Here is a 104259-nt window from a genome sequence, read left to right as displayed (position 1 = left end):
ACCGCGGCCAGCCGCAGCAGGCCCTCACGACCGATTATCGGCGCCCGCTCACTGTCCAGACCATCCATATGTGCAGTGTGACTGGGCGATGGAGCAGGTCAACGGCACCCTGATGCTCCACCGCCGTGTGGTGCGTGAGTAGGACCACCGGCCCGACACCGCCGCCTCGCGCGTCTCCTGGGCGGCCACCGCGAACACGACCCGCCGCCTCACCACGCCTTCCCCGGCCTGGCGCGAGGAGATCGTGGCGGCCGCATGAACAGCGACATCACCGGCCTCCTCACGAGCCTGCAGGCCGGGCACGACCGGGTCACGGTCGGGGCCGATGACCTGTGCCGGCAGATCGAGCACCTCGCCACCGCCCTGGGCGAGACCGAGGCCCGGCCGGCCGAACCGGCCGCAGCCAGAAAGGTCTTCGCCGGGCTCGTACCGACCGGAACCGCCTCCGGGTCGGCCGGGCAGTCCACCGCCTACCAGGCCATCGTGAACGCCTTCAACCAGCACCCCGACCAGGCATTCCGGGTCCGGGACCTGCACGAACTCCTCGGTATGCCCACCGACGGCCCCTCCCTGAACGTCACCCGCAGCCGCCTCGGACGCCTCACCCGCCAAGGCTTCCTCACCCAGCCCGGACGGGGCCTCTACCGAAAAGGAACTTAACGACCTCTCAGTGTCGATCATCGCAAACATGAGTTTGCCGGATGAGTGCGAGGGTTCCTACGGTCGACGCATGACTGCTGCCCCCGTCGCGCCCGCTCAGCCTCGTCGCACCGTGACCGTCGCCGTCGTCCAGGCGGCGGCCCCGCTGTTCGACACCCCGACCGCGCTGACCCGGGCGGAGGAGCTCATCCGTGCGGCCGCCGTCCGGAGTGCCCAGGTGGTCGTGCTGCCCGAGGCGTACCTCGGCGGCTACCCCAAGGGGCTGGACTTCGGCATCACGGTCGGCAGCCGCACCCCGGCGGGCCGCGACCTCTTCCGCCGCTACCACGCCGCGGCCATCGACATCCCCGGCCCGGAGGTCGAGACACTGGCCGCCGTCACACGAGAACTCGACTGCCACGCCGTGGTCGGCGCTGTCGAACGCAGCGGCGGCACCCTCTACTGCGTCGCGCTCTTCCTCGGTCCCGACGGCTACCTGGGCCTGCACCGCAAGCTGATGCCCACGGCGGGCGAACGCTACCTGTGGGGACAGGGAGACGGCTCCACCCTCCCCGTCATCGACACCGGCACGGCCCGCCTCGGTGCGGCCATCTGCTGGGAGAACTACATGCCGCTCTTCCGCACCGCCATGTACGCCAAGGGTGTCGATCTGTGGTGCGCGCCGACGGTGGACGACCGTGAGGCATGGCAGTCCACCATGCGGCATGTCGCCCTGGAGGGCCGCTGCTTCGTCCTCAGCGCCTGCCAGTACCTGCGTCGCGACGCCCTGCCGGCCGACCTCCACCCCGTCCAGGGCGACGAACCGGACACGGTCCTGATCGGCGGCGGCTCGGTCATCGTCTCCCCACTCGGCGAAGTCCTGGCCGGGCCGCTGCGCGACGGTGAGGGCATCCTGACGGCCGAACTCGACCTCGACGACCTCGCCCGAGCGCGCTTCGACTTTGACCCCGTCGGCCATTACGCCCGCCCTGACGTCTTCACGCTCCACGTTGACGAGTCGCCCCACCCGCCCGTGACCGGAAGCTGATCGCGTCCGTCCGGGGCGGCGACATCCACCGCGGTGTCCCAAGGGCTCGGCACCATCACGTCCGGCGGCCGCCGGACGAGACCCTCATCGGCGTCCAAGAGGCCATGATCCGTCGACCGCTGACGACCGCACCACCTTCGCGCAAGTGACCGAACGGGAGTTCTCGTGACGTACGACATCGACGCCATCCGCGCGCAGTTCCCCGCCTTGGCCGCCGGGATCGCCCACTTCGACGGCCCCGGTGGTTCACAGACCCCCGGCCCGTCATCCAGGCCATCGCCGACGCCCTGTCCCTTCCGCTGTCGAACCGGGGCCACCGCGTGGCGGGGGAGCGCAACGCCGAGACCATCGTCACTGACAGCCGCCGGGCGATGGCCGACCTGCTGGCCGCGGATCCGGCCGGGATCGTCTTCGGGCGCAGCGCCACCCAGCTCGCCTACGACTTCTCCCGCACCCTCGCCGGGACCTGGTCACCGGGGGACGAGGTGGTTGTGACCCGGCTGGACCACGACTCCAACATCCGCCCCTGGGTGCAGGCGGCCGCCCAGGCGGGTGTCACCGTTCGCTGGGCCGACTTCGACCCGGCCACCGGGGAACTGCCCCCGCAGACATCGAGGCCGTCCTGTCGGAGCGTACGCGGCTGGTCGCCGTGACCGCGGTCTCCAACCTGATCGGTACGCGTCCCCGGATCGCCGAGATCTCCCGTCCGGCGCACAGCGTCGGGACGCTGATGTACGTCGACGGCGTGCACTGCACCGCCCATTCCCTGGTCGACGTCGCGCAGTTGGGCGTGGACTTCTCCACCTGCTCGCCGTACAAGTCCCTCGGTCCGCGCCACGGCGTTCTCGCCGCCCGCCCCGAACTGCCGGAGACGCTGCGTTCCGACAAGCTCCTGCCCTCCACGGACGCGGTGCCGGAATGCTTCGAACTCGGCATGCCGCCCTATGAGTTCCTCGCCGGAACCCGTGCCGTCGTCGACTTCCTCGCCGGATTCGACGCGAGTGCCGAGGGCACCCGGTGCGAGCGGCTGGCCGCAGGGTTCCAGGCGCTCGAGAAGCACGAGGAAGCCCTGCGGGCACGGATCGACAAGGGGCTGAGCACCCTCGACGGCATCACGGTCCACTCCAACGCCGCCGATCGCACCCCCACTCTGCTGCTGACCTTCAACGGCCGCAGCACGACGGACGCCTACGAGTTCCTGGCGGACCGCGGTGTCCACGCGCCGTCCGGCTCCTTCTACGCCCTCGAGGCCTCCCGGCGACTCGGCCTGGGCGACACCGGGGGCCTCCGCGTCGGCCTCGCGCCCTACACCCATACCGGCGACGTCGACAGGCTGGTGGAGGGCCTGGCGGACTTCCCGCGCTCCTGAAAGCCGTCAGCGCCGGATGGCGTCGGCGATGACCTCACCGATGAGGACGGCGGTGGCGGCGGGCCCCCGGTGGGGCGTGTCCGGCAGGATCGAGGTGTCCGCGACACGCAGCCCCCGTACGCCGTGGACGCGTCCGAACTGGTCCACGGCGGCGTGCTCGGGATCGTCGGCGGGACCCATCGCAGCCGTGCCGCAGGTGTGCTGGGCGGTGCCGAGGTGCTCGCGGATCCACTGATCGAGGGCCCGGTCGTCGTTCAGGACCTCGCGGCCGGGATCGACCAGTCCCTGGGTGACATCGGCGAAGGGCGGACTCCCGAGGAGGGCCGCGGTGACGCGCACGCCCTCCCGGAGGCGGCGGTAGTCGTCGGGGTCGCCGAGGTAGCCGTAATCGATGCTCAACGGAGTGGCGGGGTCGGCCGAGCGGAGACGCAGTCGGCCGGTGGGACGGGGGGCCAGGGCGGACACGAGGAAGGACAGGGGGTCACCGGCTGCTCCTGCGCCACCGGTCAGCCGGGACATGGGCACCAGCGACTGCAGGATCTCCAGGTCGCCGGGGCCGTCCCCGCCGCCCGGCGTCACGGGGCCGCCGCTCGGCGAGGTGAGGTGCAGACACCCACCGAGCCAGGAGCCGGACGGTCCACCCCAAGCCTCGCGAGGGGCCCACTCCAGGACCACCTGCGGGTGGTCGCTGAAGCCGGAGCCCACGGCGGGGGCGTCCCGGACCAGGGGGATGCCGACGCGTTCGAGGTCGGCGCGCGGTCCGATTCCGGACAGCTGCAGAAGGTGAGGGGTGGCGAGGGCGCCGGCGCAGAGCACCACGGTGTCGGCGTCGAGGACGGAGCGATGACCGTCGTGCTCGACGACGACGCCGGTGGCGCGGCCGTTCTCGATCACCACCCGGCGGGCCGTAGCGCCGCCGAGGGCGGTGAGGTTGGGGCGGTCGAGCACCTCGGGCGGCAGATAACTGAGCCCGGTGTTACGGCGCACCCCGTCGACCACGTTGGCGGGCACCGGCCCGAAGCCGGGCGGCACCTGGTCGTTCTTGTCGGGGTCGTCGGGAAAACCGAGGGCGTGGGCCGCGTCGCGGAACGCGGCGGCGGCCGGATGGTCCAGGCGACCGCGCCGGATACGCATCGGACCCCCGTCACCGTGCAGAGGGCCGGCACCGTGGTCGAGGTCGTTCTCCAGTGCGCGCAGGAAGGGCAGCACCCTCTCGTAGGACCACGCGGGATTTCCCGCGGCGGCCCAGCGGTCGAAGTCCTCGCGCCGGGCCCGTACGAAGTAACCGCCGTTGACGGTGGACGAGCCGCCGAGGACGCGTCCGCGAGGGACCAGCCACGGCCGCTCCGGTGTGAGGCGTACCGGGTGTGCGTGGGTGGCCGGATGGCCCGGCCGGGCGCCCGGAACCAGACGCGCGTCCAGCAGCGCCGGGCCGAAACCGGCCGCGCCGCGCGGCAGGGGGCCGGCGTCCACCACGAGCACGCGGCGGTCGGGGTCCTCGGTCAGCCGGGCCGCGAGAACCGAACCCGCTGTGCCGGCGCCGACCACGACGACGTCGTGGGCGCACCGGGCGGGAGCCGTACCGCGGCGGTGGGGCACGGGGAACAGGCCATGGGCACCGGTTCTCAACGTGCCTCCTCTCTGCGACGGCGGGCACTGCGGTGGCTGCGGGGGAATGTTTCTGCGGCCGACCCGTACCAGGGTGGTTCACGTTCGCGCAGGTCGGGGCGCGAGCGAGCTGTCACGGGGCGGACACCGGCCGGGCCCCGGCGGAAATACCGGTCACCAGTACCTTCCTTTTGGCACCGCATGTCAATACTCTCTGGTGCTCACAGGTACGGTCGGCGGTTCCGGCGACCCCGAAGTGCTCCGCCGTCCAGTACACCCGCGCACGCGACACCGCCCGCACAGAGCTGCGTGCCGGTGCTTGTCGGTCCGTGTACCCCCTTGCCCCCCTGACGGTCGCAGCCGTGCGACCGCACCCGATGAAGGGAGAGCCGCATGAACGACCTCGACTCCCGCCAGGTCCAGCAGAACCACCTCGACGAGAGCGCGTCGCCCGATGAACTCATCGAGGCCGACGACCTGATCGAGGAAGTCTCGATCGACGGCATGTGCGGCGTCTACTAGGCCACGCGCATGACCACCCCGAACCTGGACCGTGCCTGGGACCTGCACCCGCAGGTCTCGGTACGGCCGGAACCCTTCGGTGCGCTGCTGTACCACTTCGGTACCCGCAAGCTCACCTTCCTCAAGGACCGCAGGCTGCTGGCCGTTGTGCAGGCGCTGGCGACGGCACCCACCGCACGGGCCGCCTGCTCGGCGGCCGGTGTCGACGACGAGGACCTGCCCCGGTACGGGCAGGCCCTGGCCGCACTCACCCGGTCGTCGATGGTCGTCGAAAGGACCCGGACCCCATGACCGCGAGTACGCAGGAGTCGAGGCCCGCGCCCGGCGCCGCACGCCTGGTGGACCTCTTCGAGCACGGTCTCGACGCCCCGATCTGCCTCACCTGGGAACTCACCTACGCCTGCAACCTGTCCTGCACGCACTGCCTGTCCAGCTCGGGTCGGCGCGACCCGCGAGAGCTGACCACACAGGAGGCCAAGGCCGTCATCGACGAACTGGAGGCCATGCAGGTCTTCTACGTCAACATCGGCGGCGGCGAGCCCACGGTCCGCCCGGACTTCTGGGAACTGATCGACTACGCCACCGCACACCACGTGGGCGTGAAGTTCTCCACCAACGGTGTGCGCATCACGCCCGAGGTCGCCCGGCGGCTGGCCCGCAACGACTACGTGGACGTGCAGATCTCGCTGGACGGCGCGACCGCCGAGGTCAACGACGCCGTGCGCGGGCCCGGTTCCTACGACACGGCACTGCGCGCGATGCGCAGCCTGGCGGACGCCGGGATGACCAACTTCAAGCTGTCGGTGGTGTGCACCCGCCACAACATCCCGCAGATGGACGAGTTCAAGGCCCTCGCCGACCGCTACGGCGCGCAACTGCGGCTGACCCGTCTGCGTCCCTCCGGCCGCGGCGCGGACGTCTGGGACGAACTGCATCCGCTGCCGGAACAGCAGCGTCAGATGTACGACTGGCTGGTCGCCCACGGCGACACCGTGCTCACCGGCGACTCCTTCTTCCACCTGTCCGCCTACGGGCAGGCGCTGCCGGGCCTGAACCTGTGCGGTGCCGGACGCGTGGTGTGCCTGATCGACCCGGTCGGCGACGTGTACGCGTGCCCCTTCGCCATCCACGACGAGTTCCTCGCCGGGAACATCCGCCGGCCGGGCGGCTTCGCCGGGGTGTGGCGGGAGTCGGAGCTGTTCCGGAGCCTGCGCGAGCCGCAGACCGGCGGGGCGTGCGCCTCCTGCGCGTTCTACGACACCTGCAAGGGCGGCTGCATGGCGGCGAAGTTCTTCACCGGGCTCCCGCTGGACGGCCCTGACCCCGAATGCGTCCAGGGGTACGGAGAGCAACTGCTGGCCGAGCGGCCGAAGGGCCGCGACCACCTCCCGAAACCCTCCGGCGACCATTCCCACCGCACCTCGCCCGCACGGGGACGTGGGCCCGTGGACATCGTCCTCACCCGCCGTCCGGACAGGGACCGGCCACCCGTCGGCGACTGCGACGAACACCCACTGGCCGGCACGAGCCTTCCGCGCGGCGGCGACTGACGGCGCCTTCGCCGCGCCGTCCGAGCCCCCAGGTTCGTTCCCGGTCACCGTCCCTACCGCAGGAGAGAGCCGCACCATGCGCAGGAATCCCTGGTTCGAGACCGTCGCGGAGGCCCAGCGCCGCGCCAAGAAGTACCTGCCGAGCACCGTCTACGGTGCCCTGGTGGCCGGCTCCGAACGGGGCCGCACGCTCGACGACAACACCGGCGCCTTCGCCGAACTGGGCTTCGCCCCACGGGTCGTGGGCCACCACGCCGACCGCGACCTGTCCACGACCGTGCTCGGTGTCCCCTCCTCCTTCCCGGTGGTGATCTCACCGACCGGCGTGCAGGCCGTGCATCCCGACGGCGAGGTGGCGGTCGCCCGGGCGGCGGCGAACCGAGGCGTGATCATGGGGCTGAGCTCGTTCGCCTCCAAGCCGGTGGAAGAGGTCACCGAGGCCAACCCGAACGTCTTCTACCAGATGTACTGGACCGGCACACGCGACGCCATGACGCAGCGCATGGAGCGTGCCCGCAGCGCGGGAGCCAAGGCCCTCATCGCCACGCTGGACTGGTCCTTCTCCCACGGCCGGGACTGGGGCAGCCCGTCCATCCCGGAAACGATCGACCTCAGGACGGCGGCCAGGTTCGTACCGGACGTCCTGCCGCACCCGCGCTGGCTGTGGTCCTTCGTCAGATCCGGCCGGATCCCCGACCTGACCACCCCCAACCTCCAGCCGCCGGGCGGCACGGCCCCGACGTTCTTCGGCGCCTACGGCGAATGGATGCAGACCAAGCCGCCGACCTGGGACGACATCGAGTGGATGCGGACGGAATGGGGCGGCCCGTTCCTGCTCAAGGGCGTGACCCGGGTCGATGACGCACTGCGGGCCGTCGACGCCGGAGTGTCGGCCATCTCGGTCTCCAACCACGGCGGCAACAACCTCGACACCACACCCGCCACCATCCGGCTGCTGCCCGCCATCGCCGAAGCCGTCGGCCACGACATCGAGGTCCTCCTCGACGGAGGTGTCCGCCGCGGCGGCGACGTCGCGAAGGCCCTCGCGCTCGGCGCCCGCGCCGTCCTGGTCGGCCGCGCCTACCTGTGGGGCCTGGCCGCCAACGGGCAGGCGGGCGTGGAGAACGTCCTGGACATCCTGCGCAGCGGGCTCGACTCGGCGGTGCTGGGCCTCGGGCACTCCTCGGCGCATGACCTGTCACCGCACGACCTGGTCGTCCCCGACGGCTTCACACGCGTCGCCGGAGCCCCGCGCGCCGCTGACCCGGTCGGCCGGTGATGCCGCCCCACCCCCGGCGACCGCGTGGCCCCCAGGAACTGGAGCGCGCCGTCTGGCCGGGCGTGCCGGACGGAGCCTCGGTCCTCGTACCCGTCGGCTCGACCGAGCAGCACGGACCGCACCTGCCGTTCAACACGGACAGTGTCATCGCCGAGTCGGTGGCGCGGCTGGCGGCGGAGCGTCTGACGGCGCAGCGTGGGCGCCGTCCCGTACTGCTGGCGCCGACCCTCGCCTACGGCGCCAGCGGCGAGCATGCGGGCTTCCCCGGGACGGTCTCCATCGGCCACGAGGCGCTGCGCGCGGTCCTGGTGGAGACCGTACGGTCGCTGTCGCTGTGGGCCCACCGCGTCGTCCTGGTCAACGGCCACGGGGGCAATGTGCCCACGCTCGACGCGGCGGTCGGACGGCTCCGTGGCGAAGGCCATGATGTGGCGTGGCTCGGCTGCGAGACACCCGGCGGCGACGCGCATGCCGGCCGTGCCGAGACATCCCTGATGCTGCACCTGGCGCCCGCCGATGTCCGCCTCGCCGATGCGGTGGCCGGCGACACGCGGCCGCTGGCGTTCCTCATGCCGGAACTGGTCGCCCGCGGTGTGCGCGGGGTCTCGCCCACCGGAGTGCTCGGTGATCCGACCGGGGCGACGGCCGAAGAGGGCCGGGCTGCACTGGAGGCGATGGTGTCGGTCGCCGCACGCCGCATCGCGGCGGGCCGTACGGACCACCGGGGCCGCCTCCTCGACCCGGCAGCGCACCCCGCGCCGACGCACCCCGCGGCCGTACCGTCCGCACCGGCGCACCCCACGGCCACGTCCACCACCTCATCCGCCGTCGCCTGCACGAAGGCAGCCGCCCCATGACGCTTCCCCGCGGCTTCGAGGTCACCCTCGACCGGTCCACCCGCGTCCTCGACGGCGGCCGGGTCCTCCTCGGTGGAAGCCCCGTCCGCCTTGTCCGGCTCGGCGCCCGCGCCCGGCCGTTGCTCTCCGGGCGTACGGTGCGCGTGCGCGACGCGGCTGGTGCCGTCCTGGCCGACCGCCTCCTGGAGACCGGACTGGCCCACCCCGCCGTCCACACCCTGCCACCACCCCTTGGTGCCGACGACGGGGCGGGCCCGGCCTGCACGTACGTGATCCCGGTGCGCGACCGCCCCCGGGAACTCGCCCGCCTCCTGGCCGGCCTGCCCGCCGGCAGCCCGGTCGTCGTCGTGGACGACGCCTCCCACCGCCCCGGCCCCGTCGCCGCCGTCGCCGCCGAACACGGCGCGCGTCTGCTGACGCTCACCGTCAACGGGGGGCCGGCGGGGGCGCGCAACGCCGGTCTGCGCCTCGTCACCACGCCCTACGTCGCCTTCGTCGACTCCGACGTCGTCCTGCCGCCCGACGCCGTGCCCACCCTGCTGCGGCACTTCGCCGACCCCAGGGTCGCCCTGGCCGTGCCCAGGATCACGGGTCTGGTCACCCCCGCCTCGGCCGGCTGGCTCGGCCGCTACGAACGGGTCCGCTCCTCCCTCGACCTGGGGACGGACCCCGCCTTGGTCCGCCCCGGAACACCGGTGTCCTGGGTGCCCAGCGCCTGCGTCGTCGCACGCGTCGACGCGCTCGGGGACGGGTTCGACCCCCGTCTGCGGGTGGGGGAGGACGTCGATCTGTGCTGGCGCCTGGCACGGAGCGGTCTGCGCGTGCGCTACGAACCGTCCGTCGAGGCCGCCCACGAACACAGGGTCACCCTGCGCGACTGGTTCCGGCGCAAGGCGGAGTACGGCACCGGTGCCCACCCCCTCGCCGAACGCCATCCCCAGAACATCGCCCCCGCCGTACTCGCCCCCTGGAACGCCGCGCTGGTCCTCGCCCTGGCCGCCCAGCGGCGCTGGTCCCTGCCGGTCGCCGCCGGTCTGTACGCCGTCGCCACGGCGCGGATCGCGCACACCCTGCGCGACACCGGGCAGCCCGTCCGGCACGCGGTCCGGCTCACGGGCGGTGGCGCGGTGTCCGCCGTGGCCCAGGGCTCGGCACTGCTCACCCGCCACTGGTGGCCGCTCACCGTCCTCGGCTGCCTGGCCTCCCCCCGCGTACGCCGCGCCACCGCCGTCGCGGCCATGGTGGACATCGCCCTCGAATACCGGCGCGATAAGGCCGGGCTGGACCCCGTCCGGTACGGCATCGCCCGCCGCCTCGACGACCTCGCGTACGGCACCGGTGTGTGGATCTCCGCCCTCAAGGGCCGCTCCACGGCCGCCCTCCGTCCCCGCATCGTCCCGGCCCGGGCGTCCGCGCGGCGAAAGCCAGGGAGTCGGGGGCGGCCCGGGGGTGAGGCCAAGGCTTCGGCTTCGGACGGAGCACCGCACCCGTGGCGGCGTATGTTGTCAGGGCAGAGCGGTACGTGCGGTACGGCACGGGAACGGGAGCCGGCCGACGGGAAAGGGTTGCGCCTGTGGAGTCGCCTACGAAAGGCGTGATCGCCGGCACGCCGGCCAGGAGCGGGCGCCCGCGCGCCACCTCGCGGGCCGACCTGGAGCGGTTGGGCTTCGAACTGTTCGCCCGGCAGGGCTTCGACGCCACCACGGTGGACGACATCGCCGGGGCGGCGGGCATCGGCCGGCGGACGTTCTTCCGCTACTTCTCGTCGAAGAACGACCTCGTCTGGGGCGACTTCGCGCAGCAACTCACAGGGCTTCGTGACCTGTTGAACGCGACCGATCCGAGCACCCCGATCATGGACGCTCTGCGTCACGCGGTCGTCGAGTTCAACCGGTTCGACGACGCGTCGGTGCCGTGGCACCGGCAGCGCATGGAACTCATCCTGACCGTTCCCACGCTCCAGGCCGATGCCACCCTGCGCTACGCGGCGTGGCGCGCGATCGTCACCGAGTACGTGGCGCTGCGCAGGGGCCTGTCGCCCTCCGACATGGTGCCCCGCATGTTCGGGTACGCCCTCCTCGCCGCGGCGATCGCCGCGTACGAGCACTGGCTGGCGGAGGACGAGACCGAGCTGGGCGACCTGCTCGACGCGGCGATCGGGCAGCTCGAACGCGGCCTCGGAGAGGCGTAGCCGGACCCGGTCCCGTCCCGTCGGCCGGGCACCGGAGCACCCCTGAACGCTTGCGCCCGGGGTGAGGTGCTGTCACCATTCTACCGATCGGTCGATTTTTCTCGACCGACCAGTTGACCCGGACCGGCGGGCGGAAGCCGGCAGAAGGTGAGTGCACACATGTCGGAGTTCCAGTTCCTGGACGTGCGGACGACGGACCACGTTGCGACCGTCACGATGGACCGGCCGCCCGTCAACGCCGTCGGCCTGCCGATGTACGCCGAGATCAAGGCCTTGTTCGGCGAGATCGAACGGCATGCCCCGGACGCGCGGGTCGTCATCCTGACCGGGGCCGGCAAGCACTTCTGCGGCGGCAACGACCTCGACGAATTCCTGACCATGAACCCGGAGAACGCCGGCGAGCGCATGAGGCGCGTGCGTGAGGCCTTCTGGTCGATCTACGACTGCCCCGTGCCCGTGATCGCGGCCGTCCACGGCGTCGCGGTGGGGACGGGACTGGCGCTGGCCGGCTCGTGCGACATGGTCGTGGCCGCAGAGGGCGCCAGGTTCAGCCTCCCCGAGATCCAGGTCGGCGCGATGGGCGGCGCCAAGCACGCCTCGCGCCTGGTCCCGCAGGCGCTGGTGCGCCGCATGCACTTCACCGGTGACATGGTCCCGGTGGAGGAGCTGGCCCAGTACGGCGGCATCGACCGCGTGGTGCCCGGCGATCAACTGCTCGCCGCCGCCACCGAACTGGCCCGGCGGATCGCCCGGCACAGCCCCGTCGCCATCAGGATGGCCAAGCGCAGCCTGAACCACATCGAGTACATGGAGCTCAAGGACGGCTACGCGTTCGAGCAGAGCCTCACCGGCGAACTCTCCGGATACGACGACGCCAAGGAGGCCGTCGCCGCCTTCTTCGAGCGGCGCGAGCCGCAGTACACGGGGAAGTGATCCGGAGGATGACCCACACGACACAGGACACCGCGGACCTGGAGGCCTACCGCCGGCAGGTCCGAGCCTGGCTCGCGCAGGCGACCGTCCCCGAGGTCCCTCTCGACCTGGAGGGCCGCTTCGCCGTCCTGCGGGAATGGCAGAAGACCCTCTATGAGGCCGGGTTCGTCGGAATCTCCTGGACCAGGGCGGCCGGAGGGCAGGGACTGAGTCCCTTGCACCAACTGGTCTTCTCGGAGGAACTCGCCCGGGCCGGCGCCCCGCAGCCCATCGGCCTGATCGGCGTGGACGTCGTCGGCAAGTCGATCGAGACGTACGGACTCGACTGGCAACGGCAGCAGCTGCTGCCCCGCCTGCTGTCCGGTGAGGACATCTGGTGCCAGGGATTCTCCGAGCCGGAGTCCGGATCCGATCTGGCCTCGCTGCGTACCCGCGCCCGGATCGAGGGTGACGAGTTCGTCATCACCGGTCAGAAGGTGTGGACCAGTTGGGCTCACAAGTCGCAATGGTGCGCGCTGCTGGCGCGCACGGACGCGGACGCTCCGAAGCACCGGGGCATCAGCTACATCCTCGTCGACATGAGTACCCCCGGCGTCACCGCACGACCGCTGGTGCAGATGACCGGAGACGACGAGTTCTGCGAGGTCTTCCTCGAGGACGTCCGCGTGCCGGTGCGCAATCTGGTCGGACAGCTCAATGAGGGGTGGGCCATCGCCCAGGACACCCTGAGCCATGAGCGCGGTGCGTACACGCTCCGCCGGCGCGTGGAGTACGAGGTGGCGGTCGAGGAGGCCGTGCGGAACCTCCGCGGCCATGTCAGCGCGACCGGGACCGAGCCCCCGGACCGGGTCCTGGAGCAGCTCGGCCGGTCCTACACGGCGGTGCGGGCACTGGAGGCGCTGACCCGCCGGACCATCGACCGGCAGCTCACCGGTGACATCCCCAGCCCTTACGACTCGGTGGACAAGCTCAGCCTCAATGAGGTGGAGCAACTGCTCTACACGTCCGTCACCGACCTGCTCGGACCGTTCCGTCTGGCGGCCGACCGGGCACCGTTCGGTCTCGACGGCCCGCGGTGGGTCAAGGAGCACTACTACTCCCGGGCGGCGTCCATCTACGGAGGGACGTCCCAGATCCAGAAGAACATCATCGGCGAGAGAGTGTTGGGACTGCCCCGTGGCTGACGACGAGATCCTGCAGGCGGTCAAGGGGTTCCTGGACCGGGACTATCCGGGCGAGCGCAGACTCGCCGCGCTGCGGGCCCACGGGGAGGACCCGCGACTGCTCGAAGAGGCGGCACGACAGGGCTGGTTCGGGCTGGTCGCGCCCGAGGCCGAGGACGGTCTGGGACTGGACCCCGCCCGGCTCGTTCCGCTGCTCCGGCTGCTCGGGCAGCGTCTGGTGCCCGGCCCGCTGATGGAACAGATGCTGCTGCCGGGACTTCTGCTCCGGACAGCCCCCGGCGACAGCGCGCGATCCCGGCTGGCGTCCGCGCTGATCGGGGGAGCACGGGTGGCGGTGCTCGACCCCGGAGTCACGCTCGACTGGCGCGCGGCCAACGGCTCGCCCGTCCTGGGCTCCGGCGGGCTTGCCGGTTCGGTGGACCTGGTGCGCTTCGGCGCGGTTTCGGACCTGTTCGTCGTGATCGTCGACGGCACGGACGCAAAGGCCACGGTCCTGGTGGTCGATCGCGCCCGCTCCGGCATCACCGTCACCGGGCACGAGAGCACGGACCCGGGAGCGAGCTACGCCGGCGTGTCCCTCGACGCGGTCGCGGTCGAGCAGGGCGACATCATCGCGCAGGGCGAGGACGGGGCGGCGCTCGTGGCCTTGCTGCGGAGCTGGCAGCGGGTGCTGGTTGCCGCCGAACTCGCCGGTATCGCCCGCCATATGCTCGATGCGAGCGTCGAATTCGCCAAGCAACGCGAGCAGTTCGGCCGTCCCATCGGGAGCTTCCAGGCGATCAAGCACATCGCGGCGTCAGCCGCCCAGCGGGTGATCATGCTGGAGAGTTTCGTCGAGGCCGTGGCCGCCGACTCGGCGGCGCTCGCCCCGAAGGAATTCGCCCTGGCGGCCCTGACGCTCAAGGCCCATGCCGCCGGCGTCGGCCGCTCAGTGTGCGAGGACGCCCTGCAGATCCACGGCGGCATCGGATTCACGCACGAACACGAACTGCACTGGTACTACAAGCGCGCGTTGTCCCTGCGCACCTGGTACGGGGACGAGCGGGAGGCCGCGACCGAGGCCGGACGGCGCATGGTGTCCGCCTGAACCGAGAAAAGGGAGCAGGGGGCGACTGCCGGCCAGTGGGCGACGTACCCGCTGATGGCCCTGTGGCCCCGGAAGACGCTTCATGAGCTGACGACATTTGGTGAGAATTTGATCTTCCCGGGAGTACGCGTGACCGCACCGGACGGCTCCCGCATCGCGGACGAGCTCGAGATTCACCGTCTCAACGCGCTCTACAACTGGGCCTGCTACGAGCGCGACGCCGAGGCGTACGCGGCCTGCTTCACGCCGGACGGCGTGTACGAGTCCGGGAACACCGGCAGCCGGAACAGCGGGCACGAGGCCCTGGCCGCAGGCATCCGCGCCGCGGCGGACTCCGCCTGGCTCATGGGGCACGTGACGGCCGACAGCCTCGTCGACATCGACGGCGACGAGGCGACGCAGAAGGTCTTCGTGCTGCTCTACCGCCGGGAGAGCACCGACGGCGACAACGCCTTCTTCGCCAGTGGCCGGTACCAGGACAGTCTGGTACGGACGGCCGGCGGCTGGAAGTACAGCCATCGCACGTCGTACATCGACCGATCGCAGCTGCCCTGGGCGCGCCATGCGCCGCGCAGCCCGGCCGGTTGACCGACCCCCACGACGCTCAGTCCACGGCCGTGCGCGGCAGCAGGGACCGCACGGCCTGCCGGCTCAGCGCCGCCGCGATCTCGGCCGGCGACAGTGACCCTCCGGGGCGGTACCACTGGTGGATCCAGTTGATCATGCCCAGGACGCCGAACACCGCCAGCCTGGGGTCCAGGTCCGCGGAGATCTCCCCCGACTCCTGACCGTTCCTGACGAGCCGGCGCAGGGACGTCTCGTAGGCGTCGCGGGTGGCGACGATGCGTTCCTGGTACTCGTCGGACAGGGCAGAGCGCTCGTTGTAGAAGGCGGCCGTCACATGGAAGTGCTCGGCGGCGAACCGGGCGTGCTGGAGCAGCATGCGTTCCAGCGTCTGCAGGGGAGTGCCGCCTCCGGCCTTGGCGTTCTCCGTGAGTTCGACGAAGAACGTGTGCGCGTAGTCGGTGATGGCGAAGAGCAGATCCTTCTTGGAGTCGATGTAGTAATAGAGGCTGCCCTTCTGCAGGCCCACCGCGGCTGCCAGGTCCTGCAGGGACGTGGCTGCGTACCCCTTCTCGTAGAACAGCCGGGCGGCCGTCTCGAAGATCTGGTCGTTCTTCAGCTCTGCCTTACGGGGCCGGATCTTGGGGCGCGGCCATTCCCTGCTCGTCTCGCTCACGTGACTCTTCCTCGTCCCTGGGAGTCTCTGGGGGCCTGGCGAACCCTTGCACGTTGCACGCGTTCACCATCATAATCCCGGCGGTAGATTAATTTCTGACGCCCGGTAGAACACGCGGATCGAGGAATCATATGCGGGGCATGAGCGCGGGAGCGGACGTCGAGGGGTTCCGGACCCTGTCGACCGATCTGGACGACGGGGTTCTCACCGTCACCCTCGACCGCCCGGACCGGCTGAACGCCTTCACCGTCGAGATGGCGGACGAACTCGTGGCGCTGTTCACCGGGGTGAACACGCGGGACGAGGTCCGTGCCGTGGTGGTGACGGGAGCCGGCCGGGCCTTCTGTGCCGGCATGGAACTCGCGTCGGAGGGAAACGTGTTCGGGCTGGACGAGTCCCAGCGGCCGACCCTGTCCGACATGGACGACCTCGACGATCCGCGGATCCTGCGAGGCGTGCGCGACACCGGCGGCCGGGTGGTCCTGGCGATCTTCGACTGCCGCAAGCCCGTGATCGCGGCGATCAACGGCCCGGCCGTGGGCATCGGGGCGACGATGACCCTGGCCATGGACATCCGGCTGGCTTCGGAGAAGGCGCGCATCGGCTTCGTCTTCGGCAAACTCGGTATCGTCCCCGAGGCGGCGTCGACATGGTTCCTGCCGCGGATCGTCGGCATGGCCCGCGCGCTGGAATGGGTGTACTCCGCCGAGATCCTCTCGGCGGAGGAAGCCGGGGACGGCGGACTGGTGAGCCGTGTCGTCCCCGCCGCATCGCTGCTCGAGGAGGCACAGGACCTGGCACGCCGCATCTCGCGGAACCGGTCGCCGGTCGCCGTCGCGCTCACGCGGCAGATGATGTACCGCAACAGCGCCCTGCCGCACCCCAGGGAGGCGCACCGGGTCGACTCCCTGGCGATGTTCTACACCAGCACGGCAGACGGCAAGGAAGGCGTCGAGGCGTTCCGCGAGAAGCGGGAACCCCGCTTCACCGGCAGCGCGCACACGGGGATGCCACCGTTCTACCCGTGGTGGGACGACGAGTGAGGAGCCCCGTACGGGTGGGCGTGGGCGGCCGCAGGAGTGGCTGCCCACGCATGAGTGCGTGTCACCGACCCCCGTGACCGGTCACGGGGGTCGGCGCGGTGGTGAACTCCTCCTGGAGTTCGCGGCGCAGCCTCAGGAAGCGGCGCGGGTTGTGGAAGGCGGCGACCGCGACGCGACGGCCCGCGGTGTCGGTGAAGGCGAACACGGCGCCGCGGTCGGCCCCGCCCTCCCCCGCTTCGAGCACCTTGACCGAGGACGCGAGGTCGGGGCGGCCCACCAGCTGGAAGTTCACGTCGTACTGCATGCTCCAGAAGTAGGGCGGCGCCGGCGGGCGGGCCGACTCCCGGCCGAGGACCGCCGCCGCCACCACGGCCGCCTGGTCGACCGCCGTCGTCCAGTGCTCGTGGCGTGCGGAGTCGCCGTACGCCGGCTGCTCCCACCGCGCGACGTCGCCGAGCGCCCACACCCGGTCGCCGGCCCGGCCGCGGGCATCGCACGGCACGCCCGCGGCGTCATCGAGGCCGAGGCCGGTCAGCCAGTCGTTGCTGGGTGTGGCGCCGATACCGACGACGACGTGGGCAGCGGCGAGTTCGGTGCCGTCGGCGAGCCGGACGGCCACCGTGTCGGCCGCCTCCTGGACCGAAGTGATGGGGACGCCGGTCCGCACCCGTACGCCCTGGGCCCGGTGCAGCCGGGTGAAGCAGGCGCCGATCTCGGGGCCGAGAACGGGTTCGAGAGGCGTGCCCGCGGCCTCGACGACGGTGACGTCCAGGCCGGCCCCGCGCGCGGCGGCCGCCACCTCGAGCCCGATGAAACCGCCGCCCACGACGACCAGCGGGCCGCCGCCCGCCAGTGCGGTGCGCAGCCGGATGCTGTCAGCGAGCGTGCGCAGCCGGTGGACCCGCCCGTCGGGAGCGGTTCCCGGCCAGGTCCTGGCGGCGGCGCCGGTGGCCACGATGAGCTGGTCGTAGTCGAGCCGCTCGCCGTCGGCCAGGGTGACGGCCTCGGTGTCCACCGCGACGGCCCGCGCTCCGAGCACGGTCTCGATGCCGGCCTCGGCGAGCTTCGCGGGAGTGGTCAGCGCGGTGCGCGCGGCCTCCCACTCGCCGGTCAGCACCTGCTTGGACAACGGCGGGCGGTCGTAGGGGAGGTGGTGCTCGTCGCCCACCAGCCGCAGCCGGCCCGTGTACCCGTTGGCGCGCAGCGCCTCGGCGACCCGCAGCCCGGCGAGTGAGGCGCCGACGACGACGATTCCGTCGCTCATGGTCATCGATCTCCTTGGACGGCACGGTCGGGAAAGGACGGAACCAGGTGTGAAGTCATTGCCTAAGAAACCAAGCACTGTCAGAATACTGTGTCAATGATCACGGTCGGCGCGACTCCTGGCGTGTGAACTGCCTGCCGCATGCCCGACGTGGCTCATCCCTCGTGGTCCGGACGTGGAGGACACCCATGCTGAGCATGACGATCGACGGCAAGCCCGTCGACACACGCGACACCTTCGATGTCGTGAATCCGGCGACCGGTATCGTCGAGGCGCAGGCGCCCGAGTGCACGCCCGAGCAGCTCGACCAGGCGATGACGTCGGCCGCCCGCGCCCAGACGAGCTGGAAGCGGGACGACGACGCGCGCCGGCAGGCCCTGCGCGACCTGGCCGACGCCGTCGACGCCCACCAGGAGGAACTGACCGCGCTCCTGATCCAGGAGACCGGCAAGCCGCGGGCCGTCGCCGCGGCCGAAGTCGTCTCCTCCGCACCCTGGATCCGCTACTACGCCGACCTGGACTGGCCGAAGCGGGTCATCCAGGACGACGCCACCGCCAGGATCGAGGTGGCCCACCGGCCGATGGGCGTGGTCGCCGCGATCACGCCGTGGAACGGCCCGGTCGGCATGTGGACCTGGAAGATCGCCCCCGCCCTGCGCGGCGGCAACACCGTGGTGCTCAAGCCCTCGCCGTTCACCCCGCTGTCGACCCTGCTGCTGGGCCGGATCGGCGCCGAGGTGCTGCCGCCCGGCGTCATCAACATCGTCACCGGCGGCGACGAGCTCGGCAAGGCCATGACCTCGCACCCGACCCCGCGCAAGATCAGCTTCACCGGCTCGATCCCTGCCGGACGGTCCGTGGCCGTCAATGCCGCCCACGACCTCAAGCGGGTCACCCTCGAACTCGGGGGCAACGACGCCGCGATCGTCCTCGACGACGCGGACCTGGAGAAGACCGCGGGCACGCTGTTCGCGTTCTCGATGTTCAACTGCGGCCAGATCTGCTGCATCCCCAAGCGCATCTTCGTTCCGGCGAACCGCTACGAGGAGTTCGTCGACGCGTTCGGCGCGGCCGCGCGGGCGACGGCCGTCGGCGATCCGACCGACCCCGCCACCGCGATGGGTCCGCTGACCACCCGACCGCAGTTCGACCGGGTCTCGGAGCTGGTGTCCGACGCCGTCGCACGCGGCGCCCGGGTCGTGTCCGGCGGGAAGCCCATCGAGGGCGGCGGCTACTTCTTCGAGCCGACGGTCTTCGCCGACGTGGCCGAAGGCACGCGGATCGTCGACGAGGAGCAGTTCGGCCCGGCGATCCCGCTGCTGAAGTACGACACGGTCGACGAAGCGGTGACACGTGCCAACGCCACCGACTACGGCCTGTCCGGCTCGGTCTGGTCCGCCGACGAGGCGAAGGCCAGGGCCGTCGCCGAACAGCTCGAATGCGGCACCGCCTGGGTCAACTGCCACGCCATGCTGCCCTCCCACGCGCCCTTCTCCGGCGCCAAGCACAGCGGCCTCGGGGTCGCCAACGGTGAGGACGGACTGCGGTCCTTCACCGAGCAGCAGGTCATCCACACCGCGAAGGGCTGAACACGACATGCGCAAGAGAACTCTCGCCGCACTGGCGGTGCTCCCGCTGCTGGTCACCGCGTGCGGCGACGGCGGCACCGGGGGAACCTCCGACGGTCCCGTCAAGATCATGACGATCGCCTCGTTCGAGAGCCAGGTCTACTCCGTCCCGTGGCTCAAGACGGCCGTGACCGCCGCGGTGGCACGGGTCAACGACGAGGGCGGCATCGACGGCCGCAAGATCGAGCTGCTGACCTGCAACGACAAGTTCGACCCCAACGAGGCGACGGCCTGCGCCCAGCGCGCCGTCTCCGAGAAGGTCGTCGCGGTCGTCGGCCCGCTCTCGCCCAACATCGGCGCCATCGCGGCCGTGATGGAGCAGGCGAAGATCCCGGTCATCGGCCCCGGTGGCGCCGACGGCCAGAACGAGGCGACCAGCCCGGTGTCCTACCCCATCAACGCGACCCCGGTCGGCATGGGCGTCGGCGCCGGAAAGCTCGCGGTCGAACGCGGCGGCCCGAAGGTCGTCGTGATCGGCGGGGACAACGAGACCGCCCGCGCCGGTGCCGAATGGGCCAAGAAGGGCGTCGAGGAGGCCGGCGGCAAGGCGAGCATGATCTACGCCCCGATCGGCTCGGCCGACTACTCGACGGTGGCGGCCAAGGCGATCGGCCACGACCCCGACGCGGTGTCCCTGCAGGGCTCGGGCGCCGACGCCGGCCGGATCGCGACCGCGCTGCGGTCCGCGGGCTACGAGGGCCTGATCACCGGCATCTCCTCCATGGTCACCCCGGGCGTACTGAAGATCCTCGGACCGGACGCCGGGAACATCGCGCTCACCTCCCGCGGCCACGCCGCCTCCGACACCTCCAACGCGGAGATCGCGGCGTTCAACAAGGCGATGAAGGCCGCCGATCCGAAGGTCAACATCGACGACATCGGCCTCAACGGCTGGCTGTCGGTGAAGCTGTTCGCCGCGGTCGCCGAGGGGCACGAGATCATCGACGGCGCCTCGGTCATCAAGGCCCTCGACGCCATCGAGGAGCCGGTCAGCCTGGGCGACGCCTACCCGGACTACCAGGGCATCCAGGATCCCCCTCCGCTGCCGGAGTACCCGCGGGTCGCCTCGTTCGAGGTCGGCACCAGCGCCGTGAAGGACGGCCGGATCGTGCCGGACGGCGACTTCTTCGACCCGTTCGCCAAGTAGCCGCGTGCCGGCGAGGGCCGACGACGGGGCGGCTCTCGCCGGCACCCTGTGCAGAAAGGTTCATTCATGGCAGCAACCCGCAGGATCGTCGTGGTCGGGGCCGGAGGTGCCGGCCTCGCCGCCGCACTCGAGGCCGGCCGGGCCGGAGCCGAGGTGATCCTCCTCGAAACGGCCGAGCAGGTCGGTGGCGCCACCGCCCGGGCCGGCGGCGTCGTCTACGCCGCCGACACCCCGGTCCAGAAGGCCCGTGGCGTCGAGGACTCGGTCGACGAGCTCATCAACTACTACATGACGGTCAGCCGGCACGAACTGGAGCCGCGACTCCTGCGCGCCTCGGCCGAAGGCACCCGCGAAGTGATCGGTTGGCTGGAAGAGCTGGGCATCACCTGGGAGCCCGACCGCCTGTACATCGCCGGTCTCGAGTACAAGCCGCGCGGCCACCTGCCCAGCGGTGACACGCGCGGGCTCGGCCCGGCGGGCGGCGCAATGATCGTCGCCGCGCTGCTCACCGCGGTCGAGGGGATGGACAACGTCGAGATCCGCACCGGCACCCGGTGCACCGGGCTGCTCACCGGGGACGGCGGTGCCGTCGCCGGCGTACGCACCGAGGCCGGCGAGGAGATTCCCGCGGACGCCGTCATCCTCACCACCGGCGGCTTCGGCGCCGCCCCCGACCTGCTCGGCGAGCACTGGCCCGAGGCCGTCGAGCACGGCGACTGGCACTGGTACCTCGGCCCCGACACCAACATCGGCGACGGCGTCCGCATGGGGCTGGCCGTCGGCGGCGAACTGCGCGGATACGGCGGCACCCTGCTCGAGACGCCGAACTTCGGCCGGCTGAACGACGCCTTCACCCCGCCCTGGGTGATCTACGTCAACAAGAACGGTCACCGCTTCGTCGACGAGACCGACACCTACTGCGTGATGCCGCACGTCATCGCCAAGCAGCCCGGGGGCACGTGCTGGGCCGTCTTCGACGAGGCCGCACTGCGGCAGGTCGCCGACAGCGGCCACGTCGACCCCTACGGCCTCGGCGTCGACCTGGAGTCGAACTGGACCGCCGCCATGCTGCGCAAGCAGATCGAGGCCGGCGTCGTGAAGTCCGGCGCCACGCCGGCGGAGCTGGGCGAGCGGACCGGCATCACCGCCGCCGGTCTCGAGGCGACCGCCGAGCACTGGAACGCCGACGTCGTCAGGGGCCACGACACGGCCTTCGAGAAGAAGGGCACGCTGGCGCCGGTTTCGACCGCCCCGTTCTACGCGGTGGAACTGCGGCCGGCCATCATCGGCATCACCTTCGCCGGTCTGCGCATCGACGACGAGGCCCGGGTCCTGGACACCGCGGGCCGCCCGATACCAGGCCTGTTCGCCGGCGGCGAGGTGGCCGGCGGTCTCGACGCCGACGTGTACGCGGGCGGCGGCACCTCCATCGGCAACGCCCTCGTCTTCGGCCGTACCGCCGCCCGGAGCGCCACCGCCGGGGCGGCGTAGTGGCACCGCGTACGGCCGCACCCGGCGACCGCGGCCCCCGCGAGGTCGCCGACCGCCTGGCGATCTACGAGCTGTACGCCCGTTACGCCCAGGCGGCCGACCTCGCGGACGGCGCCGCCTACGCCGACTGCTTCACCGAGGACGGCTGGACCGACATCTCCTCGTTCGGCCACACCGCCGAGTCCTTCCGGGCGAGGGGACTGGACGTCCTCGACGACACCGGCAAGGTGCGCGGCCGGGACCGCCTGCGGGCCATCGCCGCCAAGACCCCCGGCGCGCCGATCTACCACCACCTCACCGTCAACGCCGTCGTCACCTCCTACGAGGACGACCGGGCCACCGGCACGGCGTACTTCGTCGTGCTCGCACCCGACGGCCGCGTCCACCAGTTCGGCCGCTACGAGGACGTCGTCGTCCGCGACACGGACGGACAGTGGCGGTTCACCGAGCGCAGGGACCTCGCCGCGTTCAACTCCGGCACCACCCTGCCCCAGGGCTGAACGAGGGGCCTCGACCCGAAGAGCGCCACGACGACCGGCCCACACCCCGCGCGGGGTGTGGGCCGGTCGTCGTGATGCCCGCAAGGGGCGGGCCGTCAGGCCGTCGCGGCGGCGGCGCCGTGGCGTACGGGCAGCGCGGTGAAGCCGTAGGTCGTGAAGTAGGTCCGGGTGGTGACCTCGCCGTCGAGGGCCAGGTCGGGCAGCCGGTCGAGGATGTACTCGAGCACGATGGTGATCTCCAGCTTCGCCAGTGCCTCACCGATGCAGCGGTGACGGCCGAAGCCGAAGGTCAGGTGACCGTGCACGCCCGGCCGGTCCGGGTCGAAGCGGTCCGGCTCCGCGAACTTCTCCGGGTCGTAGTTGCCGGCGCCGAAGGTCAGCATCACCTTCTCGCCGGGACAGATGCCCACGCCGCGCACCTCGGCGTCCTTGCGGGCGGTACGGCCCATGTTCCAGACCGGCGGGCTGATGCGCAGCGACTCGTCGATGACCTTGCCCAGCCGGGAGCGGTCGGCCTGCAGGGAGGCCATCAGACCCGGTTCGGCGAGCACCCGGTGCACGGTGTTGGTGATGCCGTCGACGGTGGTGCCGTGACCGGCCACGATGAAGACGATGCACAGGCCGAGCAGTTCGTCGTCGGTCAGCGGCACACCCTCCACCTCGCCCTCCATGATCCTGCCGAGCACGTCCTCGGCGGGCTTCCCGCGACGCTTGCCGATCTCCTCGCGGACGACCGCCTCGACGGCGGCGGCGGCGCTGCGCGCGCGCTCCGGGTCGCCTGTGGAGGCCATCCACTCGTCGACGATGTCGGAGATGTGGTTCCCGTCCTGGTCGAAGCCCAGGATCGCGGAGATCGTGGAGGTCGGCACCTTGCGGGCGACGTCGAAGACGAGGTCGCCGCGCCCGCCCGCGGCCAGACCCGAGAAGGCGTCCTCGACGATCCGCTCGATCACCGGCCGGTAGCTCTGGACGATCTTCGGAGTGAAGTACGGCACGAGGAACCGGCGCCACGGGGTGTGCAGCGGCGGGTCGACCTCGGCGAGCGGGAGCATCACGGACTTCCCGGTCGAGGGGATGGTGTGGCCCTCTTCGACGGTGTAGGTCTCCCAGTCGTTGGCCGCGGCGGTGATGTCGGCGTACTTCGTCAGCATCCAGAACCCGCCGACTGCGTCGCTCCATGCGACGGGGCACTTGCCCTGCACGTCCTTCAGCGTCTCGAACAGGTGCGGTGCGAGGGAGGGATCGGTGTTGTCGAGGTGGTACGCGTGCTCGGACTTACGGCTCTCGGTCATGGCGGATCCTTGTCGTACGCGCTTTAACCAAACGCTGTTAGCGTAAAGTGGCGGGTGCCTTCCGGCAAGAGCGGAAGACACCCGGAGCGGCGTCGGCCGCAGGTCAGGTGAGCTCCCGCAGGCGGGCGGCGACCCGGGCGCGGGCGGCCTCGTCGAGGTCGTACGGCGTGACGAGGGTGAACCGGTCGAACACGTCGGCGTAGCGCGCGGCGAGGATCTCCGCCGCTTTCTCCGGAGGGCCGACGGCAGCAAACTCGTGCAGCACCTCGTCGTCCACCGCGGCGGTCATCGCCTTCCAGTCACCCGCACGGGACAGCGCGTGCAGCCGTTCGCCGAGCCCGCCCCAGCCGTGCGCTTCCAGCACCGGCCGGTAGGACGGCGTCGAGGCGTAGAACGCGATCTGGCTCCGGGTGGCCTCCGCCGCGGCGGAGATCTCCTCCGGTGTCGTGCCGGTCGCCACGAACGGCCCGCCGACTCGCTGGAATTCCGGACGCGGGGACTTCTCGCGGCCCCGCCGGAGCGCCGCGAGGGTGTGCTCGCGCAGATAGCGTTCGGTGAGGAAACTGTGGAACAGGACGCCGTCCCCGACCTCCCCGGCCACCTCGGTCATCAGGTCCCCGACGGCCGCGACGACGACCGGCGGTGTGCCGTGGCCGTGCGGGGCCGGGGTGAACATCGGCGTCATCAGTGTGTGCGTGTAGAACCGGCCCTCGAAGGCGAGGCGTTCACCGGTCTCCCAGGCGGACCAGATGGCGCGCAGGGCGAGGACGTACTCGCGCATCCGGGCGGCCGGTTCGGACCAGGGCATCGAGAAGCGCCGGGTGATGTGCGCGCGGACCTGGGTGCCGAGCCCCAGCATGAAGCGGCCCCGGGAGAGGCGCTGCAGGTCGTGCGCCATCGAGGCGACGTTCATCGGGCTGCGGGCGAAGGCCACCGCGATGCCGGTGCCGAGCCCTATCCGCTCGGTCGCGGTGCTGGCGACGGCCAGCTGGAGGAACGGGTCGCGGTCGAGCTCGCTGGCCCAGACGGCGTCGTAGCCGGCCTCCTCGGCTGTGCGCGCCGCCGCGGCCGGATCGGCGCCGCCCTTGATGGGCAGCGCGGTGTCGACGGGCACGCTCATGCTCCGGCCTCCCTGCTGATCGCCGCGGCCAGGGCGTCCGCCCCGCCGATCCTGCTGCTCACTTCGTCGGCGACCTCGACCAGCCGGGCCGCGACCTGCTCGACCTCGGCGCCGTCCAGATGGCGGCGGAAGCCCCGCACGGCGAGGCCGAGTTCGACCTTCCGGGGGCCGAAGACGGGCGCCACGAGCATCCGGACGTCGTACGACGTGTGCGGGGCGAGCTCGGGGTCGAACTGCTCCCCGCGCAGTCCCCGCATCACGCCGTCGAGTTCGTCCACCGAGGGATGGCGCAGTTGCAGGCCGACCGCGCGTTCGAGCTGGTCGTAGTGGTCGTCGCCGATCGCCACCGACCAGCGCCGCCGCCGGGTGCGGCGCAGCGCGGCCTCACCCGCCGCGGCCAGGGCGGGATCCGCGGGGAGCCAGGCTCCGGTGCCGGCCGGGTCCCAGGCGACGAATACCGAGCCGACCGGGAACACGAACGGGGTGCGGTAGCCGACCCGCGAGGAGGTGTAGTCGGGGTTCGGGGAGTCGGCGATGGCGAGGCAGACCGACTGCCGGCCGGCCGTCCCGACGGCGAGGCATTCGAGGTCGAGTTCCCCGGCGAGCCGCTCCATGTGCGGACGGGCGCGTCCGGCCAGCTCGATGAGCTCGACCAGATCGCGCTCGGGCGCGGCCATCAGCGATGGGGTGGTGAACCCGCCGTACCCGCCGCGGAAGAACACCAGCGGCGGACCCGGCCGGAGCTCGGAGAGCCGGTCGACCTCGCCGACGACGATGTAGTGGTCGCCCGCCTCGTAGCGCTGGGCGAGCGTGCAGTCGATCCAGGCGAGGGCTCCGTCGATGACGGGTGCGCCGGAGGGCGCCGGGAACCACGGGATCCCGTTGAACTTGTCGGCGCCCCTGGTCGCCATCGCGCGGCACACGTCTTCCTGGTCGGCGCCGAGGATGCTGACGCAGAACCGCCCGGTGGCCTCGATCTTGGGGTAGGTGCTTGACGTGCGCGCCGGCATGAAGCCCACCAGGGGCGGATCGAGCGAGACCGAACTGAAGGACCCCACCGCCATGCCGTGGGGCCGGCCCTCCGCGTCGAGCGCCGTGATGACCGCGACGCCGGTGGGAAATTGTCCGAGGACGTCACGGAAGTAGCGCGAGTCCTGTACCGGGATGGTCGCCTGGCCGTTGCTGCTCACATCGCACCTCACTGGGACGGCAATGAGCATTAAACTAACAGCATTTGGTTCTGAGGCCAAGAGCGAGGGGGGTGTGGGGTTGGAACGGCGCCGGCCCGCAGGGCGGGAGGAGAGGCCTTGGCGTAATAACCAAATGACGTTAGGCTGAGTTGATCCGGCCGGACCGGGCCGTTTGCGCACTCAGCGAAGGGATCGACGTGGGAGCGGTATGGCAGGCCCTGTGCGGCCGACTCGGAACGAAGTACCCGATCATGCAGGACGGCATGGGTCCGTCACCCACCACCGCGCTGGCGACCGCCGTGTCCGCGGCAGGAGGGCTCGGCTCGGTCTCCACCCCGGGCCTGCTCACCCCTGAGGCGGAACTGCGCAAGAAGCTGCGTGACCGGATGGAGCAGGTGGCGGTCGGCGCGCAGGGCGCCTTCGCGGTCAACATCCCGGTGGGAACCCTCGCCTCGGGCGAGCTGCTGCCGGCCTCCGAGACCTGCATCGACGAGGCGATCCGCATCAAGCTCGCCGGCGGTCCGGTCGGCGAGCACTTCGCCGCCATCACCACCTCGGCGGGCTTCCCCGGCGGCTTCACCGAGCGCATCAAGGAGGCCGGCCTGCTCCACTTCCACAAGGTCGGCTCCGTGCGCCACGCGGTGAAGGCGGCCGAGGCCGGTGTGGACGTCGTCATCGCCTCGGGTTACGAGATGGGCGGTCACACCCACCTCAAGCCCGTCTCCACCATGGTGCTCGCCCCGCAGGTGATCGCCGAGGTCGACATCCCGGTCATCGTCTCCGGCGGCATCCACGACGGGTACGGGCTCGCCGCGATGCTCGCCATGGGCGCCGCCGGCGTCGCCATGGGCACCCGGTTCATCGCGACCGAAGAGCACGAGTGGCACCAGAACTACAAGCAGTACATCGTCGACTCACGCGAGTGGGACGACATGACCTACCAGGGCTACTACGCGCCCAGCCGCGGTCTCAGGAACAAGGCCCTGCTGGAGGACCTGCCGGCCCTCAAGGCCACGGGCATCTCCGTCGACGAGCTCAACCAGTGGAAGGAGGACCGGGGGTACCTGGCCCAGATGGAGGGTGACACGGAGACCGGCATCGTCGTCGCCGGCCAGGTCTCGGCCGCCGTCCAGGACATCGTGCCGGTCAAGGTGCTCCTGGACCGGATGATGGACCAGGCCCTCGGTCTGCTGGAGACCACCGCCGCCTCGCTGCCGGCCCTCAAGGCCACCCGCGCCTGAGCCTGCGAGCGGTACGCCGATGGCCCGGCCCCGACGGGGGGACCGGGCCATCGGCGTCGCCGCCGCGGGCGGTCCCGCCGCCCGTGGCGGCCAGGGGGCAGCGGAACCGGGTCGGCCGGCCCGGAGCGGTGCAGCCGGGCCGGCCGCGCAGGGTCGGGTGGAATCGGGTGGGATCCGGACAGTGCAGCCGGATCAGCCGTGCCGGTCCCCTGTACCGGCCGCCGCCGTCTCCGGCAACGGGGCGGCGTGCTCCGGGACCACCCGCGGGCCGGGGGTGAACCGGACGGGCATCGAGGTCCAGCCGTTGACCAGGGGGATCACCGGCCGGTGGACGAGACCCTCGCGGTCGACGGCGAAGTCCGGCATCCGGCGGAGCAGGGCGCGGACCACCTCGACCAGTTCGGCCTTGGCGAGGTATGCGCCGACGCAGCGGTGCACACCGAGCCCGAAGGCCACGTGCTGGTGCGCGTTCGCACGGTCGGGATCGACGGTCTCCGGATCGGGGAACACCGCCTCGTCGCGATTGGCGGAGCCGATGCCGAGGAAGAGCCGGTCGCCCGGCCGCAGCGCGACGCCGCCGAGCGTGGCCGGAGCGACGACGGTGCGGGCCGCGCCGGTGCCCGGACTGTAGAGCCGCAGAAGTTCGTCCGTGGCACCCGGGACGGCGTCGGGGTCCTCGATCAGCCGGCGGCGCAGCTCCGGATGGGCGTCGAGATGTCCGACGACGTTGGATATCTGTGCCGTCGTGGTGTCGACGCCCCCGGTGAGCAGCATGAACACCAGCTCGGCGATCAGGTCGTCGTCGATGGGCCGCCCGTCGACCTCGGCCTCCAGGAGGGCGGTGCAGACGCCCGGCGGACCGGCCCCGCGCTCCCGCCACTCGGTGACCAGCTCCCGCATCTCCCGCATCACGCCGATGATCGCCCGCGCCGAGCCCTTCCGGTGGCCGACGCCTTGGTGCAGGGCGTGCGCGTAGTGCTGCCAGCGGTCGAGGGGCAGGCCCAGCAGATCGACGATGACCAGCGGCGGCAGCACGGCGCCGAGGTCGCCGACGACGTCCATCCGGCCCGACTCGATGGTGCGGTCGAGGATCCAGTCGACGATCGTGGTGAGCCGCGGGGTGTACTCGCGGACCGTGCGGGCGGAGAAGAACGGCGCGATCAGCCGTCGGTAGGCGAGGGAGGCCGGCGGGTCCATCTCCATCATCCCCAGCCGTGACGCCGTGACCGGCACGGTCGCCCCGCCCACGGTCCTGCCGTCGAACTCCAGCTCGCGCCCGGACGCGAACGTCTCCGGTTCGCGCAGTACGCGGCGGATGTCCTCGTAGCGGGTGACGGCGTAGAACCCGCCGTGCCGCGGGGAGTGCGCGACCGGGCAGCCCGCGCGCAGGTCCGCGTAGATCTCCGGCCAGTGCTCGGCGAAGGCGGGGGAGTGGTGGTCGAACGGCTCGGGGGTACCGGCCGGGGCCGAGGAGTCGCTCATCGTTCCGTTCCTTCGGCCGGGCGGACCCGCTCGCCGGTCAGCAGGGGCAGTTCGCCGGTGTCGGTGCCCTCGCGCGGACCGGGGCGGTAGGTCATCGTCATCGAGTAGAAGCCGTTGGTCAGCGGGATCCGCTCGTAGGCCTCGACGGCGGTGATCCCGTACTCCGGGATGCGACGCAGCAGTTCGCCGAGGAACACCTCGGCGTTGGCGGAGGCCAGCAGCGCCCCGGGGCAGCGGTGGACGCCGCCGCCGAAGGCGAGGTGCGGGTTGGGCGAGCGGGTGATGTCAGGGGTCGCGGCGTCCGGGAAGACGTCCTCGTCGAAGTTGCCCGACGCGTAGGACAGGAGCACCCGGTCGCCGGGGCGGAACGTGTGGCCGCCGACCTCGACCGTCCGGGTGACGGTACGGGCCAGGCCGGGCGACGGCGCGTGGTAGCGCATCATCTCGTCGACCGCGGTCGGCAGCAGCGACGGGTCGGCCGCGATCCGTGCCCGGTCCTCAGGCCGGTCGTGCAGATGCTTGAGCATGTGGGCGATGGTCGCGATCGTGGTGCCCTCGCCGCCGAGCAGCATCATGTTGACGAGTTCGGTGGCCCACTCGACGCTGAGCGGCTCGCCGTCGACCACCGCGTTGTTGAGGCCGCTGATCATCCCCGGCCGGGGTTCGGCGCGCTGGCGCTCCACCTCCCTGCGGACGTCCTCCCGCATCCAGAGGGCACCCTCGGCGCGGTCCTCGGTCTGCCGGACCATCCGTTCGGCGACGTCGGCGTAGGCCGACCACCGCTCCAGCGGGATGCCCAGGATGTCGAGGATGACGATGGCCTGGAACGGCCCGGCGAGATCGGTGACGATGTCGCACTCACCCTTCTCGACGATCCGGTCGATGGCCCAGGTCGCCGTGTGCCGGATCCGCTCGCGGCCCCGGGCGATGGCCTGACGGGTGAACCACGGGGTGAGCAGCCTGCGGTACTTCGTGTGCTCGGGCGGGTCCATCTCCAGGATGCCGACCCGTACGGGCTGGTGCGGGATGGCGACGCCGAGGCCCTTGTCGGTGCCGTCGGCGTGCCAGGACCGTTCCGAGGAGAAGGCCTGGTGGTTGCGGAGCGCCTCGGTGATGTCGGCGTGCCGGGTCAGTACGTGGTAGCCGCCGTGGCGGTCGGAGGAGATGACCGGACAGCCGCGGCGGGCCTTTGCGTAGATGTCCCGCCAGTGCGCGGCGTGGTCCTCGGTGGTGTGGTCGAACTGATCGGGCGTCATGTGTGCACCCCTATTAATCAATCAGTATTGGATTTAGGATGCTGGCATGCCACACAAAGGGTGTCAACGAGAAGCGACGGCGCAGGACGGGCCCATGAAGGGCCGGGTCGCCGTGATCACCGGAGGCTCGCGGGGGATCGGCCTCGGCATCGCGCGCCGTTTCCACGAACGGGGCGCACGGGTCGTGCTGTGCGCCCGCAACGCCGACGACGCGACGGCCGCGGCACAGACCCTGGACCCCACGGGTGGGACCGCGCTCGGCGCGGGCGTGCACGTCAGTGACGAGGACGCCGCCCGGAACCTGCTGGCGGACGTGCGCGAGCGCTGGGGCACACTCGACGTGCTGGTCAACAACGCCGCCGCCAACCCGCACTTCGGGCCGACCCACACCGTGGACCACGGCCGGTGGCAGAAGATCATGGAGGTCAACCTCTGGGCCCCGCTGCGTTGGACGCAGCTGGCGCTGGAAGCGGGCCTGGGGGAGAACCGGCCCGGCTCCGTCCTGATGGTCTCCTCCAACGTCGCCGAGACCCCGGGCAGTCCGTCCGGCGTCTACGGCATGAGCAAGGCGGCCCTCAACTACCTGACCGCCCAGCTGGCGGTCGAACTCGGCCCGCGGGTACGGGTGAACGGCATCGCACCCGGCGTCGTGAACACCCGGTTCTCCGGGCCGCTCATCGCCGGGGGCGAGAAGGTCTACGGCCGCTGGCCGCTGCCCCGCTTCGGCGAGCCCGAGGACGTCGCGGACGCCGCGGAGTTCCTCGCCGGCGAGGCCGCGTCATGGGTCACCGGGCAGGTGCTGACCGTCGACGGAGGTGCGCTGCTCGGCGGCGACGAGTTCTCCGCGCTGGAGAGTGCCTGATGCCCTCGGTGAGCACCGTCGACCACGGCGGCGGCGTCCTCGAGGTCCGGCTCGACGAGCCCGGGCGGTTCAACACCCTGGAGGCGGTGACCGTCCAGGAACTGCACGACGTGCTGGGCGCCCTGGCGCCCCGCACCGACGTCCGCGTGGTGGTGCTGACCGGCGCGGGCAAGCACTTCTGCGCCGGTGCCCACCTCCAGGGGCACGGCACGGCGCCCGGCGGCGACGGGTCGCGGGCGGTCCCGGACTGGATGTCGGTGCAGGAGCACATCGCGACCCTGGTGACCCGGCTGCGCTCGCTGCGGATGCCGGTCGTGGCGGCGGTGCAGGGCGCCGCGTCGGGCGGCGGGTTCGCCCTGGCGCTCGCCTCCGACGTCCGGGTCTGCGCCGACGACGCCCGGTTCAACGCGGCGTTCGTCAAGGTGGGCCTCTCGGCCTGCGACATCGGGGTGAGCTGGCTGCTGCCCCGGCTGATCGGCGCCTCGCGCGCCTTCGAACTGCTGCTCACCGGCCGCTTCGTGGAGGCGGAGGAGGCCGAACGGATCGGGCTGGTCTCCCGGCTGGTACCCCGGGCGGAGCTGATGGACACCGCCCTGGAGGTGGCCCGCGCTATTGCCGCACACGCGCCGTACGGGGTCCGGATGACCAAGCAGGTGATGTGGTCGCAGCTGGAGATCTCCAGCCAGGCCGCCGGCCTCGACCTGGAGAACCGTACCCAGGTCTCCGCCGCGCTCACCGAGGACCACCGGGAAGCGGTCGCGGCCTTCCTCGGCAAACGCGCCCCGGTGTTCCACAACAGGTAGGCGTGCTCCGGCGTGTTCCACAACAGACGGGCGCGGGGCCCTCGGTGACGAAGTTTCCGAACCGGAGGGCCCGGTCCTTCCGCGACCACGGCCCCGGACGGGGCAGACAGGCCCTGGCCCTTCCGTGACGAAGGGCCAGGGCCTGCGTATCAGTCGAGCAGGGCGGCGGCCAGGCTGCGCGCCGTGCCCAGGGGCAGCTCGCCCGGGGCGCCGAGGATCTGCAGGCACACATGGTCCGCACCCGCGTCATGATGGGCGCGGACCCGGGCGGCGATCTGTTCGGGGGTTCCCCAGGCGATCAGGGCGTCGACCAGGCGGTCGCTGCCGCCGTCGGCCACGTCGTCCTCGGTGAAGCCCAGACGCAGCCAGTTGTTCACGTAGTTGGGCAGCCCGAGGTACATGGCGAGAGCCTCACGGGCGGTGGCGCGGGCCGAGGCGGGGTCGGAGTCGAGGACGACCCCCTGCTCCGGCATCACCCGGGCGCCGGCGCCGACGGCCGAGCGGATCCGCGCCGTGTGCTCGGGCGTGACGAGGTAGGGATGCGTGCCGAGGGAGCGCTCTGCGGAGAGGGCGAGCATCTTCGGGCCCAGGGCGCCGATGATCCGGTGCTCCGGCGGCACCGGGGTGGCCGAGGCGTCCAGCTCGTCGAGGTAGCCCCGCATCTTGGCCAGCGGCCGTTCGTACCGGCCGAGACCGGACCGTTCGACCATCGGCCCGTGGCTCGCCCCGAGGCCGAGCAGGAATCGTCCGGGGTGCGCCGCGTCGAGGCGGGCGAACGCCTCCGCGGACTCCGCGGGCGGGTTGACCCAGATGTTGGCGATGCCGGTCGCGACGACGGCCCGCGAGGTGGCCTCGAGGAGCACGGCGGCCGTCTCGAACGTACGGCGCAGGCCGCCCGGGTACCACAGCGCCGTGTAGCCCATGTCCTCCAGGGCGGCGGCCGCGTCGGCGACGAGAGCGCGGTCGTCGAGGCGGAACGCTCCGGCCCAGATGCCGAAGGACCGCCCCGCAGCGCGCAGCGGGCGGATGCTCATGCGACCGGCTCGAACGCGGCGGTGGCGGTCCGGACGGCGCCGGCGAACGCCGCCACCTGGGCCCCGACGCGGGCGAACTGCCCGTCCAGCGCGGCGTCCACGCACCGGCCGTCGCGGAAGGCGCCGCGCTGGGCGACGACCGCCGCGCCGTACGGCGTCGGGAAGCCGCGCAGGGCGTGGGCGACGGTGCGCAGCTGGTCGATGACCGCCACGGCGGCCTGCTTGCCGTAGGCGACACCGATGCAGCCGACCGGAATCCCGTCCAGGTAGGGGCGCGGGTCGCCTGCGAGGTCCTCGGCGTAGTCGAGGGCGTTCTTGACCAGGCCCGAGACCGCTCCGTGGTAGCCGGGGCTCGAGACGATCAGGCCGTCGGCCGAGCGCAGCGCCTCCACCAGTCTCGCCGCCTGGGGCGAGCGCGGGACGCGCTGCTCGTAGAAGGGCAGCGCGATGTCGTGGGCGGTCAGGCAGAGCGTGCGGGCACCGGCGGCCGAGGCAGCCGCGAGTGCGGAGCGCAGCCCCGCCTCGGAGCTGGACTCGCCCCGCACCGTGCCACCGATGCCGACGACCAGCGGTCGTTCGTCGAGCGCGTGTTCAGGCATACTCAATAAACTAACAGCGGTTGGTTCGAGCTGGCAAGAATCAGCGCACGGCCATCGCCTCCGGGTTCCGCCGGACGGCACGCCACATCACGCCCGAGGCACAGGCGGTGGCCGTCAGCATGGCGCCGGCCATCGCGATGCCGTCGGCCCCGCCAAGACCCACGACGGGCGCCACGAGACTGGCGACGGAGAACTGCGTGAACCCCATCAGCGCGGCCGCGGTGCCCGCCCGGTGGCCCTGCCCGTTCAGCGCAAGCGCCTGACTGTTCGGCATGCTCAGCCCGTACCCGGCGACCGACAGCGCGAGCACCGCGACGACGGCGCCGAGCGGCGCCTCGCCGAAGGCCAGCAGCGGCAGCAGCAGCGCCGAACTGAACAGCCCCAGCACGGTGGCGAAGGTGAGTACGTTCGCCGGTCCGAAGCGCCGGATGAGCAACGGGTTCACCTGGGCGAGCAGCGTCAGCCCCACCGCGTTGGCGGCGAAGAGCAGGGCGAACTGCTGCTCGCTCAGCCCGAACCGGCCCTGCAGGACGAACGACGCCCCCGACACGTAGCTGAACAGGGTCGAGAACATCAGCCCTCCGACCAGGATCAGCGCGAGGTACGTCCGGTCGCCCAGCAGCGCCCGGTACGACGCGCGGACGGCCGTGAAGGTGGGCTGGCCGCGCCGCTCGGGCGGCAGTGTCTCGGGCAGCGAGGTCGCGGCCACCACGAGCAGGACCGCGCCGAGACCGGCGAGCGCCAGGAAGATGAACGGCCACTCGGCGACCGCGAGCACACCGCCGCCGATGGTGGGCGCCAGCGCCGGGGCCACGCCGATCACGAGGAACATCCGCGACATGACCCGCGCATAGCCCGAACCCGCGAACAGATCGCGCACGGTAGCCATGGACACGACCGCGACCGCCGCGCACGACAGCCCCTGCAGCAGCCGGGTCCCGGCGAGCAGGTACGGGTCGTGGGCGGCGAAGCACAGCAGTGAGGTGACGACGTGGCCGGCGAGCCCCACCAGCACCGGGCGGCGGCGGCCGAAGACGTCGGCCAGCGGCCCGGCGACCAGCTGGCCCAGGGCCAGCCCCACCAGCACACCGGTGAGGGAGAGCTGGATCTGCGACGGCGCCACGTCCAGGTCGCGGGCCATCTCGGGCATGGCCGGGAGGTACATGTCCATGGTGAAGGGCGACACCGACATCAGCAGCGCGACGACCACCACCACACGGGTCGTGCCCGCCGCCGAGGGGGTCGCCGCGACCGGGGCCGGGTCCGGGCCGGGAGGAGCCCCCGCTGAGGGGGCGGTGTTGTGGTCGGTCACTGGGGCACGGTCCTCTCCGTACGATGGGATGACGGCCGGGAGCGAACGGGGCCGAGGGAGCTGCCGGAACTGACGCCGAATCAGGAACGGACAAAGAAGGCCACTCGCACCTGGTGGCCAACAGACGAACGTTGATGGATTAAGGTGCTTGAGGACGTGGAGCCCGGAGACGAGGAGAGCCCCCCATGGCCCGACCGAAGATCCCGCTGATCTCGCGCCGCAAGGCACTCGAGGCGGCGCTCGAGATCGTTGACGGCGAGGGTCTCGACGCTCTGAGCATCCGGCGCCTGGGTGAGGCCCTCAAGGTCAACGGCGCCTCGCTGTACCACCACTTCCGCAACAAGGACGAGATCCTGGTCGGCGTCACCCAGCTCGCGCTGGCCGACGTGGCCGCCCCGCGCACCGAGAACGAGAACTGGAGGGTCTGGCTGCCGCTCAACGCCTACCGCACCCGCCAGGCGCTGATCTCGCACCCGGAGCTGATCCCCGTGATGCTGCGCCGCGCGCCGCTGGGCATCGGTCTGACGGAGGTCGAGGCGAGTGTGCAGCGGCTGCAGGCCGAGGGCGTGCCGCTGCCGATGATCGCCCCGCTGATGGAGAGTCTGGAACTGCTGGCGATCACCAGCGCGTTGCAGGAAACCGGCATGGCCGGGTCCATGGGGGACGAGGACGGCGACGTCGCCACCCCGTCGCTGCACGCGGCCCACGAGGCGCGTGGTATGAGCTCCGAGGAGCTCTTCCAGGTGGCGGCCTCCTCGATGCTCTCGATCATCGAGAGCACGATCCAGCTGAAGGAGACGCGGCTCGCGGCCGAGCGGCTCTCCGAGGCCTGAGCGCCCGGAAAGCCGCCGACGGGGCCGACGGAGGGAGTGGGCACGAGGACGTCCTGTCCCCGCCGCGCGCGGGGCGGCGTCCGCCGCCCCCTCCGGGGATGCGTCGTACGTGCCGTACACGCCGTGCGTCCGGTGGACGTCAGCCGACGAGATGGAGACCGTCCCGGCCGTGGACCGTTCCGGCGGACTCTGCGGCGGGCTCTGTGGCGGGGTCGGGAGGGGCCCCGACCCCGAGGGGCAGACCGGCCTCCACGGTGAGCAGGTGCAGCGGCCAGTTGCCGACCTGCCACACACCGGCGGTGTAGAGGGCCGACTTGTAGCTGCCGCGCAGATGTGCGAGCGCCGCCTCGGCGGAGGGCGCGTTCATGGACAGGCGCACCGTGGCGGTGTCGGCGGTGATGACGACTTCGGGAAACATCCAGTCCAGGCCCGCGCGCACGGACTCGGTGACGGCCTCGGGATCCGCCACGGCCGGCAGGAAGGCCGGCCTCGTCGCTCCGAACCTGGCGGTGTACATCGACCAGCCCATGAGCCTGACCTCTCGTGTGTGGGTGCCCCGCGGCAGCGGGCGGGGGGAAGAACCGGCAACGTGCTGAGGGGGCCGCGCCGCCGCGGGGTGCGGCGTGCGCGGCCGGCGCCGCACCCCTGCTGGGCCCGTCGTCCGGGGCCGGCCCGGTCCTGACGGAATCGGGCGGACCCGGACGGAGTGCGACGGACGTGGCGGGGGAGGGTCACTCCGAGGACGGCGCCTCGATGATCCGTCCGTCCGGGAGGTAGACGACCCCCGGGTAGTCGGGCATGGAGGCGGGCTCGTCGTCGGCGAGCAGCTCCAGCGCCTCCGCCTTGTCGTCGTCGTTCAGCGGGCGGGTGTTGGTCGTGAACTCGACCATGTTGCCGTCCGGGTCCCGGGTGTAGATCGACGTGATGAACTCGTGGACGACCTCGCTCACCTTCTGGCCGTGGGACAGCCAGTGCTGCTTCTTCTCCTCCAGCTCGGTGAGGTCCTTGACCTCGAAGGCGATGTGGTTGATCCACCAGGGCAGACCGAGTCCGACGGAGATCGAGGGGTCCCAGTCCTCGGGCAGCTCCACACCGTTCAGGTGCAGGTCCCAGAGGACGAAGTACGAGCCGGAACCCTTGGCGGTCTCGTAGAACACGTGCTTGGTCCAGCCGGCCTTGGAGCCGCCCATGGCCTGGCGCTTGACGATCTTCACGAGCTCAAAGCCCATGACCTCGGTGTAGAACCTGTGCGACACGTCGAAGTTCTTCGGGGTGATGGCCAGGTGGTGAATCACGGCCCCTCCTCGTGGTGGAAGACGTTCCCGAAACCGGGGGGTGTACTTCCACAGTGACTCACCCAACGGTGATTGTCAAAGGCTTGACGTATGAACGCTGCTTGTTGAAGCCTTGACGTGTATCACGAGTCACGTCAGCATCTGCCCATGTCTGACCAGATGACGGCCGATCCGGCCGGTACCACCGCTTCCGTGATCAGATCCGTGGCCCCCGTGCGCCGGCGCACGGCCCTCGACTGGGCGGAGTTCTCCCGCCACTGGCGCGAGGAGCACGCGGCGATCGCCCGCGGGCTGCCCGGCATGGTGGGCTACACGCAAGGCCACGCGATTCCCGGGGAACAGCCCGCCAATCGCCCGCCGACCTGGGAATACGACGGCGTGCCGCTGGCCTCCTTCCCGGACCTCGCGGCCATCGGGACGCTCAGGGCGCACCCGGACTACCACGGCCGCGCCGTACCGGACGAGGCACTGTTCACCGACCGGTCCAGCATGGCCGCGGTCCTGCTGGCGCACTGCTTCGGCGAGGCGCCGGCCCCGGTGTCCGAAGGGCGCACGCTGATGGTGTTCGCGCGCACGGGCAATGCCGACGAACGGGCCGGCCGGGCGCTGGCCGGGGCCCTGGGCGCCGCACCGGGGGCAGACCTGGCGCTCGGGCACCGCTGGAGCACGGCGCTGGACGCCGACCCCGGGCTCTCGCCGCGGGGCGCGGCCGGCCGGCCGTACGACGGTCTGCTGGAGGTCTGGTTCCCTTCCGCCGCCCCGGCCACCCGGGCCGCGCAGGCGGTGGCGGCCGATCCGGCGCTCCTGCCGTTCGAGGTGTTCTGTCTGGTGGTGCGGGAGAACCGGGTCGTCTGACCTGCGGATCCTGCGGACGGTGGAAGTGCTGTCACAGCCGTTGACCCCATAACCAGATGCTGTTAGGTTTTCGCCCGTTCGGCCACGTGACTGAGGGCGTATGACGGCTTGGAATGCCGCACCCCTACTTCGATCACCAGCGAGGGAGCACGAGTGGTCACTCATCTGACGGACTGGGTCAGCTACAACGCGCGTCGCCACGGGCCCGAGATCGCGGTGGAAAGCCTCGACTCCGGCCGACAGCTGACCTGGAGCGAATTCGAGGACCGGGTCGCCCGGCTCAGTTCGGTCCTGGGCGACCTCGGCATTCGGCGCGGTGACCGGGTAGGACTGATCGCGGACGACGACTGGCGCGTCCTGGCCCTGCAGTTCGCCTGCATCCGGACCGGCGCGGTCTTCGTGCCGTTCAACTGGCGGCTGACGGTCAACGAGATCGCCGTGCTCTGCGAGGACGCCGAGCTCGGACTGCTCATCCACGACGCGACCTGGCAGGACACCGCCACCAAACTCGGTGAGCAACTGGGCGTGCCGCTGGCAGGCTGGTCGTGCACCGATGTCCGCAACGACATCGACGCCCTGATGGACCGGGCAGCCCCGATCCGCGGCACCGGCCCGTACTCGGGCGAGCAGACCGCCCAGCTCCTCTACACCTCCGGCACCACCGGCCTGCCCAAGGGCGCCCTCATCACGCTCGGCGGGCTGGCCTGGCACGCGCTGAACGTCCAGCACGACATGTGCATCGGAAGTCCGCCCGCCCGCTACCTCAGCGCGCTGCCGCTCTTCCACGCGGCCGGCCTCAACGCGATCGTCAACCCGACGCTCATGGCCGGCGGCCGGGTCAGCGTCCTGCGCCGCTTCGACCCGGCCCGGGTCGCCGAACTGCTCGGCGACGCCGGCCACGGATTCACCCACTTCAACGCCGCCCCGGTGATGTACCGGATGGTGATGGAGCACGCCTCCGACTCGGCCGACTTCTCCCACATCCGGGCCGGCATGGTCGGCGGTGGCGCGATCCCGGCCGACGTCGGTGCCTACTTCAGCGAGCACGGCCTCGAACTGCAGGCCGGCTGGGGCGCCACCGAGATGGGGCCCAGCATGACCCTGATGCCGAAGGCGTCGCGGGTGGAGAAGGCGCACACGGTCGGGATACCCGTCCAGCACGTCCAGATCCGCGTCGTCGACCCCGTCACCCTCGAGGACGCCGCCCCGGGCGAGATCGGCGAGGCATGGGTGCGGGGCCCCTCCATCTCCCCCGGATACTGGCGCCGCGACCCCGAGAACGACGAGGCGACCGTCGCGGGCTGGTTCAAGAGCGGTGACGCCGTCTCCATCGACGAGGACGGTTTCGTCGCCCTGCGGGGCCGCTTCAAGGACATGTACAAGTCCGGCGGCGAGAACGTCTTCTGCGCCGAGGTCGAGCGGATCATCTCCAGCCACTGCGACGTGCAGGACGCGGCGGTCGTCGGAGTGCCGCACGAGAAGTGGGGCGAGGTCGGCTACGCCGTGGTCGTCCCCGAGGCGGGCCGCACGGTCGACGAGTCCGACCTGATCGCCCACGTGGCCGCGCGTCTGGCCAAGTACAAGGTGCCGGCCAAGGTCGTCGTCGTCGACGACTTCCCGCGCAACGTCACCGGCAAGATCCAGAAGAACGTGCTGCGCGAGATGCTCGGCTGACCCCACACACTGCGGCACCCCTGGGACCCCCACACCGAACGCGGCCCGGACCGCAGGAACCGCAGGAACCGCAGGAACCGCAGGAACCGCAGGAACTCAGGAACCACACGCACCACACCACAGCAAGACCCGGCACGAGAGGGACGTACGTGAGCGCCAAGCATCTTCACGAGCAGGCCGAGCAGGCCGAGCGGGAACTGGACCTGGTCTGGCAGCCGCTCACGATCAAGAACGTCACGCTGCGCAACCGCGTCGTCCGGTCCGCGCACGGCACCGGGTTCGCCCGCGGCCCGGTGACGGAGACCCTGAAGGCCTACCACATGGAGCGCGCCCGGGGCGGCGTCGCGCTCAGCTTCGGCGAGGGCGGCCAGGTCCACTGGAGCTCACCGGGCTTCCTGGACCTGACCACCGACGACATCATCGAGGGCCTCGCCGATCTCGCGTCGTCCGTGCAGGCCGAGGGCATGAAGCTGTTCCAGCAGCTCATGCACGGCGGCCCCACCCTCTACGCGCACGACGGTTCGGCCCCCTGGGCGGCCTCCGCGGTGGCGGACCCGGTCCTGGGCCTGGTGCCGCACCCGATGACCAAGAACATGATCGACGAGGTGATCGAGGGCTTCGCCGCCGCGGCGGGCCGCGTCCGGCAGGCCGGCCTCGACGGCGTCGAAATCCACGGTGGGCACAGCTACCTCTTCAGCTCCTTCCTCGCCCCGGCCACGAACCACCGCACCGACGAGTACGGCGGATCCCTGGAGAACCGCTCGCGGCTCCTCTTCGAGGCGCTGCGCGCGATCCGGGACCGGGTCGGCCCCGACTTCGTCGTCGGAGTGCGGCTCTCGCCCGACGGCGCCGAGGGCATGACCACGGGCGACGACGTCCGGCAGGTGATCGGGCGGCTGGAGGCCGAGGGCCTGGTCGACTACCTCAACGTCTCCTACGGCAGCCACTACCGCCGGTCCAAGCTGATCGGCGTCACCCGCGAACCGCGGAACTACATGGTCAAGCAGGCCGTCGGGGAGATCACCAAGCAGGTCTCGCTCCCCACCATGGTCACCGGCCGCGTCCTGTCCCTGCACGACGCCGAGGAGATCCTGCGCAACGGGGAGGCCGACATGGTCTCCATGGTGCGCGCGCTCATCGCCGACCCGCACCTGGTCAAGAAGACGCGGGAGGGACGCACCAAGGAGATCCGCCCCTGCATCTCCTGCAACCAGGCGTGCGCCGGCGGCCTCACCAGCCGCGGCCTGATGGGCTGCGTCGTCAACCCCGCCTGCGGTCACGAGAGCAAGCGCGGCGACCACGTGCTCACCATCAGCCCGCGCCGCCGCACCGTTCTGGTCATCGGCGGCGGCCCGGCAGGCCTGGAGGCCGCCCGCTCCTGCGCGCTGGCCGGTCACCGGGTCGTCCTGCACGAGCGGTCCGACCGGCTGGGCGGCCAGCTCAAGCTGATCGAGAAGTCCCCGTCCCGTTCCGACGTGGCCTCGCTGCTGCCCTACTACGAGTCGGAACTCACCCGTCTCGGCGTCGAGGTCGTCCTGGACTCCCCGCTCGACTCCCGCGAGGCGGTGGACGCGATCGGCGCCGACCGCGTGGTCCTGGCGACCGGAGCCACCCCCCGCCGGGACGGCTTCCAGGCCTGGCGGCCCGCGGGCGCCCCGGAGGGTCTGGCCAGCGTCGACGTGCTGACCGGCTGGGACGTCCTGAACGGCGCCGAGATCACCGGTCCGGTGCTCCTCGTCGACGAGCTCGGGCACTACGAGGGCATCGACGTCGCCGAGACCCTTGTCCGGGCCGGCCACCGGGTGCACCAGGTCACCCGCTTCTCGAACCTCGCCCCCAACATCCCGGTGGCCTACGACTACGCCTCCGGCCCGCACGCCGAGGAGCTGTACAAGGGCGACTACGAGCTGCACACGCGCACCCTGGTGCACGCCGTCGAACCGGGCAGGGCCACCGTCGCCCCGATCGCCGCCCCGGACCGGATCCAGGAGCTGGAGGTGAACACCTTCGTGTTCATGTCCGGCGCGGTGCCCGACCACGCCCTGACGGCCGAACTGGAGGACATCCCCGAGCTGTACGTCATCGGCGACGCGCTCGGTCCGCGCACCTTGGAACCCGCGATCACCGAGGGCTCGCTGGCGGCGGCCCGGTTCGAGGAGGGCTGGCAGCGCGCGACGTGGGTGCGCTACTCCGGCGGAAGCTCCGTCTGAGGAAAGGGAATCATGGCACTCGAGCACGTGCTCTCGCCGCTCCGTCTGGGGCCGCTGACGGTCCGCAACCGGGTCGCGACGACGGCCCACATGACCGGGTATGCCGAGGACGGGCTGGTCTCCGACACGCTCGTCGCATACCTGACCGCCCGGGCACGCGGTGGCGTCGGCCTGCTGATCACCGAGGCCGGCGCCGTGCACCCGACGTACCGGCCCGCGTCGTTCCGACTCCACCGGGACGACGTCGGGCCCGGTCTGGCGCGGCTCGCCGCGGCCGTGCACGCGGAGGGGGCCGTGCTGATCGGGCAGGCCAACCACGGAGGGGCGGCCTCACCGCCGCTGCCCGACGGCCGCCCGGCGTTCTCCGCCTCCGACAACGACGGTCTCAACGGGGCCCCGGCCCGGGCCATGACGCACGCCGAGATCGAGGAGATCCAGGACGCCTTCGTGCACGCCGCGCAGGTGATGTCGGACGCCGGGCTCGACGGCTGCGAGGTGCACGGCGCCCACCACTACCTGGTCAACCATTTCCTCTCGCCGCTCTACAACCGGCGCGAGGACCGGTACGGCGGGAGCTTCGGCAACCGTCTGCGCTTCCTCGCCGAGATACTGGAGGGGATGCGGGCCGCGACCCGGCCGGGGTTCGTGCTCGGCGTGCGGCTGAGCGCCGACATCGGTCCGGGCGGCATCGACTCCGAGGCGATGCTCGCGATCGGCCGGGCCCTGCAGGACCGGGGCCTGGTCGACTTCGTCGGGTTCTCGCTCGGCGGCCGGACCCCCGAGGCCTTCCCGCTGATGACCGGCGGCATGGACCAGCCGGCCGGCTACGAACTGCCCTGGAACGAACTGCCCTCGCGCGGTCTGACCCTGCCCACCCTGATCACCGGGCGCTACCGCACTCTGGCGGAGGCCGACGAGGCCGTCGCCTCGGGCGCCGCCGACCTGATCGGCATGACCCGGGCCCACATCGCCGACCCCGAGCTGGTCCGCAAGACGATGTCCGGCCGGGCCGCCCGGGTGCGGCCCTGCATCGGCTGCAACGAGTGCCAGCGCTCGATCATCACCGAGGGCTCGATCCGGTGCGCCGTCAACCCGGCCCTGCCCGGCGCCGGCACCACGACCGACCTGCCGCACCCCACCCGGCGGCCCCGCCGGGTCACCGTCGTCGGCGGCGGCCCGGCCGGTCTGGAGGCCGCGCGGGCCGCCGCCCTGGCCGGGCACACCGTGACCCTGTTCGAGGAGACCGGGGAGCTGGGCGGACTGGCCCGCCGGGCGGCGCGGGCGATGCCGAACGCGCCGGGCATGCTCGACGCGATCGCCTGGTCCGAACGGGAGGTGCGCGGCGCGGCCGTCGACGTACGGCTCGGCACGCGCGCGAGCGCGGAGACGGTGCTCGCCACCGTGCCCGACGTGGTCGTCGCGGCCACCGGATCGGTGCCGCGGCAGGGTGCCCGCCAGACGGCGCGGCCCGGTGCGACCGTGGCGGGCGCGGACCTGCCGCACGTGGTGTCCTCGCGGGACGTCCTCGCGCTGACCACCGTCCCCGAGGCGGCGGTCGTGGTCGACGAGATCGGTGAGTACGAGGCGCTCGGCGTGGCCGAGCTGCTCGTCGAGGCGGGCGCGTACGTCACCTTCGTCACGCCGTTCGCCTCGGTCGGACTGCCGGTGGACGCCACCGGACGCGCGTCGACGGCGCTCGGCCGGCTGCGCGCCCACGGCCGGTTCACGGCGCTGCCGCTGTCGATGGTCGCCGCGATCACCAAGGCCTCCGTCGACATCGAGGACCTCCTCGGGCACACCGTGTCCACGCACGATGCGGGCCTGGTGGTGATGGTGACTCGCGCGACGCCGTCCCGGCCCTCCTGGGCGGAGGATCTGGGGGTCCCGGTGGAGTACGCCGGCGACGCGGTCCTCCCGCGGTCCTACCGGACCGCCGTGCGGGAGGGGTACCTGGCGGCGACGCGGATCGAGGAGCTCTGCGGCACGGCACGTCCGGCGCGGGGCGCGACAGCGGAGGTGAGGGCATGACGAAGCCGTCGGGCACGACGAGTGCGGCACAGGAGGCGGCCGGGCCGGTCCAGGTGGTCGAGGTCGGCCCCCGCGACGGCCTGCAGAACGAGGCGACGATCCTCGCCACCGAGGACAAGGTCCGCTTCATCGAACTGGCGATCGCGGCAGGGGTGCGCCGGATGGAGGCGGTCTCGTTCGTCCGCCCGGATGCCGTGCCGCAGATGGCCGACGCCGAGAAGGTGATGGACCAGGTGCCCCGGCGCGACGACGTGTCGTACATCGGGCTGGTGCTCAACCGGCGCGGCTTCCTGCGCGCCCTGGACTCCGGCGTCGACGAGATCAACCTGGTGCTCGCCGCCAGCGATTCCTTCAACCGGCGCAACCAGAACGCCGGCACCGACGCCCTCGCCGCGATGGTGGAGGAGGTGCTCGAGCTCGCCGGTTCGGCCGGGATGCCGGCGTCGGTGACGATCGCGACCGCGTTCGGCTGCCCCTTCGAGGGCGAGGTGGCGCCCGACACGGTCGCGGCTCTCGTCGCGCGGGCGTCGGCCGCCGGCGCCCGCGAGATCGCGCTGGCCGACACCATCGGGGTGGGCGTGCCGCACCAGGTGCGCGAACTCTTCGGCACCGCACGCACGTTGACCGACGTGCCGCTGCGCGCGCACTTCCACAACACCCGCAACACGGGCTACGCCAACGCCGTGACCGCCCTGGACCTCGGTGTGAACATCCTCGACTCGAGCATCGGCGGCATCGGAGGCTGCCCCTTCGCGCCGCGGGCGACGGGCAACATCGCCACCGAGGACCTCGTCTACATCCTCGATCGCTCGGGTGTCACCACTGGCCTGTCCGTCCCGGCGCTGGTCGAAGCCGCCGGGTTCATCGGCGGGAAGCTCGGCAAGGAGGTCCCCTCGATGGTGTCGAAGGCGGGCGGTTTCCCGCAGAAGGAGGCGTCATGACGTCCGAGCGGCCCCGGGTCCCGGCCACTCACCATGACCTGACCAAGGCGATGACCGCCACCCTGTCCACGATCGGCCCGGGCGGGGTCCCCCAGGTCACGGCGATCGCGTTCTATTACGACGAGAGCCACGGGCTCTTCCACATCTCGCTCAACGACTCCCGGCAGAAGGCCCGCAACCTGCGGCGGACCCCGCTGGCCACGCTGTTCGTCATGGACCCGGAGAACAGGTTCCGCACGCTGGAGATCCGCGCGGATGCCCAACTCGAACCCGACGCCGACTTCTCGTTCGCCGCCGAGGCGGGTAAGAAGTACGGCCACGACTTCCACGACCTGGACGGTCCGGGGGAGACCCGCAGCAAGGTCACCTTCCACCCGCGGCGCATCGTCGCGACGGATCTGACGCCGGGCGGCTGACACGGCCCGGCCGGCGGCCACCGGGCCCCGGGGTGACGCGGAGTCCAGCCCGCGGACACCCTCGGGGCCCGGTTCCTTGCGTGTACCGCCACCACGGGCGCCCGCACCGCCCCGGCGGCTTCCCGGAGCACCGGGAAGCCGCCGGGGCGCCGTCGTCGGTCAGCGACCGCGGGCGTCGGCCCGCAGGGACGGCACCCTGGGGTGCGGCATCGCGTGCGCCATGTCGACGGGGGTGTCCGGCGCCTGGCTGCGGACCAGCTCACGGGCCCGGTCCCAGGCGGCCATCAGCCGGTCCTCGCCCGCGTAGTCGAACCGGGCGTTGTACGTCGGGTAGTCCTCGGCGGTGACGGGGTTCTCGGTCAGCCAGGTGACGGTCTCGGCGAGGGCGTCGGCGGCCGTGACGACCTCGCGGTAGCCCAGCAGCCGCTCGGCGCGCGAGGCGTCGACGAGGACGTGCGGGCGGGCCGTGGGGGAGAGCAGCTCGCCCATGGCGGAGGGGGCGAGTTCGGACGGGATGCCGACGAACTCCAGCTCCGCGCCGAGCAGCATGGCGATGCTCTCCGCCCACTGGCGGGTGGTCTGCTGGTCGTCGTCGGCGACGTTGAACGCCTCGCCCGCGGCGGCCGGGTTGCCGACCGCGGACAACAGCACCTCGGCGGCGTTGCGGGCGGCGCACCGGGTCACGATCCACAGTCCGGCGTCGGGCAGGATCATCCGGCGCCTGCCGTCCGCGATCCGCTTCATGACGGCCCACTCCCACGGCACGATGTTGCGCGGCCCGTAGATCTGGGAGTAGCGGACCATGGTGGCGGTGTACGCGCCCTCGACGCCGAGCCGGAACACCTCCCGCTCGGCGGCCACCATCTTCGCCGCGAAGGGCGCCACCGGCTCGTAGGCGTCGGCGAGGAGGCCGTCCTCGCGGGCGAGCAGCCGCATGCCGTACGGACGGGTGGACTCCGGCTCGAAGAATCCGCGGTAGACGGGGACGCCGCCGACCCCGATGAACTGCCCGCACCTGCCCGCGAAGGCCTGTGCGACCGTCCTGAGCCGTCCGTAGGTGGCCAGGACGACGTCCCAGGTGCGGGAGCCGGTCGCCTCGTCGAGGGTCTCGCGGAAGTGCGGGTCGGCGTGGATGTGCGGGACGTCGGGCAGTCCCGGCGGCTCGTGGACCCCGCGGTGCAGGATCTCCACGTCGTACCCGCGCTCCAGCAGGCCCGAGACGAGGTGCGGCCCGGTCGGACCGGTGCCGCCGATGACGAGTGCGGTAGGGGAGGACTTCATAACCATACGCTAATTGGTTTACGCTGTCGGCGCCATCGATCCCCCGCATCGGTGCAGACCGCAGGAGGAGCCATGCCAGGACCGCTGAGCGGGCTGTCGATCGTCGAACTCGGCGGTCTCGGCCCCAGCGCCTTCGCCACCATGCTGATGGCCGACCTCGGCGCGGACGTGATCCGCGTCGACCGGGCACGGGCCGCGCACGGCGGCGTCGAGGCCGCCGCCGAGCCGAGGTTCGACCTGCTCAACCGCGGCAAGCGGTCCCTCGCCCTGGACCTGAAGAAGCCCGAGGCGGTGGAGATCGTCCTCCGGCTCGTCGAACGGGCGGACGCGCTGACCGAGCCCTTCCGGCCCGGCGTCGCCGAACGCCTCGGACTCGGCCCGGACGTCTGCCTGGCCCGCAACCCCAAACTGGTGTACGCCCGGATGACCGGCTGGGGCCAGGAGGGACCGCTGTCCGCAACGGCCGGCCACGACATCAACTACATCGCCCTCACCGGAGCCCTGCACGGCATCGGCAGCGCCGGCGGACCCCCGCAGATCCCGGTCAACTACGTGGGCGACTTCGGCGGCGGCGCCACCTACCTCGTCATCGGACTCCTCGCGGCCCTGCGGGAGGCGGCGGGCAGCGGCACCGGGCAGGTCGTCGACGCCGCCATCGTCGACGGCGTCTCCCACCTGCTGTCCAGCACCCACGCCATGTACGCCGGCGGCATGTGGCAGGACCGCCGCGGGGTGAACGTCCTCGACGGCGGCGCGCCCTTCTACTCCGTCTACGAGTGCGCCGACGGCGGACACGTGGCCGTCGGCGCGGGCGAGGGGAAGTTCTACGCCGAACTGCTGCGCCGGCTCGGCCTCGACGACGACCCGCGCCACCAGCTCGACGAGTCCCGCTGGCCGGACCTGCGCCGCCGGATGGCCGCGGTCTTCGCCACCCGCACCCGGGACGCGTGGGCGGCCGAGTTCGAGCAGACCGACTGCTGCGTGACCCCGGTCCTCGGCCTCACCGAGGCCGCCGACCACCCGCACATCCGGTCCCGGCGGTCGCTGCGCAGGCACGACGGCGTCCTCCAGGCCGGTACGGCGCCCCGGTTCTCGGGCTCCGAGCCGCACGACCCGACGCCGCCGCCGCTGCCGGGACAGCACAGCCACGACATCCTCACCTCCCTCGGGCTCGACGCCGGCCGGCTCGTCGAGACGGGTGTGGTGAGTGCAGGCCCCGCACCGCAGGACCCGACGAAGGAGCACCGATGACCAGAGCAGTGATCGACACGAGCAAGTGCGTGGGCCACGGCCAGTGCGCGATGATGGCGCCCGACGTCTTCGACCTCGACGCCGGCGGCTACGCCGAGACCCTCGTCGACGAGCTCACCGGCGACCAGCGCCGGGACGCCGAGACCGCGGCCATGGCCTGTCCCGAGCAGGCCATCCGTCTCGAGGACTGAGTGGGTTCTATCCTTCTCGGCGTGAACTCCCCCGACGGTCAGGCGCAGCCCACCTTCCGCGACGTCCTCCGGGCCCGGCTCGTCGAGCAGGACACCGTCCCGCCCGACGCCGCCGACCGCACCGACCTGGTCTTCAACCTGACCAAGTTCTTCAACCGGCTCGGACAGGACGCCGAGTCGGTGCACCGTCGGCTGGGCTGGAGCTGGGCGGGGTTCCGCTTCATGAACCTGCTGTGGGCTGCCGGACCGCTCGAGGCCCGGCAGCTCACCCGGCTCTCCGGGGCCTCGCGGGCCGCCACCTCGGCCGTCCTGAACACCCTGGAGCGCGACGGCCTGATCCGCCGCGACCGCAGTGAGACCGACCGCCGCCAGGTGCTCGTCTCGCTCACCGACGAGGGTGCCTCCCGGCTCTTGGAGGGCCTGCGCGCCCAGGCCGAGCGGGACAGGGCCTGGTTCGCCGTGCTCTCCCCCGAGGAGCAGCGGCAGCTCGGCCACCTCCTGATGCGCCTGGCCGACCAGCCCACGCCGTGACGCGGAGCCGGTCCACGGCGTGAGGCGGAGCCGGTCCACGCCGGGCACGGGGCCGGTTCGCACTGTGACGGACGCAGGGCCCGTCCACGCGGTCACGCCGTCATGCCGGCCCGCTCACGCGAACCGGTACGACCGACCGTCGCGCGTGCGCCGGAAAAGCCCGCCGAAACCTACGCACACCAGTAACCAATCAATGCTTGTTTAAGCCCCTCGTCCTGTGTCACAGTGAGCCCGATCGCGACTGCGGTCCGCAACGGACGGACGCCGCGATTCGATTCCCGCGAGGACAGGGAGCACGATGACACACGTCCAGGAGAAGCTCCGTTCGCACCCGAGCCCCGGACACCGGACGGACCTGGCCCACCTCCACCGCGAGATGCTGCGCATCCGGATGTTCGAGGAGCGGGCCGCCGCGTTCTACCGCGACGGCATGATCCGCGGGTTCGTGCACCTCTCGGTCGGTCAGGAGGCCGTGCCCGTCGGGACCGCGGCAGCCCTGCGGCCCGACGACGTGATCACCTCCACCCACCGGGGGCACGGGCACGTACTGGCCAAGGGACTCGACCTCTCCGGCGCCTTCGCCGAACTCTTCGGCCGGGAGACCGGGACCAACCACGGCCGCGGCGGTTCCATGCACATCGCCGACCCGGCGCTGGGCATCTTCGGTGCCAACGGCATCGTCGGCGCCGGGGTGCCGATCGCGGCCGGAGCCGCCACCGCCGCGCTGCTGCGGCGCGACGGCAAGGTCGCCGTCAGCTACTTCGGCGACGGGGCCACCAGCACCGGCGCCTTCCACGAGGGTGCCACCCTCGCCGGCGACTGGCGGCTGCCGCTGATCCTGCTCTGCGAGAACAACCAGTTCTCCGAGTTCTCCAGCACCCATCTGAAGGCGCCCGGCCTCATGGAGGCCCGTGCCGCCGCCTACGGCATGTCCTTCCACCGTCTCGACGGCAACGACGTGACGGAGATGGCGGACGCCATGGAGGACATCGTGGCGGCGGTACGCAGCGGCGATGGCCCGGCGTTCGTCGAGGCCGTGACGTTCCGCGCCCGCGGCCACTACGAGGGCGACCCGCTGAAGTACCGCGACAAGGAACTCGCCGCGGCCTGGGCCCAGCGCGACCCGATCCTGCTCGCCGAGGAACGGCTGCGGGCGGGCGGCGCGAGCGAGGCCGACATCGCGGCCGTGCACGCGTCGGTGACCGAGGAGATCGAGCGGGCCGTTCAGGCCGCGAAAGCCGGTCGGGAACCGTCGGCCGACGACCTCTTCGAGTACATCCGCACGCCCACCAGGACCGTCACCGAGCCCGAGCTGCCCGCCGACGCCGAACCGGTCCGCTACAGCCGCGCGGTCAAGGCCGCCCTGCGTCACGAACTGGAGCACGATCCGTCGGTCTTCGTGGCCGGCATCGACGTGGGCGAGGGCGGCAACGTCTTCGGCCTGACCCGCGGCCTGGCCGCCGACTTCCCGGGCCGGGTGCGCGACACCCCGATCGCCGAGAGCGCCATCATCGGGGCGGGCGTGGGCGCCGCCATGGCCGGCATGCGGCCGGTGGTGGAGATCATGTACTCCGACTTCATCGCCGTCTGCCTGGACCAGATCATGAACCAGGCCGCCAAGCTGCGGTACATGACCGGCGGCAAGGTGAGCGTGCCGCTCACCATCCGCACCCAGTTCGGCGCCGGCCGCTCCTCGGGCGCCCAGCACTCCCAGGCGATCGAGGCGCTCCTCGCGCACATCCCCGGACTCCAGGTCGTGATGCCCTCGACCCCGGCCGACGCCTACGGACTGCTGCGCAGCGCCATCCACGAGGACAGCCCGGTCGTCGTCATCGAGCACCGGCTCCTCTACGAGAAGTCCGGCCCGGGGTTCTCGCCCGACCACGTCGTCCCGATCGGCAAGGCGAAGGTGCTCCGCGAGGGCACCGACGTGACCGTCGTCAGCGTCTCGCGCATGGTGCGCGAGAGCCTCGCCGTCGCCGAGTCGCTGGCCGCCGAAGGCATCTCGGTCGAGGTCGTCGACCTGCGCACCGTGGCCCCCATCGACTGGGAGACAGTCCTGGGCTCCCTCGCGAAGACCAACCGGCTGGTGATCGCGCACGAGGCCGTCCTCGACTTCGGCATCGGCGCCGAGATCGCCGCCCGCGCCGTCGACGAGGGGTTCTGGACGCTCGACGCCCCCGTGGTGCGGGTGGGGACGCCCTTCACCCCCGCGCCCTACGCCCCCGCCCTGGAGAAGCAGTGGGTGGTCGGGCAGCGCGACATCGAAGCCGCGATCCGCAGAGTCCTCGCCGTCTAGGCCGGCCGGGCCGTTCGGGCCCTCCGGCACGGCGGGCTTTCCGACAGGAGAGACGTATGACGACCAGCCCGGCCGCCGAGCCGACGTCACCCCGCACGGACGGGAAGTACGCCCGTCTGCTCAGCCCGACGACCATCCGCGGCCACGTGCTCCGCAACCGCATGATCACCACGGCGCACAGCATCATGGCGCCCTGGCACCCGGCCGGCGACGAGACCACGTACGTCGACTACTGCCGCCGCCGGGCCAGGGGCGGGGCCGCGCTGCTCATCGCGCAGCCGGTCAACGTCGAACCGTTCCACGACTGGCCGCGGCCGGTGATCGACCGGCTCAAGCGGCTGGCCGACGCCGTCCACGAGGAAGGCGCGCTGGTCACCCCGCAGGTCGTCAACTTCGGCCGCCAGATCGGCTCCCACGTGCTGCTCGACGAGCGCGCCGAATGGTCCTTCAACGGCGGCCAGGACGAGTTCGGCGAGGCCGCCCACCGGATGACCGGTGCCGAGATCCAGCTGATGGTCGACGCCTACGGCCGCACGGCCGAGGTGTTCCGCGAGGCCGGACTGGACGGGCTCGAACTGCACGGCGCCCACGGCTACCTCCTCCAGCAGTCCTACAGCCCTTGGGGCAACGGCCGCGACGACGAGTGGGGCGAGCAGCTGGCCTTCTCCACCGCGGTGCTCGAAGCGGTGCGCTCCGGGCTGGGCGAGGACGGGATCCTCGGCTGGCGCATGACGGCCGACGACCATCTGCGCGAGGACGAGCAGGGCCTCACCGTGGAGGAGCTCAACGACGTCGCCAGGCGCCTGGTGGACACCGGCCACATCGACTTCATGAACCTCTCCATCGGCACCAAGGCACCGGCCTACTCCCAGCCGTCGGTGGCCTCCTTCCGCTACCCCAAGGGCTACGACCTCGAACTGGCCAAGGGCCTGCGGGACGCCATCGGCGCGCGGGTGCCGGTGGTCGGCGTCGGCGGCATCGTCGACCCGGACATGGCGGAACGGGCCCTCGAACACGGCATGTGCGACCTGATCGGCATGACCCGCGGCTTCCTCTCCGACCCGGACCTGGGCGTCAAGATCCTGCGCGGCGACGAGGGCCGCATCCGCACCTGCGTGCGGATCGCCGAGTGCAACAGCCGGCGCGTGGACGGCAAGGCCGTGCAGTGCTGGCACAACCCGGAGTTCGGCCGCGAGGCCCAGTTCGCGGCCCTGCCCGCACCGGTGCGGCGCAAGCGGGTCCTCGTCGTGGGCGCCGGGGTCGCGGGTCTCCAGGCCGCCGAGACGGCGGTCAAGCGGGGCCACGATGTACGGATCGTCGAGGCGTCCGACCGGCCGGGCGGCCGGCTGCGCACCCTGCTCGGCACCCGCGCCGCCGAACTGTTCGGCACCGTCGACCACCTGGTGGGCGAACTGCGCCACGAGGGAGTCGAGGTGGAGTACGGACGCCGGCTCACCGCGGCCGGGATCCGGGACGCGGGAGTGGACGAGGTCGTCGTGGCCACCGGCGCCGCGCACGACCTGGCCGCCCACGGGCTCGACCGGCCCGGCATCGTCACCGTCGACGACGCGATCGCGCACGGCGTGCCCGAGGGGGCGACCGTGCTGGTCGTGGACCGCACCGGCCACAACCCGGCCGGCGTGGCGGTGGAGAAGCTGGCGCTGGAGGGCCACGACGTCGTCTACGTGACGCCGTTCGACCGGCTGGTCACCAACAGCGGCTACAACCACCGCCTCGACTACCAGGACCTCTTCCGCCGGTCGTCGCACATCACGGCGACGACCTTCCGGGACCTCAGGTCGTACGAGGACGGCCGGGCCACGCTCATCGACCCCGACGGCGTCGAGAGCGTCCTGCCGGGCATCGACGTCGTCGTCGCCGCGGTGCACCCCGTGCCGCGCGACGGGCTGGTCCACGAACTTCAGGCGCTCGGCGTCACCGCGCACACCTGCGGCGACGCGATCGCACCCCGCGGCGTCACCACCGCCACCCGTGAAGCGACCCTGCTCGCACAGACCTTCTGAGTACGCCGGGCCGTGCCGCAACCCCGCGGCCCGGCCCCGCCCACCCCGCATGGATCGGACCGGTCCGGCGACCGCGGAGCCCGCTCGAGACTCCTGCCGCGCGAACGGCGTCAGTGGAGCGGCCCGTTCCTCACTCTCTCAAGTCCTGATCACCTAGGAGACATCCGTGCACCGCTCCGCGAAAATCGCCGCCGCGACACTCGCCCTGGCCCTGCCGCTCACCGCGTGCGGCGGGGGCGACTCCAGCTCCTCGGCGGGCGCCGAAGGCCCCATCAAGATCATGTCGATCGCCTCCTTCGAGAGCTCGGTCTACTCGATCCCCCAGCTCCAGACCGCCATCCAGGCCTCGGCCGACGCGGTGAACAAGGAGGGCGGGATCGACGGCCGCAAGCTCAAGGTCTCCTTCTGCAACGACAAGTTCGACCCCAACGAGGCCACCGCCTGCGCCCAGCGCGCGATCAGCGAGGGCGTCGCCGCCGTCGTCGGCGGCATGACGCCGCACACGGCCGCGCTCGCCCCCGTCCTGGAGGCGGCGAAGATCCCGTTCATCGGCCCCGGCGGCGGTGACGGCACCGCGGAGAGCGAGGAGGCGGCGTTCTACCCGATCAACGCCGGGTCCAGCGCCTTCGTCATCGCCGCCGGCCGACTGGCCGCGGAGCGCGGCGGCGACAAGGTCGTCGTCGTCCCCGGGGACAACGCCTCCAGCCGCGCCTCCGTCAAGCAGGCCGAGCTGGGCGTCAAGAAGGCCGGCGGAACCGTGAAGGAGGTGGTCGCCCCGCTCACGGCCGCCGACTACAACCCGACCGCGCTCAAGGTGCTCGACCAGAAGCCCGACGGGGTCGTCATCACCGCCTCCGGCGACACCGCGACGCGCATCGTGTCGGCCCTGCGCGAGAACGGGTTCAAGGGTCCGATCACCGGCCCGGCGTCGATCGTCAACCCGGCCTCGATCAAGGCGCTCGGCGACAAGGCGGAGGGCATCGTGCTCGCCGGGCGCGGCCTTCCCGCGGCGTACACCGAGAACAAGATGATCGCGCGGTTCAACAAGGAGGTGCGCGCCCTCGACGCCGACGCGCCCATTGACGACATCAGCCTCAACGGCTGGCTCTCCGTGCGCGCCCTGCCCGGCATCCTGAGCGGCAAGAAGGTCACCGACGGACAGTCGGTCATCGACGCCCTCTCGAAGATCGACAAGTCGGTGGACCTGTTCGGCATCTACCCCGACTACCCGGGCCTCGGCGGCGACGCGCCGCACAAGGAGTACCCGCGCGTCGCGGTCTTCGAGGTGATGCCGAGCACCGTCAACGACGGCAAGATCGTCCCGGACGGCGAGTTCTTCGACCCGCTGGCGGGCTGACCCACCAGGGCGGTGCACGACGGCGGACGGCCGGTGGACCAGATGGCCACCGGCCGTCCGCATGCGCTGTGCCGGGCCGGACGGTGACGGCGGACGGTGCGCCACGCGGTGCTCCTCGACGCGCCGGGTGGACCGGGTGCGCCGGGCGTACCGGCGGGGGCGAAGGGGCGGCCCGGGGCGGTACGGCCTCCTCCCGGCAGGGTCCGGGAGCCGGCCGCGGGCGCATGGCTCCCCCGGGACTCGGTAGGCCTGCCGGGGAGCGGGAGAGCCCTGCTCCGTGCCGCCACCGGGCCCGGGGCGGAGGAACACGGTCGGCGGCGCACGGCCGAGGGGCCCGGGGATCTCCCCGGGCCCCTCGGCCGTGCCGGGCCTCTCAGGCCAGTGACCCCCCGTCGACGACCAGTTCGGCGCCGGTGGCGTACGAGCCGAGTTCGGAGACGAAGAAGTAGACGGCCCGGGCGATCTCCTCCGGGCGGCCCATCCGGCCCATCGGGATCGCCGCCTCCACGGACGCGACCCGTTCGGGGTCCCGTTCCGTGATGCCGGCGATCATCGGGGTGCGGACCAGCCCGGGCAGCACCGTGTTGACGCGTACGCCGTGCGGTGCGAGCCGCCGCGCGGCGACCCGGCTGATCCCGCGCACCCCCCACTTGGTGCTGACGTAGGCGACGTCCGGGCTCTGCGCCGGAGGCATCGCCGCGCCGGAGGCGATGTTGACGATGGAGCCCCGGCCCTGCTCCCGCAGGTACTCCCCGACGATCTGGACCCCGAGGATCACTCCGAGCTGGTTGACCGTGGCGGCGCGGTGGAACAGGACCGGGTCGGGCGGGCCCTGGAGGAGGTACTCGCTCTTGACCCCGGCGGCGGCCACCAGGCCGTGCAGCGGACCGAAGCGGTCCACCGCCGCGGTCATGAGCGTCTCCCACGAGGCCGGATCGCCGACGTCGTGGTGCACGAAGAGGCCGTCCAGCTCGGCTGCCAGCCGTTCACCCTCCGTGCGCTGCAGATCGGCGACGACCACCCGGTAGCCCTGCTCGGTGAGATACCGGCAGGTGGCCGCGCCGATGCCGCTGGCTCCCCCGGTGACGACGACGGTGTCCACGCTCACGCCTCGAGCGGGTTGAAGAAGTCGCCCTCGCGGACCACCTTGCCGTCCTTGACGGTGCTGCCGACCGTGTCGAACTGCGGGACACGCGGGTACTCCTCGGCGTCCGGGGTCGCGGGCACGCCCGGGTAGTCCGGGGCGGTGCCGAGCACGATCGGCTTCTCGACGGCTTCGAAGGCGGCGATCACCGAGGCGCCGTCGGTGACGTCCCGGCCCTTGAGCACCTCGGCCAGCAGGTACATGCCGGTCCAGGCGTTGAGGGCGAGGTCGTCGGTCTGGGCCTTGGGGTCCTCCTTCTTCATCTGTGCCAGGAACTCCTTGACCTGGGGGATGTCGGTGGACGTGGGCGGTACCACCCGGCTGGTCATGCGGACGCCCTCGGCGAAGTCGCCGAGCGCCTCCAGGCTGGCCGGCGGGAAGAGGGAGCCGGGAGCGGTGACCGCGCCCTCGTACCCGGACTGGCGCAGGCTCTTGACCACCTTCAGCGCGTCCTCGGTGACGACCTGCAGGGCGATGGCGTCCGGCTTCAGCTGCAGGGCACGGGCGACGGTCGCGGAGACGTCTGGGGCGCCCAGCTTCATGGTGACCTTGGTCATCTTGGCGCCGGCCGACTCGGCGCCCTTGATGCTCAGGTCGGCGCCGGTCTGCGAGCCCTCGTTGTCGGAGGCGATGACGACGGTGGAGGAACCGGCCTGGGCGGCGAGGCGCCCGGTGCCGAGCGACATGCCGGGGGCGCCCGCGTTCACGGGGAAGGAGATCTCGCTCTGCAGCTCGGCCCCGCCCGAGCTGGCGCTGCCGGCCACCAGCGGGATCTTCGCGGCCTCGAGGACCGGGAGGAACTGGGGTGAGAAGGGAGAGGCGCCGCCGATCACGGCGTGCATGCCGTCCGTCACCGCGCGCTGGGCGCAGGAGGTGGCCTCGTTGGGGTCGAACTTGTCGTTGCAGATCTTGAGTTCGACCTTGCGCCCGTCGATACCGCCGTTCTCGTTGATGTCGGCGATCTTCGCCCGCAGTGCCGTCTCGACCTGGGGGGTCGAGAAGACCGGTGTCTCGAAGGAGCCGATCGACATGAGCTTGATGGGGCCCTCGGCGGCGGCGGAATCCGCGTCGGAGCCGCCGCACGCGGCCACGGAACCGAGGACGAGGGTGGATACGGCGAGGGTGGAGAACAGTCTTCGCTTCATGAGCTTCCTTGCCCTGGGAGACGGAGTCCTTGCCACGTATAACGAAACGCAGTTAGGTTAATCACGCACAGCTCGGTACTTCAAGGGATGCGTTCGCGCCATGTCTCGCGATAATCCGGCCGCGCGCAACCCTTGCGCTCCACTTGAGACGGGCGTAAAACCAAACAGCGTTTACTACGCTGTGTGTGCCGTCACCGCCACCCGGTGACGGCACACCCGGCTCCACCACCGCTGAGGGAGATGACGTGACTGAAGTCGCCCACACCGAGCCCGGCACGGCGCGAGCCGCCGCCCTGCGGGCGACGTCGCTCGTCGCCGGCTACGGCGAACTCGCCGTCGTACGCGGGCTGGACCTCGAGGTCCACGCCGGTGAGATCGTCGCGCTGCTCGGGCCCAACGGCGCCGGCAAGTCGACCACCCTGCTGACGCTCGCCGGCGAGCTGCGCCCGCTGGGCGGGGAGATCAGCTGGTTCGGCGCACCGCTCACCGGCGGCCTGCACAAGCGCGCGGCGGCCGGCCTCGGCTTCGTTCCCGAGGAACGCTCCGTCATCATGTCGATGTCGGTACGGGACAACCTGCTCCTGGGCAGCGGCGGCCTCGAGCCCGCCGTCGAGGTCTTCCCCGAACTGGGCAAACTGCTCGACCGCCGGGCCGGACTCCTCTCCGGCGGCGAACAGCAGATGCTCACCCTCGGCCGCGCGCTCGCCCGGCGGCCGAAGGTCCTGCTCGCCGACGAGCTCTCCCTGGGCCTGGGACCGATCGTGGTCGACCGGCTCCTCGCGGCGCTCCGCGACGCCGCTACCACGCTGGACATCGGGGTGCTGCTCGTGGAGCAGCAGGCGCGCCGTGCCCTCGGCGCCTCCGACCGCTGGTACCTGATGCGCCGCGGCGAACTCGTCGCGAGCGGCGACTCCGCGGACGGCGACGAGGAGATCCGGCGCCGTTACCTCTCCGACCACGACAGCGCCGCCTGACGCGCTCCCGGCCTCACCACTCACAGGAGACACCTCCATGGACATCCTCCGGTATGTGCTCATCGGCCTGGGAGCCGGTGCGCTCTACGCGCTGATCGCCCAGGGGCTGGTACTGGTCTACCGGGGATCCGGCATCCTGAACTTCGCCCAGGGCGGCTTCGTCATGGTCGGCGGCTACGCCTACTACCAGGCGGTGGTGGGCTTCTCGCTCCCGCGCTGGCTCGGCCTGGTCTTCGCCGTCGTGGTGGGCGCGGTCCTCGGCACCCTGGTGCAGCTGTTGATCCTCAGACCGATGAAGGACGCCTCGGCCCTGCTGAAGGTCATCTCGACCCTGGCCGTGCTGATGGTGCTGACATCCGCCGCCGTCCTCATCTACGGCAGCGACCTCAAGGCGGCGCCCTCGCTGCTGCCGACCAACGGCATCCAGGTCGCCCCGGACGTCTACGTCGGCGCCGACCGCATGATCCTCTTCCTCCTCGGCGCCGCCTCCACCGTCGCGCTCTGGTTCGTCTACCGCCGGACCACGTTCGGCCGCGCCACCGGTGCGGTCGCCGAGAACGTCCGCGTCGCCGCGAGCCTCGGGCACTCCCCGGAGCGCATCGCGACCGTCAACTGGGCCCTGGGCGCCGGCCTCAGCGCCCTCGCGGGCGCGCTGATCGCGCCGATCACCTACCTGCAGCCGCAGGTCCTCGCCATGCTGGTGATCCCCGCCCTGGCCGTCGGCCTCATCGCCAACTTCAACTCGTTCCCGATCGTCTTCGCCGGAGCCGTCGGCCTCGGCGTCATCGAGTCCCTCCTGGCCCGCTACGTCAGCGCGCCCGGCTGGTCGGCCAGCGTGCCCTTCATCATCGTGGTCGTCGTCATGGTGCTGCGCGGCCGCGGCATCCCGCTGCGCAGCCACGTGCTGGACCGCATGATCGACGTCGGCTCCGGCAAGGTGCGGGTCGTCCCGACCGTCGTCGTCACCGCGGTCATGGCCTGGCTGGTCTCCTCGGTGTTCGACCTCGCCTGGACCAACGCCGTCACCGTCACCATGGGCTTCGCGATCCTGTGCGTGTCCATCGTGCTCGTCACCGGCTACGCCGGGCAGCTCTCGCTCGCCCAGTACGTGCTGGCCGGCTTCGGAGCCCTGGTCGCCGCCCGCCTGGTGGCCGACCTGAAGTGGCCCTTCCTCGCCGCCCTCGTGGGCGCCGTGGCCATCACCGCGCTGCTCGGCGTGCTGGTGGCGCTGCCCGCCCTGCGCACCCGCGGCATCAACCTGGCCATCGTCACCCTCGGCCTCGCCGTCGTCATCTACAACATCGTCCTCAACAACAGCGACTACAGCGGCGGCACCAGCGGCATCGTCGTCCCGCCCATCGAGATCTTCGGGCTGAACGTCAGCGGCCTGCTGGCACCCGGCAACTACGCCGTGATGGCGCTCGTCCTGCTGGTGCTCGTGGCGGTCGGCGTCCTCAACCTGCGCCGTGGCGCCGTCGGCCGGCGGCTGCTGGCCGTGCGGAGCAACGAGCGCGCGGCGGCCTCGCTGGGCGTCAGCGTCTTCGGGGCCAAGCTGTTCGCGTTCGGCGCGGCGGCCGGCATCGCGGCCATCGCCGGTGTGGTCCTCACCTTCCGCAGCTTCAGCGTGGTGACCGTCAACTTCGACACCTTCAACTCCATCGTGGTCGTCGCCATGACCGTGGTGGGCGGCGCCGGATACGTCGGCGGCGGTGTCATGGGCGGCACCCTGATGCCGTCCGGCGTCGGCTCGGAACTGTTCTCCGGCATCCACTCGATCGAGTCCTGGCTGCCGCTGATCAGCGGCCTGATGCTGCTGGTCATCCTGGTGCAGAACCCCTCCGGGCTGTGGCAGGTCAACGTCGAACTGGTCAAGGGCGTCGGACGCAGGCTGCGCCGCAAGAAGGCCGAGCCGGTCGCTGACGCCGCGGACGTCGAGGCGGCCGAGGCCGTCAAGGCCGAGCCGGTGCCGGCCAAGCGGCTCACCGTCTCCGGGGTGCGGGTGCGCTTCGGCAACGTGATCGCCGTCGCCGACGCCACGTTCACCGTCGAACCCGGCACCGTGCACGGCCTGATCGGCCCCAACGGCGCGGGCAAGACCACCGTCATCGACGCCGTCACCGGCTTCGTCCGGACCGAGACGGGCACGGTCGACCTCGACGGCACCGACCTCACCCGCCTGACGCCCCAGAAGCGGCTGAAGGCCGGCCTGGGACGCTCCTTCCAGTCCCTGGAGCTGTTCGAGGACCTCACCCTGCGCGAGAACCTCGCCATCGCGAGCGAGCAGTGGAGCCCGTTGAAGTACGGTGCCGACTTCGTGCGGCCGGGCCGCATCCAGCTCAACGGCGTCGCCCTCGCGGCGGCCCGCGAGTTCAACCTGCTGGACGAGCTCGACCTGAAGCCCGGCGAGCTCTCCATGGGCCACCGCCGCCTCGCGGCGATCGCCCGGGCCGTCGCCAGCACCCCCTCGGTGCTCTGCCTCGACGAGCCCGCCGCCGGTCTCAGCGACCCCGAGGCCCAGGACCTGGCCGCGCTGCTGCGCCGCCTGGCCAAGGACTGGGGCATGGGCATCCTGCTGGTCGAGCACAACATCGACATGGTGCTCGCCGCCTGCGACGAGGTGACCGTGCTGACCGCCGGCGCCGTCCTCGTCAACGGCAGCCCCGACGAGGTCCGCAACGACCCGCGGGTGCTCAGCGCCTACCTCGGCGGAGGCGACGAATCCGACGAATCCGACGAGCCCGACGAGCCCGCTGCGTCCGGCGAGTCCGACGGCCCGCAGGACACCGCGGAGCCCGCCGGCCGGCGCGACGGCGATCTGGTCGGGGAGCACAGCTGATGAGCGGGGACGGGGGCACGGCCCGCCGGGTCGTGCCCGCCCGCCTCGCCCACGTGGTGCTCCGCACCCGGCACTTCCGGCCGGTGCTCGACTGGTGGGCCGGCCTACTCCAGGCGGAGGTGGTGTTCGAGAACGAGTTCATCGGATTCCTGACCTTCGACGACGAGCACCACCGGATCGCGGTCGTCGCGCCGCCCGGCCTCGGCGGCCCCGCCGAGCGGGCGGCGGGCCTGGACCACATCGCGTTCACCTACGCGAGCCTGGCCGACCTGGTCGCCACCTACGAGCGCCTCAAGGCCGGGGGCACCGTCCCCACCTGGGCGGTCAACCACGGCCCGACGCTGTCGCTCTACTACCAGGACCCGGACGGGAACCGGGCCGAGCTGCAGATCGACCGCTTCGTCGACAACGAGGAGGCGACCGCGTTCCTGCGCTCGCCCGCCTTCGCCAGGCACCCGGTGGGCCACAGCGTGGACTTCGATGACCTGGTCCGCCGCTTCCACGCGGGCGAGGACGAGTCCGTGCTCACGGCCTACCGCTACGACCACGAGAACGAACGGTCCGCGACCGGCCCACCGGCCGGAGAGAGGGAGGAGGGGACGTGAGCACCGATCCGCTGACCGTGGTGCGCGACTTCTTCGCACACTTCGGGCCCACCCACGACGACATGGTGGCGACCGCCCGGCGGCTGTGCCACGACGACCTGTGGTGGGCCTCCGCCGGCTTCGACCCGCCCCGGGTGACCAGCCTGGAGCAGCTGGTGGCGGACCTGGAGAAGGCGAAGGCCAGTAAGGGGGTGGCGGGCTTCCGTTTCGAGCTGGTGCACGCCGCCGCCGAGGGCCCCTACGTCCTCACCGAGCGGTACGACGACTCCGTCGACGCCGACGGCAGGCTGCTCCACTCGTTCAAGGTGATGGGCACGCTCAAGGTCGAGGACGGCCGCATCCGTTGGGTGCGTGACTACTTCTACGACACCCGCGAGTTCGCCGAGCGGTATCTGCCCGAGGACTTCGCGACCGACCGGCCGCCCCTCCTGGACGACCACATGCGCGCCGGGGACTGACCCTCCTTCCCCCGCGTCGCCGACCCTGATAGAACACTGTTTGGTTTTACGCCGAGGTGAACGGAGAACACGACGATGGGTTCCCTGGACGAGAGGGTCGCGCTGGTCACCGGCGCCGGCTCCGGAATGGGCCGGGCCTCCGCGGAGGCCCTCGCCGCGGCGGGCGCGAAGGTGCTGGTGACCGACGTGAACGGCGACACCGCCACCGCCACCGCCGCCGCGATCACCGCGGCGGGCGGCTCGGCCACCGCGGCGGTCCTGGACATCGCCGACGAGGCGTCCTGGGAGGAGGCGGTGGCAGCGGCCCGCCGCGCGTTCTCCGCGCCGGTCACCGTGCTGCACAACAACGCCGCCCTCACCGGCGGGCCCGTGATGGACCTCGACCGCGATCCGCTCCACCTGGACCTGGACGCCTGGAACACCAGCCTGTCGATCACCCTGACCGGAGCGGCACTCGGCTGCAAGCACGTGCTGCCCGGGATGCTCGAGGCGGGGAAGGGCAGCATCGTCAACATGTCCTCCACCCGCGGCGTCACCGGCGCCACCTGGCGGATGAGCTACAACACCGCCAAGGCCGGCATCATCGGGCTGACCCGCACGGTGGCGGTGCACTACGGGGCGCGGGGCGTGCGCTGCAACGCCATCGTGCCCGGGGTCTTCGACACCCCTGCCCTGCGCAGCGGCCTGCCCGCGGAGCGGCTGCGCGAGGTCGAGCGCTCGCATCTGCTGAACCGGGTCGGCCGGCCCGAGGAGATGGCACAGGCGGTGGTGTTCCTCGCCTCCGACCTCTCCAGCTTCATCACCGGCGCGGTCATCCCGGTCGACGGCGGACAGACCGCCTTCAGCGAAGGGCTGGCCCCCGCGGTCAGCCGTGGAATCGAGGACTGAGCCATGAGTAAGAGGACACTGGTCATCGGCGGTACCGGCCCGACCGGCCCGCACATCCTGCAGGGGCTGCTCGACCGGGGCCACGACGTCACCATGCTGCACCGCGGCGCCCACGAGCCGCCCGGCCTGCCCGACGTCCGGCACCTGCACGCCGACCCGCACTTCGCCGAGACGCTCCAGGAGGTCGTCGGCGGCCAGGAGTGGGACCTCGTGGTCGCGACCTACGGCCGGATGCGGGTGACCGGGGAGTTCTTCGCCGGCAAGACCGACCAGCTCGTCTGCGTCGGCGGCGTGCCGGTCTACCGGGGCTTCATCGAGCCGCAGGGCTCCAAGCCGTGGGGCATGAAGATCAACGCCCGTGAGGACAGCCCGCTCGCCGACACGGCCGAGGCGCCCGCGAAGTTCGCGATGCAGATCCTCAACGCCGAGCGCTCGGTGATGGAGCGGGCCGCGAACGGCGCCTACAAGGCGTCCTACGTCCGGTATCCGCAGATCTACGGCCCGCGCAACATCGTGCCGTGGGAGTGGGCGGTGCTGAAGCGGATCCAGGACGGCCGGAAGTACATGATCCTGCCCGACGACGGCCTCTGGCTGATCTTCCGCTGCGCCGCCCGCAACGCGGCCGCGGGCATCATGGCGATCGTCGACCAGCCCGAGCTGGCCGACGGCGAGTCCTACAACGTCGCCGACGACGACCAGTTCAGCATGCGGCAGTGGGCCGAGACGGTCGCCGGTATCTGCGGCGCGGACCTGGAGTTCATCGGCATCCCCTCCCTCATCGCGCCGTCCGCCGTCAACGAGTTCCTGGCCCCGGCCTCCCGGCCGCACATGACGGTCGACGCCTCCAAGATCCGTACCCAGCTCGGGCACAAGGACGTCATCACGGCGCACGACGCGCTGGTGGAGACCGTCGAGTGGCTGTGGGAGAACCCGCCCACCCCCGAGGTGTACCCGATGTACACCGGCAAGTTCGACTACGAGCTGGAGGACCGGCAGGTCGCCGTCTACGCCAAGGCGGTCGAGATGTGCCGGGCCGAGGCGCCCGACGAGGCCCCGCCCCTGGCCCACCCCATGCCGCACCCGAAGGTCCCGTCGCTGACCGGCGACGAGCGCGGACGCTGACCAAAGGACGAGACCGTGCCCATCCATCAGAAGCTGTCCGCGGAGGGCGTCCTCGAACTGGTTATCGACGCCCCGCCGGTCAACGCCCTCGGGATCGAGGACCTCGCCGAGTTGGCGGCCCTCGTGGAGGGCGTCGACGACCGCCCCGAGGTGCGTGCGGTGGTCCTGCGCGGCGAGGGCCGGGGCTTCATCGGGGGCGGTGACGTCAAGGAGGTCCAGCGGCTGCCCGGCTTCGAGGGCATCCTCGGGCAGGTCAACGGCTCCACCGACCTGACCGTGGCCCTGCACGAGTGCGCCGCCCCCGTGATCGCCGCCGTGCACCGCTACTGCATCGGGCTGGGCGTCCTGGTCGCCGGGGCCTGCGACATCGTGGTCGCCGACGAGGAGTGCCGTTTCGTGCTCGCCGAGGTCGACAACGGTGCCACCGGCGGCGCGGTCCAGGCGATGGGCCTGATGCCGGACAAGCGGCTGCGCCAGGCCATGCTCACCTGCGAGCCGGTCCTGGGGCGGGAGCTGGCCTCCTACGGGACCGTGGTCGCGGTGCCCGACGAGGAGTCGGTGCCGGTGGAGGCCCGGCGGCTGGCCACGGTGATCGCGTCCAAGACGCCGTCGGTGGTCCGGGCGGCCAAGAAGGCCATCAACGGCAGCGCCCGGCGGGATATCGGCCCGCTGTACCGCCAGGAGACCGCGCTGACCCTCGAACTGAACATGCGCGGTGACGCGCGCGAGGCCCGCGAGACCTTCGTGTCCGGCGAGCGCCGGGGCTACCTCTCGCGGGACACCTCTTCGTAGGGGACCGCTCGTACGGTTCCTGCCGGGCTCGTGGGGGCCGGCACCGCGGTCCGCCGCGGTGCCGGCGGTTCCCCGCGAGCTCTCGGCTTCGCGCGGGCAGTCGGTCTCCGACGGGCCCCGCCCCGCCCTGATCCGGCCCGGGGCCGCGTGGAAAAACCCCGGCCCCGGGCCGGAGCTGCACACCAGGATCCAAACACTGTATGGTTTTGTGGACGGCATCTGACAGCCGGCCCGCACGACGTCGAGCACTGGAGGAACGCCCATGCCCGCGGACAGGTCCGTGAAGTACACCCGCACCCCCTACCTCGTGGTGCAACGGGACAACTCCAACCGCAAGGACGTCTACGGCACGATCGGTGACTCGGTGGTGCTGCAGGCGCAGTTGCTCCGTGGTGAGAACCCGTCCACCACCTGCGTGGTCGCCATGCACCCGATCGGATCGCCCGGCTACCTGCCGATGTTCTCGGCGCTGGCCCGCGCCGGATTCCACGTGGTCGCCGCCGGCACCCGCTACAGCAACGGCGACGCCGCGCTGATCATGGAGAACGTCCTGCTCGACCTCGGCGCCGTGGTGAAGGACGCCAAGGAGCGCCTCGGCTACGAGCGGGTCGTCCTGGCCGGATGGAGCGGCGGCGGCTCGCTGATGATGGGCTATCAGGCCGAGGCCGAGAAGCCGGTCATCAAGCTCACCGGCGCGGGGGAGTACACCCCGCTCGCCGACACCCGGCTCACCCCGGCCGACGGGGTGATGATCCTCGCGGCGCACCGCAGCCGCCACCACCTGCTGACCGACTTCTTGGACGCCTCGATCCTGGACGAGTCGCGCCCCGACGAGCGCGACCCCCACCTGAACCTGTACTCCCCCGAGAACCCCGACCAGCCCCCGTACACAGCGGAGTTCCTGGCCGAGTACCGCGCGGCCCAGGTGGCCCGCAGCCGCCGCATCACCGCCTACGCCCAGGAGCGGCTGGCCGACCTGAAGGCGGCCGGACGCGACCAGGAGGAGCACTGCTTCGTGGTGCAGGGCACCATGGCCGACCCCCGCTGGCTGGACCTCGCCGTCGACCCCAACGACCGGGCCCCCGGCTCCTACCTGGGCGATCCCCGCCTGGTCAACGACGGCCCCTCGGCGCTGGGCCGCTTCACCACCACCCGCAGCTGGCTCTCCCAGTGGTCCTACGACACCGCACAGGTCGACGCCGTCGACGCGGCGTCCCGGGTCACCGTCCCGGTGCTCCTTCTGGAGAACTCCCGCGACGACGCGTGCCCGCCGGCCCACCCCCAGGCCATCTACGAGGGCATCGCCCACGAGAACAAGCAACTCAGCGTCATCGAGGGCGCGAACCACTACTACAGCGGTCAGAAGGAACACCTCCAGTCCGCGGTCGACCACATCGACGGCTGGCTGACGCAGAACGGGTTCGACCGATGACCGCCCGGGCGGCGTCGGCCGACGGCGGCGCGCTCGCCGGCCTGCGCGTCCTCGAGGCCGGACACATCATCAGCGGTCCCTTCTGCGCCCATCTGTTCGCCGACCACGGCGCCGAGGTCATCAAGGTCGAACCTCCGGCCGGTGACGACATGCGCCGCTGGGGCGGGCTCTACAAGGGCGTGGGGCTGTACTGGCCCATCATCGGCCGCGGCAAGAAGTCGGTCACCCTCGACCTCCGCGACGCCGAGGGGCAGGCCGCCTTCCGCGAACTGGCCCGTACGGCCGACGTGGTCATCGAGAACTTCCGTCCCGGCACCATGGAGCGTTGGGGCCTCGGCCCCGAGGACCTGCACGCCGGCAACCCGGACCTGGTCATGGTCCGCATCACCGGCTACGGGCAGACGGGTCCCCTGCGCGACCGCGCCGGATTCGGCTCCATCGCCGAGGCGATGAGCGGCTTCCGGCACCTCTCCGGTGAGCCGGACCGGCCGCCCGTGCGGGTCGGCATCTCCATCGGGGACGCCCTCGCCGGCACTCAGGGCTTCATCGGCGCGCTGCTCGCCCTGCTGTCGGGCCATCTGCGTCCAGGGCCCCGGGGCCAGGTGATCGACGTGGCGCTCTACGAGGCGACGTGGATGTACATGGAGTCGATCCTTCCCGAGTTCGTGAAACTGGGGAAGGTGCGCGGACCCTCCGGACCCCTGCTGCCGGGCATCGCGCCCTCCAGTGTCTACCCCACGTCCGACGGACGGTGGATCGTCATGGGGGCCAACAAGGACACCGTGTTCAGCCGGCTCGCCGCCGTGATGGAGCGCCCCGAGTGGGCCGCGCCGGACGGCCGTTACGCCACCCATCTGCTGCGAGGCGAGCACCAGCTCGAACTGGACGCCGAGATCGCGCGGTGGACGCGCGGGCAGACGGTCGACGAACTCCTCGGCGTGCTGGACAAGGCGGGGGTGCCGGCCGGTCGGATCTACACCGCGCCCGACATCCTCGGCGACCCGCACTACCGCGCGCGGGACATGGTCGTGGAGGTGCCCGATCCGTCGCTGGACGGCGAGAGCGTCCCGATGCCCGGTGTGGTGCCCAAGCTGAGCCGGACACCGGGCACCGTCCGGCGCGGTGCGCCGCTGCTCGGTGAGCACAACGACGAGATCCTGGGCGCGCTGCGGACGGCGTCCGCGGGCCGGAGGTGACCGTGGATCGGGCTCCCCTGGTCCTGCGCGGCACGGCCGGGAGGATCGTGGCCGACGTGCGTGAACCGGCCGCGCCCGGCGCCGGGCGCGGCCCGGTGGTGCTGCTTCACGGAGGGGGCCAGACCCGGCACTCCTGGAGCCGCGCCGCCGAGACCCTGGCGGGCGACGGCTGGACGACCGTGACCTACGACGCACGCGGGCACGGCGAGAGTGACTGGGCGGGCGACGGGGACTACTCCATCGCCCGCTACGTCGACGACCTGGAGTGCGTCCTGGACCAGGTGGGCGGGGGCCGTCCCGCCTGCCTGGCCGGCGCGTCCCTCGGCGGAATGACCGCGCTGATGGCACTGGCCAGGCGCCCCCGCCTGACCGACCGTCTGGTGCTGGTCGACATCACACCGCGGCCCCACCCGGCCGGCGTCGCACGCATCCGGCAGTTCATGACGGCGCACCTCGACGGGTTCGAGTCCCTCGCGGAGGTCGCCGATGCCGTCGCGGCCTACAACCCGGGCAGACGGCGTTCGAGTCCCGAAGGGCTGCACCGCAACGTGCGCCGCGGCGCGGACGGACGGTGGCGGTGGCACTGGGACCCGGCGATTCTGAGAAGCAACGACGGCCCGAACCCGCTGGTCCGGCCGGACGAGGCGGTCGACGCCGCGAAGTCGGTCACCGTGCCCACCCTGCTGGTCGCGGGCGGTGCCAGCGACGTCGTCCGGGAGGACGAGGTGGGCGAGTTCCTGACGGTCATGCCCACGGCCCGCGCGGTCACGCTCGACGGCGCGGGACACATGGTCGTCGGCGACCGCAACGACGCTTTTGTCGACGCCATCCGCTCCTTCCTCGACGATTGACCCCTTAACCAAAGGGTGTTAGATTAATGCTCCGTAAGGCTCCTTGTGAGTGCCCTGTCGGCCTGACGCGAAAGAGGCTCCATGAAGTTCAACCTGATGTCGCTGGGTGACCTCGTCACCGACCCCGTGACCGGTGAGCGGAGCACCAACGCGCGCCGCTACAAGATGTTTCCGGAGATGGCCGTCCTCGCCGAGTCGACCGGCTTCAACGGCATCAACATGGGCGAGCACCACGGGATCGAGTACATCTACTCGGCACCGCCCGTCGTCCTCGCCGCCATCGCGGAGCGCACCACCACCCTGCGCCTCGGCACCGCCGTCACCCTGCTCGCCAACCTGGACGGTCTGCGCATCGCCGAGGACTACGCCACGGTCGACGTGCTGTCGGACGGCCGGGTCGACGTCGTGCACGGCCGGGGCAACTTCTTCGCCTCGACCTACACTCTCTTCGGCCAGAGCCTGGACGAGTCCGCCGCCCGCTTCAAGGAGAACGCGGAGCTCGTCGACAAGCTCTGGACCGGCGAACCCCTGCACTGGTCCGGCCAGTTCCGGCCCTCGATCAACGGCGAGTCCCTGCAGCCGGCTCCGGTCCAGCCCGCCCGCGACTGCATGTGGATCGGCGGCGGCAGCTCCCTGGAGTCCGTGGAACTCGCCGCCCGCCTGGGATGGAAGCTGATGCTTCCCAGCGCCTTCGGCGACCCGTCGTTCTTCACCAAGGTCGTGGACCACTACCTCGCCAAGTGGGAGGAGTCCGGCCACGACTGGGAGCCGGAGATCGGTGCGGGCTGGCACGTCTGGGTCGGCCCCGACAGCAAGTCGGCGCGCGACCAGTGGGAACCGCGGTACGCCGCCTACCACGCCTGGATGAACGAGCTGCTCGCGCAGATCAACCCCGCCGTCCCGAAGCAGAATCAGCGTCCCTTCAACTTCGACTGGCTCACCACCAAGGGCCCGGCCATCGTCGGCAGCCCGGATGAGGTCGTCGACCGGATCTCCCGGCTGAGCGAGCAGCTCAAGGTCACCACGCATCTCGCCTACATGGACATGGGCGGCATGCCGGAGCCGGAGCTGTTCGACGCCATCGAGCTCTTCGGCAGCAAGGTGATCCCGCAGCTCGCGGACGCCTGACCCGGCCTGGCGCCCCGGCCCCGACCTGACCGTCCCACTCAGGAGAAACCCATGCCCGAGCTGTCTCCTGCCGTCGTCGTCGACACGGTGCGCACTCCCTCCGGCCGGGGCAAGCCCGGCGGCGCCCTGTCCGGCGTGCACCCGGCCGACCTGCTGGCCACGACGCTGACGGCCCTGCTCGAACGCACCGGGGTCGACCCGGCGCGGATCGACGACGTGATCGCCGGCTGTGTCGGTCAGGCCGGGGACCAGGCCACCAACGTGGCCCGGACCGCCCTGCTCACCGCCGGCTACCCGGAGTCCGTGCCGGCCACCACCGTCGACCGCCAGTGCGGATCCGCCCAGCAGGCACTGCACTTCGCCGCCCAGGGCGTGATGAGCGGTGCCTACGACGTGGTGGTCGCCGGCGGTGTGGAGTCCATGAGCAGGGTGCCGCTCGGGTTCCCGGGGCGCGACGGCAAGCCGTTCGCGCCCCTGGCGGGCCGTTACCCCGAAGGGCTGGTCGGTCAGGGAGTCTCCGCCGAGATCATCGCGGGACGCTGGAAGCTCGGCCGGCGGGAGCTGGACGAGTTCGCCGCACGCTCCCACGAACTCGCCGCGGCCCGCGCCACCGCCGGCGACTTCGCCCGGGAGATCGTGCCCGTCGGGGACGTCACCGCCGACGAGACCATCCGCCCCGGCACCACCGCCGACCAACTGGCGGGCCTGCGCCCGTCGTTCCAGGACGACGTGCTAGGGGAGCGCTTCCCGGAGATCGGGTGGCACATCACGCCCGGCAACTCCTCGCCCCTCACCGACGGGGCCTCCGCGGCCCTGGTGACGAGCGAGGCGAAGGCCGCCGAACTGGGCCTCGCACCGCGGGCGAGGCTCACCGGCTTCGCGGTGACCGGCAGCGACCCGCTGCTGATGCTCACCGGTGTCATCCCCGCCACCCAGCGCCTTCTGGCCCGGACCGGCCTGACGGTCGACGACATCGACGTCTTCGAGGTCAACGAGGCGTTCGCACCCGTACCCCTGGTGTGGGCCCGCGAACTCGGCGTCGACCTGGCGAAGGTCAACCCGCGGGGCGGAGCCATCGCCCTCGGCCACCCGATGGGCGCCTCCGGCATCCGCATCCTCGCCACCCTGATCAGCCACCTGGAGGCCACCGGCGGACGGCGCGGTGTGATCACCATGTGCGAAGGCGGCGGCATGGCCAACGCGACCCTGGTCGAGCTGGTCTGATGGCGGCCCGGGACGAGATGCCCAGGACCGGCGTCGAACAGTTCTCCCTGACCGGCAGGGTCGCCGTCGTCACCGGCGCGAGCTCCGGCCTCGGAGCGGGTTTCGCCCGCGCGCTGGCCGCCGCCGGAGCGGACGTGGTCCTCGCCGCCCGCCGGGTGGACCGCCTGCACGACATCGCCCGAGAGGTCGAGAAACACGGGGTGCGGGCACTGCCGGTGCGCTGCGACGTCGTCTCCCCGGACGACTGCGCCGAGGTCGTGGACCGGGCCGTCGCCGAACTCGGCGCGGTCGACGTGCTCGTGAACAACGCCGGTGTCGGTACGGCCGTCCCGGCCCTGCGCGAGACACCGGAGGAGTTCCGCCGCGTCGTCGAAGTGAACCTCATGGGCGCCTACTGGATGGCCCAGTCCTGCGCCCGGGTCATGCGGCCCGGGTCGAGCATCATCAACGTCGCGAGCGCGCTCGCGCTGGTCAAGCCCTTCGCCCCGCAGGCGGCCTACGTCTCCAGCAAGGCCGGCCTGGTCGGCCTCACCCGCGACCTCGCCCAGCAGTGGTCGGGCCGCAAGGGCATCCGGGTCAACGCGATCGCCCCGGGCTACTTCGCCACGGACCTGACCGACCCGATCCCGCGTCCGGCGCTCAACGACTTCCTGGAGCACAACACCACGCTGCAGCGGCTGGGCGAGCCGCACGAGCTCGACGGGGTCGTGGTGTTCCTCGCAAGCAACGCGTCGACGTACGTCACCGGCATCACGCTGCCTGTCGACGGCGGCATGTCCGGCCACTAGGAGCGCTGTTCATGAGTACTTCCCTGCAGGACCGCATGTGGGACTTCATGCGCGAGGAGGTCTTCCCGGCCGAACCGGTCTGGGCGGCCCACCTGCGCGAGCACGGCGAACACAGCTACCCGCCCGTGATGGAGAGGCTGAAGGCCTCCGCCCGCGAGCGGGGGCTGTGGAACCTCTTCCTGCCGTCGGTCTCCGGCCTGTCGAACGCCGAGTACGCCCCCATCGCCGAGATCACCGGCTGGTCCCCGGTGATCGCGCCCGAGGCGATCAACTGCCAGGCGCCCGACACCGGCAACATGGAGACGTTCGCCCTCTTCGGCACGGACGACCAGAAGAAGCGGTGGCTCGAACCCCTCCTCGCCGGAGAGATCCGCTCCGCCTTCGCGATGACCGAACCCGACGTGGCATCCTCCGACGCCACCAACATCTCCACCACGATCGAGCGGGACGGCGACTCCTACGTCATCACCGGACGCAAGTGGTGGATCACCGGCTCCGCGGACGAGCGCTGCCGGATCTTCATCGTGATGGGCAAGACCGACCCGGACGCCCCCACCCACCGGCAGCAGTCCATGGTGCTGGTGGAGCGGGACACGCCCGGACTCACCATCGAGCGGCACCTGCCGATCTTCGGCTACCAGGACCAGCACGGCCACTCCGAGCTGGTCTTCGACCAGGTGCGGGTGCCGGCCGGGAACCTCCTCGCCGCCGAGGGCGACGGGTTCACCATCGCCCAGGCCCGGCTCGGTCCCGGCCGCATCCACCACGCCATGCGCGCGCTGGGCATGGCCGAACGGGCCCTGGCCCTGATGGTCCGCCGCGCCGGGGAACGGGTGGCGTTCGGGCAGCGGCTGTCCGACAACCCGGTCGTCCAGGAGCTCATCGCCGACTCCCGCATGGACATCGACCAGGCCCGTCTGCTGGTGCAGCACACGGCCGGGCTCATCGACCGGCACGGGGCGAAGGCGGCCCGCGGAGAGATCTCCCAGATCAAGGTGGTCGCCCCGGCCGTCGCCACCCGGGTGATCGACCGGGCCATCGAGGTGTTCGGGGGCGCCGGCGTGAGCGACGACCTGCCGCTCGCCTACTTCTACGCCTGGGCGCGGGTGCTGCGGATCGTCGACGGGCCCGACGCCGTGCACCGACGTACCGTCGCCCGGCAGGAAATGCGCCGGGAGCGACCGTACGTGGGCTGAGCCGACGAGTGACCGGGAGAGAGCGATGACCCACAGCACCACCCACACCCCGCCCCCGCCGGACGCCTTCGCCGGCGCGGCGGTCCGGACGGACGGACTCGGGACGGCGGACGAACCGGCGGTCCTGGAATCGATCGAGCGCCGCGTCCGGTGGCTCGCGACGGCAATGATCGACCACGCCAACCGCGGGCGCCCCAACCCCTCCGGGCTCAAGGTCGGCGGCCACCAGGCCTCCAGCGCCTCGATCGCCGGCATCATGACCGCCCTCTGGTTCGGCCGCCTGACCGCTGAGGACCGGGTGTCGGTCAAGCCGCACGCCTCGCCGGTCCTGCACGCCGTCAACTACCTGCTGGGGCGGCTCGACCGGTCCTACCTCACCCGGCTGCGGGAGTACGGCGGACTGCAGAGCTATCCGAGCCGCACCAAGGACCCCGACCCGGTCGACTACTCGACCGGATCGGTCGGCATCGGGGCGACCGCGCCGATCTGGGGCGCGGTGGCCGGCCGCTACGTCGACGACCGCACCGGTACCCGGCGCGGCGGACGGCAGTACTCGCTCGTCGGCGACGCCGAACTGGACGAGGGCGCGGTGTGGGAGGCCGTCCTCGACCCCGCCACGGCCGGCCTCGGCGAGGTCGTCTGGATTGTGGACCTCAACAGGCAGTCGCTGGACCGCGTGGTGCCCGACATCGCCGCCGGCCGGCTGCAGCAGATGTTCGACGCGGCCGGGTGGCAGGTCCTCACCGTCAAGTACGGACGCCGGCTGCAGGCCCTCATCGGCCGGCCGGGCGGCGACGCCCTGGGGCGCCGGATCGACGAGATGCCCAACCCGGAGTACCAGCGGCTGCTGCGCTGCGACGCCGGCGAACTGCGACGCCGCCTGCCCGGCATCGGACCCGACGCCGCCGCGGTCGCCGCCGTGATCGCGGACGTCGACGACACCACCCTGGTCGAGGCGGTCCGCGACCTCGGCGGCCACGACCTGCCCGCACTCCTCGACGCCTTCGACCGGATCGACGACACGCGCCCCACCGTGATCTTCGCCTACACGGTCAAGGGCTACGGGCTGGCCAGCGCGGGACACCCGCAGAACCACGCGAACCTGCTCACCCCCGAGCAACTGCACGACCTCGCCGTGCGCACCGGGGCCGACCCGGCCGACCCGTGGGCCGCCTTCCCTGCGGACAGCGCCGAGGCCCGGCACTGCGCCGCGGTCGCGGCCCGGCTGACCCGCACGCCGCCGGAGCCCACCGCGCCCCCTGCCGTACCGGCGGACCTGGGACGCACCCCGAACGGCCGCGCGTCGACCCAGCAGGCGCTCGGACGCACCCTGCTCGACCTGACCCGGTCCGCGCCCCAGGTGGCGGCCCGCGTGGTCACGGTGGCCCCCGACGTCGCCTCCAGCACCAACCTCGGCGGATGGCTCAACAAGGCCGGCCCCTGGTCCAGCACGGCCAAGCAGGACTGGTTCGCCGACGACGCCGAAACGCTGCTGCGCTGGGCCGAACGGCCCACCGGCCAGCACATCGAACTCGGCATCGCCGAGGTCAACCTGGTCGGTCTGCTGGGCGAACTCGGCGCCACCTGGAGCCGGTGGGGACACCCGCTGTTCCCGATCGGCGTGGTCTACGACCCCTTCGTCGGCCGGGCCCTGGAACCCTGGTCGTTCGGGATGTACGCCGGCGGACAGTCGATCCTGGTCGGCACCCCGTCGGGCGTCACCCTGGGACCCGAGGGCGGCGCCCACCAGTCGATCACCACGCCCTCGATCGGCCTGGAACAGCCCGGCTGCGTCGCCTTCGAGCCGGCCTTCGCCCTGGAGGCCGAGTGGTGCCTGCTCGACGGCCTGTCCCGGCTGGGCCGCGAGGACGGCAGCTCGACGTACCTGCGGCTGTCCACCCGCCCCGTCGACCAGGCGCTGGCGCGGATACCGCAGGAGGCCGCCGCCCGGGAACGGCGCCGCCGCCAGGTGGTGGCCGGCGGCTACCGGCTGCGCACCGAGCCCGGCGCCCGGGTCGCGATCGTCGCCATGGGCGCGATGGTGACCGAGGCGGTCACGGCGGCCGAGCGTCTCGCGGCCGGTGGCCACCCCGTGGACGTCGTGGTGGCCACCAGCCCGGACCGGCTGATGCGGGCCCAGCGGGCCCGCGACGGACTGGAACCGGGGGACAGCTGGATCCTCGACCAGCTGTTCCCGCAACGTCGGCCGCAGGCCCTGGTGACCGTCCTCGACGGCCATCCGCACACCCTGGCCTTTCTGGCCGCCCACACCGGAGGACTCGGGATCCGCACACTCGGGGTGACGAGGTTCGGCGAGTCCGGCGACCTGCCGGACCTGTACGCAGCACACGGCATCGATGCCGATCACATCGTCCGCGCGGCCCTCGATCTGATCGACCGGCCCGACTGACGGGAGGAACACGCGCATGACGAACCATGAACTGCCGCCGCTGGAACGGCTTCTGGCGATCGAGGAGTGCAGACGGCTGATGGTGGAGTACGGCCGTCGGCTCGACCACGGGCGCGGCGCGTCGGCTGCCGACCTCTTCACCGAGGACGGCGCCTGGCGCTCCCCGGCGATCGACGCCGTCGGGCGGGAGGAGCTGCGTGCCTTCTTCGCCCGGCGGGACGCCCTGACCGACCGGGTGACCCGCCACGTCGTCACCAACATCGCCGTCGACGTGCTGGACGCCGACCACGCCCGCGGCGTGTCCGTCGCCGTCGAACTCCGGGACGACCAGGGTCCCGACGGCCTCGCGGTCGATACCCGTCCGGCCATCGCCGGCGACTACGAGGACGAGTTCGTACGGGTCGACGGCCGGTGGCTGTTCCGCGAGCGCCGCGTCGTCGTGGCGTTCAAACGCGAGACGGAGGCGTTCATGAGGCCCCTCCCGACCGCGGGACAGCAGTGATACCCCCGCCCGCCCCGACACGGTCCCTACCGGAGGAACCATGAGCCGTGCCTACGTCAGCGACGTCCTGCCCGCGCCGGTCGACACCGTCTGGGCGGTGCTGGGCCGCTTCGAGGACATCGCGGACTTCGTCGGGAAACTGTCCGAGGGCGGTCTCGAGGGTGAGGGGGGACCGGCCGTCGGTTCCGTACGCCGGCTCGTGCTCCGCGACGGGGGCCGGGTGGTTCGCGAGCGGCTGGTGGCCGTGGACGCCGGCGACCGGTCGTACTCCTACGACTTCCCGTCCGGGGAGAACCCGTTCCCGGTGCGCAGCTACCGGGCGACCGTCCGGGTCCGCCCGGTGACGCGCACGAACGGGACGTTCGTCGAGTGGTACGGCGAGTTCGACTGCGACGCCGGCGTCGAGGCCGAGATGCACGAGGCCTTCGCGAGCCGGTACGCGGAGTTCCTGGGGGACCTCCGCGACCACCTCGGCCTGCCTCCGGCGACGGGGGAGTAGCCGGCTCACCGGCGGACCGGTCCGGAGGACGGCGACGGCACCGCGCGTGCCGCCGCGCCTCCGGCCCGGTCCGCCGGACGGCCCTCAGTTCTGGGCCCGCCCCCGCTCGATGACCGCGTCGGCCCGGGCTGCGACGCTCTCCGGACGGAACATGCGCTCCGCCCAGGCCAGTGAGCGGGAGCTCTCGCGCCGCGCCGCCTCAGCCAGCGTGGAGGCGGCGTTGTCGCGGTAGAGCGCCAGGTACTCGGCGGCGATCTCCGGGTCGAGTTCGGCGATCTGCCGTGCCGTCTCCCGGGCCGTGGCGAGCAGGTCCTCTCCCTCCACCACCCGGTTGACCAGCCCCCAGGCGAGCGCCTCCCCTGCGCCGATCAGACGCCCGGTGAGGCTCATCTCCCGGGCCCTGCGCACGCCGACGGCCTGGGGCAACAGGTAGGACAGTCCCCAGCCGGGCAGCACACCGACCCGGGCATGGGTGTCGCCGAAGCGGGCTGCCGGTGAGGCGATGACGAAGTCGCAGTGCAGCACGATCTCCAGACCGCCGGTGACCGCCGGACCGTTCACCGCGGCGATGACCGGTTTGGCCGGACGGTGCCAGGGCGCGTTGTCGCCGGCCGAGGGGCCCGCGGAGCGCATGTTGTCCCCGGTCTCGCCCAGTTCGCGCAGGTCGAGTCCAGCGCAGAAGGCCTGTCCCGCGCCGGTCAGCACCACCGCGCGCACCCGCGTGTCGTCGGTGAGCCGGGCCATGGTGGCGCTCAGTTCCCGGATCAGCCGGGAGGTCAGCGCGTTGCGCCGCAGCGGGCGGTTGAGCGTGACCGTGGCAACCGCCCCGTCGTGTTCGACCAGGACACAGTCAGAGGGGTTCGTGGAGGACACACCGGACTCCTAACGGTGATGGGTTTTTCGACCCTCAGGGTGACAGGCGTCACCCGGTCACACCAGAGCCAATCGCTGTTAGATTAGCCCGGCCCGATCACCGAGGAGGATCCGTGACCGACGACCGCAGGCAGCGACACCTCGTGGACCTTGACAACCGCAGGCCGGAGCTGGCCGACGAACTGTTCGGGACACTCGCGGACATGCAGGCACGGTGTCCCGTGGCCTGGAGCGAGGCGTCCGGCGGCTTCTGGGCCCTGCTCAAGCACGCCGACATCGTGACCGCCTCGGCGGACTGGGAGACGTTCACCGTCACCGAGGGCATCATGATCCCGCCGACCGGCAAGTCCATGCCGGTGATTCCGGCGGAGCTGGACCCGCCCCGCCACGGCGCCTTCCGTAAACTGGTCCTTCCGCACTTCACCCCCAAGGCGCTCGGCCCCTGGGAGGACGGCATCCGCCGGATCGTCGCGGACGGCTTCGCGCCGCTCGCGGAGCGGGGCCGCGCCGACCTGGTCACCGGGTTCGCCCGCCCCGTGCCGGTCCTGGTGATCTGCAAGATCCTCGGCATCCGGTCGGACTGGGAGCGCATCCACTCCCTCGGCGAGGAGTTCATGGAGGCGTTCGCCGACACCGACCACCCCGAACGGGGCAGGGCCGCGGCCCAGCGGCTGGAGGCCTTCCTGGCGGAGGAGATCGCCGCCCGGCGAGGCCGGCCGGCCGAGGACCTGCTCGGTCACCTGGTCAACGCCGAGATCGAGGGCGAGACCGTCTCGGACGTCGAGGCGCTCGGCCTGGTGCAGCTCCTGGTCGTCGCCGGCCACGGCACCACGGTCGACGGCATCGGGACGATGATCTACCGCCTCATCACCGAACCGGGCGTCCGCGACCGGCTGCTCGCCGACCGCTCTCTGGTGCCGAAGATGATCGAGGAGTGCCTGCGGCTGCACCCGCCGGTGTGGAACATGGCCCGGACCGTACGGCGTGAAACCATCCTGCGCGACGCCGAACTGTGCCCCGGCGAGAAGGTGATGCTGGCCTTCGGGGCGGCGAACCACGACCCCGACAAGTTCGACGACCCCTTCGCCTTCGACCTCGACCGGCCCGGCCTGACCCAGCACCTCACCTTCGGCAGCGGCAGGCACCGGTGCCTGGGGGAGGGCCTGGCCAGGCTGGAGCTGCGGACGGTCCTGGAGTACGTCCTGGACGAGCTTCCGGCCCTCGAACTCGACGGCCCCGTGGTCTGGGGCGGCCACACCAACTCCCACGGGCTGCGCAGCCTTCCGGTGCGCTTCGCGGCCGACGGCGAGCCCGCGACCGTACGGATGCAGCAGGACGGCGATGTCTGAGACGGGGGAGCGGCTGACGGGTTTCGGTTTCGCGACCACCACCGACGAGGTCGTCGACGGCGTCGACCTCACCGGCCGCACGGCGATCGTGACCGGTGCCACCTCGGGCCTCGGCGTCGAGACCGCGCGCGCCCTCGCCGTGACGGGGGCCCGGGTCGTCCTCGCCGCCCGCCGCACCGGCGCCGCGGCCCGGATCGCCACGGAGCTGACGGAGCGCACCGGCAACGACCTGATCGAGGCCCGCGAGCTGGACCTCGCCGACCCGCGCTCGGTGCGCCGGTTCACCGACGCGTGGACCGGACCGGTGCACGTGCTCGTGAACAACGCCGGGATCATGGCGCTGCCCGAGCTGGAGCGCACGCCGTACGGCTGGGAGCAGCAGCTCGCCACCAACTTCCTCGGTCACTTCGCCCTGGTGCGGGGCCTGGAGGGGCCGCTGGCGGAGGCGTCGGGCGCCCGCGTGGTGTGTCTCAGCTCCGCCGCGCACCTGCGCTCGCCGGTCGTCTTCGACGACCTGCACTTCCGCTTCCGCCCCTACGACCCGTGGCTGGCGTACGCGCAGTCGAAGACCGCCGACGTGCTGCTCGCCGTCGGGATCACCCGCCGCTGGGGCGGCCGAGGTGTGCAGGCCAACGCCGCTCACCCCGGCATCGTCCACACCGCACTGCAGCGGCACATCCGGTGGGACACGGAGGGGCTGCCCGTGAAGTCCGTCGAGCAGGGCGCCGCGACGTCGGTCCTGCTTGCGACTGCGCCTGAACTCACGCACGCGGGAGGCGGTTACTACCAGGACTGCCGGCCGGCCGCCGTCGTCGCGGAACGCCGCCCGGACTACTCGGGGGGCGTGGCGCCCTATGCCCTGGACCCGGCCGCCGCCGAGCGGCTCTGGGAGACCGCGACGGCCGCACTGGCCCCCTGATGTCCGCTGATCACCCGTCCCCCGTGGCGACGGGTGATCCTCCCTCACAATAATCCAACGATGTTTGATACGGTAGGGCGCCACGCACACGCCCACCCCTCGATGAGAGGAGCCGCCATGCAGGTGCGCGTCACCGCCGAGGGGATCGACATCCTCGGCCCCGCCCTGCTGACCGCGCTGTCGGTCGTCACCGAACTCGATGCCCGTACCGCGGCACGGGCGCTGGCGGCCGACGGCCTGGCCCGCGACACCGACGAGCGGGACCCCGCACACGTGTGGCTCGACGTCGCCGAACTCGGGCGCCGCGCCCACCCGTCCGGCGACGACCGGTGGCGCACCCGCTACGACGAGATGATCGCGTACGCCGCGAGCAAGGGCTGGACCGACAACACCCGCTCGGTGGTCCGAGCCCATCTGGAGGCACCCCGATGAGCACACGAGTGACCGAACTGGACCGGGTGGTGATCCGGTTCGCCGGCGACTCCGGCGACGGCATGCAACTGGTGGGGGACCGGTTCACCCAGGACGCGGCCGTCTTCGGCAACGACCTGTCCACGCTGCCGAACTTCCCGGCCGAGATCCGCGCACCGCAGGGCACCATCCCGGGCGTGAGCAGCTTCCAACTGCACTTCGCCGACCACGACATCCTGACTCCCGGCGACCGGCCCGACGTCCTGGTGGCGATGAACCCGGCGGCGCTCCGGGCCAACGTCGGGGACCTGCGGCCGGGAGCGACGGTGATCGTCGACACGCACGACTTCACGGCACGGAACCTGGCCAAGGCCGGTTACTCCGCCAGTCCGTTGGAGGACGACTCGCTGGCCGACTTTGCCGTCCACGCACTCGACCTGACCGGGATGACCGTGGCGGCGGTCAAGGAGTTCGGGCTCTCCCGCAAGGACGCGGCCCGTGCCAAGAACATGTTCGCGCTGGGCCTGCTGTCCTGGCTGTACGGCCGCGAGGTCGACGGCACGGTCGCCCACCTCGGGACCAAGTTCGCGAAGAAGCCCGCGATCCGCGACGCCAACGTCACCGCACTGCGCGCGGGCTGGAACTTCGGCGAGACCACTGAGACGTTCGCCGTCTCCTACCGGGTCAAACCCGCTGCCGTGGCCCCCGGCCGCTACCGGAACATCACCGGCAACACCGCCCTGTCCTACGGCATCGTGGCCGCCGGACGCCTCTCGGGGCTCCCGGTGTTCCTCGGGGCGTACCCCATCACACCGGCCTCCGACATCCTCCACGAACTGAGCAGACACAAGAACTTCGACGTCACCGCCTTCCAGGCAGAGGACGAGATCGCCGCCATCGGCGCGGCCCTGGGAGCGTCCTACGCCGGCCATCTCGGCGTCACCACGACGTCCGGGCCGGGCGTGGCGCTCAAGGCCGAGACCATCGGCCTGGCGGTGATGCTCGAGGTGCCGTTGGTGATCGTCGACGTCCAGCGCGGCGGACCGTCGACCGGCCTGCCGACCAAGACCGAGCAGGCGGACCTGTTGCAGGCGATGTACGGACGCAACGGCGAGGCACCGCTGCCGGTGGTCGCGGCACAGTCCCCCGCGGACTGTTTCGACGCCGCCGTCGAAGCGGCACGCATCGCCGTCACCCACCGCACCCCCGTGATGCTGCTCTCCGACGGCTACCTCGCCAACGGCTCCGAGCCGTGGCGACTCCCGGACGTGGCGTCGATGCCCCGCATCGAGCCGAACTTCGCGACCTCACCGGCCGAGGGGCAGCGCTTCCTGCCCTACACCCGAGACCCCGAGACCCTGGCCCGGCCCTGGGCACCGCCCGGCGTCGCCGGCCTGGAGCACCGTATCGGCGGCATCGAGAAGAAGGACGGCTCCGGGGACATCTCCTACGACCCCGACAACCACGACCTCATGGTCCGCACCCGGCAGGCCAAGGTCGACGCGGTGGCCCGGTCGATCCCCGCCGTCGCCGTGGACGACCCGGGCGGCCGGGCCCGCGTGCTGGTCATCGGCTGGGGCTCGACGTACGGTCCGATCGGCGCCGCCGTACGCCGGGTGCGCCGCCGCGGACTCGACATCGCCCAGGTGCACCTGCGCCATCTCAACCCGTTCCCGGCGGACCTGGGTGACGTCCTGGCGGCCTACGACCGCGTGGTGTGCCCGGAGATGAACCTGGGCCAGCTCGCCACTCTGCTGCGTGACCGCTATCTGGTCGACGTACGCCGCCTCACCACCGTGCGCGGCATGCCGTTCGGCGCAGAGCAGCTCGAGCACGAGCTGCTGTCCCATCTCACCGAGATCTCGCAGGAGGCCTCATGACGGTCACCGACCTCCCTGTCCCCGTGGTCGGGGACGGGGACAGCGGTACGGCACTGGTGCCCGCTGCCGACGGCCCCCAGACCGGCAAGGACTTCACCAGCGACCAGGAGGTCCGCTGGTGCCCCGGCTGCGGCGACTACGTGGTGCTCAAGGCCGTCCAGGGCTTCCTGCCCGGTCTGGGCCTGCGCCGCGAGAACATCGTCTTCGTCTCCGGCATCGGCTGCTCCTCGAGGTTCCCCTACTACCTCGACACCTACGGGATGCACTCCATCCACGGCCGTGCTCCCGCCATCGCCACCGGCATCGCCACCGCCCGCGAGGACCTCTCGGTGTGGGTCGTCACCGGCGACGGAGACGCCCTGTCCATCGGCGGCAACCACCTCATCCACGCCCTGCGCCGCAACGTCAACATGACGATCCTGCTGTTCAACAACCGCATCTACGGGCTCACCAAGGGCCAGTACTCGCCCACCAGCGAAACCGGCAAGATCACCAAGTCCACTCCGGTGGGTTCGGTCGACCATCCCTTCAACCCGGTCTCCCTCGCCCTGGGGGCCGAGGGCACTTTCGTGGCGCGCACCGTCGACTCCGACCGCAAACACCTCACCTCGGTGCTGTCGGCCGCGGCCGCCCATCGCGGCACCTCGTTCGTGGAGATCTACCAGAACTGCCCGATCTTCAACGACGGTGCCTACGACGTCCTGAAGGACCGCGACTCCGCCGCCGACGCGATCATTCCGCTCGTGCACGGCGAACCGGTCCGCTTCGGCGTACCCGCCGAGGACGGGCAGGGACGGCTCGGCGTCTTCCGCCGGCCCACCGGCGAGGTGCACGTCGACCACGTCACGCCCGCGAACGCGGGACAGGTCGTGGTCCACGACGCGCACGCCGAGGATCCGACCGTGGCGTTCGCACTCTCGCGACTGACCGCCACGGGCGAGATGACCCGCGCCCCGATCGGCATCTTCCGTCAGGTGCAGCGCCCGACGTACGACGACCAGGCCCGTGCCCAGGGGAGGGCCGACCGCGAGCAAAGAGGCGACGGCGACCTCCAGGCCCTCATCGAGGGCCCCGACACCTGGGAGGTGCCGTGACCTGTCACCCACTCACCAAGGCGTCCGGGTGACGCCGTAGCGGGCGCACGAGGCCCCCGCAGGCCGACCCTCCAGGTCGGCCTGCGGGGGCCTCGTGCGCGCCGGATCAGGGGACGCGGCCGGATGGGGCCACGTCCCCTGATCCGGCCAGTGCCGTGTCGCGCGTGGAGCTCTCGATCAGCCGCCCGCGGGGGGCTGGGACGAAGAGGGCCGCGATACTGCCGAGCGCGAGAGCCACGCCCAGCGTCGCGAAGCCCAGAGTGTAGGCCGACTCCGGTGGATGTCCCGTCGCAGAGACCCGGGTCGTCACGATGGCGCCCATGACCGCCGCCCCGAGTGAACCGCCGATCGTGCGGATGTTGGCGTTCATCCCGCTTGCCACGCCGGTCTGTTCGGGAGGGACGGCACTGACCACCACGCCCGCGACGGTGGCGAACACGAGCCCGAGGCCGACCCCGAGGAACGTGGCCGCGACGCACGTCTGCCACGGGGTGGCATGGAAGCCGGCCAGACCGAGGAACGACAGGGAGCCCAGGGCGGACCCGGAGACGGTCACCGCCCGGGACCCGAAGCGCCGGACGAGCGGGGAGGTCGCGAAGCCCACGACGAACATGGCCAGGGCGGAAGGGAGCATGAGGCGCCCCGACTCCGAGATCGTGCTCCCGAACCCGTAGCCCGCCTCGGGCGGGGTCTGCATGAGCTGGGGCAGGAACGCGAAGCCCGCGAACATCCCGAATCCGAGCAGGGCCGACACGCAGTTGGACGACCACACCCCGCGTCGCCGCATCATCGCCATGTCGATCATCGGTACCGGAACGCGCGTCTCGGTCCAGATCCAGCCGGCCCCCGCCAGCACCGAGAGCGCCACCAGCCCGAGGATGCCGGGCGTGACCCAGCCCCGGACGTTGCCCTCACTCAGCGCGACCAGGAGGGCCACGAGTGCCACCGACAGCAGGAGCGCCGGGAACAGGGGCAGACCCTGGGGGCCGCGCACCGGGGAGTCGGGGATCACGACGCGAGCCGCGAGCGCCGCGAGCGCCGTCGTGATCGTCGGCAGCCAGAACAGCCAGGGATATCCGAGTACATCGATGACGGGTCCGGCGGCGATGATGCCCGCACCGTAGCCGAGTGCGCCGATGGCGGCGAGCACGCTCACCGCCCGGGAGACCCGCGCCTCGCCGTACAGGTCGCGGATGATTCCGAAGGCCAGCGGCATGACTCCGCCGCCGGCCCCCTGGATCACTCGGGCCGCGATGAGCCACCCGACGGACGGTGCGAGCGCCGCGAGTGCGGACCCGACGGTCAGCGCGGCCAGGGTCACCACCAGCATGCGGCGCTTGCCCACCATGTCACCCACGCGTCCGAGCACCGGAGTCAGGATCGAGGCGGAGAGCAGGTAGGCCGTGAGGACCCAGACGACCGTCCGCTGATCGGTGTGGAACGTGTGCTCGATGTGGGTGAGCACGGGGACCAGGAGGGACTGCAGTGACGAGAACGCCACAGCCGAGAGGGTGAGGACCAGGAACGACATGCGTCGGCGTCCGCGTCCGGTGTCCGTCACGTACGGGCCTCCCCGCCTGGGATGCGCGACCGGACGCTCCGGCCCACCTCATGCTACGCTAAACCAAACGTCAATAGGTATAATCGGCCGTCCGTGGAAGTGCCGATCACGTCACACCCGGCCCGGCCCACCCTGGCCGCCGTACCTTCCGGGGCGGCCGGAGGCCGGCTGCGACCGTCAGGAGGAGCATCCGTGAAGACCGAGCCACCTGCGCAGGCGAGTCGGGCGACGACCGATCTGAGCCGTGACGAACTGGACGCCGTCGCCCGCCACATGGCGGAAGCCGACACGACTCCCACGGGTTCGCTCGAGGCGGCCCTGATCACCGGCGGGCGGTCCAACCTGACGTACGTGCTGAGCGACGGGACGTCACGCTGGGTCCTGCGCATGCCGCCGCGCGCGGGTCGTACGCCCTCCGCGCACGACGTGGCACGCGAGTTCCGGGTGACGTCCGGTCTGCGGGGGAGCGGTGTACCCGTCGCGCGGCCGGTCGTCCTCTGCGAGGACGAGTCGGTCCTCGGCGGCGCCTTCACGGTCGTGGACTACGTGGACGGCCGCAGCGTGCAGTCACGCGACGACCTGGCCGCCCTCGACGCACCCCAACTGGCTCATGTCATGGCCTCGTTGATTCAGACCCTGGCAGCGCTGCACCGTGTGGACCATGTGGCTGTCGGACTCGAACGCTTCGGCCGGCCCGACGCGTACGCGCAGCGGCAACTGCGCCGGTGGCGAGGTCAGTGGGAGCTGGTCGCTCCCGAGGACGACGACGTGCGCGCCGCCGCGGCGGAACTCGGACAGCGACTGGAGGCAGCGGTCCCGGAGCAGCGGTTCACCGGGATCGTGCACGGCGACTTCCGCATCGACAACACCATTCTGGGGCACGGCAATCTACCCGAGGTGGCAGCCGTCGTCGACTGGGAGCTGTCGACGATCGGTGACCCCGTGGCGGACGTGGCCATGATGTGCGCCTACCGGAACGAGGCCCTCGACCTCATCCTCGGCGCACCAAGTGCCTGGACGAGCGACCGGCTGCCCGACGCACCCTCGTTGGCGGCGTCCTACGAGGCGGCGGGCGGCGTACCGCTCGACCACTGGGACTTCCACCTGGCCCTCGCCTACTACAAGATCGGTACGATCGCGGCCGGCATCGAGCACCGGCGCCGGGCCGGCGTCGGATCGGGGCCGGGTTTCGCCACCGCCGGACGTGCGGTGCCCCGCCTGATGGCGGCCGGCCTCACCGTGGGATCCCTCCGGACATAGCCCCCGCGAGGTGCTGCGGGCGCGAACGCCGCCGGCTCCGACTGTCCCCCGTCGGACAGCCGGAGCCGGCGGCGTTCGCGCCCGGGCCGGGTCGTCAGCGAGGTGGCATCCGGATGCCACCGTCCACCCGGACGGTCTCGGCATTGAGGTAGTCGTTCCTGAGGAACTCCAGGACCACACCGGCGAGTTCCTCCGGCAGGCCCAGGCGTTTCGGGAAGAGCACGTGCGAGCCCAGCTGCTCCTTGAAGGCCTCCGCGTCCGGGCCCTCACCGTAGATGGGCGTGTCGATCAGACCGGGGGCGACGGTGTTCAGACGGATTCCCGAAGCCGACAGATCGCGTGCCACGGGGAGAGTCATACCGACCACGCCTCCCTTCGAGGCGGCATAGGCGGCCTGGCCGATCTGGCCGTCGAAGGCCGCGACGCTGGCCATGTTGACAATCGCCCCGCGCTGTCCGCCGGAGTCCGGCTCATTGGTGCTCATCGCAGTGGCCGCCTGGCGTACGACGTCGAACGTGCCGATCAGGTTGATGGCGACGATCCGGGCGAATGTCCCGAGGTCGTGCGCCGATTCGAGGGTGCCGTCGCGGCCGATGGTCCGCTGCGCCCCGCCGATGCCGGCGGAGTTGACCACGGCCCGCAGGGGCGCGAGCCGAGTCGCCGCCGCTACCGCGTCGCGGATCTGGCCCGTCTCGGTCACGTCCACCGGGGCGAACACGCCTCCGATCTCCGCGGCGAGTTTCTGGCCCTTCTCCTCCTGCACGTCGGCGACGACGACATGGGCCCCTTCCGCCGCGAGGCGACGTGCGACCGCGGCGCCGATCCCGGACGCTGCTCCCGTGACCAGAGCGCTGGCTCCCGTGATGTTCATGTTTCTCTCTCTTCCTGCCGATCAATGGGATGGTTGCCGCGCGGTAGACCCGCACGGGCGCCGGACGTCACCGGCCACGCCAGACCGGGAGGCGCTTCTCCGCGAAGGCGCGTGCCCCTTCGGCGGCGTCGGCGGAGGCGAAGACCTCGTCGATGAAAGGCTGCTGGCGCTTCCAGCCCTCCTCCGTTCCCCAGTCCGCGGCGGCGCTCGCGATCTGCTTGGTCCGCAGGACCGCCAAGGGGCCGTTCTCGGCGATCTTCTGTGCCAGGGCCAGGGCGCCCTCCAACGCCCCGCCGGCCCGCGTCACGCGGTTGACCAGGCCGATCTTCGCGGCTCTCGGTGCTTCGATCGGTTCACCGGTGAGCAGCATCTCCAGTGCCAGCGCCTGCGGCACCCGGCCCGGCAGGCGCAGTGCGGCGCCGGCGGCCGGGACGAGGCCGCGCTTGACCTCGGGGACGCCGAACCGCGCCGTCTCGCCCGCGACCACCATGTCGCAGGCCAGCACGAGTTCAAGTCCTCCCGCCAGTGCCCAGCCCTCCACGGCGGCCACCATCGGCTTGCGGGGCGGCGTCATCGTGATGCCGCACAGCCCCCGGCCTTCCAGGCTCGGGGACTCGCCCCGGAGGAAGGCCTTGAGGTCCATGCCGGCGGAGAAGTTCCCGCCGGCCCCGGTCAGCACGCCGGCTCTCAGGTCGTCGGACGCGTCGAGTTCGTCGGCTGCCGCCGCGATTCCCTCGGCCACGTTCCGGTTCAGTGCGTTCCTGGCGTCCGGCCGGTTGATCGTGACGACCAGCACGGCGCCTGCCCGTTCGGTCAGAACTTCCTTCGAGCTCACATCTCTCCATTCGGGTTGTGCGGTAAGCGGATACCACGACCATGCGGCACGCCGATCACTTTACCAAGCGCTGATTGATTAAGTCATCATCAGCGCCCCGAACGCTCCTGGAACAACGACCGCGGCGGTGCCCGCCCCACCGTCGGACGACGTGGTGGGGCGGGCGCCGCCGCGGTCCGGACATCACGAACGCCGATGGTGACGGGGGAACGAATGCCCCCTCCGGCAGGACGCGCCGGCCTCCTCACTCCCTCCAGGAGCCGATACCGGAAGGGTCGCTCAAGAGCGCGACCGGATCGTGGTCGTCGACCGCGGTGGCGGTCCTGGCCACCATCTCGATACTGACCTCGTCGGGCTGCATGTCCGGCTGGAGGGCGCCGTGACCGATGGTGCTCAGCCACGCGTAGTACGGCCACAACATCTGCTGCCGATACGCCGTCCAGGCCTCCTCGGACGTCGGCGGCTCACCCCCGGCCGCGTCGAGCCGGTGGAGGTAGTGCTCGAGCAGATCGCGTTCCCAGGCGCGCCGGTCCTCCACGGTCAACCCGCCCGTGAGCAGGTAGGAAACGTCGTACGCCCACGAGCCGCGCAACACGCACTGCCAGTCGGTGAAGCCCATCCGGCCTTCGCCGGTGACGTAGGTGTTGCCGATGTGCGGGTCGCCGTGCAGCAGGGTCGCGGGACCGGTGCTGCACTCCTCGAGTCCGGCCCACAGCGCCTTGAGCGAGTCGTCGGTGCGGTGGCGGAGTGCGGCCGGCACGGCCTCACCGGCCATGTCGATTCCGGCCCTGGCGACGTCGGCGATGCCGAAGGTTTCGGCCGACCGGCGTACGTACGCGATCGGCCGGTGCAGCCGCTCGTTGCGGGTTACCTCGGGCGCCTCCCAGAAACGGCCGTGCCAGACGGCCATGTTGGCGAGCAGGTCCTCGATCTCGGACCGGGAGATCGGACGCAGAGCGGTGACGAACTCGGCGTCCTTGGTCGCGGCCAGATCCTCGGTGACTGAGATCGAGCGCCACGACAGCGGGTCGAAGCCGCCGTGGTAGCCGAGGGGAGCCTCGATGCCGAGGCCGGGACGGAAGTCGCGGTAGAACGTCGGCTCACCGGCCAGGATGCCGATGAAGCCGAGCATCATCCGCTGCTTGAAATGCTGGGTGGTCTTGCTGAAGAGGGTCGCGGGCAGCCCGGCGGCGGCACCCGCCTGGTTGTAGCGCACCTCGGTGCGTCAGCGGGTCGAGCTGCCGGCGGATGCCTCGGTGGTCTGCGACCAGATGACCCTGGCGCCGGGCACGTCGCGGCACAGCACGTCGGTCAGCCACGCGCCGGTGACCGCGTCCGGAGCCGCCGGGACGGCCGTGCGGCTGCGCGGACGTCGGGGCAGCGCGCGCTCGCGAGCGACCTGGGCGGCGACCCATGCGGTACGCGACGTCCGGTACCACCGCGAGGTCGGATTGCCGGTGCCGTGGAGCAGAGTACGTGGGGCGCGCGCGACGGCGGCCAGGGCCTGGACGGCGCTCGTCATCGTCATCGGTCTCCTTCGAAAGCCAAGTTCGGGAGCCAAGGTCTGGAGCCTGGCTCCGGAGCCAGGTGATGCGGTGATGTCCTCGACGGCTGGGGGAGGCGACGGTGGTGCATGTGGTGGGGGCACGCGGTGGCCCGGCCCGAACCAGGTCGGGCCAGGCCACTGTCAAGCGAGCTCGAGCGCGGCCTCCGGGCAGCTCGTCACGGCCTCGCGGACACCGGCGACGTGTTCGTCACCGACCTCCGCGAGCAGCACGACGACCTTGCCGTCGTCGTCCACGTCGAAGACGTCCGGGGCCAACAGGGCGCACCGGCCGTGCCCCTGGCACCGTGTCACATCGGTATTGACCTTCATGTTCGATCACCCCACCCGGTCGAACTCGATGTCGACGGTGTGGAGTGCGTTGCTCTGGCCCGGAACCCACTTGATGTCGGCGGCCGGGGCGAGCCTGATGTTCTTGACCCGCTTCAGCAACTCCTCGAAGGCGATCTTGATCTGCATGCGGGCCATATTGGAGCCGACGCAGCGGTGGACACCCATGCCGAAGGCGGCGTGGCCGCTGCGCGCCTCGTCGAAGACCAGCTGGTCGGCGTCACGGAACTTGGCGGTGTCCCGGTTGGCGGAGTCGAACCGGACCTGTACCCGCTCACCCTTCTTGATCAGCACCCCGTTGAGCTCGACGTCCCGGGTCGCCACACGAGCCATCGCGGCGACGGGGGAGTCGAGGCGCAGGAACTCGTCCATGTCCCGGCGCACCCAGGCGGGGTTCCGCAGCCGGTCCTCGAGTCCCGGGTGCTGCGTGAGCCGGTAGGTGATGTTGCCGATCGCGGCCCGTGTGGTGTCCAGGCCCCCGAGGACCAGGATGCCCAGACAACCCACCTGCTCCTCGTGGGTGATGGGCCGGTCGCCGAAGCGGCCGTTGACGAGGCGGGCCAGCACACCGTCGCCGGTGATCCCGCGCTTCTTGGCACGCTCCAGGTACTCGGTGCACATGGCGAACAACTGCCCGAACAGCTCCGGCGTGGCCGCCTCGGCAACGGCGAGCGCGAGCTCCTGGGCCGCGTTGAGTTCCTCGTCGGTGAGGTCGTTGAAGATCACCTTCGTCAGCATCCGGCCGACGTAGGGACCGGCGTACTCGTTCAGGATCTCCGCGGAGCCGCGGTCGACGAACGCGTCGATCAGGTCCTTCGCGGTCTGATGCATCGCCTCCTCGTACGGTGCGAGCGCCTTGCGGGAGAAGAGCGGGTTGAGCAGCTGCCGGGCCGCGGTCTGGATGGGCGGGTCGTCGTCGATGGGGCAGAGCGACGGCACGCCGGTCGGTACCAGCGGTGACTCGGTCGAGGAGAACGTCTCCCAGTCCTCCATGACCCGCCGGACGTCGTCGTAGCGGCTGACGATGTGGAAGCCGCCGTTTCCGTCGGTGTGTGCGACCGGGCATCGCCCCCGGGCGTAGTCGAACAGCTCCCACTTCACCCGCTGGTCCTCCCAGCTGAAGAGGTCGAAGTGGCTGAGCCGCTCGGCGAGGTGCTGTTCGTCGGCGAGGTCCTGCTGGTTGTCGCCTTGGTGCGTCGTCGTCACGGAGCCTCCTGGGCAGCGGGATCAGGTCAGAACTGGTTGACGATCACGCCGCGGATGTTCTTGCCTGCGAGCATGTCGGCGTAGCCCTCGTTGATCTGGTCGAGGGAGTAGGTGCGGGTGACCAGCTCGTCGAGCTGGAGCTTTCCCGTTTGGTACAGGTCAGCGAGGCGGGGGATGTCGGCGCGCGGGTTGCATCCGCCGTACACGGTGCCGAGCAGGGACTTCTCGAACAGCGCGAACATCTGCATGCCCAGCGTCGCCTTGTCGTCGACGTTGCGCGCCATGCCGGTGAGGACCGCGCGACCGCCCTTGGACACGAGATCGAGGAACGGCTGGATCATCCACCCCTCGACCACGCCGATCGTGTTCACCCCGACATCGGCCATCACGCCCCGGGTGATGTCCTGTACGAGGCCCATCGCCTCCTCCATGGAGGCCGCGGTGTGCGTGGCGCCGAGAATCTTCGCCTGGTCGGTCTTGAAGGCCACCGGGTCGACGGCGACGATGTTCTGCGCGCCGGACATCCGGGCGCCCTGGACCGCGTTGGCGCCGATGCCGCCGATCCCCACCACCACGACGGTCTCGCCGGGTTGGACCTTGCCGATGTTGACCGACGACCCCCAGCCGGTTGGCACACCGCAGCCGAGCAGACAGGCGACCTCGAAGGGGATGTCCTGGTCGATCTTCACGATCGACGTCTCGTGCACGACGGTGCGCTCGCTGAACGTGCCCACGAGGGAGAGCGTGCCGACGTCCTTGCCCCGGGCGTGCGCGCGGTACCCGCCGCTGATCATCGAGCCTTCCATCAGGAACTGCCCGTAGTCGCACAGGTTCGACCGTCCGCTCGCGCACCAGCGGCACCGTCCGCAGGCGGGCAGGAACGAGAACACCACGTGGTCACCCACGGCCAGGTGCTCGATGCCGGGACCCACCTGCTCGATCACGCCGGCGCCCTCATGCCCGCCGATGGTGGGAAGCGCCGCGTACCCGTCGCCGGCCCGGACATGATCGTCGGAGTGGCACATGCCGGCGGCCTCGATCCGTACGAGGACCTCGTTCTGCTGGGGCGGGTCGAGCTCGATCTCCTCGACACTCCACGGCTGGCCGGTCTCCCAGAGGATGGCTGCCTTTGACTTCACAGTGTGACCCCTCTCACGCCTTACGGTGGCGGTAATCACACAGCGTTGGATTGACTGTGTCAAGCCTCCGGTCGAAAACGGTTCGTCGTCGGCCGTGCCGGTGCTCGCAACCCCCTGGGCGGGACCGAAGTGCGCCGATAGGAAGGGCCTTGATGTCGTGCGTCGGTACACCCGCCCACGTGACGCCCGGTCAATCGACCCGATGTCCCTCTCGAGAAAACCAACACCGTGAGGTGAAGGGGCTGAACGCGCCGCCGAACCTCCGAGCGAAATGGCTCCTGCGCCGGCTCCTGCGCCGGTGGAGGCCGGGGTGGCCGAGCACGGCGCTGGCTCGGGGCATGGCGCTGGCTCGGGCCGGCGGCGTCGCCGGTGGCCGGGCCGGGGCCGACGCCGTGCCGACCGCATCGTGGCCAAGCGCCGCACCGGGTGGTGCGCGTCGGCGGGGCCGCGGTGCTCGGCCGGCGGCCGGCGGCGGCCGGAACGCGGGGAGGGGTGCGGGGTGTGGTGTCCGGCCGGGTGTGGGGGCGGTGTGGTGTCCGGCCGGGGCGGCGGCGGAGGGGCGTTCTGCGGTGAGTCGGGCGCGGCGGTGGGGGCGGGCCGCCGTCCGTGCGGGGCGGCCGGGCGGGGGCGGGTGCGGTGCCCGGCGGGCGGTGGTGGGTCGTCGCCCGGCCGGATGTCTCCGCGGGGGTGGCCGGCGGGGGCGGGCCAGCGGTTCTCGGGTGTCGACCCTACGGTGGTGGCATGGCTGTGATCGACGGTTGGCGGCGGGCGGTGGGCGCCCCGGTGGGCGCGCTGGACGTGCTGGGGCCGGTTGTGCTGTTCGTGCTGTCGGTCGTGGCCGCCTCCGTCGTCCCGCACGAGCACCGGATTTCGGTCCGCCCGCCGGCCGTGGTGCTGGCGGCGGTCTGCTGTTTCGCGTTGCTGTGGCGTCATCGTCACCCGTTCGGTGTCCTGGTCACGGCTCTGGCCTGCGGGGTGGTCTTCCTGGTGCTCGGGGTTCGGGAGAGTCCGCTGGTGACGAGTCCGGTCATCGTGTCCGTCTACACCGTGGCCGCCCGGACCGACCGGCGGACCGCGTGGATGGTGGCGTCGGCCTCGACCGCCCTGCTGGTCGGGGCGGCCCTGGTGTTCGGTCCCGGCTCATGGCTCGCCCCGGACCACGTGGCGACGCTGGCCTGGACGGCCCTGCCCGCCGCGGTGGGGGACGGGGTGCGTTCACGCCGCGCGTATGTGGCGGCCGTGGAGGAACGGGCGGAGTACGCGGAGCGGACCCGTGAGCAGGAGGCGCGCCAGCGGGTGGCGGCCGAGCGGATCCGGATCGCGCGCGAGTTGCACGATGTGGTCGCGCACCACATCGCCTTGATCAACGCGCAGGCCGGTGTTGCTGTTCACCTGGTGGAGCGGCGGCCGGAGCAGTTGGTCACCGCTCTGGAGGGCATCCGGGACACCAGCCGGTCCGCGCTGGAGGAACTCCGGGTGACCGTGGGCCTCCTGCGGCAGTCCGATGATCCAAAAGCGCCGCGGGATCCGATGCCGGGCCTGGCGCAGGTGCCGGAGCTTCTGGCGTCCTTCGAGCGGGTCGGCCTGTCCGTCAGGCACATGCGGCACGGCATGGCCGTGCCGCTGGCGCCGGCGGTGGACCTGGCCGCGTACCGCATCGTGCAGGAGGCCCTGACGAATGTGCGCAAGCACGCCGGGGCCGATCACGCCCGCCTCCACCTGCACTACCGGCCCCGATGGCTGACGATCACGGTCGAGGACGGCGGGCGCGCCCGAGCGCACGGGTCCCACCCCGGGACCGGCCACGGGCTGATCGGGATGCGTGAGCGTGCGGCCAGCGTCGGGGGAAGGCTGGAGGCCGCGGCGCGTCCCGGCGGGGGCTTCACCGTGACCGCCGAACTGCCGCTGCGGCCGGGCGCGGCAATCGTGGCACCGGCCGGGCGGGACGCCGAGGGGAGATGGGCATGACGGTCCGTGTACTGCTCGCCGATGACCAGGCCCTGCTGCGGGGCACCTTCAGGATGCTGTTCGATTCCGCCGACGACATGGAGACCGTGGGCGAGGCGTCCAACGGCCGCGAGGCGGTGGAGCTGGCGAGGACGCGGCAGCCGGATGTGATCCTGATGGACATCCGCATGCCGGAGACGGACGGCCTCGTCGCCACGCGGCTGATCGGCGAGGCCGGGGACCTCTCGGCGGTGAAGGTCCTGATCCTGACCACCTTCGAGGACGACGAGTACGTGGCGGAGGCCCTGCGGGCAGGTGCGAGCGGCTTTCTCGGCAAGGGCGCCCGGCCCGAGGAGCTGCTCGACGCCGTCCGCACGGTCGCCGCGGGGGACGCGCTGTTGTCCCCCTCGGCGACCCGGGGGCTGATCAGGCGGTTTTTGGCGCAGCCGGAACCGTGCACGGCGGCCGTGCACGAGCGGCTGGAATGCCTGACGCGGCGGGAACGCGATGTCCTGGGGCTTGTCGCGCTGGGACTGTCGAACGACGAGATCGCCGAGCGTCTGTTCGTCAGCCCGCTGACGGCCAAGACCCACGTCAACCGGGCCATGACCAAGCTGGCCGCCCGCGACCGGGCCCAGCTGGTGGTCATCGCCTACCAGTGCGGTGTGGTCAGCCCGGCGACGGCGGTGACTCGTCCCTCGGTGACCGGGTGAGTGCCGGCGTGGCCGCGGAGCGCGTTGTGGCCCCGTCGTAGGCCGGCCTGCCGGATACCGCGGCCGTGGTAGCCGGGAATTGCTGCACGGGGACGACGCGCAGGGGGCCGTTCCTGGGCGATGGTGAGGTCATGAGACGGAGCCGTGCACCGGTGTACCAGCCGTGCACCGGCCCCGTTGACGGCGCGATTCGCGCCCCTGCACGAAGGGACCCGCCATGCTCACTCCCTCCCAGGATTGCCGCACCATCGGCGACCTGCTCGAAGGACACGCACTCAACGTCCTGGACCCCGGCGAGGCGAGCGCGGTCCGCGCCCACCTGGTGACCTGCCCCGACTGCCGGGACGAGCATCACTGCCTGGTGGCCGTGGCCGCACACCTGTCCTCTCTTCGCAAGGCCCTGGCGTACGACCCCGGCCGGCAGCAGCCCTCGTACCTGCCCGGGTCGGGCGGGTGCCGCCATGGCTCGCGGAACCGGCGCCGCCGGCACAGTGCGGCCCGGGGGGCCCTGGCCACCTCGCTCACGCTGTCCCAATGGGTGAGCCGGCTTGCCTACGTCAGGTGAGCGAGTGGGCGGCGTGCTGATCGGCCCGGGCGGCACACCGGCAAGTGCGCGCCAAGCGCGCCGGTGACGGGGCTCACCGCGAACCGCGGCGGACGCCGCTGACGGTCCCTGGTTGTGTACACGACCAGGAGGAGTCATGCGCGTGCCCGCTGCCGGGCATCCCTCACCGAGCACCGCCGCCTCTTCGGGGCTGCTGCGACGGGCCGTGGTCGCCCTGTCTCACGGGTGGCGGAGGACGGGCTGCTCCGGCCGGTGACCCGGCCGGAGCAGCCGGCGGCACTGCCGGCGATCGTGGACGAGGCCGTGGCAGCCCGGCCCGTCGCCGACCGCGCGGGGGCCGCATGCGACCGGCCGGGGCCCGGGGGCCGCATGCGGCCGGCCGGGGCCGGTGTCCGGCGCGGTGACGCGGACCGGCGGGGAACAGATCTCCGGCCACCACAAGCTCAACGTGCGCCCGAGCCGACTGTCCATCGACGACGACTTCGACGATCTCAGGAAGCGGGCGTTCCGGCTCCTCTGCTGCCACCGGTGGATCCTGGACCGGGCGGTGGACTTCGCCTGCGCCACCGACCCGGACCCCCGCGCAGCGGCGGCCCGACTGCGGATGCGCGGTCCGGGCGAACCTGCCGAGGGCTTGCGGCGACGCCGGCACGTGGTTGAGGGCGTGGGTCTTGGCCGGCGCGTCGGGGTGTGGCGGGGGGCGGGTTTCGGGCCGGTGCCCGGGCCGCGGCGGGCCGGCCGGCGGCGCCGGTGGCCCGGTCCCGGACGGCGAAGCGGATGGTCCTCTCGGTGCGGTGGTCGGGGGCGGTCGTCAGGGGGCGGCGCAGCCGGGTGGCTTCGTTCCTCTCCGGGCACAGCGACGGCCGGTAGGTTCCGGAGGCAGCCGGTGCTCACTCGCCTCGTGGATCTCGACGAAAGATGACGGCACTTCGCAGGTGGTGTTCGTGGGCCTCGCGCAGTCCTGCCGTCTGGTCGTCGTCGGCCGGGGTCGCGTTCGCCGGCGGCGTCGCCGCGGTGGCGGTGGCGGTGTCGGCCGGATCGGCGGTCGGGGCGGGGCGCGGTGAGGCTTTGGGCGCCGGCGGGTGACTCGCCGGCGCCGGCGTTCAAGGCCGCCTCCGGCCTGGGCGTGGGTGCGGCGGGTCCGGTGCTGCGGGCTTGGGTGAGGAAGTCGGTGGGCGGCTTCTGCAGCCGCCCACCGAGATCTACGACAGCATGCCGCCCGCAGTCGACGACGTGGATGGCGGCATGTCCACACCGTCCACTCGTCGGCCGGTGCAGATGTCGGCGAAGGGGGCGGACGGGTGAGCAGAAAAGCGGGAACGGGCCTGGCACCGGACACGCCGACCCCGTGGGTCCGCGATTCGCCCGCGGCGACAGGCATCATGTCCCTGGCCTGCTCGCGCGGTGGCGCGTGGGACCTGTTGACCCAGAACTCGAACACGGGATGGATCATGCTGGACGGTCCCGCCTCCACCCCGCAAGGCCGTGCGGAGCACGGCGGGGCGCGCGTCCTGGCCGATGCCGGGATCCACGCCTACGAGGTCACCGACGCGCACGTGCCCTTCCTCATCGGCGGTTTCACCGCCACCGTGGTCGGTGCCGCGGCGGGCGCCCTTTTTCTTTTGACCCGCGGACCGCAGCCGGGCCGGGCCGTGGGAGGGCTCACCGCGTTGCTGACCACCATCGGCTGCCTCGTCACCCGTGCCACGCCCATTCCCACCGACGAGGACGACCACGGCAACCGGCCGGAACCCCTGGGCATCTGCTCGTTGGTCATCCAGGGCGTCGTCGTCATGGCCGTCGTGGCGCTGAGCGGGCCCGCCCCCCTGCGGCCGGGCCGCCTCGTCCAAGAGGCGAAGTCGCTGACCCCCGGCCTCCAGCCCGATGACCCGGGTTCCGGTTCGCCGGACGAGCCGCCCACATCACCACGAACAGAGCCCGTTGCGGGCGGCGGGCACGCGTCCAGGACGCTCACGGGGACCCGCCGGCCGGCCGCAGGTGCACAGTGATGAGGGCCCGGGGCCAGCGTCAGAGCCGGAGTTTTCCCGCCGAGCGGGACAGCCTGATGCCGGGACGGAAGGCCCGGAGAAGGCGGTCCCGGGCAGTGAGCAGGAAGAGCAACACGAGCAAGCGGTACACGGCCGAGTCCCCACGCGACGCGGTCGCGTCGGTGCACTGGTCGGGCAAGACGGTCACCGAGGTCGCCCGGGAGATCGGCGTCAGCGCCGAGGGACTGCGCAACTGGGTCAGGCAGGATCAGGCCGACCGCGGGCACGGGCCTGTGGGCGCCCTGACCAGCGATGAGAAGGAAGAGCTGCGGCGTCTGCGGCAAGAGAGCAGGCAACAGCAGCAGACCATCGAGGTCCTGAAGAAAGCCGGCCTTCTTCGCGGGGGAATCGATGAAGCAGGCGTGCGCTACGCGTTCATCGATGCGGAGAAGGCCATCGAGCACACCCCGGACGGCCGCGGCGTCAGCCTGATGTGCAGGGTCTTGGGGGTGTCCCGCTCCGGCCACTGCGCCGGGCGTGCCGCACGCCCGGCCGCCGAGGCGCGAGCGGGCGAAGAGATTGAGCCGGTCACGGAGATCCGCAAGCTCCACACGCAGTCCCGCCGCGCCCACGGCGCCCCGAGGATCACGGCCGCACCCCGCCGCACGGGACGGCGGATCAACCGGAAGAGGGTCGAGCGGCTGATGCGCGAGCACGGCATCCGAGGCCTCACCCGCCGCAGGCGCCGCGGCCTGACCCGGCCGGACAAGGAGACGGTCTTCCCTCCTGACCTGGTCGGACGTGACTTCACCTCCATCGGGCCCGGCACCAGGCTGGTCTCGGACCTCACCTCCCCGCCCGCCCTTGCCGGCCGGTGGTGCCCCGCCACCGTCACCGGCCCGGCGACCCGGGAGGCGGCCGGCCATGCGAGGGCCGGCCAGCACCGCGCCTCCCTGGTCGTCGACGCGCCGAAGACGGCCGCCGGCCGCGGGCTGTTCAAGGAGGGCTGCAGTGCACACCCGGACCGCGGATCCCAGTACACCTCACGCGAATACCGCAGCCAGCCAGGGAAGTTGAAAATGTGGCCGAGGGTGGGCAGAACGGGCTCCTGTTGCGGTACTGCTGCAGCCGAAAGTTTTTTCGGTCTGCTGAAGGCGGAAAGCGGGACCATCGTCTGGAAGTCCCATGAGGCTGCCCGAGCCGGCGTCTTTTGCTTCGTCGAGGTCGTCTACGGCCGCACCCGTCTGCGCAAGCACCCCGTCTGCGGGTGCGTCACCCCGCTCGAAACCGGGGCACTGACGCCGCAGGACCCCGCCCCGCAGCGTAACCACCCGCTGTCCCTGGCCAGGGGGGAACTTCACCCTGCGGACGGCAACACGTCACGTCACCGGCCCGCCCGCTCGAACACCCCGCCCGCCACCCAGCAGCACAACGGGAATGCCGGTTTCACCCGATATGTCAACGAACGACACGCCGCGGCTGCGGGTGAGCAGGCGCCGACAAGTCCCCCGGACGGCGTATCGGGAAATCAAGTCCATTACAGGAAGGGTTACCTGATTGGCCATCAGCACGCCATGACACGGCGTGCGAGCGCCCCCTGCAACCCGATTGGAGGCAATCTTCCGACTTCCCCTCATGTCCCGATATGACAGATATGGGAATCGGTCAGTACGTTCATCACGAGTCGGCTGGCCAGCCGACCTTCCGAGACAGGAGAAGCGCGTGATGATTACCCGTCCCACCGTCGTTACCGCGGCCGTCGCGGCCGCCGCGGCCCTGGCCGCCACCGGTATCACCTACGCCTCGGCGTCCGCCTACGAGCCGGCCCAGCTCGCCCCCGTAGTCCAGCAGGCAGCCGCCCCCGCCTCGGCCCCCATGGGCGGCGAATCCGGCAAGGACAGCGAAGGAAGGGGCAACGAAGGCCGGGGCAACGAAGGCCGGGGCAACGAAGGCCGGGGCAACGAAGGCCGGGGCTTCGAAGGCCGGATCCAGATCAACGAGCGTTCGTTCTCCGCCCACCCGGACGGCTGCATCACCGTCGTGAGCGGCCTGGGCTCCAAGAGCTTCAACATCCGCAACGACAGCCGGAGGACCGTCGAGTTCTTCCGCGGGGCGACCTGCGACAACGGAGCCCCCGTCGCCACGGTCGGCCCCCACAGCGAAGCGAACGGCATCAAGGTGCACCACACCAAGGGGGTCCGCGTCAAGGACGGAGTGGTGGGCAGCTTCCGGGTCATCCACCACTTCGGCGAATTCGGCGAATTCGGCGGAAACGGCGGGCACGGCGGACGCTGACCAAACCGCCACCCCGGCACAACATGAAGACCCCGGCCCGCTGGAATCGGGCCGGGGTCCCCCCTGTGACGCCCCACCCCGAACACCCCACCCCGAACACTACACTTTCACACACCTACCCGGGCACCCCATCATAAATCCGGACAATGAAGCCCTGCCGGCCCAGCCCGCCACGCCGGCGCACTCAGGGCGATTTCGAAGCCGGAGCGGGGTCAGGGGTTAGGTGTGATTCGTCTGTTTGGCCTACGGGTTCTTCGGTGGGCTGAGCGGCCTGCACCCGTCCGGCCGTGAGCCGGCCGTCGAAGAGGACGTCGAACTCGTGCAGGGCGGACTTCCAGCGGTTGTTCCAGCGCTGGCGGCCGCGGCCGGTGGGGTCGAGGGCGAGGGCGGCGAGGTAGAGGCGCTCGAGGGCGGCCTGCTCGTTGGGGAAGCGGCCGCGTGCCTGGGCCGCGCGGCGGTAACGGGCGTTGAGGGACCCGATCGCCTTGGTGGTGCAAGAGGACCTGCCGGATCGCGTCGGGCAGGCCGGGGAAGGGCGCGAATTCGCCCCGGGCCCGCTCCCGGGTCCCGGCGATCGACGGGCGGCGTCTGCCCCACGTGTCGTCGAAGTCGGCCGGCCGCCGGCGGGCCCGGTCCTCGTTGACGGCCGTGTAGAGGGGCTTGAGGGCACGGGCGAGTTCGGCCCGGTCCCGGCGCGAGGCATGGCGCAGGCTCGCTCGGATGAGGTGAACCACGCAGGTCTGCACGACAGTTTGCGGCCAGACGGTGTTCACCGCGCCGGGCAGCGCGCTCAGCCCGCCGCAGACCGGCATCGGCCCGTCGCGCACGCCTCTGTTCTTGGTCTCGGTCAGGACGGTGGTCCAGTACTTGGCACCCTCGCCGCCGTCGCCGGCCCACAGGCCGGGGATCTCCCGGTAGCCGTCGGCGGTGACCGCGACGGCCACGCAGATCGGTCTGTTCGCCACATGACCGTCGCGGACCCTCACGTGCACGGCGTCGATGAAGACGACCGGATAAACCGCGTCCAGCGGGCGGGTGCGCCATTCCGTCATCGACTCCAGGGCCTTGTCCGTGATCGTGGAGATGGTCTCCTTCGTCGTCGACATGCCATACGTCTGGGCGAGGTGGGAGACGATCTCCCCGGAGGCCAGGACCTTCGCGGTCAGCGAGAGCACCAGATCGTCCAGCGCGCCGGCGCGGCGGGCGTGCTTGGGCAGCATCCGGGGCCGGAAGGTGCCCAGCCGGTCTCTGGGGACCTGCACCGTGACGGTGCCGACCTCCGTCATCACCTTCCTGCTCCGGTAGCCGTTGCGCATGGTGCCGCCCGAGCGCGAGCCGCGTCCATCGGCCCGGCCCCGGCGGCCAGATGCTCGTCCGTCTCGGCCTCCAGGGCGGCCTGCATCAGGTGCTGGGCCGGCTCGGGCAGCAGGCCGCCCTCGCCCATCAGCCGCAGCCCGTCTCCGCGGACCTTCTCGGCCGCGAGCGCGGCCGGCTCCTCCAGCAGCTCGCTGGACAGACCGTTCGATGACACCGGCATCGACTTCACGCCGGCACCCTCGGTGCTCACGCCGACCTCGGCAAGCGACACGCTGTCCACGGTCTCGGTCAGGGATGGACGACGAAGACCAGCACGCCCAGGGAGGGGCGTAGTGCATCGGCACGGGCGCCGCCTTGAACGCCGAGGAAGCCGCGCCCGGCCGGCGGGTACGTCCCGGCCGGGCCACGGCGAGGGCGATGCGGACGGTCTTGCGACGCTTGCCGGGACCCGAGCAGCCGGCCGCGCCCCCGACGCATCAGGGCGGGACGGTGACACGGCCGTCGCGGACCTCGCCGCGATAAAGGACCCCGGCACCCGGCTGGTGAACTCCCTCGACCGGCCGACCTTCGCGGGCACCCGCCAGACCTACGCCCGCCCGGGCCGCATCCCGTCCAGCACCAACGTTTCGTTCGTCGACCGCGCCGACCCCGGCGGCCTCCTCCACGGCCCGGACGAGGCCCGCGGGCTCTTCGAGGACGCCGGCGCCCCGGGCGAGTCCAAGAAGGTCATCACGTACTGCGGCAGCAACATCGCCGCCACCGGCCCGGCCTTCCATCTGGCCGTCCTCGGCCGCCCCGACGTCGCGATCTGCGACGGCTCCCTCACCGAGCGGGCCGCCGGCCCGGCCCTCCCCCTCGAAGTCGACCGACAGGGAAGAGGTGACCCGGTGACGCCGTGGGTGGCGCTGTCACGTTGTTGAGTGTCTGACGGTGTGCCGGGGCAGGGCGGGGGTCGGGTTTCGGGCCGGGGCCCGGGCCGCGGCGGGCCGGCCGACGGCGCCGGTGGCCCGGTCCCGGACGGCGAAGCGGATGGTCCTCTCGGTGCGGTATCCGGTGGCGGTCATCAGGCGGCGGCGGGGCCGGAAGCGGGGTGAGATGCCGCCGAACGCGGCCAGCAACCGCTGCGCTCCGCCGACGCTGCGGAAGCCCTTCATGGCGCGTGCGCGCCGCCGGGTGGGCTGGTGGCTGTTCTCGGCCCGGTTGTTCGGCCCTTGTGACAGCGATGCTCGACCGAGGGCATGACCTCGAGGTGGGCCGCGCCGCAGGAGCGGAGCTTGTCGGTGACCACCACCCGCGGCACGTACTCCAGGCCCTTCGAGCGCCGGCGGAAGAACCGCGCGGCGGCACGGGTGTCGCGCTTGGGCTGGACGAGGACGTCCAGCCCGTTCCCGTGCTGGTCCACCGCCCGCCACAGGTACTGCCGCTGTCCGCTGAGCATGAGGAAAACCTCCTCCACGTGCCACGTGCCACCCGGCCGCGGCCGGCGGCGGCCGCGGCTCATTCGCACAGATCCGGCCGAACTTCGCGCACCACCGCCGGAGCGTCTCGTAGGAGACGACCACGCCGCGCCCGGGCATCCGCTCCTCGGCCTCACGGAACGACGGCGGGAAGCGGTGGTACCGCCCCGCGCAGTGGGAGACGATCTCGACCGGGTACCGGTGCCCCTTGTACGGCGGCGACGCGGCACCCGCGAGCAACCCCTTCCCGGAGCGATCAACCTGAAGGTCACCCAACGGGAGCTCCCCAACGTGACAGTGCCCCCTGGACCTTCAGGATCCATTGTCAGGGTGTCCACTCCAAAGGATCAGCCTCAGGCGAACGATGACCCGTGGGCCGGGCCGGGCGTGCTCGCGAGCCGGTCGGGGACGTACTGCGGTTCCCGGACTCCTTCCACGGCCGGCGGCTGCCGAAGTGGAGGGCGCCGATGACCTTCTGGCGCGCCCTTCAGTGGCAGGTGAATGCCTTGTTGGCGGTGCTCGTGCTCAGCGTGCAGGTCTGACCGCGGACAGCACCGGTCGTGTCGTGCGAGGTGAGGTCCCAGGTCGTGCCGTTGTCGCGCAGGACCCCGTACCCGAAGACTCCTCCTTGGGTGATCGACTGATGGACGGGCTGCGGCGGCGTGCCGACTGGTTGTCCGACGACGTTGGCGTCGTTCGGGCCTTGGTCCAGTGGTGCTCCGCCTGAGAAGCCCACGGTCACCTGGGGTGGGCGGGTGGTGTTGAAATCGACCATCTGGTAGAGGTGAACATGGCCCGACAGCACCATGCGGATGTTGTCCTCCAGCCGGCCCAGGCTCGTATCGGCGACGGCTTCGTCGAGGACACGGGTCACCCATCGAGCCGGAGGGCCGGCCGATCTCACCATCCACAGCGGCTTGTGGGTGAACACGAAGTAATCGTGGGTGGGATGCTGCCGCGCAGCCTGGTTCACGGTTTCGAACTGCGCGGTGTAGATCGCCCGCTGCGTTGTGCTTCCGTTGTCGGCTGGGTCGGCGAACGAGGAGTCCACGGAGAGGAGGTTCAGAGTGCCTGCGCTGACCTCCACGGGCGTGGTGTACGGAATGCACGATCCGTTGGCGCGGAGGTCGTCGGCGAGGTAGCGGAACCATGCGCCGCCCGCACCGCCCTGCTGCGTGGTGCAGTCTTCGTGGTTACCTCGGGTCAGTGCGACCGGTGCCGTGGCCAGCAGCGTTTCCGCCGGTCTGAAGAAATCGGCGACGACACACGGCCAGCTGAATCTGTCTCCCCTCGTCGTGCAGCCCGGATTTGCCGCCGTGTCGTTTGCCTGGCTCGGGTCCTCACGGTAGAGGTAGTCGCCGACATGGATCACGAGGTCCGGTCGCGTCACAGTGGCAGCGCTGGTCGCGATCTGCGGGAACGGCCAGCCGGTTTGATGGTTCGCACAGTCCTGGTCGGGACCCGCCGTCGTGACTCGGCAGCCGGTGTCGCCGATGACGCCGATGGTGCCGGGACGTGTGGTCGCGGTCCAGTTCGGCAAGGGGAGTTGACGGTTCGCTGGGTGCACCACGGCCGCCCGGACCGTCGATTGCTGAAGCACCGCGTTGGAGGCCCCGAGAGGCACGCCCAACTCGCACACGGTGGTGGGGAACTGCGGCGGCACCGGGGTGCTCACCCGGTGCATCGGAAAGGAACCTCTGCTCGTGCCCACGGTGTACCGCACGGTGGGGCACGTAAGGGTGGTGTCGGTGCTCACGTAGCGGATCTGGGTGCCGCGACTGGTCAGTTGGGTCCATGCCCATGCCTCGCTACCGGGCCCGGTCCCCGGCGGAGGGGTTGGCCCGGGCGGCTTCGGCCCTCCGCCATCGGGTGTGGTCCCTGCGGGAGCCGCCCCGGCCGAGAGCGCCGCGGCCAGCACGCTCATCAGGGCGAGGACGACCATCCGGTGCATCATGTTCGCGTTCCTCCATTCGAGAACCCTGGATACCGGCCCCTCCCCTTGCCGAGGGGCATACCGGGAATGCTCATCGAGTCCTTGGACTGATGCACGGCGACCGAAGCGAACGGCGTACACATGGTGCTGCTGGATCTTCGGCCGCACGAGCAGCGCAGAGCGCGGCGCCGGGTTCGCACCTGCACGCCCTGACCGACCGCACCGGGGTCTGTACAGCGAACGGCGGGACTCGGTCGACTGGTTTCCACCGGCGTCCGGCGGTGATTCGGCCGTCGTAGGCGTTGAGTGCGGCCTTCCAGCGCATGGTCCAGCGCGGGCCGCCGACCTGCACCCGGGCGAGGCCAGGACCGATGCCCGCGACGCGTTCGTGATCGCCGAGACCGCCCGGTCCATGCCGCACACCCTGCGGGCGGTGGACCGCGACGACGAGGTGCTGGCCGAGCTGACCATGCTCACCGGCTACGACAACGACCTGGCCGGCGAGGTCAACCGCACCACCAACCGGCTGCGCGGCCTGCTCTCCCAGATCCATCCCTCCCTCGAGCGCGTGCTCGGCCCGCGCCCGGCCTGCCCCTACGGTCAGGCCCTCCCGGCCCGGTTGAGTCGGCCTGGAGCGCGGTACCGGTGTTGCCACCGGCCCGTTTCTCCAGGCCGCTCGCCGAACCCGGCGTACCCGTTACCGAGTACCGGGCTCTCCACAGTTGTTGCCGTGGGTTGTCCCTCAGGCGCTCGCCCATGGAGTGGGGATGGTGTCGCCCCGGTAGCGATACCGCGTGATTGCCGGTGTTCGCGCCGGGTTGATCAGTTCCACTCCGTCCACGGTGATCGGCAGCCAAACCCCGTGAGGGCCCAGCAGCCACTTGCGGACGTCCTTCCACGACCAGCGGTGCAGCGTCTTCAGCCACATGATCACTCGACGCCAGAGGAAGATCCCCAGCATCCGGAACGTGTGCTTCGCGACTGCGTGCCGGAAGTAGTTGGTCCAGCCGTGCACGATCTGGTTGAGCCGGATCAGCACGTCTGCGGGGTTGGCCTGTGACGTCCTGCGGGTCAGGGCACGGATCTTGTCCTTCACCGAGCGGACGGGCCGGTCGGCGATGAAGAAGTAGACGTACCACTTGTCGGTTCCCCGCTTACGTTTCCACTGGATGTGGAAGCCGAGGAAGTCGAACCCGTCCTCCATGTGCACGATCCGGGTCTTGGCCGGTGACAGCCTCAACCCCAACGGTTCGAGCACGGAGGCCACTTCGTCCTGGAGCGCGCGGGCGTCGTCGGCGGAGCCGTGCACCAAGATCGCGAAATCGTCCGCGTAGCGGACGATTCGCCAGTTGGGCAGGCCATGCCGACGACGTTTCCTGCGCGGATACTGGGCATCCATCCGCCCGCCGGGCTTCCAGTCGCGGTGCAGGTGCTCGTCGAGCGCCGACAGTGCGATGTTGAAGATCAGCGGGGAGAGGATGCCGCCCTGCGGGGTGCCGGTGTGGGTGTCGGGGGTTCCCCCCGAGAAGTGGACACCAGTTCGTGTTGTTATGCGGCGAGTGTCATGTTAGCCGACTGCTTCTCGTAGGCGACGGGGCTGAGCTG

At 71.6% G+C, this 104259-nt stretch carries 93 protein-coding genes and 4 pseudogenes; 66 read left to right on the top strand and 31 right to left on the bottom strand.

All coding sequences use genetic code 11. From position 1 onward, the window contains the following. Positions 1–255: 255 nt before the first annotated feature. The 3 genes and pseudogenes from ACFYQA_RS23245 to ACFYQA_RS23235 all read left to right on the top strand — a co-directional run bounded on the left by ACFYQA_RS23245 (position 256) and on the right by ACFYQA_RS23235 (position 3056). On the top strand, positions 256–660 hold the full coding sequence (locus ACFYQA_RS23245; protein WP_388920947.1) for a hypothetical protein: 405 nt from the start codon (positions 256–258) through the stop codon (positions 658–660). Positions 661–730: 70 nt separating this feature from the next. Continuing rightward, positions 731–1687 (top strand): nitrilase-related carbon-nitrogen hydrolase, encoded by a 957-nt coding sequence (locus tag ACFYQA_RS23240; protein ID WP_388920944.1) that lies wholly within the window; start codon positions 731–733, stop codon positions 1685–1687. A gap of 165 nt (positions 1688–1852) precedes the next feature. Then, positions 1853–3056 (top strand): annotated as a pseudogene (locus ACFYQA_RS23235) (cysteine desulfurase-like protein). A gap of 6 nt (positions 3057–3062) precedes the next feature. Here the strand turns inward: ACFYQA_RS23235 and mftG are convergent. Continuing rightward, positions 3063–4685 (bottom strand): mycofactocin system GMC family oxidoreductase MftG, encoded by a 1623-nt coding sequence (gene mftG / locus ACFYQA_RS23230; RefSeq protein ID WP_388920941.1) that lies wholly within the window; start codon positions 4683–4685, stop codon positions 3063–3065. A gap of 372 nt (positions 4686–5057) precedes the next feature. Between mftG and mftA the strand changes: the two genes are divergently transcribed. From mftA to ACFYQA_RS23175, 11 genes are all read left to right on the top strand, one after another. Further along, positions 5058–5186, top strand: a complete 129-nt coding sequence (gene mftA / locus ACFYQA_RS23225) for a mycofactocin precursor MftA (RefSeq protein WP_388920938.1) — start codon at positions 5058–5060, stop codon at positions 5184–5186. A gap of 9 nt (positions 5187–5195) precedes the next feature. Beyond that, complete coding sequence (gene mftB, locus ACFYQA_RS23220) at positions 5196–5477, top strand: mycofactocin biosynthesis chaperone MftB (RefSeq protein ID WP_388920935.1); 282 nt, start codon at positions 5196–5198, stop codon at positions 5475–5477. Further along, on the top strand, positions 5474–6736 hold the full coding sequence (mftC, locus tag ACFYQA_RS23215) for a mycofactocin radical SAM maturase (RefSeq protein ID WP_388920932.1): 1263 nt from the start codon (positions 5474–5476) through the stop codon (positions 6734–6736). Before mftB ends, mftC begins: the two co-directional genes overlap by 4 nt. Positions 6737–6812: 76 nt before the next feature. Next, positions 6813–8015 (top strand): pre-mycofactocin synthase MftD, encoded by a 1203-nt coding sequence (mftD, locus tag ACFYQA_RS23210; RefSeq protein WP_388920930.1) that lies wholly within the window; start codon positions 6813–6815, stop codon positions 8013–8015. Then, positions 8015–8872 (top strand): mycofactocin biosynthesis peptidyl-dipeptidase MftE, encoded by an 858-nt coding sequence (gene mftE / locus ACFYQA_RS23205; RefSeq protein ID WP_388920965.1) that lies wholly within the window; start codon positions 8015–8017, stop codon positions 8870–8872. The genes mftD and mftE overlap by 1 nt, the downstream gene beginning before the upstream one ends. Continuing rightward, on the top strand, positions 8869–10470 hold the full coding sequence (gene mftF, locus ACFYQA_RS23200; RefSeq protein WP_388920927.1) for a mycofactocin biosynthesis glycosyltransferase MftF: 1602 nt from the start codon (positions 8869–8871) through the stop codon (positions 10468–10470). The genes mftE and mftF overlap by 4 nt, the downstream gene beginning before the upstream one ends. After that, the gene (gene mftR, locus ACFYQA_RS23195; protein WP_388920924.1) at positions 10467–11063 is read left to right on the top strand and encodes a mycofactocin system transcriptional regulator; all 597 of its coding nucleotides are present in this window, start codon (positions 10467–10469) and stop codon (positions 11061–11063) included. The genes mftF and mftR overlap by 4 nt, the downstream gene beginning before the upstream one ends. Positions 11064–11222: 159 nt before the next feature. Next, positions 11223–11996 carry an enoyl-CoA hydratase-related protein gene (locus ACFYQA_RS23190; protein ID WP_388920921.1) on the top strand — a complete coding sequence of 258 codons (774 nt, stop codon included), beginning with the start codon at positions 11223–11225 and terminating at the stop codon, positions 11994–11996. 8 nt (positions 11997–12004) lie between these two features. After that, positions 12005–13180 (top strand): acyl-CoA dehydrogenase family protein, encoded by a 1176-nt coding sequence (locus ACFYQA_RS23185; RefSeq protein ID WP_388920918.1) that lies wholly within the window; start codon positions 12005–12007, stop codon positions 13178–13180. Then, complete coding sequence (locus ACFYQA_RS23180; RefSeq protein ID WP_388920915.1) at positions 13173–14267, top strand: acyl-CoA dehydrogenase family protein; 1095 nt, start codon at positions 13173–13175, stop codon at positions 14265–14267. The genes ACFYQA_RS23185 and ACFYQA_RS23180 overlap by 8 nt, the downstream gene beginning before the upstream one ends. Positions 14268–14396: 129 nt before the next feature. Next, complete coding sequence (locus ACFYQA_RS23175; protein WP_388920912.1) at positions 14397–14855, top strand: nuclear transport factor 2 family protein; 459 nt, start codon at positions 14397–14399, stop codon at positions 14853–14855. A 16-nt stretch (positions 14856–14871) separates the two neighbouring features. On the opposite strand, the gene ACFYQA_RS23170 is transcribed toward ACFYQA_RS23175, so the two are convergent. Beyond that, positions 14872–15507 carry a TetR/AcrR family transcriptional regulator gene (locus ACFYQA_RS23170; RefSeq protein WP_388920909.1) on the bottom strand — a complete coding sequence of 212 codons (636 nt, stop codon included), beginning with the start codon at positions 15505–15507 and terminating at the stop codon, positions 14872–14874. A gap of 140 nt (positions 15508–15647) precedes the next feature. Here ACFYQA_RS23170 and ACFYQA_RS23165 point away from each other — a divergent pair, with 140 nt between their 5' ends. Further along, complete coding sequence (locus ACFYQA_RS23165; RefSeq protein WP_388920907.1) at positions 15648–16550, top strand: crotonase/enoyl-CoA hydratase family protein; 903 nt, start codon at positions 15648–15650, stop codon at positions 16548–16550. Positions 16551–16611: 61 nt separating this feature from the next. On the opposite strand, the gene ACFYQA_RS23160 is transcribed toward ACFYQA_RS23165, so the two are convergent. After that, complete coding sequence (locus ACFYQA_RS23160; RefSeq protein ID WP_388920905.1) at positions 16612–17814, bottom strand: NAD(P)/FAD-dependent oxidoreductase; 1203 nt, start codon at positions 17812–17814, stop codon at positions 16612–16614. Positions 17815–18002: 188 nt separating this feature from the next. On the opposite strand from ACFYQA_RS23160, the gene ACFYQA_RS23155 reads away from it, so the two are divergent. The 4 genes from ACFYQA_RS23155 (at position 18003) to ACFYQA_RS23140 (ending at position 22580) form a co-directional block, all read left to right on the top strand. Continuing rightward, on the top strand, positions 18003–19403 hold the full coding sequence (locus tag ACFYQA_RS23155) for an aldehyde dehydrogenase family protein (RefSeq protein WP_388920903.1): 1401 nt from the start codon (positions 18003–18005) through the stop codon (positions 19401–19403). Positions 19404–19410: 7 nt separating this feature from the next. Next, positions 19411–20589, top strand: coding sequence for an ABC transporter substrate-binding protein (locus ACFYQA_RS23150; RefSeq protein ID WP_388920901.1), 1179 nt, complete (start codon positions 19411–19413; stop codon positions 20587–20589). Between the two features lie 66 nt (positions 20590–20655). Beyond that, a complete protein-coding gene (locus ACFYQA_RS23145) occupies positions 20656–22080 on the top strand; it encodes an FAD-dependent oxidoreductase (protein ID WP_388920899.1) in 1425 nt (474 codons plus the stop codon). Further along, positions 22080–22580 (top strand): nuclear transport factor 2 family protein, encoded by a 501-nt coding sequence (locus ACFYQA_RS23140; protein WP_388920897.1) that lies wholly within the window; start codon positions 22080–22082, stop codon positions 22578–22580. Before ACFYQA_RS23145 ends, ACFYQA_RS23140 begins: the two co-directional genes overlap by 1 nt. 95 nt (positions 22581–22675) lie before the next feature. Here the strand turns inward: ACFYQA_RS23140 and ACFYQA_RS23135 are convergent, their stop codons facing one another. From ACFYQA_RS23135 to ACFYQA_RS23125, 3 genes are all read right to left on the bottom strand, one after another. Next, on the bottom strand, positions 22676–23872 hold the full coding sequence (locus ACFYQA_RS23135) for a cytochrome P450 (RefSeq protein WP_388920895.1): 1197 nt from the start codon (positions 23870–23872) through the stop codon (positions 22676–22678). 103 nt (positions 23873–23975) lie between these two features. After that, entirely contained in the window at positions 23976–24992 is a 1017-nt protein-coding gene (locus ACFYQA_RS23130) for a TIGR03617 family F420-dependent LLM class oxidoreductase (RefSeq protein ID WP_388920893.1), read from the bottom strand. Then, a complete protein-coding gene (locus ACFYQA_RS23125) occupies positions 24989–26182 on the bottom strand; it encodes a flavin reductase (RefSeq protein WP_388920891.1) in 1194 nt (397 codons plus the stop codon). The genes ACFYQA_RS23130 and ACFYQA_RS23125 overlap by 4 nt, the downstream gene beginning before the upstream one ends. Positions 26183–26379: 197 nt before the next feature. Here ACFYQA_RS23125 and ACFYQA_RS23120 point away from each other — a divergent pair, with 197 nt between their 5' ends. After that, positions 26380–27423 (top strand): NAD(P)H-dependent flavin oxidoreductase, encoded by a 1044-nt coding sequence (locus ACFYQA_RS23120; protein ID WP_388920889.1) that lies wholly within the window; start codon positions 26380–26382, stop codon positions 27421–27423. Positions 27424–27615: 192 nt separating this feature from the next. Here the strand turns inward: ACFYQA_RS23120 and ACFYQA_RS23115 are convergent, their stop codons facing one another. Both ACFYQA_RS23115 and ACFYQA_RS23110 read right to left on the bottom strand, forming a co-directional pair. Continuing rightward, the gene (locus ACFYQA_RS23115; RefSeq protein WP_388920886.1) at positions 27616–28905 is read right to left on the bottom strand and encodes a cytochrome P450; all 1290 of its coding nucleotides are present in this window, start codon (positions 28903–28905) and stop codon (positions 27616–27618) included. Then, entirely contained in the window at positions 28902–30161 is a 1260-nt protein-coding gene (locus ACFYQA_RS23110; protein WP_326750909.1) for a cytochrome P450, read from the bottom strand. The genes ACFYQA_RS23115 and ACFYQA_RS23110 overlap by 4 nt, the downstream gene beginning before the upstream one ends. Positions 30162–30255: 94 nt before the next feature. Between ACFYQA_RS23110 and ACFYQA_RS23105 the strand changes: the two genes are divergently transcribed. Next, complete coding sequence (locus ACFYQA_RS23105; RefSeq protein ID WP_388920884.1) at positions 30256–31023, top strand: SDR family oxidoreductase; 768 nt, start codon at positions 30256–30258, stop codon at positions 31021–31023. After that, positions 31023–31826: an enoyl-CoA hydratase/isomerase family protein gene (locus ACFYQA_RS23100; protein ID WP_388920881.1), complete on the top strand. Its 804-nt coding sequence runs from the start codon at positions 31023–31025 to the stop codon at positions 31824–31826. The genes ACFYQA_RS23105 and ACFYQA_RS23100 overlap by 1 nt, the downstream gene beginning before the upstream one ends. Positions 31827–31975: 149 nt before the next feature. Here the strand turns inward: ACFYQA_RS23100 and ACFYQA_RS23095 are convergent, their stop codons facing one another. The 3 genes from ACFYQA_RS23095 to ACFYQA_RS23085 are packed head-to-tail and all read right to left on the bottom strand — an operon-like array spanning position 31976 to position 34771. Continuing rightward, positions 31976–32860 carry an LLM class F420-dependent oxidoreductase gene (locus tag ACFYQA_RS23095; RefSeq protein ID WP_388920878.1) on the bottom strand — a complete coding sequence of 295 codons (885 nt, stop codon included), beginning with the start codon at positions 32858–32860 and terminating at the stop codon, positions 31976–31978. Continuing rightward, a complete protein-coding gene (locus ACFYQA_RS23090) occupies positions 32857–33459 on the bottom strand; it encodes an NADPH-dependent FMN reductase (protein ID WP_388920875.1) in 603 nt (200 codons plus the stop codon). Before ACFYQA_RS23090 ends, ACFYQA_RS23095 begins: the two co-directional genes overlap by 4 nt. 40 nt (positions 33460–33499) lie before the next feature. Then, positions 33500–34771, bottom strand: coding sequence for a multidrug effflux MFS transporter (locus ACFYQA_RS23085; RefSeq protein ID WP_388920873.1), 1272 nt, complete (start codon positions 34769–34771; stop codon positions 33500–33502). Positions 34772–34956: 185 nt separating this feature from the next. Here ACFYQA_RS23085 and ACFYQA_RS23080 point away from each other — a divergent pair, with 185 nt between their 5' ends. Continuing rightward, a complete protein-coding gene (locus ACFYQA_RS23080; protein WP_388920870.1) occupies positions 34957–35604 on the top strand; it encodes a TetR/AcrR family transcriptional regulator in 648 nt (215 codons plus the stop codon). A 139-nt stretch (positions 35605–35743) separates the two neighbouring features. Here ACFYQA_RS23080 and ACFYQA_RS23075 read toward each other — a convergent pair whose 3' ends face one another. Both ACFYQA_RS23075 and ACFYQA_RS23070 read right to left on the bottom strand, forming a co-directional pair. Next, the gene (locus ACFYQA_RS23075; RefSeq protein WP_388920867.1) at positions 35744–36133 is read right to left on the bottom strand and encodes a hypothetical protein; all 390 of its coding nucleotides are present in this window, start codon (positions 36131–36133) and stop codon (positions 35744–35746) included. A gap of 202 nt (positions 36134–36335) precedes the next feature. Continuing rightward, complete coding sequence (locus ACFYQA_RS23070; protein ID WP_388920864.1) at positions 36336–36899, bottom strand: VOC family protein; 564 nt, start codon at positions 36897–36899, stop codon at positions 36336–36338. Positions 36900–37046: 147 nt separating this feature from the next. Between ACFYQA_RS23070 and ACFYQA_RS23065 the strand changes: the two genes are divergently transcribed. The 6 genes from ACFYQA_RS23065 (at position 37047) to ACFYQA_RS23040 (ending at position 45023) form a co-directional block, all read left to right on the top strand. Next, positions 37047–37754: an EthD domain-containing protein gene (locus ACFYQA_RS23065; RefSeq protein ID WP_388920861.1), complete on the top strand. Its 708-nt coding sequence runs from the start codon at positions 37047–37049 to the stop codon at positions 37752–37754. 153 nt (positions 37755–37907) lie between these two features. Beyond that, the gene (locus ACFYQA_RS23060; RefSeq protein WP_388920858.1) at positions 37908–39428 is read left to right on the top strand and encodes a class I adenylate-forming enzyme family protein; all 1521 of its coding nucleotides are present in this window, start codon (positions 37908–37910) and stop codon (positions 39426–39428) included. Between the two features lie 149 nt (positions 39429–39577). Further along, entirely contained in the window at positions 39578–41638 is a 2061-nt protein-coding gene (locus ACFYQA_RS23055) for an FAD-dependent oxidoreductase (protein WP_388920855.1), read from the top strand. A 12-nt stretch (positions 41639–41650) separates the two neighbouring features. Continuing rightward, entirely contained in the window at positions 41651–43666 is a 2016-nt protein-coding gene (locus tag ACFYQA_RS23050) for an FAD-dependent oxidoreductase (protein ID WP_388920852.1), read from the top strand. Further along, on the top strand, positions 43663–44607 hold the full coding sequence (locus ACFYQA_RS23045; protein WP_388920849.1) for a hydroxymethylglutaryl-CoA lyase: 945 nt from the start codon (positions 43663–43665) through the stop codon (positions 44605–44607). The genes ACFYQA_RS23050 and ACFYQA_RS23045 overlap by 4 nt, the downstream gene beginning before the upstream one ends. Continuing rightward, complete coding sequence (locus ACFYQA_RS23040; protein ID WP_388920846.1) at positions 44604–45023, top strand: TIGR03618 family F420-dependent PPOX class oxidoreductase; 420 nt, start codon at positions 44604–44606, stop codon at positions 45021–45023. The genes ACFYQA_RS23045 and ACFYQA_RS23040 overlap by 4 nt, the downstream gene beginning before the upstream one ends. A 159-nt stretch (positions 45024–45182) precedes the next feature. Here ACFYQA_RS23040 and ACFYQA_RS23035 read toward each other — a convergent pair whose 3' ends face one another. Continuing rightward, positions 45183–46304 carry a hypothetical protein gene (locus ACFYQA_RS23035; RefSeq protein WP_388920844.1) on the bottom strand — a complete coding sequence of 374 codons (1122 nt, stop codon included), beginning with the start codon at positions 46302–46304 and terminating at the stop codon, positions 45183–45185. Positions 46305–46376: 72 nt separating this feature from the next. Here ACFYQA_RS23035 and ACFYQA_RS23030 point away from each other — a divergent pair, with 72 nt between their 5' ends. From ACFYQA_RS23030 to ACFYQA_RS23005, 6 genes are all read left to right on the top strand, one after another. After that, positions 46377–47555, top strand: coding sequence for a CaiB/BaiF CoA transferase family protein (locus tag ACFYQA_RS23030; RefSeq protein WP_388920841.1), 1179 nt, complete (start codon positions 46377–46379; stop codon positions 47553–47555). Continuing rightward, positions 47552–47746, top strand: coding sequence for a ferredoxin (locus ACFYQA_RS23025; protein WP_326750894.1), 195 nt, complete (start codon positions 47552–47554; stop codon positions 47744–47746). Before ACFYQA_RS23030 ends, ACFYQA_RS23025 begins: the two co-directional genes overlap by 4 nt. A gap of 21 nt (positions 47747–47767) precedes the next feature. Further along, entirely contained in the window at positions 47768–48277 is a 510-nt protein-coding gene (locus tag ACFYQA_RS23020; protein ID WP_351127760.1) for a MarR family transcriptional regulator, read from the top strand. A 298-nt stretch (positions 48278–48575) separates the two neighbouring features. After that, positions 48576–50576, top strand: a complete 2001-nt coding sequence (locus ACFYQA_RS23015) for a thiamine pyrophosphate-dependent enzyme (RefSeq protein ID WP_388920837.1) — start codon at positions 48576–48578, stop codon at positions 50574–50576. Positions 50577–50632: 56 nt separating this feature from the next. Further along, positions 50633–52600: an NAD(P)-binding protein gene (locus tag ACFYQA_RS23010; protein ID WP_388920833.1), complete on the top strand. Its 1968-nt coding sequence runs from the start codon at positions 50633–50635 to the stop codon at positions 52598–52600. A gap of 166 nt (positions 52601–52766) precedes the next feature. Continuing rightward, on the top strand, positions 52767–53957 hold the full coding sequence (locus ACFYQA_RS23005; protein WP_388920831.1) for an ABC transporter substrate-binding protein: 1191 nt from the start codon (positions 52767–52769) through the stop codon (positions 53955–53957). Between the two features lie 373 nt (positions 53958–54330). Here the strand turns inward: ACFYQA_RS23005 and ACFYQA_RS23000 are convergent, their stop codons facing one another. Together ACFYQA_RS23000 and ACFYQA_RS22995 are read right to left on the bottom strand one after the other, a co-directional pair. Continuing rightward, positions 54331–55065, bottom strand: coding sequence for an SDR family NAD(P)-dependent oxidoreductase (locus ACFYQA_RS23000; RefSeq protein WP_388920828.1), 735 nt, complete (start codon positions 55063–55065; stop codon positions 54331–54333). Continuing rightward, a complete protein-coding gene (locus ACFYQA_RS22995; RefSeq protein ID WP_388920825.1) occupies positions 55062–56246 on the bottom strand; it encodes an ABC transporter substrate-binding protein in 1185 nt (394 codons plus the stop codon). The genes ACFYQA_RS23000 and ACFYQA_RS22995 overlap by 4 nt, the downstream gene beginning before the upstream one ends. 245 nt (positions 56247–56491) lie before the next feature. On the opposite strand from ACFYQA_RS22995, the gene ACFYQA_RS22990 reads away from it, so the two are divergent. The 17 genes from ACFYQA_RS22990 to ACFYQA_RS22910 all read left to right on the top strand — a co-directional run bounded on the left by ACFYQA_RS22990 (position 56492) and on the right by ACFYQA_RS22910 (position 75147). Then, entirely contained in the window at positions 56492–57220 is a 729-nt protein-coding gene (locus ACFYQA_RS22990; RefSeq protein ID WP_326750887.1) for an ATP-binding cassette domain-containing protein, read from the top strand. Positions 57221–57257: 37 nt separating this feature from the next. Then, positions 57258–60056 (top strand): ATP-binding cassette domain-containing protein, encoded by a 2799-nt coding sequence (locus tag ACFYQA_RS22985; RefSeq protein ID WP_388920822.1) that lies wholly within the window; start codon positions 57258–57260, stop codon positions 60054–60056. Beyond that, positions 60056–60661, top strand: coding sequence for a VOC family protein (locus ACFYQA_RS22980; RefSeq protein ID WP_388920819.1), 606 nt, complete (start codon positions 60056–60058; stop codon positions 60659–60661). The genes ACFYQA_RS22985 and ACFYQA_RS22980 overlap by 1 nt, the downstream gene beginning before the upstream one ends. Next, complete coding sequence (locus ACFYQA_RS22975; protein WP_326750884.1) at positions 60658–61119, top strand: limonene-1,2-epoxide hydrolase family protein; 462 nt, start codon at positions 60658–60660, stop codon at positions 61117–61119. The genes ACFYQA_RS22980 and ACFYQA_RS22975 overlap by 4 nt, the downstream gene beginning before the upstream one ends. Positions 61120–61194: 75 nt before the next feature. Next, positions 61195–62007, top strand: a complete 813-nt coding sequence (locus ACFYQA_RS22970) for an SDR family NAD(P)-dependent oxidoreductase (protein WP_388920816.1) — start codon at positions 61195–61197, stop codon at positions 62005–62007. 3 nt (positions 62008–62010) lie between these two features. Next, positions 62011–63129 carry a hypothetical protein gene (locus ACFYQA_RS22965; RefSeq protein ID WP_388920813.1) on the top strand — a complete coding sequence of 373 codons (1119 nt, stop codon included), beginning with the start codon at positions 62011–62013 and terminating at the stop codon, positions 63127–63129. Positions 63130–63144: 15 nt separating this feature from the next. Further along, on the top strand, positions 63145–63921 hold the full coding sequence (locus ACFYQA_RS22960) for an enoyl-CoA hydratase-related protein (RefSeq protein ID WP_388920811.1): 777 nt from the start codon (positions 63145–63147) through the stop codon (positions 63919–63921). Between the two features lie 262 nt (positions 63922–64183). Then, positions 64184–65353 carry a hypothetical protein gene (locus ACFYQA_RS22955; RefSeq protein WP_388920809.1) on the top strand — a complete coding sequence of 390 codons (1170 nt, stop codon included), beginning with the start codon at positions 64184–64186 and terminating at the stop codon, positions 65351–65353. Further along, the gene (locus ACFYQA_RS22950; protein ID WP_388920807.1) at positions 65350–66549 is read left to right on the top strand and encodes a CaiB/BaiF CoA transferase family protein; all 1200 of its coding nucleotides are present in this window, start codon (positions 65350–65352) and stop codon (positions 66547–66549) included. The genes ACFYQA_RS22955 and ACFYQA_RS22950 overlap by 4 nt, the downstream gene beginning before the upstream one ends. 2 nt (positions 66550–66551) lie before the next feature. Further along, entirely contained in the window at positions 66552–67400 is an 849-nt protein-coding gene (locus ACFYQA_RS22945) for an alpha/beta fold hydrolase (RefSeq protein WP_388920805.1), read from the top strand. Positions 67401–67481: 81 nt separating this feature from the next. Continuing rightward, positions 67482–68528: an LLM class flavin-dependent oxidoreductase gene (locus ACFYQA_RS22940; RefSeq protein ID WP_388920803.1), complete on the top strand. Its 1047-nt coding sequence runs from the start codon at positions 67482–67484 to the stop codon at positions 68526–68528. Positions 68529–68588: 60 nt separating this feature from the next. Next, positions 68589–69752 carry a thiolase family protein gene (locus tag ACFYQA_RS22935; protein ID WP_388920962.1) on the top strand — a complete coding sequence of 388 codons (1164 nt, stop codon included), beginning with the start codon at positions 68589–68591 and terminating at the stop codon, positions 69750–69752. Next, the gene (locus tag ACFYQA_RS22930) at positions 69752–70540 is read left to right on the top strand and encodes an SDR family NAD(P)-dependent oxidoreductase (RefSeq protein ID WP_388920800.1); all 789 of its coding nucleotides are present in this window, start codon (positions 69752–69754) and stop codon (positions 70538–70540) included. Before ACFYQA_RS22935 ends, ACFYQA_RS22930 begins: the two co-directional genes overlap by 1 nt. An 11-nt stretch (positions 70541–70551) precedes the next feature. After that, positions 70552–71736 carry an acyl-CoA dehydrogenase family protein gene (locus tag ACFYQA_RS22925; protein ID WP_388920798.1) on the top strand — a complete coding sequence of 395 codons (1185 nt, stop codon included), beginning with the start codon at positions 70552–70554 and terminating at the stop codon, positions 71734–71736. A gap of 166 nt (positions 71737–71902) precedes the next feature. After that, a complete protein-coding gene (locus ACFYQA_RS22920; protein WP_388920959.1) occupies positions 71903–74146 on the top strand; it encodes a pyruvate dehydrogenase in 2244 nt (747 codons plus the stop codon). Between the two features lie 16 nt (positions 74147–74162). Continuing rightward, entirely contained in the window at positions 74163–74648 is a 486-nt protein-coding gene (locus ACFYQA_RS22915) for a nuclear transport factor 2 family protein (RefSeq protein WP_388920795.1), read from the top strand. Between the two features lie 40 nt (positions 74649–74688). Next, positions 74689–75147 carry an SRPBCC family protein gene (locus ACFYQA_RS22910; protein WP_388920792.1) on the top strand — a complete coding sequence of 153 codons (459 nt, stop codon included), beginning with the start codon at positions 74689–74691 and terminating at the stop codon, positions 75145–75147. 84 nt (positions 75148–75231) lie between these two features. Here ACFYQA_RS22910 and ACFYQA_RS22905 read toward each other — a convergent pair whose 3' ends face one another. Continuing rightward, a complete protein-coding gene (locus ACFYQA_RS22905; protein WP_388920789.1) occupies positions 75232–76020 on the bottom strand; it encodes an enoyl-CoA hydratase in 789 nt (262 codons plus the stop codon). 113 nt (positions 76021–76133) lie between these two features. Between ACFYQA_RS22905 and ACFYQA_RS22900 the strand changes: the two genes are divergently transcribed. The 5 genes from ACFYQA_RS22900 (at position 76134) to ACFYQA_RS22880 (ending at position 81673) form a co-directional block, all read left to right on the top strand. Beyond that, entirely contained in the window at positions 76134–77369 is a 1236-nt protein-coding gene (locus tag ACFYQA_RS22900; RefSeq protein WP_388920786.1) for a cytochrome P450, read from the top strand. Further along, positions 77362–78288 carry an SDR family NAD(P)-dependent oxidoreductase gene (locus tag ACFYQA_RS22895; protein ID WP_388920783.1) on the top strand — a complete coding sequence of 309 codons (927 nt, stop codon included), beginning with the start codon at positions 77362–77364 and terminating at the stop codon, positions 78286–78288. The genes ACFYQA_RS22900 and ACFYQA_RS22895 overlap by 8 nt, the downstream gene beginning before the upstream one ends. Positions 78289–78405: 117 nt before the next feature. Then, positions 78406–78720: a hypothetical protein gene (locus tag ACFYQA_RS22890; protein WP_388920780.1), complete on the top strand. Its 315-nt coding sequence runs from the start codon at positions 78406–78408 to the stop codon at positions 78718–78720. Then, positions 78717–80579, top strand: coding sequence for a 2-oxoacid:acceptor oxidoreductase subunit alpha (locus ACFYQA_RS22885; RefSeq protein ID WP_388920777.1), 1863 nt, complete (start codon positions 78717–78719; stop codon positions 80577–80579). The genes ACFYQA_RS22890 and ACFYQA_RS22885 overlap by 4 nt, the downstream gene beginning before the upstream one ends. Then, complete coding sequence (locus tag ACFYQA_RS22880; protein ID WP_388920774.1) at positions 80576–81673, top strand: 2-oxoacid:ferredoxin oxidoreductase subunit beta; 1098 nt, start codon at positions 80576–80578, stop codon at positions 81671–81673. The genes ACFYQA_RS22885 and ACFYQA_RS22880 overlap by 4 nt, the downstream gene beginning before the upstream one ends. A gap of 106 nt (positions 81674–81779) precedes the next feature. Here ACFYQA_RS22880 and ACFYQA_RS22875 read toward each other — a convergent pair whose 3' ends face one another. Further along, positions 81780–83234, bottom strand: a complete 1455-nt coding sequence (locus ACFYQA_RS22875) for an MFS transporter (protein WP_388920771.1) — start codon at positions 83232–83234, stop codon at positions 81780–81782. Positions 83235–83426: 192 nt separating this feature from the next. Between ACFYQA_RS22875 and ACFYQA_RS22870 the strand changes: the two genes are divergently transcribed. Beyond that, on the top strand, positions 83427–84494 hold the full coding sequence (locus tag ACFYQA_RS22870; RefSeq protein ID WP_388920768.1) for a phosphotransferase family protein: 1068 nt from the start codon (positions 83427–83429) through the stop codon (positions 84492–84494). A 94-nt stretch (positions 84495–84588) separates the two neighbouring features. Here the strand turns inward: ACFYQA_RS22870 and ACFYQA_RS22865 are convergent, their stop codons facing one another. The 7 genes from ACFYQA_RS22865 to ACFYQA_RS22835 form a co-directional block, all read right to left on the bottom strand. Then, entirely contained in the window at positions 84589–85365 is a 777-nt protein-coding gene (locus ACFYQA_RS22865; protein WP_388920765.1) for an SDR family NAD(P)-dependent oxidoreductase, read from the bottom strand. Positions 85366–85432: 67 nt separating this feature from the next. Beyond that, the gene (locus ACFYQA_RS22860; RefSeq protein WP_388920762.1) at positions 85433–86200 is read right to left on the bottom strand and encodes a crotonase/enoyl-CoA hydratase family protein; all 768 of its coding nucleotides are present in this window, start codon (positions 86198–86200) and stop codon (positions 85433–85435) included. 244 nt (positions 86201–86444) lie between these two features. Beyond that, positions 86445–87416 (bottom strand): phosphotransferase, encoded by a 972-nt coding sequence (locus ACFYQA_RS22855; RefSeq protein ID WP_388920760.1) that lies wholly within the window; start codon positions 87414–87416, stop codon positions 86445–86447. A 9-nt stretch (positions 87417–87425) separates the two neighbouring features. Then, entirely contained in the window at positions 87426–87728 is a 303-nt protein-coding gene (locus ACFYQA_RS22850) for a hypothetical protein (protein ID WP_388920757.1), read from the bottom strand. A gap of 159 nt (positions 87729–87887) precedes the next feature. Next, positions 87888–88076: a ferredoxin gene (locus ACFYQA_RS22845; RefSeq protein ID WP_388920754.1), complete on the bottom strand. Its 189-nt coding sequence runs from the start codon at positions 88074–88076 to the stop codon at positions 87888–87890. Between the two features lie 6 nt (positions 88077–88082). Beyond that, complete coding sequence (locus tag ACFYQA_RS22840; protein WP_388920751.1) at positions 88083–89300, bottom strand: cytochrome P450; 1218 nt, start codon at positions 89298–89300, stop codon at positions 88083–88085. Positions 89301–89326: 26 nt separating this feature from the next. Beyond that, on the bottom strand, positions 89327–90439 hold the full coding sequence (locus ACFYQA_RS22835) for an NDMA-dependent alcohol dehydrogenase (protein ID WP_388920748.1): 1113 nt from the start codon (positions 90437–90439) through the stop codon (positions 89327–89329). A gap of 741 nt (positions 90440–91180) precedes the next feature. Between ACFYQA_RS22835 and ACFYQA_RS22830 the strand changes: the two genes are divergently transcribed. The 6 genes from ACFYQA_RS22830 (at position 91181) to ACFYQA_RS22805 (ending at position 97947) form a co-directional block, all read left to right on the top strand. Then, complete coding sequence (locus ACFYQA_RS22830) at positions 91181–92407, top strand: sensor histidine kinase (protein ID WP_388920745.1); 1227 nt, start codon at positions 91181–91183, stop codon at positions 92405–92407. After that, entirely contained in the window at positions 92404–93099 is a 696-nt protein-coding gene (locus tag ACFYQA_RS22825) for a response regulator (RefSeq protein ID WP_388920742.1), read from the top strand. The genes ACFYQA_RS22830 and ACFYQA_RS22825 overlap by 4 nt, the downstream gene beginning before the upstream one ends. Positions 93100–93316: 217 nt before the next feature. After that, positions 93317–93664, top strand: coding sequence for an anti-sigma factor family protein (locus ACFYQA_RS22820; protein WP_388920739.1), 348 nt, complete (start codon positions 93317–93319; stop codon positions 93662–93664). 1301 nt (positions 93665–94965) lie between these two features. Next, entirely contained in the window at positions 94966–95673 is a 708-nt protein-coding gene (locus ACFYQA_RS22815; protein ID WP_388920736.1) for a hypothetical protein, read from the top strand. Then, complete coding sequence (locus ACFYQA_RS22810; protein ID WP_388920733.1) at positions 95673–97301, top strand: IS3 family transposase; 1629 nt, start codon at positions 95673–95675, stop codon at positions 97299–97301. Before ACFYQA_RS22815 ends, ACFYQA_RS22810 begins: the two co-directional genes overlap by 1 nt. A 76-nt stretch (positions 97302–97377) precedes the next feature. After that, positions 97378–97947: a hypothetical protein gene (locus ACFYQA_RS22805; protein ID WP_388920730.1), complete on the top strand. Its 570-nt coding sequence runs from the start codon at positions 97378–97380 to the stop codon at positions 97945–97947. A 184-nt stretch (positions 97948–98131) separates the two neighbouring features. On the opposite strand, the gene ACFYQA_RS22800 is transcribed toward ACFYQA_RS22805, so the two are convergent. The 3 genes and pseudogenes from ACFYQA_RS22800 to ACFYQA_RS22790 all read right to left on the bottom strand — a co-directional run bounded on the left by ACFYQA_RS22800 (position 98132) and on the right by ACFYQA_RS22790 (position 99535). Continuing rightward, positions 98132–98617: a transposase gene (locus ACFYQA_RS22800; protein WP_388920956.1), complete on the bottom strand. Its 486-nt coding sequence runs from the start codon at positions 98615–98617 to the stop codon at positions 98132–98134. Further along, positions 98505–99233, bottom strand: a pseudogene (locus ACFYQA_RS22795) (IS256 family transposase); the annotation flags it as partial. The pseudogene ACFYQA_RS22795 and the gene ACFYQA_RS22800, both read right to left, overlap by 113 nt. Beyond that, a complete protein-coding gene (locus ACFYQA_RS22790; RefSeq protein ID WP_388920727.1) occupies positions 99233–99535 on the bottom strand; it encodes a hypothetical protein in 303 nt (100 codons plus the stop codon). The pseudogene ACFYQA_RS22795 and the gene ACFYQA_RS22790, both read right to left, overlap by 1 nt. A gap of 61 nt (positions 99536–99596) precedes the next feature. Between ACFYQA_RS22790 and ACFYQA_RS22785 the strand changes: the two genes are divergently transcribed. Further along, entirely contained in the window at positions 99597–100184 is a 588-nt protein-coding gene (locus tag ACFYQA_RS22785) for a sulfurtransferase (protein ID WP_388920724.1), read from the top strand. A 54-nt stretch (positions 100185–100238) separates the two neighbouring features. On the opposite strand, the pseudogene ACFYQA_RS22780 reads toward ACFYQA_RS22785, so the two are convergent. Together ACFYQA_RS22780 and ACFYQA_RS22775 are read right to left on the bottom strand one after the other, a co-directional pair. Then, positions 100239–100961 (bottom strand): annotated as a pseudogene (locus tag ACFYQA_RS22780) (IS6 family transposase); the annotation flags it as partial. 247 nt (positions 100962–101208) lie between these two features. Continuing rightward, complete coding sequence (locus tag ACFYQA_RS22775; protein ID WP_388920953.1) at positions 101209–102405, bottom strand: metallophosphoesterase family protein; 1197 nt, start codon at positions 102403–102405, stop codon at positions 101209–101211. Positions 102406–102967: 562 nt separating this feature from the next. On the opposite strand from ACFYQA_RS22775, the pseudogene ACFYQA_RS22770 reads away from it, so the two are divergent. Beyond that, positions 102968–103244 (top strand): annotated as a pseudogene (locus ACFYQA_RS22770) (transposase); the annotation flags it as partial. A 152-nt stretch (positions 103245–103396) separates the two neighbouring features. On the opposite strand, the gene ACFYQA_RS22765 reads toward ACFYQA_RS22770, so the two are convergent. Continuing rightward, positions 103397–104206, bottom strand: coding sequence for a group II intron maturase-specific domain-containing protein (locus tag ACFYQA_RS22765; protein WP_388920950.1), 810 nt, complete (start codon positions 104204–104206; stop codon positions 103397–103399). Between the last annotated feature and the right edge of the window lie 53 nt (positions 104207–104259).

The sequence above is a fragment of the Streptomyces sp. NPDC005774 genome (assembly GCF_042871645.1).
Taxonomy (GTDB): Bacteria; Actinomycetota; Actinomycetes; order Streptomycetales; family Streptomycetaceae; genus Streptomyces; species Streptomyces pratens.
The sequence above is the reverse complement of the archived record's forward strand: the minus strand, read 5'-3'. Positions and strand labels throughout refer to the sequence as shown.

Bases quoted from the DNA above. Each gene is read 5' to 3' on its own strand.
- ACFYQA_RS22915 (WP_388920795.1), top strand. From the start codon at position 74,163: ATGACGAACCATGAACTGCCGCCGCTGGAACGGCTTCTGGCGATCGAG.
- ACFYQA_RS23185 (WP_388920918.1), top strand. From the start codon at position 12,005: ATGACCCACACGACACAGGACACCGCGGACCTGGAGGCCTACCGCCGG.
- ACFYQA_RS22775 (WP_388920953.1), bottom strand. From the start codon at position 102,405: ATGCACCGGGTGAGCACCCCGGTGCCGCCGCAGTTCCCCACCACCGTG.
- ACFYQA_RS23130 (WP_388920893.1), bottom strand. From the start codon at position 24,992: ATGAGCGTGCCCGTCGACACCGCGCTGCCCATCAAGGGCGGCGCCGAT.
- ACFYQA_RS23240 (WP_388920944.1), top strand. From the start codon at position 731: ATGACTGCTGCCCCCGTCGCGCCCGCTCAGCCTCGTCGCACCGTGACC.
- mftC (WP_388920932.1), top strand. From the start codon at position 5,474: ATGACCGCGAGTACGCAGGAGTCGAGGCCCGCGCCCGGCGCCGCACGC.
- ACFYQA_RS22820 (WP_388920739.1), top strand. From the start codon at position 93,317: ATGCTCACTCCCTCCCAGGATTGCCGCACCATCGGCGACCTGCTCGAA.
- ACFYQA_RS23145 (WP_388920899.1), top strand. From the start codon at position 20,656: ATGGCAGCAACCCGCAGGATCGTCGTGGTCGGGGCCGGAGGTGCCGGC.
- ACFYQA_RS23105 (WP_388920884.1), top strand. From the start codon at position 30,256: ATGAAGGGCCGGGTCGCCGTGATCACCGGAGGCTCGCGGGGGATCGGC.
- ACFYQA_RS23045 (WP_388920849.1), top strand. From the start codon at position 43,663: ATGACGAAGCCGTCGGGCACGACGAGTGCGGCACAGGAGGCGGCCGGG.
- ACFYQA_RS23090 (WP_388920875.1), bottom strand. From the start codon at position 33,459: ATGCCTGAACACGCGCTCGACGAACGACCGCTGGTCGTCGGCATCGGT.
- ACFYQA_RS22925 (WP_388920798.1), top strand. From the start codon at position 70,552: ATGAGTACTTCCCTGCAGGACCGCATGTGGGACTTCATGCGCGAGGAG.
- ACFYQA_RS22890 (WP_388920780.1), top strand. From the start codon at position 78,406: ATGCAGGTGCGCGTCACCGCCGAGGGGATCGACATCCTCGGCCCCGCC.
- ACFYQA_RS23035 (WP_388920844.1), bottom strand. From the start codon at position 46,304: ATGAAGTCCTCCCCTACCGCACTCGTCATCGGCGGCACCGGTCCGACC.
- ACFYQA_RS23115 (WP_388920886.1), bottom strand. From the start codon at position 28,905: ATGAGCGACTCCTCGGCCCCGGCCGGTACCCCCGAGCCGTTCGACCAC.
- ACFYQA_RS23015 (WP_388920837.1), top strand. From the start codon at position 48,576: ATGACACACGTCCAGGAGAAGCTCCGTTCGCACCCGAGCCCCGGACAC.
- ACFYQA_RS22930 (WP_388920800.1), top strand. From the start codon at position 69,752: ATGGCGGCCCGGGACGAGATGCCCAGGACCGGCGTCGAACAGTTCTCC.
- ACFYQA_RS23160 (WP_388920905.1), bottom strand. From the start codon at position 17,814: ATGAGCGACGGAATCGTCGTCGTCGGCGCCTCACTCGCCGGGCTGCGG.
- ACFYQA_RS23050 (WP_388920852.1), top strand. From the start codon at position 41,651: ATGGCACTCGAGCACGTGCTCTCGCCGCTCCGTCTGGGGCCGCTGACG.
- ACFYQA_RS22885 (WP_388920777.1), top strand. From the start codon at position 78,717: ATGAGCACACGAGTGACCGAACTGGACCGGGTGGTGATCCGGTTCGCC.
- ACFYQA_RS22865 (WP_388920765.1), bottom strand. From the start codon at position 85,365: ATGAACATCACGGGAGCCAGCGCTCTGGTCACGGGAGCAGCGTCCGGG.
- ACFYQA_RS22850 (WP_388920757.1), bottom strand. From the start codon at position 87,728: ATGACGATGACGAGCGCCGTCCAGGCCCTGGCCGCCGTCGCGCGCGCC.
- ACFYQA_RS23095 (WP_388920878.1), bottom strand. From the start codon at position 32,860: ATGAGCATCCGCCCGCTGCGCGCTGCGGGGCGGTCCTTCGGCATCTGG.
- mftE (WP_388920965.1), top strand. From the start codon at position 8,015: ATGCCGCCCCACCCCCGGCGACCGCGTGGCCCCCAGGAACTGGAGCGC.
- ACFYQA_RS22955 (WP_388920809.1), top strand. From the start codon at position 64,184: ATGCCCGCGGACAGGTCCGTGAAGTACACCCGCACCCCCTACCTCGTG.
- ACFYQA_RS22825 (WP_388920742.1), top strand. From the start codon at position 92,404: ATGACGGTCCGTGTACTGCTCGCCGATGACCAGGCCCTGCTGCGGGGC.
- ACFYQA_RS22805 (WP_388920730.1), top strand. From the start codon at position 97,378: ATGATTACCCGTCCCACCGTCGTTACCGCGGCCGTCGCGGCCGCCGCG.
- ACFYQA_RS22810 (WP_388920733.1), top strand. From the start codon at position 95,673: ATGAGGGCCCGGGGCCAGCGTCAGAGCCGGAGTTTTCCCGCCGAGCGG.
- mftF (WP_388920927.1), top strand. From the start codon at position 8,869: ATGACGCTTCCCCGCGGCTTCGAGGTCACCCTCGACCGGTCCACCCGC.
- ACFYQA_RS23010 (WP_388920833.1), top strand. From the start codon at position 50,633: ATGACGACCAGCCCGGCCGCCGAGCCGACGTCACCCCGCACGGACGGG.
- ACFYQA_RS23165 (WP_388920907.1), top strand. From the start codon at position 15,648: ATGAGCGCGGGAGCGGACGTCGAGGGGTTCCGGACCCTGTCGACCGAT.
- ACFYQA_RS22940 (WP_388920803.1), top strand. From the start codon at position 67,482: ATGAAGTTCAACCTGATGTCGCTGGGTGACCTCGTCACCGACCCCGTG.
- ACFYQA_RS22965 (WP_388920813.1), top strand. From the start codon at position 62,011: ATGAGTAAGAGGACACTGGTCATCGGCGGTACCGGCCCGACCGGCCCG.
- ACFYQA_RS23100 (WP_388920881.1), top strand. From the start codon at position 31,023: ATGCCCTCGGTGAGCACCGTCGACCACGGCGGCGGCGTCCTCGAGGTC.
- ACFYQA_RS22910 (WP_388920792.1), top strand. From the start codon at position 74,689: ATGAGCCGTGCCTACGTCAGCGACGTCCTGCCCGCGCCGGTCGACACC.
- ACFYQA_RS22880 (WP_388920774.1), top strand. From the start codon at position 80,576: ATGACGGTCACCGACCTCCCTGTCCCCGTGGTCGGGGACGGGGACAGC.
- ACFYQA_RS22895 (WP_388920783.1), top strand. From the start codon at position 77,362: ATGTCTGAGACGGGGGAGCGGCTGACGGGTTTCGGTTTCGCGACCACC.
- ACFYQA_RS22985 (WP_388920822.1), top strand. From the start codon at position 57,258: ATGGACATCCTCCGGTATGTGCTCATCGGCCTGGGAGCCGGTGCGCTC.
- ACFYQA_RS23075 (WP_388920867.1), bottom strand. From the start codon at position 36,133: ATGGGCTGGTCGATGTACACCGCCAGGTTCGGAGCGACGAGGCCGGCC.
- ACFYQA_RS22830 (WP_388920745.1), top strand. From the start codon at position 91,181: ATGGCTGTGATCGACGGTTGGCGGCGGGCGGTGGGCGCCCCGGTGGGC.
- ACFYQA_RS22995 (WP_388920825.1), bottom strand. From the start codon at position 56,246: ATGAAGCGAAGACTGTTCTCCACCCTCGCCGTATCCACCCTCGTCCTC.
- ACFYQA_RS23190 (WP_388920921.1), top strand. From the start codon at position 11,223: ATGTCGGAGTTCCAGTTCCTGGACGTGCGGACGACGGACCACGTTGCG.
- ACFYQA_RS22950 (WP_388920807.1), top strand. From the start codon at position 65,350: ATGACCGCCCGGGCGGCGTCGGCCGACGGCGGCGCGCTCGCCGGCCTG.
- ACFYQA_RS23025 (WP_326750894.1), top strand. From the start codon at position 47,552: ATGACCAGAGCAGTGATCGACACGAGCAAGTGCGTGGGCCACGGCCAG.
- ACFYQA_RS23065 (WP_388920861.1), top strand. From the start codon at position 37,047: ATGTCTGACCAGATGACGGCCGATCCGGCCGGTACCACCGCTTCCGTG.
- ACFYQA_RS22845 (WP_388920754.1), bottom strand. From the start codon at position 88,076: ATGAAGGTCAATACCGATGTGACACGGTGCCAGGGGCACGGCCGGTGC.
- ACFYQA_RS22970 (WP_388920816.1), top strand. From the start codon at position 61,195: ATGGGTTCCCTGGACGAGAGGGTCGCGCTGGTCACCGGCGCCGGCTCC.
- mftD (WP_388920930.1), top strand. From the start codon at position 6,813: ATGCGCAGGAATCCCTGGTTCGAGACCGTCGCGGAGGCCCAGCGCCGC.
- ACFYQA_RS23245 (WP_388920947.1), top strand. From the start codon at position 256: ATGAACAGCGACATCACCGGCCTCCTCACGAGCCTGCAGGCCGGGCAC.
- ACFYQA_RS23135 (WP_388920895.1), bottom strand. From the start codon at position 23,872: ATGACCGAGAGCCGTAAGTCCGAGCACGCGTACCACCTCGACAACACC.
- ACFYQA_RS23155 (WP_388920903.1), top strand. From the start codon at position 18,003: ATGCTGAGCATGACGATCGACGGCAAGCCCGTCGACACACGCGACACC.
- ACFYQA_RS22920 (WP_388920959.1), top strand. From the start codon at position 71,903: ATGATCGACCACGCCAACCGCGGGCGCCCCAACCCCTCCGGGCTCAAG.
- ACFYQA_RS23040 (WP_388920846.1), top strand. From the start codon at position 44,604: ATGACGTCCGAGCGGCCCCGGGTCCCGGCCACTCACCATGACCTGACC.
- ACFYQA_RS23080 (WP_388920870.1), top strand. From the start codon at position 34,957: ATGGCCCGACCGAAGATCCCGCTGATCTCGCGCCGCAAGGCACTCGAG.
- mftB (WP_388920935.1), top strand. From the start codon at position 5,196: ATGACCACCCCGAACCTGGACCGTGCCTGGGACCTGCACCCGCAGGTC.
- mftA (WP_388920938.1), top strand. From the start codon at position 5,058: ATGAACGACCTCGACTCCCGCCAGGTCCAGCAGAACCACCTCGACGAG.
- ACFYQA_RS22980 (WP_388920819.1), top strand. From the start codon at position 60,056: ATGAGCGGGGACGGGGGCACGGCCCGCCGGGTCGTGCCCGCCCGCCTC.
- ACFYQA_RS23150 (WP_388920901.1), top strand. From the start codon at position 19,411: ATGCGCAAGAGAACTCTCGCCGCACTGGCGGTGCTCCCGCTGCTGGTC.
- ACFYQA_RS23110 (WP_326750909.1), bottom strand. From the start codon at position 30,161: ATGACGCCCGATCAGTTCGACCACACCACCGAGGACCACGCCGCGCAC.
- ACFYQA_RS23030 (WP_388920841.1), top strand. From the start codon at position 46,377: ATGCCAGGACCGCTGAGCGGGCTGTCGATCGTCGAACTCGGCGGTCTC.